We start from the raw sequence: 113647 nt of genomic DNA on the forward strand, positions 1-113647 counted from the left end.
AGGACACCGCCCTTTCACGGCGGTAACAGGGGTTCGAGTCCCCTAGGGGACGCCACGATTTCTCGCTCTGCGAGACCAAGGGTCATTCGATTATTGAATGGCCCTTTTGTTTTTTTGGCCCGTTTTAATTTTGCCCGGTCTGCTGTCACTTCCTCTTTTCCTTTCAGGCAACTTGTCTGTCTTCGGCAGATAAGCCGCGTTGCGCTTGTCATTCGGGATTATGCGAATAATATTATCTGCGTAATTTCTGGAGATCGGCATGACAGATAAAAAAGCGCAAACTCGTGAGCGGATTCTCGATGCTGCCAGTGCGGCCATGATCAGTCGTGGCCTGGAGCAGCCGAGCGTTAATGAGATCATGAGTGCTGCCGGGCTGACGGTGGGTGGTTTCTATGCCCACTTCGACAGCAAGGAGTCGCTCATGCTTGAGGCCTTCGCTCGACTGCTGAAGCAGCGACGGTCTTCCATTGCTCAAATCGATGAGCAGCTTCCCTGTCATGAACGGCGTGCCTTGCTGGCAGCATTCTATCTGTCACGCAAGCACCGCGACGCCACCGATGAGGCGTGTCCGCTTCCTTCTACGGCGGGGGACGTGCCGCGCTTGCCGGAGGGCTTTCAGGCTTCATTGGCCGAGCATGTGGAGTTGATGATGGCGCAACTGTCATCGAGCCCTGAAGAGGCGGACAAGGTGCTGGCTGATCTGGCGCTTATGGTAGGCGGCCTGGTGCTGGCTCGTGCGCTGGGCACCGGCGAGTTGTCGGATCGTGTGTTGCGGGCGGCCAAGTCTGCGGTGGTTTAGACTGACCTTTGCCAACTTGTCCGGTGCAGCTGTGCGTAGGAGCGGATTCGTCCGCGAAGACGTCGGTGCAGGGATATAGAGGGCATTCCCTTCGCGACAACAGGAGCAAGTATGGTCTGGGATCGGGCAACGCCTTTCGTGATCGACCTCAATGTGGCAGCCGATGATATCGATGGCCTGGGACACGCCAATAACGCGGTGTATGTTTCCTGGCTGGAGCGCTGCGCCTGGCGGCATTCCCAGCATCTCGGGCTGGACCTGAGCGAGTATCGGCGTCTGGACCGGGCCATGGCGGTGGTGCGGCATGAAATCGATTACCTGGCCAGCGCCTACGAAGATGACGAACTGCAACTGGCCACCTGGATTGTCGACTGGGACAAGCGTCTGAAAATGACCCGCTGCTTTCAATTGAGGCGTCCGGTGGACGGCGTGACCCTGCTGCGCGCCCAGACCACCTTTGTCTGTATCGAGTTGTCCAGCGGCAAGCCCAAGCGCATGCCCGGCGAGTTTATTGAGGGTTATGGGGCTGCCATGTCGGGCGACGTTCCAAATCCCGCCGCCGGGCAGTAAACTGCCGGACTTTTTTTCGAGTGTGACCCATGCAAATTGCTCTGGCGCCCATGGAGGGGTTGGTCGACGACATCCTGCGTAATGTGCTGACCCGCGTCGGCGGCGTTGACTGGTGCGTGACCGAGTTCATCCGGGTGACCGAGCGGGTCATGCCTGCCGCCTATTTCTACAAGCTGGCCTCGGAGCTGCACACTGATGCCAAGACAGCGGCAGGTGTGCCGTTGCACCTGCAATTGCTGGGTTCGGACCCTGTCTGTCTGGCAGAAAATGCCGCGTTTGCCTGTGAGCTGGGCGCGCCGGTGCTGGACCTGAACTTCGGCTGCCCGGCCAAGACCGTCAACCGATCTCGTGGCGGTGCGATCCTGCTCAAGGAGCCTGAGCTGCTGCACTCCATCGTCAGCCATGTGCGACGTGCTGTGCCCAAGGGCATTCCGGTCACTGCCAAGATGCGTCTGGGTTACGAAAATACCGACGGTGCCCTGGATTGTGCGCGAGCGCTGGTGGATGGCGGTGCCGAGCGGATCGTGGTTCATGCCCGGACCAAGGTCGATGGCTACAAGCCGCCTGCCCATTGGGAGTGGATTGCCAGGATTCAGGAAGTGGTCAAGGTCCCTGTGGTTGCCAATGGCGAGATCTGGACGGTGGATGACTGGCGGCGCTGCAAGGAGATCTGCGGTGCGCGTGACATCATGATCGGTCGCGGGCTGGTGGCACGCCCGGATCTGGCCCGGCAGATCGCTGCGGCGAATGCGGGTGAAGAGGTTGTCGAGATGACCTGGGCCGAATTGCAACCCATGCTGCGTACGTTCTGGAAGGATTGTCTGGCCAAGATGACTCTGATCCAGGCGCCTGGACGTCTCAAGCAATGGCTGGTGCTATTGACCAAGAGCTACCCGCAGGCGGTTGTCATGTTCGATACCCTGCGCCGCGAAACGGACTGTGACCGGATCAGTGCATTGATCGGTTTTTCTCCCGACGAACGGTCGTAAACGCTGTAAAAAACGGCTCTTGAAATCTGCAGGGCAGACCTTAATTTGGTGGTTAAGCGATACCGGATACGGATCGCATGACTACCGTCTCACTGATTAAGGAGAACCATTTATGGCAACTGCATTCTCTTTGGCCCCACTCTTTCGCCATTCAGTGGGCTTCGACCGCTTCAATGACTTGTTCGAGTCCGTGGCCCGAAATGATTCAACCAGCAGTTATCCGCCTTACAACGTGGAAAAGCACTCCGACGATCACTATCGCATCGTGATTGCGGCTGCCGGCATGCAGGAAGAGGATTTCGAGCTGCAGATCGAAAACGGCGTGCTGACCGTCAGTGCGGGCAAGCGGGGTGATGAAGTCGAAGGTATTACCTATCTGCACCAAGGCATTACCCGGCGAGAGTTCAAGCTGTCCTTCCGCCTGGCGGACCATATCGAAGTCAAGAATGCCAGCCTTTCCCACGGCCTTCTGAATATCGATCTGATCCGGCTGGTGCCTGAAGAGGCCAAGCCAAAGCGTATCCCCATCAATCAGCAGAAAGTTCTGCAGCATTAATAATGTCAGGTACAGGAAGGCATCCCGCGGATGCCTTCCTTTTTTCTATTCCTGCTCCAGCAGGGAGTGCATGTTGTTTTCGGGCAATCCTCTTTCCAGTCGCAGCAAGGCTTCAAACTCCGCATGGGGCACGGGTTCGCTGAACAGGTAGCCCTGATAGGTGTGGCAATCCAGTTGTTCGAGAAACGCCAGTTGCTCGATGGTTTCCACCCCTTCGGCGATGACGTTCAGATTGAGGCTCTGGGCCATGGCCACGATGGCTCGAACGATCTCGGCATCGTTGGGGTCGGTGGCGGCTTCGTGGACGAACGACTGATCGATCTTCAGAACGTCTACCGGCAAACGCTTGAGATACGTCAGGGATGAATAGCCGGTGCCGAAATCATCCATGGCAAAGCTGACGCCGATCTTTTTCAGGCGAAGCATCTTGGCGATGGTGTCGTCCAGGTTCTGGATGACAATGCCTTCGGTGATTTCCAGCTTGAGCATGGTGGGCGGCAGGCGATGGCGTTTCAGGCAGCTTTCCACTTGTTCGACAAAGTCGGTCTGGCGGAACTGGCGCGGGCTGATGTTCACGCCCAGCAGGAATTCGTTCAGCGGCAGCAGGCCTTGTTGCAACAACTTGCCTCCGACCTTGCAGGCCTCTTCCAGCGCCCAGCCACCGACTTCCAGAATCATCCCGCTTTCTTCGAGTATCTGGATGAACTGTGTAGGTGCCAGCAGACCGTAATCGGGATGCTGCCAGCGCAGCAAGGCTTCCGCGCCAATGATCTTGTCGCTCTGGGTGTTGACCTGGGCCTGGTAGTACAGGTGCAGTTCGTTGCGGGTCAGCGCCATGCGCAGGTCGTTCTCCATGCGCAGGCGCTGGCTGGCAGCTTTCTGCATGGAGCGGTGGAATAGCTGTGCGGCATTGCGGCCGGAGTCCTTGGCGCGATACAGCGCAATATCGGCACGCTTGAGGATATCGGCGGGGTTCGAGCCGTGATCGGGGATCAGGGCAATACCGATGCTCGGTGTCACTTGCAGCCGCTGCCGGTCGATGAACATGGGTTCTGCCAGCAGCTTGCGCAGGTTGTCGGCCAGTTCCTGCACTTGAGTGGCGACTTCATGCCGTGAACCTTCAAGGCCGCCAATCAGTACCACAAACTCATCGCCGCCCAGGCGTGCGACGGTATCTTCAAGGCGTACGCTGGCTTCAAGGCGGGCGGTCACGATGGTCAGTACGCAGTCGCCCATCGGGTGACCCAGCGAATCGTTGATGTGCTTGAAGTGGTCCAGGTCCAGAAACAGCAGGGCACCGCGCAGGTTGTCCTGCTTGAGCTGAGCGAGTTGCTGGCTGAGCCTTTCCATCAGCATGGCGCGGTTGGGCAGGTTGGTCAGCGGGTCGTGATAGGCAAGGTGCTGGACCTGGGCCTGGGCGTATTTCAACTGGCTGATGTCCCGTGCTGTCACCAGCAGGCAGGCGGTTGCATCCAGCGTGATGCACTCGGCCGATACATCGAGAACGAGAGGGGTGCCATTCTTGTGGCGCCCGTTCATTTCCATATGGTGGAGCTGTCCTTCCTTGCGCAGTTGATCAATCAGTTGCTGAAGCTGGTCCGGTTCTACCCAGAGTCCCGCTTCATAGGCTGTGCGCCCCAGTACTTCCTGGCTGGTGAAGCCGGTCAGGCGGCAGAAACCGTCATTGACCTCTATGTAGTGGCCCGACTCCAGCTCGGTGATGGTGATCGAGTCGGGGCTTGAGTGAAACGCCTTGGCGAATTTCTCTTCGCTGGCCAATAACGCCGAGCGGGCATGCTGCTGGGTGATGTCCAGCAGCGTGCCGGACAGCTTCAGCGGCGCGCCGTTTTCATCCCGATACAGACGGGCGCGGCCTTCCAGCAGGCGGGGTGCGCCATTTTTCAGTTGCAGCCGGTAAGTGATCTGGAAGTGGTCGCTCTGGCTGTCGAGCATGGCGTTGTACGCCTGGCGCATGCGGTTGCGCTCTTCGACAGGTACGTCAGTGAAAAAGATATGCAGGCTGTCGTGGAATGACAGTGCTGGCATCCCGTGCAACTGTGCTGCCTGCGCCGATGCATGCAGCATGTCGCTGGGAATGTCCCAGTCCCAGGTTCCCATCTGTGCAGCCCCCAGAGCCATCTCCAGACGGTCGCGCAGTTCCTTTAACGTTTGTTGCGCACTGATGTGCGTCAGGGAGGAGCTATCTACTGGGATGGACATGTGATCACGAGCCTTTAACGAATAAAGCCACTAAAACGATCGAGTTACATCATGTAACCCATATATCAGGGTTACGGTGTTCTGTCTTGGAAATAAACGGCCGGCTGTCAGGCCTGGGCATCCAGGAGCGCCATGAACGCCTTGGCGGCATTCGAGAGCGTGCGCTCGGTGTGCAGGATGTAGCCTAGCTGGCGATTGAGTTGCACGCCTGGCAACGGAATGCGCGCCACCTGTTCATCGAGCATGGTGCGTGGCAGAACGCTCCAGGCCAGACCGATGGAAACCATCATTTTGATGGTTTCCATATAGTTGGTGCTCATGGCGATATTCGGTTTGAGGCCCTGGGCTTCGCACAGGCCGCTGACGATGTGGTGGGTAAAGGTGTTGCCTCCGGGAAATACGGCCGGATAGCGCACGATGTCTTCGAGTTTCATCGGGCCGCTGTTGGTCAGCGGGTGTTCCGGCGCGGCGACGAAATCCAGGGGGTCATCCCAGACCGGCACGGCACGCACCAGTGCGTGTGGATGGGGGGCGAGGGTTATGACCGCCAGTTCTGCGCGGCCATGGAGAATCTCTTCATAGGCCACTTCGGAATCAAGGAACTGAATGTCCAGTGCCACTTCGGGATAGGCGCGAGTGAACTCCCTTAATAAAGGCGGCAAACGGTGCAGGCCGATGTGATGACTGGTAGCCAGGGTCAGACGGCCGGTGACTTCGCCAGTGAGGTTGGTCAGTGCCCTGCGGGTGTCATCCAGGACATTGAGAATCTGATAGGCGCGAGGCAGAAGGGCGCGGCCAGCCTCGGTCAGGCTGACTTCCCGGCCCAGGCGATCGAAGAGGCGCACATTCAATTGTTGTTCCAGACCGGCAATGCGTTTGCTGATGGCTGGCTGGGTCAGATGCAGTTGTTCGCCTGCTCCCGAGAAGCTGCCGGTTTCGGCAATGGCGATAAAGGCGTTGAGGTTGGCGAGATCCATGGTCGGATTCCAGTTGGTTATCCAAAGCATAAAAAATATGAATTTGAGTTATTTAAGCATATTCCATAGCATTGTCCGCACAAGCCAAGGGGTCATCGATGTCCGATTGCCCAAGGCATAGAAAGAAAGCTGATGAGGAAGTACGTCCGATGGCCGGCAAAACGCTCTACGACAAGCTCTGGGATTCGCATTTGGTCAAACAGCGCGACGATGGTTCGGCGCTGATCTACATTGACCGCCATATCATCCATGAAGTGACCTCGCCACAAGCCTTCGAAGGCTTGCGTCTGGCCGGGCGCAAACCATGGCGCATCGACTCCATCATTGCGACCCCGGACCACAACGTTCCGACCACATCGGAGCGCAAGGGCGGTATCGGTGCCATCGAAGACGAAGTCTCGCGTCTGCAGGTCCAGACCCTGGACGACAACTGCGACGAATACGGCATCACCGAATTCAAGATGAACGACCCGCGTCAGGGCATCGTTCACGTGGTTGGCCCGGAGCAGGGCGCTACCTTGCCGGGCATGAGTGTCGTTTGCGGCGACTCGCACACGTCGACCCACGGTGCATTCGGTGCGCTGGCCCACGGCATCGGCACTTCCGAGGTCGAGCACGTGCTCGCGACCCAGTGCCTGGTCGCCAAGAAAATGAAAAACATGCTGGTATCGGTCGAAGGCCAGTTGCCGTTTGGCGTCACAGCCAAGGACATCGTGCTTGCGGTCATCGGCAAGATCGGTACGGCAGGCGGCAACGGTTACGCCATCGAGTTCGCTGGCAGCGCGATTCGTGACCTGTCCATCGAAGGCCGCATGACCATCTGCAACATGTCCATCGAAGCGGGCGCTCGCGTCGGCATGGTGGCCACCGACGAGAAAACCGTCGAATACGTCAAGGGTCGTCCGTTCTCGCCCAAGGGCGCAGAGTGGGACCTGGCTGTCGAGGCCTGGAAGGACCTGGTTTCCGATCCTGATGCGGTGTTCGACACTGTGGTCGAGCTGGACGCTGCGCAGATCAAGCCGCAGGTCAGTTGGGGTACTTCGCCTGAAATGGTGCTGGCCGTCGATCAGAACGTGCCCGATCCTGCCCAGGAAGCGGATCTGGTCAAGCGTGGCTCCATCGAGCGCGCCTTGAAATACATGGGCCTGAAAGCCAACCAGCCGATCACCGATATTCAGCTGGATCGCGTGTTCATCGGCTCCTGCACCAACTCGCGGATCGAAGACCTGCGCGCCGCGGCGGATGTCGCCAAGGGCCGCAAGGTGGCTGCGACTGTCAAGCAGGCCATCGTGGTTCCGGGTTCGGGCCTGATCAAGGAGCAGGCCGAGAAGGAAGGTCTGGACAAGATCTTCATCGAAGCCGGTTTTGAATGGCGTGAGCCGGGCTGCTCGATGTGTCTGGCCATGAACCCGGACCGTTTGGGTTCCGGTGAGCATTGCGCTTCCACCTCGAACCGTAACTTCGAGGGACGCCAGGGTGCCGGTGGTCGTACTCACCTGGTCAGCCCGGCGATGGCGGCAGCGGCAGCGGTCAACGGTCGTTTCATCGATGTCCGTGACTTGATCCAGCACTAAGGAGCCCAGCATGAAAGCGTTTACCCAGCACAACGGCCTTGTCGCTCCTCTGGATCGTGCCAACGTCGACACCGACCAGATCATCCCCAAGCAGTTTCTCAAGTCGATCAAACGCACGGGTTTTGGCCCGAACCTGTTCGATGAGTGGCGTTACCTGGATGTGGGTCAGCCTTATCAGGACAACTCCAAGCGTCCGCTGAACACCGATTTCGTGCTCAACCATGCCCGTTATCAAGGCGCCAGCGTGCTGTTGGCCCGCGAGAACTTCGGCTGCGGCTCCAGCCGTGAGCACGCGCCATGGGCGCTGGAAGAATACGGTTTCTGCGCAATCATCGCGCCAAGCTATGCCGACATCTTCTTCAACAACAGCTTCAAGAACGGCCTGCTGCCGATCATTCTTGCTGAAGACGAAGTCGATCAGTTGTTCCAGCAGGTTGAAGCCAATGAAGGCTACCAGTTGAGCATCGATCTGCAGGCACAGACCGTGACCCGTCCTGACGGCAAGGTCCTGAGCTTCGAGATCGACGCCTTCCGCAAACACTGCCTGCTCAACGGTCTGGACGATATCGGCCTGACCCTGGTGGACAGCGATGCCATCGCGGCCTTTGAGAGCAAGCACCGCGCCAGCCAGCCTTGGTTGTTTCGTGGCTGATCTTTGATCGCGAATGAATTCGCTCCCACACACCCGTAGGAGCGAATTCATTCGCGAAAAGCGACATGTCAGGTGCCGCCCAAGGCACCGATGCACAAAATTGAGGATGTTATGAGCAAGCAGATTCTGATTCTCCCAGGCGATGGTATTGGTCCGGAAATCATGACCGAAGCGGTCAAGGTGCTGGAAGTGGCCAATGAGAAGTATCAACTGGGCTTCGAGCTGACCCACGACGTGATCGGCGGTGCCGCCATCGACAAGCATGGCGTGCCTCTGGCTGACGAAACCCTGGACCGTGCCCGTGCTGCCGATGCGGTGTTGCTGGGTGCCGTGGGTGGTCCGAAGTGGGACACGATCGAGCGTGACATTCGTCCTGAGCGCGGTCTGCTGAAGATCCGTTCTCAACTGGGCCTGTTCGGCAACCTGCGTCCGGCGATTCTGTACCCGCAACTGGCCGATGCTTCGAGCCTGAAACCGGAAATCGTTGCTGGCCTGGACATCCTCATCGTCCGTGAGCTGACCGGCGGTATCTACTTCGGCGCGCCACGTGGCACCCGCGAACTGGAAAACGGCGAGCGTCAGTCCTACGACACACTGCCTTACAGCGAAAGCGAGATTCGCCGTATTGCGCGTGTCGGTTTCGACATGGCCATGGTTCGTGGCAAGAAGCTGTGCTCGGTGGACAAGGCCAACGTACTGGCTTCCAGCCAATTGTGGCGTGAAGTGGTCGAGCAGGTCGCCAAGGACTACCCTGAAGTCGAACTGAGCCACATGTACGTCGACAACGCCGCCATGCAACTGGTACGCGCGCCCAAGCAGTTCGACGTGATAGTGACCGACAACATGTTCGGCGATATTCTCTCCGACGAAGCTTCGATGCTGACCGGTTCCATCGGCATGCTGCCGTCGGCCTCGCTGGATGCCCACAACAAGGGCATGTACGAGCCTTGCCACGGTTCGGCACCGGATATCGCCGGTCAAGGCATTGCCAACCCGTTGGCGACCATCCTGTCGGTATCGATGATGTTGCGTTACAGCTTCAACCTGACCGCTGCCGCTGATGCCATTGAACAGGCTGTCAGTCTGGTTCTGGATCAGGGGTTGCGTACCGGCGACATCTGGTCGGCCGGTAACGTCAAGGTTGGCACGCAGGAAATGGGCGACGCAGTAGTCGCCGCGCTGCGGAATCTGTAATCTCTCTGGCCCGCTGCTCGCTGTGCATGGCACATGTGCGGCAGCGGTCCCACTTTTATTCAAGGTGTAGTTGCGATGAAACGTGTAGGTCTGATCGGTTGGCGTGGCATGGTTGGTTCCGTGCTCATGCAGCGGATGCGGGAAGAGCAGGACTTCGATCTCATTGAACCGGTGTTCTTCACTACCTCCAATGTCGGTGGCCAGGCTCCGTCGGTAGGCAAGGATGTTGCGCCGCTGAAGGATGCTTACAGCATCGACGAACTGAAAACCCTCGACGTGGTTCTGACCTGTCAGGGCGGCGACTACACCAATGAGGTGTTCCCGAAGTTGCGCGAAGCCGGTTGGCAGGGCTACTGGATCGACGCGGCCTCCAGCCTGCGCATGCAGGATGATGCCGTGATCGTGCTGGACCCGGTGAACCGCAAGGTCATTGACCAGCAACTGGACGCGGGCACCAAGAACTACATCGGCGGCAACTGCACCGTCAGCCTGATGCTGATGGGCCTGGGCGGCCTCTTCGAGGCCGGTCTGGTCGAGTGGATGAACGCCATGACTTATCAGGCGGCCTCTGGTGCCGGCGCGCAGAACATGCGTGAACTGATCAAGCAGATGGGCACTGTCCATTCGTCGGTCGCCGATGACCTGGCCAACCCGGCCAGCGCCATCCTCGACATCGACCGCAAGGTTGCTGAAGCCATGCGCAGTGAAGCCTTCCCGACCGAGAACTTCGGTGTGCCACTGGCTGGCAGCCTGATTCCCTGGATCGACAAGGAGCTGCCGAACGGTCAGAGCCGTGAAGAATGGAAAGGCCAGGCCGAGACCAACAAGATTCTGGGTCGCTTCAAGAGCCCGATTCCGGTCGACGGCATCTGCGTTCGTATCGGCGCCATGCGCTGCCACAGCCAGGCACTGACCATCAAGCTGAACAAGGATGTACCGATTGCGGACATCGAAGGTTTGATCAGCCAGCACAACCCGTGGGTCAAGCTGGTCCCGAACCATCGCGAAGCCAGCATCCAGGAACTGAGCCCGACTGCTGTAACCGGCACCATGAGCGTTCCGGTGGGTCGTCTGCGCAAGCTGAACATGGGTTCGCAATACCTGGGCGCCTTCACCGTGGGCGACCAGCTGCTGTGGGGCGCGGCCGAGCCGTTGCGTCGCATGCTGCGGATTCTGCTGGAGCGTTGATTCGCTGAAGCCGTACAAAAGAACGCCCCTTGTCCGGGGCGTTTTTTATGGCTGTGTCCCGTCCTGAATAAGGTTTACACCTTCTGACCTTTCCTCAGGAGGATTCAATGGATTCGGGCAAAAGGCGCAGCCAGCGCGACTACACGCTAGCCTTTAAATTATCGGTCGTAGACCAGATTGAAAAAGGCGAGTTGAGTTATAAAGAAGCCCAACGGCGCTATGGCATCCAGGGCCGGTCGACAGTGCTGGTCTGGTTACGCAAGCATGGTCGGCAGGATTGGAGCCAAGGCGCATCAATTCGAGAGCCGAGGAGCAGGTCCATGACCGAGCCACCCCTCCCGCTGACACCCGAGCAGCGAATCAAAGAGCTTGAAGAACAACTAGCGCTGAGCAATCAGAAGGCTCAGTTCTTTGAAGCCGTCGTTAACGTTTTGAAAAATGACTACGGTGTTTCTGTCGTAAAAAAGCGACCCGGCAAGTCCTCTCGCAAGGGCAAATCCAGGACCTGAGCATTAGTAGGGCTTGCCTGTTCATGGGCATTTCGCGTCAGGCGTACTACAAGCGTAATCGCGTTTTTGACGCGCGGGCCATCCAAGATCAAGAAGTGGTGGACTTCGTTCTGGAAAAGCGGCGTCGCCAGCCAAGGCTTGGTACACGCAAGTTGCACTATTTGATGAGCGTCGAAGCTCCTGCACCACTGTGCGTGGGTAGAGACCGTCTATTTAACATCTTGCGTGACGCGCGCGAGCTGGTTCCGCGCAAACGGGCTTATCACAAGACTACTCATAGCCATCATCGCTTTCGCCGCCATCCCAACCTGCTTAAAGCAGGCCCGGAACAAGTTGTAGCCAACGGACCCGAACAGGTCTGGGTTGCAGACATAACCTACCTGCCAACGCAGGAAAGTGTGGCCTATGTAAGCCTTGTAACCGATGCTTACTCACGCAAGATCGTTGGCCATCACGTGCATGAAAGCTTGCATACGGAATCGGTGATTAAGGCGCTGGAAAAAGCGGTTAGTAAGCGAGAGACCGAACAACTGCTGATTCACCACTCAGATCGTGGCGTCCAGTACTGCTCCGACCTGTATCAGCGGTTGCATGCGAAACACGGGATCAGGTGCTCGATGACCGATGGTTATGACTGCTATCAGAACGCTATGGCCGAACGAGTAAACGGGATTTTGAAGACCGAGTTTTTACTCCATCGGCCTAAAAACCTGTCAGACGCCGTGAAAATGGTGGATGAGTCAGTGCTGATCTATAACGAAGAGCGGCCTCATCTGGCCTTGAAATACAAAACGCCCGATGCGGTGCATCGGGCGTTTTGAGACTGAAACAGGTGTAAACCTATTTCAGGACTAGACAAGGTCATGGCTTTGAAGCGATAGCCTTCTCGATGGCTGCAATCAGCTCCGGGTCGTCGGGCTTGGTCATGCTGGAGAAATTGGCGACCACCTTGCCCTGGCGGTCCACCACATATTTATAGAAGTTCCAGCGCGGCGCACTGCTCTGCTCGGCCAGCACCTTGAACAGATGCGTTGCATCATCGCCCCTGACCGGCTGCGGCTCGGTCATGGTGAAGGTCACGCCGTAATTGACGTAGCAGACCTTGGCGGTTTCCTCTCCGTCCTTGGACTCCTGTTTGAAGTCATTGGACGGAACACCGAGCACTTCCAGCCCTTGGGCCTTGTAGCGCTGACTCAACTCCTCAAGCCCCTTGAACTGTGGAGCAAAACCGCAAAAGCTGGCGGTATTGACCACCACCAGAGGTTTGCCGGCAAAGCGCTTGCAAAGGTCGATGTTTTCCTTGGCACGCAGCTTGGGCAACTCGCCCTGCAGCAATGGCGGGCAATCGGCAGCCATCGCAGCACCGCTCATGGCGAGCAGCAGAACAGGGACAGAAATCCAGCGTATTTTCATCAAGGCATCCCTACATTATTGTCTGGAGAGACACGCTACTCCTTGAAGAGCCTGCACTCAACAGGCACCCAGCCCCAACTGCAAGGCCGCCAGCCCGACCTGTTGCCAGGCACACCAGAGCAACGCCAACACCACGGTGCCGCTCAGCACCGCAGCCAGCACAGGCCATGACAGATTCACGCCACGCTACCCTGAGGTTGTAACCGAGCCACCGGCCGCTCGCGCACGGGCCAGTTCAGGGCCGCCGCCATCAGGCTGAGCAGAATGGACACCTGCCAGATCAAATCGTAACTCCCGGTATGGTCATACACGAGCCCGCCCAGCCAGCCACCCAGGAAGGAGCCCAACTGGTGGAACAGGAAAACAATACCACCAAGCATCGACAGATTGCGCACACCGAACAGCGTCGCCACCGTACCGTTGGTCAGCGGCACAGTCGACAGCCACAACAAGCCCATTGCTATACCAAACAGATAGGCCGTCGTTTCACTCAGCGGAACCCACAGGAACATCACGATCACCACTGCGCGCAGCAGATAGAGCGCAGTCAGCAAACGCGGTTTGGACATGCGTCCACCCAGCCAGCCTGCCGTGTAAGTGCCGAAGATATTGAACAGCCCGATCAAGGCCAGCACCGTGGTCCCGACCTTGGCCGGCAAATGTTGATCGACCAGATAAGCAGGCAAGTGAATGCCGATGAACACGACCTGGAAACCACAGACGAAAAAGCCCAGGGCCAGCAACCAGAAACCTGAATGGGAACAGGCCTCGCGCAATGCTTCACCCAAGGTCAACTCACTGCCAGCCGAAGCCGCCGGGCTGTCCTTGAGCATGCTCACCAGCGGCAGAATCAAGGCAACCATCAAACCCAGCACCAGCAAGGTACTGGACCAACCCAGCCAGCTCAGAAGCCCCAAAGTCCCCGGCAGCATGGCGAACTGGCCGAACGAACCGGCAGCACTGGCTATCCCCATCCCCATGCTGCGCTTCTCGGGTGGCAAGGCGCGGCCTACGACACCCAGAATGACCGAGAAAGACGTCCCGGACAGGCCAATCCCGATCAAGATACCGGCACTCAGGGAAAGGCTCGCAGGCGAATCGGCCATGCTCATGCAGATCAGGCCCGAGGCATAAAGCACGCCGCCGATAAACACCACCTTCGCCGCACCGAACCGATCCGCCAAGGCACCGGCAAACGGCTGCGCCAGCCCCCACATGAGATTCTGCAGGGCAATGGCAAAGGCAAAGACTTCCCGTCCCCACCCGAACTCGGCACTCATGGGCGCCAGAAACAACCCGAAGCCATGCCGGGTCCCCAGGGACAGCGCGAGAATCAACGCACTGCCCAACAGAATCCAACCGCTGGTACGCCAGACCGATGTCATTGTTTTTATGCTCCCCAAGGCTCGACGGACACTATTTACGTGGATATACCCGCAAATAATCACAACGCGAAATTACGCCTCGCGGGATGGCTGTGTCAATAGATTACAGGTGTCATCTTTCGTGAATGAATTCGCTCCCACACGGCACCGGCAGGAGCGAATTCATTCGCGAAAAACCAACACAACCGCCAACAAAACCAATACCTCCAACAACTCCAGCAAGGCACCCGCTGTATCACCGGTCGTCCCGCCCAGCCGGCGCAGCATCAACTGCCGCAGCCAGAAGAAACCCGCAGTTGCAGCAAGCACCGCAATCAGCCCGGCCCAACCGCCCAGCAGCACACAAGCGCCCGCACTGATCAGCAAGACCCACTGCCCGGTGCGCTTTGGCAGATGATCGGCCAGCGCCTGCCCAAGACCGCCCGCCCGAACATAAGGAGTGCCGAGAAACAGCCCGAGCATGGCGCTGCGCCCGATCAGCGGAGCCAGCAATAGCGCGATGCTGTTGTGGCTTTCGATCAAAGCCAGAATGGCGGTGAACTTGAGCAACAGGACCAGCACCAGCGTTACCACGGCAATAGGCCCGCTGCGCGGGTCTTTCATGATGCTCAGGGTTCGTTCACGGTCGCCAAAGCCGCCCAGCCAGGCATCGGCGCTGTCTGCCAGACCGTCCAGGTGCAAGCCACCACTGAGCAACACCCAGGCCGTCAGCAGCAAGGCGGCATGCAGCATCAGTGGCGCGCCGTCGAGCAAGGCGTTCAGCACCATCAACAGGACGCCGAACAACGAGCCGACCACTGGATAGAACAGCAACGAGCGCCCCAGTTCCTGAGGCTGCGGCATACCCGGCAGGCGAATCGGCAAACTGCTGAGAAATTGCAGGGCGATCCAGAACGGCAGCATCTCAGTTCTCCGTCAACACGCCGCCAGCGGCAACCTTGATGGACAGCAGCGCTCCGTGACCGACCACGACCTGCAACAACTGCTCGCGAGGCAAGCCCCGCGCCTGAGCCAGCAAAAGGCGCATCACCCCGCCGTGGCTGACCAGCAACACTCGCTCACCGGCATGGCGCTGCTGCAAAGCCTGAACCGCGCCCAACACCCGCTCCGAGAAGTCCACAACCCGCTCGCCATTGGGCGGTGTGAAAGCGTAAGGATCTTCCCAGAACAAACCCAGCCCTTCAGCGTCGGTTTCCATCAGTTGCGCGGCACTGTGCCCTTCCCACTCGCCGAAATGCAGCTCTTGCAAGCCCGGCTCAAGATGCAGCGGCAACGCCAGTTTGTCCGCAAGCTCTTCGGAAAAACGCGCACAGCGCTGCAAGGGCGAGCTGTAAATCCGATCCCACGGGCCTGCTTGTGCAACGGCCTCGCGCATCTGCTGCCAGCCCGTCGCAGTCAGGGCGTCGTCCAGGCTGCCGCGCAGGCCGCCACCCAGTTCGGTTTCACCGTGACGCAACAGGTCCAGATGCAATGTCATGCCGGACGATCCGCCACAGCTGCTTCGGCGAAAGTCGCCATGCCGTTGTGCAGTTCACAGGCCAGCCGCACCAGCGGCACCGCCAAGGCTGCGCCGCTGCCTTCACCCAGGCGCAGGCCCAGGTCCAGTAAAGGCTCAGCCTGCAAAGCCTCCAGCAAATGACGATGCCCAGGTTCCGCGCCACGATGACCAAACAGCAGCCAGTCGCGGCAGGACGGATTCAGACGCACAGCGACCAGCGCCGCAACGCTGCAAATGAAACCATCCACCAGCACCGCGATGCCTTCCTGCGCACAGGCCAGATAAGCACCTGCCAGCGCGGCAATCTCGAAACCACCCAGGCAGAACAGGCTTTGCAACGGATCGCCCGCCTGCTCGGCATGCAGGACCAGAGCACGCTCGATGACCTCGCTCTTGTGCCGCACGCCCTCGGCGTTCAGGCCAGTACCAGGGCCGACCAGCAATTGCGCCGCGCACTCCAGCAACGAACAGGCGACAGCACTGGCCGCTGTGGTATTGCCGATCCCCATTTCGCCGCCGATGAACAGCTCGGAACCCGCGGCCTTGGCCCGCAACACACTGTCGCGCCCGGCCTGCATGGCCGCCAACCCCTGCTCGACCGTCATGGCCGGGCCATGGGCAAAATTGGCGGTGCCTGCGCCAATGCGCAAATGCCGCACACCGGGGAAATCCACAGGCGATACGGTGCCCAGATCAACCACGTCCAGTTGCGCCGACAACTGCTTGGCCAGCACGCTGATCGCAGCGCCGCCGTTGACGAAGTTATGCAGCATCTGCCCGGTCACTTCCTGCGGATAAGCCGAAACGCCTTCCGCCACGACTCCGTGATCACCGGCAAAAATCGCAATCCACACCTGATCGGCCTTGGGTTTGACTCGCCCTTGCAAGCCTGCGAGCTGAACCGCCAGCCGCTCCAGTTGCGCCAGCGAACCGGCCGGCTTGGTCAGTTGCTGCTGACGAGCCAGCGCGGCTTCGCGCATCGGCACATCGATGGCCTGAGCGGGCTTGAGCCACCAGGAATTACTCATAATGCGGTTCCTTTCAAAGTCAGAGGCAAGCCGGCAACGGTCAGCACCACACGCTGACAACGCTCGGCAATGGCCTGATGCAACAGCCCGGCTTCGTCGACATAGCGGCGGGTCAGTTCACCCAGCGGCACGACGCCCAGCCCGGTTTCGTTGCTGACAAAAATGATTTCGCCCGACAGTTCGCTCAGGCACTCCAGCAGCGCATCGCGCTCCTGAACCAGACGCTCGGGATTATCGAGCATCAGCAGATTGGTCAGCCACAGCGTCAGGCAGTCCACCAGCAGGCAGTGCCCGGTTGCGGCGTTTTCGCGCAGGACACGGGCCAGAGCCAGTGGCTCTTCGACCAGCCCCCAACTGTCGGGGCGACGCTGACGATGACTGATCACGCGCTGACTCATCTCGCCGTCCAGCGGCTGGCTGGTGGCGATATAAATGACGCTCAGTTCCGATTCCGCCGCCAGTTTTTCAGCCAGGCGACTCTTGCCCGAACGGGCACCACCCAGGATCAATTGCAGCATTTCAATTCGCCTCCAGGCCGCACAGCTCGCGCAACAAACGGCCATCGAGGTGTTTTTCCACCAGGTCGGCCAGACGCTCGATATCCCGCTCGCGCAGCCCGTGATAATCCACCTGCTGCACATCCTGCAAACCCGCCCAGCGCAGCAGTGCGCTACACGCGGCAGGCGACTCGAACAGGCCATGCAGATAAGTGCCGAAAATCTGCCCGTCCGCACTTTGCGCGCCATCACAACGGCCATCGTCCAGACGTACGGCTGCGTTTTCCAATGCAGCGCCGCTGGTGACACCCGCGTGGATTTCATAGCCACAGACTTCGGCGTCTTCCAGCGCCAGGCGTCCGCGCACATTACGCAACTGCTTCTCGGCTTCCAGCACCGTGCTCATGTCCAGCAAGCCCAGACCGGGGCTGGAACCTGCCGCGCCCTCAAGGCCCAACGGATCATGCAACTGCTGGCCCAGCATCTGCAGGCCGCCGCAAATACCCAGCAGCTTGCCGCCATAACGCAGATGCCGGTCAATCGCAGTGTCCCAGCCATTGGCGCGCAGGTAAGTCAGGTCGCTGCGCACACTTTTCGAGCCCGGCAGAATGATCAGATCAGCAGGAGGCACAGGCTGACCGGGGCCGATGAATTGCAGATTGACCTGCGGATGCAGGCGCAGCGGATCGAAATCGGTGTGGTTGCTGATGCGCGGCAGCACCGGCACCACGACGTTCAACACTTGCTCGACCTTGTCGGTCTGACGTCGATCCAGGCCGTCTTCGGCTTCCAGATGCAAGTCCATCACATACGGCAACACGCCCACCACCGGCTTGCCGGTACGTGCTTCGAGCCAGTCCAGCCCCGGTTGCAGCAGCGCGATATCGCCACGAAAACGGTTGATGACAAACCCTTTGACCCGCGCCTGCTCGCTGGGTGACAGCAACTCCAGCGTACCGACCAGATGCGCGAACACGCCGCCGCGATTGATATCGGCGACCAGCAACACCGGGCAATCCACCGCTTCGGCAAACCCCATATTGGCGATGTCGTTGGCGCGCAGATTGATCTCCGCAGGCGAACCGGCACCCTCCACCATGATCACTGGATAAGCCTCGCCCAGGCGCTGGTGCGACTCCAGCACCGCTTTCATCGCGATCTCTTTATAGCCGTGATAGGCCACCGCATTCATGGTAGTGACAGCGCGGCCATGAATGATGACCTGTGCTCCGGTATCGCTATTGGGCTTGAGCAGCACCGGGTTCATGTCGGTGTGGGGTTCAAGCCCGCAGGCCTGGGCCTGTACAGCCTGGGCACGACCGATCTCCCCGCCGTCTGCCGTCACCGCGCTGTTGAGCGCCATGTTCTGCGGCTTGAACGGCACCACCTTGACGCCCTGACGGGTCAGCCAGCGACAAAGCGCGGTTACCAGCGTGCTTTTGCCAGCATCGGACGTCGTGCCTTGCACCATCAACGTGGTCATGGGGTTTCCTTGCGGTATTCAAGCAGTACATTTTCCAGGCGCAGCCAGTCGGCCTCTTCGCAAGGCAGACCAAAACGCAGACTGGTGACCGAACCCTCACCATCGAACAAGCGCAGCAACACGCCACGCCGGGCAAAGAAGTCATGCAGGGCTTGCGCCTGCTCCGTGATCACCCACTGGAACAGCGCGCAGCCACCCTGCGGGCTCAGGCCGTTATTGCTGAGCAATGTCGCCAATCGCTGGCTGGCCTGATCGCAGCGCAAGCGCTGCCGGGCATGGCCTTCCAGATCACCCAGGCACACCTGACCCAGAATCCGTGTCGGGCCGCTGACCGCCCAAGGGCCGATTTCCGCCGCCAACGCCTTGAGCAAACCCGGCTCAGCCAGCACGAAACCCAACCGCACACCGGCCAGACCAAAGAACTTGCCGAACGAACGCAGCACGATCAAACCAACCCGCCAGGTTTCGGCCGCCAGACTCGCGTCAGGCGTGTTGTCCATGAATGCCTCATCGACCACCAGCCAGCCGCCGCGCTCGGCCAGACGAGCGTGCCATTCCAGAAGACGTTCCGAGGTCAGGTGCAGGCCCGTGGGATTGTTGGGATTGACCACCACCAGCACGTCGAGGCTGTCCAGGAAGTATTCCACTTCATGTTCCCGGACTTCGCGCACCAGAAATCCGCTTTTGCGCCAGGCATGGGCATGTTCGGCATAACACGGCGACAGGACCCCGACCCGGCAGGTGCTGCGCACACGTGGCAGTGCCTGGATCGCCGCTTGCGACCCGGGCACCGGCAACAGATGAGGCACGCCGTAATAAGCACAGGCTGCGGCCTCCAGACCATCATCGTTTTCCGGCAAGCGTGCCCAGGCCTGTGGCGCAATGTCTGGAATCGGCCACGCCCAGGGCGCGATGCCGGTGGACAGGTCCAGCCAGTCAGCGCGGTCGATACCGTAATGTTGCGCTGCCGCCCGCAGGCGACCACCGTGCTCAAGCATAGAACTCGGCCCCCATGCACAAGATCAGCAACCACAGCCAGACGCCTCTCTGCACCAGTTGCCAGCCGCGGTCGATAGCATTCGCATCGGCCGGCACACCCTCGCCCAGTTGCGGACGCTGATGCAGCTCACCGTGATAGATCGCCGCGCCACCCAGCTCAACACCCAGGGCACCGGCACCGGCCGCCATCACAGGCCCGGCATTGGGGCTGTCCCAGGTCGGCCCTTGGGTTCGCCAGCAACGCAAGGCAAGGCGAGTCTTGCCCAGCAGTGCGTAGGTCAAGGCCACCAGACGCGCAGGAATGTAGTTGAGCAGGTCATCGATTTTCGCCGCCGCCCAGCCGAAGCGCTCGAAACGCTCGTTGCGATAACCCCACATGGCATCCAGCGTATTGCTCAGTCGGTACAGCACAACGCCGGGCGCACCGGCCACCGCAAACCAGAACAGCGCGGCAAACACCGCATCGCTGCCGTTTTCCAGTACGGACTCGGTTGCCGCACGAGCAACTTGCGTCTCGTCCAGTTCGGCTGTCTGGCGGCTGACCAGATAACCGACCCGGCGACGCGCTTCATCCAGATTGCCCGAGCGCAGGGCCTGAGCAACCGGCTCCACATGTTCGCCCAGGCTGCGCAGCCCCAGCGCACAATACAGCGCCAGAATTTCCACCAGCCAGCCGACATAGGGCAACCAGCTCAAGAGTGTTGCCAGCAGGGTCAATGGCACCACGGCCAGAAACCAGGCCGTGACGCCATGGCTGCGCCAGCCGCGACCGCCGGAATTGAAACGCTGCTCTATACGGTCGGCCAGACGTCCGAACGCCACCAGCGGATGTGAGCGTTTCGGCTCGCCGAGCAACGCATCCAGCGCTACACCGGCAACGCTCAACAGCGCCACACTCATGGACTCACTCCCCATTGATTTTCATACAGCAATTCATTGAGTGGCCGAGCCTGCGCCCAGCCTTCCAGCACCAGCATCGGTGCAGGATAAAACTCTTTCACCGGCCCCAGACACAGAATCGCCAGGGGTTTTGCGCCTTCGGGCATGCCCAGCAGGCTGGCCAGTTGCTGCGGGTCGAACAGCGACACCCAGCCCATGCCCAGCCCTTCGGCGCGGGAAGCCAGCCACAGGTTCTGGATCGCACAGGACAAGGACGCCATGTCCATTTCCGGCAAGGTCCGGCGACCGAAGATATGCTTCTCGCGGTCCTCCATGAGCGCGGCGACCAACACCTCGGCGCAATCGCTGATGCCCTCGACCTTGAGCTTCATGAATTCGTCGGCACGCTCGCCCAGGGCTTCGGCGGTACGCACCCGCTCCTCCTCCACCTGAGCCTGCATCTTCGCCCGCAATGCCGGGTCGCTGATGCGGATAAAACGCCAGGGTTGCATCAAACCGACACTGGGCGCCTGATGCGCCGCTTCAAGCAAACGTGCAAGCAGTTCAGGCGCCACGCTGCCGCCACTGAAGTGACGCATGTCGCGACGCTCGGCAATCGCCCGATATACCGCTTCCCGCTCCTGGGGGCTGAACGCTTGATCGGTCATGGTGTAAACAGCGCCGCAACCGCCTGAGGATTGGAAGGGAAATAGAAATGAACGTAAGAGGCTGTCAGACGCCCGTTGCGGTACACCGCCTCTGCGCCTCGTCCGCCATTGGGGCTGACGCCACGGGCAATGGGCTGCAACTCGGTGCTGGTCAGGGAATGGTGATAGGTGTGTCCGCGCAGCAAGCCTTCAGGCAGCTCGACCGCTTGCAACGCCAACGCCGCCAGACGCTTTTGCATCACCGCCTCGCCATTCAGCAAGCCTACCAGTTCTGCCCGCTGCCCTTCGACATCGGTCAGGGCATCGAGCAGATACAACATGCCGCCGCACTCGGCCAGGATCGGCTTGCCCGCCTGATGATGGGCACGAATCGCCGTCAGCATCGGAGCGTTTTCGGCCAGAGCAACATGGTGCAGTTCAGGGTAACCGCCGGGCAGATACAGGCTGTCGGCCTCGGGCAACCGGCTATCGCGGATCGGCGAGAAGAACGACAGCTCCGCGCCCATGGCCCGCAACAGATCGAGACTCGCGCCATAGGCAAAGGCAAAGGCCTCGTCACGAGCAATCGCGATACGCACGCCAGCCAATAAAGGTTCGGCGGGCAACGGGTCCGGCGCATTGAAAGTCACAGCGGGCGGCAAGGCCACTTCACAGGTGCTGGCCAGCGCATCGGCGGCGGCATCCAGACGCAGGTCCAGATCGTTGAGTTCACTGGCCTGTACCAGCCCCAGATGACGGCTCGGCAATTCGATACCGGTTTCACGGGAGAGCGCGCCATACCAGCGCAGGCCTTCGGTCAGGCTGCCTTCGAGCAACTGCGCATGACGCACGGTGCCGACCCGATTGGCCAGTACTCCGGCGAACGGCAAGTCCGGCTGGTAACGCGCCAACCCCAAAGCCAGCGCCCCGAAGGTCTGGGCCATGGCCGTGCCATCGATCACGCCCAGCACCGGAACGCCGAAATGACGAGCCAGATCGGCGCTGGACGGCGTGCCGTCGAACAGCCCCATCACACCTTCGATCAGGATCAGGTCTGCCTCATCGGCCGCTTCCCACAACAAGCGTCGGCTTTCATCGGCTCCTACCATCCATAGATCCAGTTGATAGACCGGCGCGCCGCTGGCCCGCTCCAGAATCATCGGGTCCAGAAAGTCAGGCCCGCACTTGAACACACGGACCTTGCGGCCCTGATTACGGTGCAAGCGTGCCAGCGCAGCGGTGACCGTGGTCTTGCCCTGCCCGGACGCGGGCGCGGCAATCAATACTGCCGGGCAATGACGCGGCGCTCTCATAACGGTTTACTCACAACTCGATGCCTTTTTGCGCACGAATTCCGGCCTGGAACGCATGCTTGACTACGCCGATCTCGGAAACGGTATCGGACAGATCGATCAATTCGGGTTTGGCGCCACGGCCGGTCACCACCACATGCTGCATCGGTGGACGGGCTTGCAGGTCACTCAGTACTTGTTCCAGATCCAGATAGCCGTGCTTGAGGGCGATATTCAGCTCATCGAGGATCACCAGCCCGATGCTCGGGTCGCGAAGCATTTCACGGGAAACTTCCCAGGCGGCTTCAGCGGCAGCGATATCACGCTGACGATCCTGGGTTTCCCAGGTGAAACCCTCGCCCATCACGTGGTAACGCACCTGCTCGGGGAAACGCCGGAAGAACAGTTCTTCGCCGGTGCTGTTGCGGCCTTTGATGAACTGCACCACGCCGCACTGCATGTCGTGCCCCATGGCCCGGGCGAGCATGCCGAATGCAGAGCTGCTTTTACCCTTGCCATTGCCGGTCAATACCAGCAGCAAGCCACACTCGTTGGGAGCGTTGGCAATACGCTCGTCAATTACCGCCTTCTTGCGCAGCATGCGCGCCAGATGACGTTCGTCACGTTCGGGGGATTCGTTCATCTCAGCTCTCCGCTTGAGGACACGCGAAAGCAGACGGAAGGACAGCATCAGACAGCACGGCAAAGCCCTGCGCAGAGCATCGCCCGCCGTGATGCTGTTGAGTGGATCAGGCCGGTCTCCGGGCTCATGAGCAGGCATCTGCCTGACCTGCGCGCCTTCCCGTGTCCTGGGACACAGTGGCATCGAGCGCAGTCTTGACTCATTTACCGTTGCGGGGGCAGCGCCGGGATCGGAGTTGCAATGCCTCCTCACCGGCTTCCCTGTTTCACTTTGCCAATCGAGGACTGCAAAGCACCTGAAACAAGCCGCGAAGGGTAGAGGGTTGGGGTGGGAGCGTCAATCGACACAACAGGATTGAACCTCGACAGTGCAGGTATCTCCTATCTTTTAACTGACCACTGACCGTTATGGAGATCGGCATGTTCACACTTAAACCGCAGCTTGCCTTGCTGCTTCTGGTTGCCGGGGGCCTTGTAGCCTGCGGCGAGTCCTCGACACTGCAAGTCTCGGATGGCACCGGCCCTTCGCCCAGGCTGCCCGAGCCGAACAAGACCCTGATCCCCACCGTCAATATCGCGCCCGCCGTGGGCTGGGAAAAGAACGCCAAACCGGTCGCAGCGCCCGGCACTCAGGTCGCGGCGTTTGCCGAAGGGCTGGATCACCCGCGCTGGCTATACGTACTACCCAATGGCGACGTGCTGGTCGCGGAAACCAATGCGCCGCCCAAACCTGACGACTCCAAAGGCATACGCGGCTGGGTCATGGAAAAGGTCATGAACCGTGCCGGGGCTGGCGTACCCAGCGCCAACCGAATCACCCTGCTACGCGACAAAGACCACGACGGCGTGGCCGAAACGCGCACGGTCTTTCTGCAAAACCTCAACTCGCCCTTCGGCATGACGCTGGTGGGCAACAAGCTCTATATAGCCGACACCGACCGCCTGATCAGCTTCCCCTATGAAACCGGCCAGACCTCCATCAACGCCCAGCCGACCAAGGTCGTCGACTTGCCTGGCGGCACGCTCAACCATCACTGGACCAAGAACGTGATCGCCAGCAAGGACGGCAGCAAGCTGTACGTCACTGTCGGCTCCAACAGCAATGTGGGCGAAAACGGCATGGATCAGGAAGAAGGCCGCGCCGCGATCTGGGAAGTGGACGCTGCCACCGGCCAACACCGGATTTTCGCCTCGGGCCTGCGCAACCCCAATGGCATGGACTGGGAACCACACACCGGCAAGTTGTGGACAGCCGTCAACGAGCGCGACGAGATCGGCAGCGATCTGGTGCCTGACTACGTCACCTCGGTGCAGGATGGCGGCTTCTATGGCTGGCCCTACAGCTATTACGGCCAGAATGTAGATGTGCGGGTCAAACCCCAGAAACCGGAACTGGTCGCCAAGGCCATCTCCCCGGATTACGCGGTCGGCCCGCACACGGCATCGCTGGGGCTGGTGTTCGCCGATGGCAAGACACTGGCGGCGCCGTTCAACGAAGGCCTGTTCATCGGCCAGCACGGCTCATGGAATCGCAAGCCACACAGCGGCTATAAAGTGGTGTTCATCCCCTTCAGCGGCGGCAAACCCACTGGCGCACCAGTGGATGTACTGACCGGCTTCCTGAGTGCAGACGAAAAAGCCCAGGGGCGCCCGGTGGGTGTGGTCAATGACCAGCATGGCGGATTGTTGGTAGCGGATGACGTGGGCAACAAGATCTGGCGAGTGACGTCAGTGAAATGACCCACGCCCCGGTAGAGGCTCTGCGCTCGGTCATGCCGCGTTGAAAACAGGCTGGGTAGGAGCGAATTTATTCGCGAGAGGCCTGTACATCCGAAGAAAATGTATAGGCCTTCAATGACGTCTCGCGAATGAATTCGCTCCTACGCGGGTGTTAATTATGCAGCTGTGCGTTCTGCGCCAGGTTCGAGGGCTGGATCACGCGCTTGGCGTTGAGATAGGCCTTTTGCCAATACGGCTTGTCCAGGCTGTCCAGCTTCACCGTGCCACCGGTCGCCGGGGCATGCACGAAGCGCCCCTCTCCGACATAGATGCCCGCATGGGAAACCTGCGAGCCACCCGATGTTGCGAAGAACACCAGATCACCGGATTGCAGTTGTTCACGCCCGACATTCGGCGCACCCATCACGATCATGTCGCGGGTGGAGCGCGGCAACGAGATACCCGCCGCGTCACGATACACATAGCCGATCAGGCCACTGCAATCGAACCCCGAATCCGGCGTGTTGCCACCCCAGCGATAAGGCGTGCCGACCAGCCCAAGCGCACGGAACAGTACGTCTTCGGCAGCCTGGGAGAGAACTTGCGGGGGAGCAGAAAGCACCGGGCGTTGAACGACACGGGACTGAGGAGGTGGCGAGCTGGCACAAGCACCCAGCAACGCAGCGATGGAGATGACCGCCAGACGTAACGTAATCGACATAACCACAACAACCTGATCTGGATGCGGCCTACGCTGCCGAGAATCGAAAAAGGCAGACAGGCTCATGCCTGTCTGCGTATCACATCATTTATGGCGCTTGATTGTAGTCGATGTCATTGCAGTGGTCTGGGCTGGCTCACTGGAAGGAGCCATTGCCAGAGCACGCTTGGCTTCGATGAAGGTCTTGCTCCAGTAAGCGTCATCGAGGCTGTCGATGCGCACACCACCACTGCGGCGGCTACTGGAATGGATGAACTGATCGTCACCCAGGTAAATGGCTGCGTGGCTCACACGACCACGACCACGGGTGCTGAAGAACAGCAGATCACCGGGCTTGAGGTCATTACGCGAAACCAGAGGCGCATTCACGTTGATCATTTCGCGAGTGGAACGCGGCAGGCTCATGCCAGCCTCTTCGCGGAACAGATAACCGATGAAACCGCTGCAATCGAAACCCGAAGTGGTCGAAGAACCACCGAAACGGTAGCGCGTACCGATCAGGGACTTGCCACGCTCAAGGATGCTGTCGGCCAGAACCGGCAACTGGTAAGGCTTGTTGTCAGCAAAACCGGCCAGTTCGTCTTCGGTGGCGAGTTCTTCCTGCAACATGGCTGCGTCTGCACGGCGAGCAGCAGACTGCGAGCTGGTGGAATTCGTGTACTGCGGTTGTTGCTCTTGAGATACCGGTAAATTGGCAGAGCAACCAAACAAAAAAGTAACGAGTGCGAGGGGCACGAGGGGTGCGAAGCGAACTACTTGCATGGGCACGACCGTGGCTGAACTGTTAAGAAGGCGAGACTATGCCCGCTATCAAGATGATTTGCAAATTCAATCGAATCAAATGTGACTTATGAGTTTTTCCATGACATGTGCCGCTCGGCACTTCAGAAAAACGTCCATCTGCGCGCTGTGATCGGTGGCCGCCGGATTGATTTCTGCGGTGAATCCCCCGCAAATACGGGTGCGCAGCACAGGTTCGTGGATATAGGGGAAGCTGGCGGTGGTGCCGATGCTCAGCACTGCATCAAAGCCTTTGGCCATCTCCTCATAAAGTGTTTCAAGAGCTTGCTCCGGCAACATCTCCTGAAACAGCACGACGGACGGTCGCAAAACGCCACTACATTTCTCGCACAAGGGCGGCAACGGACGTTGCAGGTGTTCACTCAAATGAGGGTCTTTTTCGCCACAGGCCTGGCAAAAAAGTGGAGCCATTTGCCCGTGGATCTCGATCAGGCGCTCAGGCGGGCTGCCTGCGGCGCGATGATAGCCATCGACGTTCTGGGTCAGCACCCAGCATTCGGGCTTGATCCTCTGCAATTGAGCAATGGCGTAATGCGCAGCATTGGGCTGCCCGCCAAGACAGGCCTTGCCCAGCTCGGCAATGTACTTCCAGCACAGTTCGGGATCACGGCGCAGCATCGGCCCCGACAAGGCCACCTCGATCGGCAGGCCATCATCGGTCTTGCCGTTATACAGCCCGCCAACACCGCGATAGGTCGGCAGACCCGAATCAGCCGAAAGCCCCGCGCCGGTAATCACCAGGATCCGCTGAGCATGGCGCAGTGCTGCCGCCGTCTGCATCAGCAAGGTCTGATCTACCAACCCAGGGTTTCCTTCAAGAAGGGAATGGTCAGCTTGCGCTTTTCCTGAAGAGAGGCCTGATCAAGACGCTCCAGCAACTCGAACAAGGCGCTCATGCTGCGCGTGCCGCGGGTGAGGATGAAATGCCCGACTTCGTCGGTCAGGTGCAGGCCGCGACGGGAAGCACGCAGTTGCAGGGCGCGCAGCTTGTCCTCATCGGACAGAGGGCGCATCTGGAACACCAGCGCCATGGTCAGTCGGGATTTGAGGTCAGGCAGCTTGACCGGCAACTCGCGTGGCGACTGGGAGGCGGCGATCAGCAGGCGACGCCCGCTGTCACGCAAACGGTTGAACAGATGAAACAACGCTTCTTCCCACTCCGGCTTGCCCACTACCGCTTGCAGGTCGTCCAGGCAAACCAGCTCGTACTGTTCAAGGTGATCGAACAGCTCGACGCCTTCATCGATCACTTCGGCCAGAGGCAGATACACCGAAGGCTCACCCATCTGCTCGAAGCGCAGGCACGCGGCCTGAAGCAAGTGCGTACGACCCACGCCATCCTTGCCCCACAGATAGATCAGGCTTTCCGTCCACCCCGCATCGGCCTCGCACAGGCGCTCGACATAGCCGAGTGCCGCAGCATTGGCGCCGGGATAGTAATTGATGAAAGTGGCGTCATCACGCAGACGAACACTCAGGGGCAGCTGAATCGGTTTCATGCTGGCTGACACGGTTCAGGCGAACCGCTAAGGGCCTCTGGGAAAGTGCGCAAAGTTTATACCCGTGACGGCGACGGCACAATGCGCCATACCCCAAGCAAAATCAAAGACTTGCGCTTTGGCGCTACAAACCTTCGCCAACCGGGCCTGCATGACCCTGTTGGCGAAAATGTCTGAGCGCCGGATTCAGGAGAACGACAAAGCTCTATAGATCAGGGTCTTCCATGCCGCCGTAGACTTCGGAGCTCTTATAAATGTCATGAATATGACGCACCAGCACCATGATCACTGCCGCTACCGGCAACGCCAGCAGAATGCCGGTAAAACCGAATAGCTCGCCACCGGCCAGAATCGCAAAGATCACTGCCACCGGATGCAGACCGATCCGGTCGCCCACCAGCAACGGCGTGAGCACCATACCTTCGAGCATCTGGCCAATCATGAACACGGCAACGATGCCCAGCAGCGGATACAGCTCGCCGCCGAACTGGAACAACCCGGCAACCAGTGCAGCACCGATACCGATCACAAAGCCCATATAAGGCACGATGGCCGCAAGCCCAGCGATCACGCCGATCAGAAGCCCAAGCTCAAGACCGACCAGCATAAGGCCAGCCGCATAGATCACCCCCAGACCGACCATCACCAGCAACTGGCCACGAATGAACGCACCCAGCACCTCATGGCATTCGCCGGCCAGTTTCACGACCTGATCCTCACGATGGCGAGGCAGCAGGCCACGGACCTTGCCCATCATCAGGTCCCAGTCACGCAGCAGGTAGAAACACACCACCGGGATCAGCACCAGATTGGTCAGCCAGCCGATCAGCGCAAGGCTCGATGCCGTGGCTTGCGACAACACCACGCTGACGATATCCCCCGCCTTGCCCATGTGCTCGGAAATTGCCGTCTTGACCTTGTCGAACTTCCAGAAACCGTCAGACAAGCCGAACTTGGCTTGCACCCACGGCAAAGCCGTATGCTGCAACCAGTCGAGAATCTGCGGGGCCAGCTCATAAAGACGGAACAACTGCTTGGCCAGCATCGGCACCAGAACCAGCAGCAGCGCCATCAGCACCAGCGTGAACAGACCGAATACCGCCACCACCCCCAGCGTTCTCGACATCCCTAACCTTTCAAGACGATCAACCAGCGGATCACCCATATAGGCCAGCAGCAGCGCTACCAGAAACGGCATCAGAATCGGATGCAGCATAAATATGAACGCAGCCAGCAGAGCAATCCCGCCAAGCAAGTACCAACGCCTTGTATCAGTCATCAATGACCCCAACCCCAGGAAAAAACGTACTCCGGCACTCTTTGCCAGGCTACCAACGGAAATACAGTTGCGGTGCAGACACCGGGACAATCGTTGGCGCGCCGGCAGAAGGAGCAGGCGGCGCACCGGCATCGACTGGCGCGGCTGGAGCAGTTGGCGCAGTGGTAGCGGTCGCAGCTTCGCTGGCAGGCACTTCCTGCAATTTTGCCAGGGACAATTGCGAGCGTAGCTGCTCCGGGCTGCTCGTGACTTCAAAAGTCACGCGATCAGCCTCGACCGACTGGAGCCTGGCGCCAAAGGGTTCAAGCAGATTAAGCAATTGTGCATAACGCTCCAGCGTCATGCCTTGCACCTGGAATACCAGCCCGGTGGACGCCCCCGGCTTGGCCACAAAGCGTGGCGCCAGACGCTGGCTCACTGCCAGAAGAACGGAATCGGCCAACGCTTCTGGATTGGCGCCGGTGGCGGTGCCCTGCTCGCGCTGATCACCCAGCCACAACCGCCACTTGCCCTGCCATTGTCCGGCCTCTTCCTTGGCATGCACGGCAAGAATGGCGTCGGCGCCATAACGCTCGGAAGCTTCTTTCAACGGCGTGACATCGTTGCTTTCAAGATGCTGCGCCGTACCAATGCCCTGCTCGCTCAGGTCAGCCAGCGGCAGACGCAAAGGCATGCCACGATGCTGGGCTGCACGGCGCAGGGGCTCGGCAGAAGTCTGGCCATCGCCGACCAGATTGGAACCTTCGGTGGAGTCCAGCAGCCACCAGCCCAGGATCGACGGGCGATTGCTGCCCCATATCGACAGGCCGGCCTGACGCAGGGAACGGTCGGTAGTGGCCGGATCGAAATCCACCAGCAGGGTTTCAGGCGGGCCGGCTTCATAGCCGTACTGGCTGATGATCTGTTGCGGATCCTTGCGCAACTCGGCCAAGGCCGAACCCTGGGCAGCCTTGGTATCGCCGGTCAGGCGCACTACCAGTGTTTCAAGGGCAGCCTGAGTCGCGCGGGTACGCTCCTCGGGCGACTGGCCGCTGACAGTTTCACGCACTTGATACAAATTGCTCACGGTCTCGGCAAGGCCGGGCAGGCTGAACAGGGACAGGCAGCCGACGAAAAGGAATCTAGAAAAACGCATGGACAGTTCCCGAACGGAAAAAACGGTATTTACAGGCGGTGTGAAAACGTAGCGAGCGAAGGTCAGGCAAGGCGAAAACAGGCGAGGAAGCGGAGTCTACGTGTTGTAAATGAGCATTCCGAGCCTGTTTTCAACGCAGCATGACCGAGCGCAGTAGTTTTCACATAGCCTGTTGAGACCGTATAAAGATGCTCAACATGCCTCAGACAGCAGGTCCTTGCCAATCATTCACATAAAATTACAGCTTATTAAGGAAGGCCTGAATCGCCGATCCGGATTTTATTTTTGCCTGATACCCCCCTGCCCGTCGGCCCAAGGATGGCTCACGGGCAGCAAGCCTGATAAAATCGCGCGCCTTCGCAGACTGGCGATGGTGGCGGCCTGAAATGGCACTGCGCGAAAGCGCAACCTTGAACCGGCCCCGCCGCAGCGGTCGATACCCCCGAATCCCCCCTAAAGGCCTGGATTTTTATGAGCAAGCAACCCTCCCTGAGCTACAAAGACGCCGGTGTAGACATCGACGCCGGTGAAGCATTGGTCGAACGCATCAAGAGCGTCGCCAAGCGCACCAAGCGTCCGGAAGTCATGGGCGGCCTGGGAGGTTTCGGCGCCCTCTGCGAAATCCCAGCCGGCTACAAACAACCGGTTCTGGTTTCCGGCACCGACGGCGTAGGCACCAAGCTGCGTCTGGCCCTGAACCTGAACAAGCACGACAGCATCGGCATCGATCTGGTCGCCATGTGCGTCAACGATCTGGTGGTCTGCGGTGCAGAGCCCCTGTTCTTCCTCGACTACTACGCCACCGGCAAGCTCAACGTCGACACGGCGGCTCAGGTCGTGACCGGTATCGGCGCGGGCTGTGAACTGGCCGGCTGCTCGCTGGTTGGCGGCGAAACTGCCGAAATGCCTGGCATGTACGAAGGCGAAGACTACGACCTGGCCGGCTTCTGCGTCGGCGTCGTGGAAAAGGCCGACATCATCGACGGCTCGAAAGTCGTTGCCGGTGACGCCCTGCTCGCTCTGCCATCGTCCGGTCCGCACTCCAACGGTTACTCGCTGATCCGCAAGATCATCGAAGTGGCAGGTGCCGATATCGAAAACATCCAGCTGGACGGCAAGCCTCTGACCGACCTGCTGATGGCGCCAACCCGCATCTACGTCAAGCCGCTGCTCAAGCTGATCAAGGAAACCGGCGCGGTCAAGGCCATGGCCCACATCACCGGTGGCGGCCTGCTGGACAACATCCCGCGTGTACTGCCGGAAGGCGCACAAGCCGTGGTCGACGTTGCCAGCTGGCAACGCCCTGCGGTATTCGACTGGTTGCAGCAGCAAGGCAACGTCGAAGAAAACGAAATGCACCGCGTCCTGAACTGCGGCGTCGGCATGGTTATCTGCGTTGCTCAGGAGCACGTTGAAACCGCCCTGAACGTACTGCGCGAAGCGGGCGAGCAGCCTTGGGTCATCGGCCAGATCGCCACCGCCGCCGAAGGCGCAGCACAAGTCGAGCTGAAGAACCTCAAGGCGCATTGATGTCTGCCACCTGCGATGTCGTAGTGCTGCTTTCCGGCACCGGTGGCAACCTGCAAGCCATGATCGACAGTTTCAAGGACGGGGCCAGCCCCGTCCGTATCCGGGCCGTCATTTCCAACCGTGACGATGCGTTCGGTCTGCAACGCGCCAGAGACGCAGGTATCGAAGCCTGCGTCCTGGATCACAAGGCATACGAAGGCCGCGAAGCCTTCGATACCGCCCTGATGAAACTGATCGACACCTTCAAGCCACAGCTCGTGGTACTGGCCGGATTCATGCGCATCCTGACGGCGGACTTCGTTCGTCACTACCAGGGTCGCCTGCTCAATATCCACCCTTCCCTGCTCCCTCGCTACAAAGGCCTGCATACCCATCAGCGGGCTCTGGAAGCCGGGGACACCGAACACGGCTGCAGCGTGCATTTCGTCACCGAGGAACTCGATGGCGGACCACTGGTCGTACAGGCTGTGATTTCGGTAGAGTTGCAGGATTCGCCAGCCACACTTGCGCAGCGAGTCCATGTTCAGGAACACCGGATTTACCCGCTGGCCATACGCTGGTTCGCCGAAGGCCGATTGAGGCTTGGCGATGAAGGCTCATTACTGGATGGCAAGCTGCTTCCGCCCACCGGACACTTGATTCAAAACTAGGAGATACCATGCGTCGTGCCTTGCTCTTCGCTTTCGCTCTGTTCGCACTGCCTGCGGCACATGCAGCAGATCTTCAACCCTTCTCCGCAAGCTATACCGCCGACTGGAAACAGCTTCCAATGAGCGGTACAGCCGAACGCAGCCTGGAAGCCGGCCCCAACGGCACCTGGACCCTCAACTTCAAGGCCTCGATGATGATCGCCAGCCTGACGGAAGTCAGCACGCTGAAAGTCGACAAGGACGTGATGCTGCCTCAGACCTACAACTTCGAGCGTAGCGGCCTGGGCAAATCCAAGAAGGTTGATCTGGCCTTCGACTGGAACGCCAAGTTCGTGACCGGCAGCGACCGTGGCGACGCGATCAAGCTGCCGCTCAACCGTGGCGTTCTCGACAAGTCCACCTACCAACTGGCCCTGCAGCATGACGTGGCAGCCGGCAAGAAGAGCATGAGCTATCAGGTCGTCGATGGTGACGAAATCGATACTTATGACTTCCGTGTGCTGGGCTCGGAAACGGTCGCCACCAAGGCAGGCCAGGTCGATGCCATCAAGGTCGAGCGCGTACGTGACCCGACTCAAAGCAAGCGCACCACCGTGCTGTGGTTCGCCAAGGATTGGGACTACCTGCTGGTCCGCCTGCAACAGGTCGAAACCGACGGCAAGGAATACAACATCATGCTGTTGGACGGTACTGTGAATGGCAAGGCTGTGAAGGGTAGCTAAGCCTCTTTCGCGAATGAATTCGCTCCTACAGCAGGGGCGAATTCATTCGTGAACCCTTCATGAAGAATCCTTCATTTCCCCCTCGCAAAACCTGAAAGCCCCGCCATTCAAAGCCTCCAGCCCCGCAAAAAGTTCAATGGGCCAGTACCGCAAAAATTGCCTGTTTACTTAGCAAGCTAACCGATTCTATAAAAGAGGCCTGCGACACATCGCCGCAGTTTCTAGAGTCAGGAGCTATCAATATGACCGTAAAAGTTACTGAGCGTGACGAAGCCCACCTCTCTCATGAAGCCGTTGCCGATGGCATTCAGATCTGGGACGTTTACCAACAAGACCAGTTGGTCGGGATGTTTCACGTAGAGTCGGACGCCTATCGTTACAAGGCGGAGCTGGAAGAGCAGGAAAACCAGCGGACTCACTAAAATTCGAGAGAAAAACAAAACCCGCTAAAAGCGGGTTTTGTTCCTTACCACATCAGGTCGTCAGGTACCTGATAAGCCGCGTACGGATCGTCGGCATCCGGGGCTTCGGTTGGCGTATTGAGCAACACGATACGACGCGGATCGCGCTCCTGAATCTTCAAAGCCGCTTCACGGGGGATGATTTCGTAACCACCGCCATGATGCACGATGGCCAGCGAGCCGCTGCTCAGCTTGTTGCGCATCAGGGCGTTGACCGAGATACGCTTGACCTTCTTGTCATCGACGAAGTTGTAGTAATCCTCGGTGGTCAGCTTGGGCAGACGCGAGACTTCGATCAATTGCTTGATCTGCGCGGTGCGGGCCTTGGCCTCGGCCTTCTCCTGCTGCTGACGATTGAGCTCCTGGTCGCGCCTGGCCTTTTCGGCCTGAGCCTCTTGGGCCGCACGCTTTTGCGAGTCATCGATCTGGATCTGGCCCTTGTGCGCCAGACGCTGTTCTTTCTGCTTTTCTTTGCCGACCTGCTTGGCCTGCTTTTGGTTGACCAGACCTGCCTTGAGCAACTGGTCGCGAAGGGAAAGGCTCATTGTCTACTCGCTTATGCAGATACCACACGCTCAGCCGCAGCCGGGCGCGTTCTTTTCCTGACGTTTGGCTTCGCCCCACAGAGCGTCCATTTCTTCGAGAGAGCACTCTTCGATGGGACGCCCGGCATGATGCAATGCCTGTTCAATAAATCGGAAGCGCCTGTCGAATTTGCCATTGGCCGAGCGTAGCGCAGTTTCCGGGTCAACTTTAAGATGCCGGGCCAGATTGACGACCACAAACAGCAAATCGCCGACTTCCTCGGCCATGCCCTGGGCGTCGTTCTCGGCCATGGCTTCAAGTACTTCATCGAGCTCTTCACGAATCTTGTCGACCACCGGCAAGGCGGCGGGCCAGTCGAAACCGACCTGAGCAGCACGCTTTTGCAGTTTGACCGCACGGGACAGCGCCGGCAAAGCCGTGGGCACATCGTCGAGCAACGAAAGCTGCTCGGGCGCACCCGCCTTCTCGGCGCGCTCCTGAGCCTTGATCTCATCCCAGCGCCGATTGACCTCTTCGTCGGTCAGGCGCGGTGTTTCCAGCGGCGCATACAGCTCGCCGGTCGGGAACACATGGGGATGACGCCGCAGCAACTTGCGGACGATGCCGTCTACAACACCCTCAAACTCGAAACGGCCCTCCTCCTTCGCCAACTGGGCATAGAAGACCACCTGAAACAGCAGGTCTCCCAACTCACCGGGAAGATGATCGAAATCGCCCTGCTCGATGGCATCGGCCACTTCATAAGCTTCTTCCAGCGTATGAGGCACGATACTGGCGTAAGTCTGCTTCAGATCCCACGGACAACCGTATTGCGGGTCGCGCAGACGGGACATGAGATTGAGCAGATCGGTGATTGAGTGCATGGGGCTCCTTTACAGTCGCAGCTGAAAGCTGAAAGCTACAAGCGGCAAGCTAGAAGACAAACGAGCTTGCAGCTTAAAACTTGCAGCTTGACGCCGACTACGGCGTCCTGTTACGCCGTGTCTCGATGATGTTCGGCAACTGGGCAATACGCCCCAGCAATCGACCCAATGCATCCAGCCCCGGAATCTCGATGGTCAGAGACATGAGCGCGGTGTTGTCTTCCTTGTTCGAGCGGGTGTTGACCGCCAGAACGTTGATCCGCTCGTTGAGCAGGACCTGGGTGACGTCACGCAGCAGCCCGGAGCGGTCGTAAGCGCGGATGATGATGTCCACCGGATAGGTGAGCACCGGCACTGGCCCCCAACTGACCTGAATGATTCGCTCGGGTTCGCGGCTGCTCAGTTGCAGCACCGACGCACAATCCTGACGGTGGATGCTCACGCCGCGGCCCTGGGTGATATAGCCGACAATGGCGTCCCCCGGCAGCGGCTGGCAGCAGCCGGCCATTTGCGTCATCAGGTTGCCGACGCCCTGGATCTGAATGTCGCCGCGCTTGCCCGGCTTGTAGCCGGTGGCCTTGCGCGGAATCAGCTCCACATCGTTGATACGCTCAGGCTCGACCTGCTGCTGGGCAAGGTTGACCAGTTGCGCCAGACGCAAGTCGCCTGCACCGAGGGCGGCGAACATGTCCTCGGCAGTCTTGTAGTTGGCCTTGTCCGCCAGCTTCTCGAAATCCACCAGTGACAGCGCCAGACGTGCCAGCTCGCGTTCAAGCAGGGTTCTACCCGCCGCAACGTTCTGGTCACGGGCCTGCAACTTGAACCAATGGACAATCTTGGCCCGCGCCCGCGACGTGGTGATGTAACCCAAGTTCGAGTTCAGCCAGTCGCGGCTCGGGGTCCCGTGCTTGCTGGTGATGATCTCGACCTGCTCGCCGGTCTGCAGGCTATAGTTGAGCGGCACGATCCGGCCATTGATCTTCGCGCCACGGCAGTTGTGGCCGATCTCGGTGTGTACCCGATAAGCGAAGTCCAGCGGTGTCGAGCCCTTGGGCAGGTCGATGGCGTGGCCGTCCGGGGTGAAGACGTAAACGCGATCCGGCTCGATATCGACCCGTAACTGCTCCGCCAGACCGCCGATATCCCCCAGCTCTTCGTGCCATTCCAGCACCTGACGCAGCCAGGAGATTTTCTCTTCGTAGTGATTGGAGCCGGATTTGACGTCGGTGCCCTTGTAGCGCCAGTGCGCACAAACACCCAGTTCGGCCTCTTCGTGCATGGAATGCGTGCGGATCTGGACTTCCAGCACCTTGCCTTCCGGCCCGATGACGGCGGTGTGCAACGAGCGATAGCCGTTTTCCTTGGGGTTGGCGATGTAATCGTCGAACTCCTTGGGAATGTGTCGCCACAAGGTATGCACGATCCCCAGCGCGGTGTAGCAGTCGCGCATTTCCGGGACCAACACCCGAACGGCACGCACGTCATAGATCTGGCTGAAAGCCAGGCCCTTGCGCTGCATTTTGCGCCAGATGGAATAGATGTGCTTGGCACGCCCGCTGATATCGGCCTTGACGCCAGTGGCCAGCAGTTCGTTTTCCAGTTGCGACATCACATCGCTGATGAACCGTTCGCGATCCAGGCGCCGCTCATGCAGCAGCTTGGCGATCTGCTTGTATTGCTCAGGCTCAAGGTAGCGGAAAGACAGGTCTTCCAGCTCCCACTTGATATGACCGATGCCCAGGCGATGGGCCAGAGGCGCATAGATGTCGAAGACTTCACGGGCCACGCGGTTTCGTTTTTCGTCGTCGGCATTCTTTACCGCACGAATCGCACAGGTACGCTCGGCCAGCTTGATCAGGGCCACGCGCACGTCATCGACCATCGCCACCAGCATCTTGCGCAGGTTTTCCACCTGCGCCTGACTGCCCAGCACCAGAGACTGGCGAGGGCTGAGGCTGGCACTGATCGCCGCCATGCGCAGTACGCCATCAATCAGCTTGGCGACCGTCGAGCCAAATCGCTGTTCGACATCCTGCAAGGGAATCACGCCTTCGCGCACACCCCGATAGATGACGGCTGCAATCAGGGAGTCCTGATCGAGCTTGAGGTCAGCCAGGATTTCCGCAATTTCCAGACCGGTCTGGAAACTGGAAGTACCGTCTGCCCAATGATTCTTTAAAGCGTTGTCCTTCTGCTCGGCTTGCCGGGCAAATTCGCAGGCCTCTTTCATGGCCTCCCGGTCCAGGACCAGATCGACGCTGACAATATGATCAAGCCATGCGTCGAGGTTGATACTGCCGTCTGTGTTTATCGGCTGGTGCGCTCTCACCTGTACCATGCTGCTTACCTTCCCTACGGCGCGATGAATAGCGCCATCAGTCGCCAGCCTTCTTGAGCGAATGCCACTTGCCGGGCAAGCAAGGACCGGCATTCGCGGGCCAGTCGGATTAAACGAGATTCCCTGTCAGCAGCTGACTCGATCCAATGAACCGCTGCTCACTTACTCGCTTCAAATAAAGCCATCGCCTCGACATGGGCCGTCTGTGGAAACATATCGAGAATTCCGGCACGTTTTAATCGGTAGCCCTGATTGACCAATTCGACCGTGTCGCGAGCCAAAGTTGCCGGGTTGCATGAAACATAAACCAACCGTTTGGCGCCTGATTTCCTGATCTGGCGCACCACTTCAAAAGCCCCGTCGCGCGGTGGGTCCAAGAGTACCGCAGAAAACCCGTCAGCGGCCCAGCTTGCTTGTGTCAGCGGCTGGGAAAGATCCGCCTGAAAAAAACTGACATTGTGCAGATCATTACTCATTGCATTGGCAGAGGCACGCTCGACCATGGTCGCAACCCCCTCGACCGCAACCACCTCCTGCGCCATCCCGGCCAGCGGCAGGGCAAAGTTGCCCAGGCCACAGAACAGATCCATCACTCGCTCGTCAGCATTGGGTGCCAGCCACTGCAAGGCCTGCTCGATCATCGCGGTATTCACCGCCGCGTTGACCTGAATGAAATCCCCCGGCCTCCAGGCCAACTGCAGATTCCATGGATCAAGATGATAGCCCAATGCCTGTTCCGGGTCTGCCGGTTGCGGCTCGCCTTCGCCATGCAGCCAGAGTTGCGCGTCATGCTCCTTGCAGAACCCTTGCAGCATGGCCAGATCACCCTCGGCCAGAGGCGCGGTGTGACGCAGCAACACGGCAATGGAAGAGCCGCTGAACAATTCAACGTGACCCAGCGACTGAGGCTTGCTGAAGCTTTTCAACAAGGCAGGCAGTTGCGTCATGATCGGTTGCAAGGCCTGTACCAGCACCGGGCAATGCTCGATGCTGACGATGTCCTGACTGGCTGCCGCACGAAAGCCCACATCCAGCCGTCTGGCCTTGGCATCCCAGCGCACGGCGATACGCGCACGACGACGGTAGGCCAGCTCGGAACCGGCAAGTGGAGCGGCCCATTCGTCCGGCTCGACACTGGCGACCCGTTGCAACTGCTCGGCCAGCATGCGCTGTTTCAGGGCAAGCTGCTCGTCATGGGGCACATGCTGCACGCTGCAACCACCACAACGGCCAAAATGCTTGCACGCCGCAGGACGGCGCATGGCACTGGCCTGCAACACTCGCTCGGTGCGCGCTTCGACAATCTTGCCATGGGCATTGAGCACCCGCGCCTCGACCTCCTCTCCCGCCAGGCTACCCGCGACAAACCAGGTCTTGCCGTCGAGAAAGGCGATACCGCGTCCGTCGCTGGAAAGGCGCTCGATGGTCAGCCGCTGTTTCTTGCCAGCAGGGATCTGCGCAGCCTTGACGCCTCCAGCGGGTTGGAAGCGCAGCCCTCTTGGTTGCCTGGCCATCAGTTGGGCGCGTCGTAGACGCCGGTCGACAGGTAACGGTCGCCACGGTCACAGATGATTGCGACCATGACCGCATTTTCGACTTCAAGAGACAGGCGCAACATGCCAGCCACAGCACCACCGGACGAAACGCCACAGAAGATGCCTTCCTCGCGGGCCAGTCGGCGCATGGTGTCTTCGGCTTCAAGCTGGGCCATGTCGATGATGCGATCGACACGATCAGCCTGATAGATGCGCGGCAGATATTCGTGAGGCCAGCGGCGGATGCCGGGGATCGCAGCGCCTTCCATGGGTTGCAGGCCGACGATCTGCACGTCGGGGTTCTGCTCCTTGAGGTAGCGCGAGGTACCCATGATGGTCCCCGTGGTGCCCATGGAACTGACGAAATGGGTAATGGTTCCACCGGTCTGCTGCCAGATTTCCGGGCCGGTACTGGTGTAATGCGCCTCAGGGTTGTCACCGTTGGCGAATTGATCGAGCACCTTGCCACGGCCTTCGGCCTGCATGCGTTCAGCCAGATCGCGGGCGCCTTCCATGCCCTCTTCCTTGCTGACCAGAATGAGTTCTGCGCCATAAGCCGTCATCGCGGCCTTGCGCTCAGCACTGGAGTTGTCGGGCATGATCAGGATCATGCGGTAACCCTTGATCGCCGCGGCCATGGCCAGAGCGATGCCGGTATTGCCGGAAGTGGCTTCGATCAGGGTGTCACCCGCGTGGATCTGGCCGCGCAATTCGGCACGGGTAATCATCGACAGCGCCGGGCGGTCTTTTACCGAGCCAGCCGGGTTGTTACCTTCGAGCTTCAACAGGAGGGTATTGCTGGTATTACCCGCGATGCGTTGCAGGCGCACAAGCGGGGTGTTGCCGACGCAATCGGCAATGGTTTGATACTGCAAGGTCATGGCGTATTCGCGATCCAGACTGCGGGGGGCACTATCATAACGGCAAACGCCCAAAGCCCATATCACGCAAAGTGCGCTTCTTATCACCAAAAGGAATAAGTGGTGTTTTTTGGCTTCTGTCTCTCAAGCCTTGACTTCCCGCAACCCCAAGAACGTATCGGCATGTAATATGCGTTACAGGGTCAGCAGCTAGACTGCGCTGAACCGATATCGACGGACTGATTCTGAATATCTGGAGAAAGCTGTGCTGACCAAACTGGGTATAAAAGGCCGCGTATTACTGCTGACTATTTTGCCGGCCAGTTTGATCGCGCTGATGATGGGCAGCTACTTCACCGTGATGCAGCTTCACGAGTTGCAGGGTCAACTGCTGCAACGCGGTGAAATGATTGCCCAGGAGCTGGCCCCGCTGTCCGCGCCCGCACTGGGCCGCAAGGACAAGACACTCCTGAGCCGCATCGCTTCCCAGACGCTGGAACAGGCAGACGTGCGCTCGGTGTCCTTTCTCGACCCTGAGCGCAATACTCTGGCACACGCCGGCCCGAGCATGATTGCCCCGGCCCCCATCGGTAACAGCACCCAGTTGCTCAACAACTCGGCCAACGATGCAACCCGCTATTTGCTGCCGGTCTTTGGCAATCAACGCCACCTGACCAGCGAAATCATCCCGGCCGAAGCCGACCGGCTGCTGGGTTGGGTGGAACTGGAAATTTCCCACAACGGCACTTTGCTGCGTGGCTATCGCAGCCTCTTCGTGAGTACGCTGCTGATCGCCTTCGGCCTGGCACTCACCGCCATTGTTGCAGTACGCATGGGCCGCACCATCAATGAACCCCTGAGCCAGATCAAGCAGGCGGTGTCGCAACTCAAGGATGGCAACCTCGAAACCCGCGTGCCGCCCCTGGGCAGCGCTGAGCTGGATGTACTCGCGTCCGGCATCAACCGCATGGCCTCGACGCTGCAGAATGCTCAGGAAGAATTGCAGCACAGCATCGATCAGGCCACCGAAGACGTCAGGCAGAACCTTGAAACCATCGAGATCCAGAACATAGAGCTGGATCTGGCGCGCAAGGAAGCGCTGGAGGCCAGCCGGATCAAATCCGAATTCCTGGCCAACATGAGCCATGAAATCCGTACCCCGCTCAACGGCATTCTGGGCTTCACCCATCTGCTGCAAAAAAGCGAGCTGACTCCGCGCCAGCGCGATTACATGAACACCATCGAGAAGTCGGCCGACAGCCTGCTGAGCATCATCAACGAGATTCTCGACTTTTCCAAAATCGAGGCCGGCAAGCTGGTTCTGGAAAACGTGCCTTTCAACCTGCGGGACCTGTTGCAGGACACCATGACCATCCTGGCGCCTGCGGCCCATGCCAAGCAGCTTGAACTGGTCAGCCTGGTTTACCGCGACACACCACTGTCACTGTCCGGCGACCCGCTGCGCCTCAAGCAGATCCTGACCAACCTGGTCAGCAACGCGATCAAGTTCACCCGCGAAGGCACCATCGTCGCCCGGGCCATGGTCGAGGATGAAACCGAAGAACACGCGCAGTTGCGCATCAGCGTTCAGGACACCGGCATCGGCTTGTCCAGCCAGGATGTACGCGCTCTGTTCCAGGCATTCAGTCAGGCGGACAACTCGCTGTCCCGGCAACCGGGCGGCACCGGCCTTGGGCTGGTCATTTCCAAACGCCTGATCGAACAGATGGGTGGCGAGATTGGCGTGGACAGCACGCCGGGCATCGGTTCGGAATTCTGGATCACCCTGACGCTGCCCAAAGCCCGTGACGAAGTGGATGATCTGCTGCACAAGCCGCTGGAAGGCGTTCGGGCCGCGGTGCTTGAGCACCACGACCTTGCTCGTCAGGCTCTGGAGCATCAACTGGAAGACTGTGGGCTTGAAACGCTGATCTTCAACAATCTGGAAAACCTGCTCAACGGCGTTACCGCCGCCCACCAGACGCCGACAGCAATCGATCTGGCCGTGCTGGGCGTGACGGCCCATGAAATCCCGCCGGAGCGCTTGCGCCAGCACATATGGGACCTGGAAAACCTTGGCTGCAAGGTGCTGGTGTTGTGCCCGACCACCGAACAGGCGCTGTTCCAGTTGTCGGTGCCCGATGTCTATAACCAGTTGCAGGCCAAGCCAGCCTGTACCCGCAAGCTGCAAAAAGCCTTGTCGGAGCTGATTGCCCCGAAAGTAGTGCGCACCGACGTTATCCAGCCGCTGGCCAGCCGTCCGCCGAAAGTCCTGTGCGTGGACGACAACCCCGCCAACCTGCTGCTGGTCCAGACCCTGCTTGAAGACATGGGCGCTCTGGTGGTTGCGGTCGACAGTGGCTATGCCGCGCTGCATTGCGTCCAGACTGAAACCTTCGATCTGGTGCTGATGGATGTACAGATGCCCGGCATGGACGGGCGTCAGGCCACCGAGGCGATTCGTCTCTGGGAACTGGAGCGCCAGTGTACTTCCCTGCCGATCGTCGCCCTGACCGCCCATGCCATGGCCAATGAAAAACGCTCCCTGTTGCAAAGCGGCATGGACGATTACCTGACCAAGCCGATCAGCGAAAGGCAACTGGCCCAAGTGGTGCTCAAGTGGACCGGGCTGGCCTTGCGCACTCCGCTGCCGGAACGCCCGTCCGACACTCAGCAGAGCCATACCGGCCCGCTGGTGCTCGATCATGAAGAAGGGCTGCGTCTGGCAGCTGGCAAACCCGATCTGGCCACCGACATGCTGGCCATGCTGCTCGCGTCCCTGGATGCCGACCGCGAAGCCATTCGGCTGGCCAGAGCCGCAGAAGACATTCAAGGCCTGATCGAGCGCGTCCATCGCCTGCACGGTGCCACTCGCTACTGTGGCGTGCCACAACTGCGCGCCGCCTGTCAGCGTGCTGAAACCCTGCTCAAGCAAGATGCACCACAGGCTGGCGATGCGCTGGACGATCTGGATAAAGCCATTACCCGACTGGCCGTCGAGGCACGTGTCACGGCCTGAAATTCAGTGATGTGGGAGGCAGCTTGCTGGCGACAGGGCCAGTGAAGCCAAAACATTTTTATCGGCTTCAACGCCCCCGTCGCCAGCAAGCTGCCTCCCACAGTCAACGAACTGACCTGGCAACATTTAACGCAGACAGAGCGAATAAACTCGTTTCTACAAGGAAGACCCATGACCCTGCGCACCCTGATTTTCAGCAGCCAGACCTACGACCGGGAAAGCTTCCTGGCAGCTCAAGCGCCCGAAGGCCTTGAACTGCATTTCCAGCCGGCTCGCCTGACCCTCGAAACCGCCACACTGGCCAACAACTACCCGGTGGTATGCGCCTTCATCAATGATGACCTCAGCGCCCCGGTGCTGGAGCGTCTGGCAGCCGGCGGTACAAAGCTGGTCGCCCTGCGTTCTGCGGGCTACAACCATGTGGACCTGTCTGCCGCAGAACGCCTTGGCATCAGCGTGGTACGGGTTCCGGCCTATTCGCCCCATGCCGTGGCCGAACATGCGGTGGCCTTGATCCTGGCCCTCAATCGCCACCTGAATCGTGCCTACAACCGCACCCGCGAAGGTGATTTCAGCCTGCACGGCCTGACCGGTTTCGACCTGGTGGGCAAGACGGTCGGCGTGGTCGGCACCGGTCAGATCGGCGCAACTTTCGCGAAGATCATGTCAGGCTTCGGTTGCAAGCTGCTGGCTTACGATCCCTGCCCGAATCCGGAAGTCCAGGCCCTGGGCGCCGAATACCTGAACCTGCCCGCCCTGCTTGAACAGGCGCAGATCATCAGCCTGCATTGCCCGCTTACCGAGCAGACCCGCCACATGATCAACCAGCAATCTCTGGCGACCCTGCAACGCGGCGCCATGCTCATCAATACCGGCCGGGGCGCGCTGGTGGAAACACCCGCACTGATCGACGCGCTCAAGACCGGGCAACTGGGTTATCTGGGGCTGGATGTGTATGAAGAGGAAGCGCAACTGTTCTTCGCTGACCGTTCGGACCTGCCCTTGCAGGACGATGTGCTGGCGCGGCTGCTGACCTTCCCCAATGTCATCGTCACCGCTCATCAGGCTTTTCTGACTCAGGAAGCCCTGGGCGCGATTGCCCGGACAACTCTGGACAACATTGCAGCCTGGAATGCAGGTACTGCGCAAAACCGGGTCCAGGCGCAGCCGTGATAAGATGCGCGGCAATTTGGAGGACCCATGGTCGAACACGATTTCCGCTACAGCATGCTCAACCCGCAGCACACACTCATCGAGTGCCGTACGCTGGGGCCTGGCCGCTATCAAGTCACCGGTAACGGCGGCTCGATTCACAACAATGATCAACTGCTGGTGACCATCAAGGGCAGCAAGAGCCTTTATATGCGTCTGGCCGTTGAGAAAGTCCGGCACCTGATCAACCCGCCCGGCCAATGGGTCGCGGTAGCCAATGGCCCGGCATTCGATGAACTGTCGATCCATCAATGGAAAGTCAATTGCGACAGTTGCTCTGCCGAACTGGACTTCGAGTTCATGGTAGAGAGCAAGCTGGGCACCAAGGCCCAGAAACCCGCCGCCGTTGCACGCATCGCCGAGCTGGGCTGGAAGACCGAAGGTGAAAAACACACATGCAGAAAGTGTCAGGAGAAAGCGGCATGAAACACCTGGCTGTACTGAGCCTGATCGGTAGCGCCCTGCTGGTCGGCTGTGCGACTGAGCCCAAACCCATCGAACAGGATCAGAGCTATGTGCTGGAGTGGATCGGCGAACGTCCGCTGATCGACTCCAGCCGGCTGACCATGACTCTGGGTGCCGATGGCCGGGCCTACGGCAATGCAGGCTGCAACCACTGGTTCGCACCCTACACCCTGCAAGGCCAGACCATCAGTTTCGGCCCCATCGGCAATACCCGCAAAATGTGCGTACCGCCTGTGATGGAGCAGGAGCAGCGCTTCCTGAAAGAGCTGAGCAAAGTGCAGCGCTGGGATATTTCCCCCATCGAGCAGTTGCGCCTGTGGCCTGCGGAAGGCAAGCCATTGCGGTTCTGGCCTGAGGACTGATCAAGCCACACCCTGTGGGAGCGAATTCATTCGCGAATGAATTCGCTCCCACACGTCAGCCCTCGCCGCGTAACCCCTTCAACTTGTCAGTCACGCCCTGGGCTGTCTGCTCACCCAGCAACTGCGCACGCATCTTGCCTTTGTCGTCGATGATGTAGGTCACGGGCAGCGCTTCGGAAGGCGGCAGGTTGTAGCGCTCGGCCGGGTCCTGGGCCAGCACGGTGAATTTGATCCCCAGGGCATTGGAGGCATTTTTCAGGTCGTCACCCTGCAGGTTGTCGAAATTGACGCCCAGCACACTGACCTTCCTGTCCTTGAGTTCTTCGGACAAGTGATTGAACTCTGGAATCTCGGTACGGCACGGACCACACCATTCGGCCCAGTAGTTAATCACCAGCCAATGGTTGTCGATACGCTCGCTGGCAACCTTCTGGCCGTTCTGGTCTGTGCCCAGATCAGCGCCACAGCCACCCAACAGTAAACTGCCGACAAACATCGCTACCGCTGCCAATCGCCTCGCCATCTGTGCTTCCTTCCTCGACTTTCTCTATAAAACGGTTCACCGAGATGCGCCTGATCATGTCGACCTGCGCCATCGCACAGGTAGAATACGCGCCACTCTACGCAAGATGCGACCTGCAAATGACTGATCTGAAGCTTTATCACAACCCGCGCTGCTCGAAATCCCGCGGTGCGCTGGAACTGCTGCAGGCCCGTGGCCTGACTCCGGACATCGTTCTGTATCTTGAAACCCCACCGGATGCCGCACAATTACGCGAGCTGCTGGGCAAGCTGGGCATTGGCGCACGGCAATTGCTGCGCAGCGGCGAAGATGACTACAAGGCCCTGAACCTGGCTGACCCAAGCCTGAGCGACGAGCAACTGATCGCGGCCATGGCCTCCCATCCGAAACTGATCGAACGGCCAATCCTGGTCGCTGGCGACAAGGCCGTCATCGGCCGTCCTCCAGAGAACATACTGGAGCTATTGCCGTGAGCACACCTTACATTCTGGTTCTGTTCTATAGCCGCAACGGTTCGACCAGCGAGATGGCCCGCCAGATCGCTCGCGGCATTGAAATGGGCGGCATGGAAGCACGCCTGCGCACCGTGCCCGCCGTTTCTGCAGACTGCGAAGCCACAGCATCGGATATTCCGGAAAACGGCGCGCTGTATGCCACGCTGGACGACCTGAAAAACTGCTCCGGCCTGGCACTGGGCAGCCCGACCCGCTTCGGCAACATGGCCGCGCCGCTCAAATACTTTCTGGACGGCACCAGCAACCTCTGGCTGACCGGCGCCCTGGTGGGCAAACCGGCCAGCGTGTTCACCTCCACCGCCAGCCTGCATGGCGGCCAGGAAACCACCCTGATGTCGATGCTGCTGCCCTTGCTGCATCACGGCATGCTGGTCATGGGCCTGCCTTACAGCGAAGCCGCTCTGCTGGAAACCGCCGGTGGCGGCACACCTTACGGCGCCAGCCATCATGCGGGGCCTGACGGCAAGCGGCCGCTGGATCGTCATGAAACCGAACTGTGCCGCGCCCTTGGCCAGCGTCTGGCAAAAACCGCGTTGCAACTGGAGACGCCCCGTGGCTAAAAAGCCCAAAGTGCTGCCACCCAGGGAATGGCTGGAGCCACGGGTACGCATCAGCCGGGCCGCGAGCCTGATCTGCTTTCTGGGCATGATCGCCCTGCTGTCGGTGTATTACCTGTTTATCGCCGACCTGCATGGCGCCCGTCCCCATGTGATCCTGGCCGTCGAGCTGTTGCCTTTGCTGTTGCTGGCACCCGGCATGCTACTGGGTAAAACCCGAGGGCACTTCTGGACCTGTTTTGTCATCAACCTGTATTTCATCAAAGGTGCCCTGGCGGCCTTCGACCCGAACCGCTGGCTGTTCGGCGTGCTGGAAATGCTGGCCAGTGTGGCGGTATTCATCAGTGCGTTGTTGTATGTCAGGTGGAAATCACAACTTGATCGCACCGACCAAATAATGCCTATCCGTTAAGGTCATAAATCACTTTGTGGGAGGCAGCTTGCTGGCGACTTCACGTACAGACGCAGAATATCTGCCGATTTTCAGGCCTTTTCGCCAGCAAGCTGCCTCCCACAAGTTTTGTTTGTGACTGATCCCACCTGCTTATGGAGAACCGATGCACGATTACAAATGGCTGAACGAATACTGCCTGAACCGTTTCGGCTCCGCCAAGGCACTTGAAGCACTGCTGCCGGTGCCGCATACGCCCAAACAACTGATGGCTTTCAGCGATGATCGCTATCTGTCGACCATGGCCCTGCGGGTATTTCGTGCTGGCTTGAAACACAGCCTGGTAGATGCAAAGTGGCCGGCTTTCGAGGAAGTTTTCTTTCGCTTCGACCCGGAAAAGGTCGTGCTGATGGGCGCCGATCATCTGGAGCGACTGATGCAGGACACCCGCATCATTCGCCATCTGGGCAAGCTCAAGAGCGTGCCGCGCAATGCGCAACTGATTCTGGATATCGCCCAGGAACACGGCAGCTTCGCCAAATTCATCGCCCAGTGGCCGGTCGATGACATCACCGGCCTCTGGCAATACCTGGCCAGACACGGCAACCAGATGGGCGGGCTTTCAGCGCCACGTTTCCTGCGCATGGTGGGCAAGGACACCTTTATCCCGAGCCAGGATGTAGTGGCCGCCCTGAACGCGCAGAACATCGTCGATAAAGTACCGACCAGCAAGCGTGATCAGGCCATCGTGCAGGACGCCTTCAATCAGTGGCACGCTGAAAGCGGGCGACCGATGTGCCAGCTTTCAGCGATGTTGGCGTTTACCGTGAATCACTGACAGGTCAGATATTCACCACATTGACGAACCGCGAGGCTGCGGTTTCGTCCATGCGCAGGCTGGTGAAGTCGAACAGGTTGCGGTCGGCCAGTTGCGAAGGATGGACGTTCTGCAAGGCGCGGAAGATGCTTTCGGTACGGCCAGGCGTCTTGCGCTCCCACTCGATGAGCATTTCCTTGACTACCTGACGTTGCAGGTTTTCCTGCGAGCCGCACAGGTTGCATGGAATGATCGGGAACTCCTTGAAGTCCGAATACGCCTGAATGTCCTTCTCATGGCAGTAGGCAAGCGGGCGAATCACCACGTTGCGGCCATCGTCGGAGCGCAGCTTGGGCGGCATGGCCTTGAGCGAACCGTTGAAGAACATGTTGAGAAAGAAGGTTTCGACGATATCGTCGCGGTGATGCCCCAGCGCCATTTTGGTGGCACCGATTTCATCGGCGAAGGTGTACAAGGTGCCGCGGCGCAGGCGCGAGCACAGCGAGCAGGTGGTCTTTCCTTCCGGGACCAGCTCCTTGACCACCGAATAGGTGTCTTTTTCGACGATGTGGTACTCGATGCCCAGAGTGGCCAGATAGGCAGGCAGCACATGCTCCGGAAAGCCCGGCTGCTTCTGGTCCATGTTCACGGCTACGATCTCGAACTTGATCGGCGCGACCTTCTGCAGGTGCATCAGCACGTCGAGCATGGTGTAGCTGTCCTTGCCACCGGAGAGACAGACCATCACCTTGTCGCCATCTTCAATCATGTTGAAGTCGGTAACCGCTTCGCCGGCCAGCCGACGCAGGCGTTTCTGCAGTTTGTTCTGATTGACTGAAAGGGTGCCCATGATGCTGGTGGTATCCGCTGGTGACTTCGGGGAAAGGGCAGCCATTTTACGCACAACCGGCGAATCGTTAAACAACTGGCTTATCGAAGCAGGCTATTAACAGCCCCCTGCAAATGGCCAAACACTCTAAGCCCGCCGCTCTTCCCCTTGCCATGCTTTCTATACTCCGTGGTGAGGTCGCATTTCAGGCTTGTGGCCTTCAATCCACGAGATGAAGGAGTAACCCTATGATCCATCACGTATGGGGATTGTTCACGCATCCCGATCGGGAATGGAGACAGATACGTGGCGAAGAAGAAAGCATTGGCCACATGTACCTCACTCACACCCTGATCCTGGCTGCGATCCCGGCGGTTTCCGCCTATATAGGCACGACACAGATCGGCTGGGTGATCGGAGATCGACCGCCAGTCATGCTCACCCATGGCAGCGCGATATGGATGACGCTCATGTCATATATCTCCATGTTGCTGGGCGTTGCGGTGATGGGCGGCTTCATTCACTGGATGGCACGCACCTATGACGCCACGCCCACTCTGGCAAGGTGCATCGCTTTCGCCACCTATACGGCCACGCCGCTGTTAATCGGCGGGCTGGCGGCGCTCTATCCGCATATGTGGCTGGGCATGCTGGTGGGGACAGCAGCCATTTGCTACACGGTCTATCTGCTCTATGTCGGCCTGCCGACCTTCATGAATATTCCCTCCGAGGAAGGCTTCATGTTTTCCAGCTCCATCCTCGCCGTGGGCCTGGTGGTGCTGGTCGCGATCATGGCATTTACCGTCGTGCTGTGGGGAGTCGGGGTCGGCCCGGAATATACCAGTTGAACCATCGTCAGGCGGGCAGCGCACCCATGCGGCCCGCCGCAGCGACCAACCATCTGGCGGTTGGGGTTTTCAGCCCCACACTGCTTTACGGCATACTTGAGGCATCTGGAGAGCCACACAGCATGCCCGAGCAAATCAACTCCCGCGTCGAAACCTGTTACCAACAAGCCGAAGCCTTTTTCAAACGCACTTTCAAACGCCCTGTCGTCAGCCTCAAGCTGCGCGGCCAAAAAGCCGGCGTCGCGCACCTGCACGAGAATATGCTGCGCTTCAACCCGCAGCTGTATCGGGAAAACACCGAAGACTTCCTGCGCCAGACCGTGCCGCATGAAGTCGCCCACATGATTGCCCATCAGCTTTTCGGGGACCGTATCCAGCCCCATGGCGAAGAGTGGCAACTGATCATGCGCGGCGTGTACGAGCTGCCGCCCAACCGCTGCCACACCTACGCCATCGAACGACGCAGCGTGACCCGATACATCTATCGCTGCCCCTGCGCCGGGAGCGACTTCCCCTTCTCGGCGCAACGCCACAACATGGTTTCCAAAGGCCGGCGCTACCTGTGCCGACGCTGCCGCCAGACGCTGGTTTTCAGCGGTGAGACCCGCATGGAGTAATCCCGCCCCGCAGGAATCGCAGGTATAAAAAAACCCATCCGAAGATGGGTTTTTTATCATTCAGCGCGTGTCAGACGGTCTTGCCAGTCTCGACAGGAGCCGGGCCTTCAGCGACACCCAGGTCATCTTCATGACGGGTTTCGACGATGGAAGTACCACCGGAAGCCAGTTCGGCCTGCAGCTTGTCGTTGTCCAGCTCGCCAACCCACTTGGCAACAACCAGAGTTGCAACAGCGTTACCTACCAGGTTGGTCAGGGCGCGTGCTTCGGACATGAAGCGGTCGATACCCAGGATCAGCGCCAGACCGGCAACCGGCAGGTGGCCTACGGCCGACAGGGTTGCAGCCAGAACGATGAAGCCGCTACCGGTCACGCCAGCAGCACCTTTGGAGGACAGCAGCAGCACCAGCAACAGGGTGATCTGGTGAGAGATGTCCATCTCTGTGTTGGTCGCCTGAGCGATGAACACGGCAGCCATGGTCAGGTAGATCGAGGTGCCGTCCAGGTTGAAGGAGTAACCGGTCGGGATAACCAGACCAACTACCGACTTCTGAGCACCCAGGCGCTCCATCTTGATCAGCATGCGTGGCAAGGCGGATTCCGAAGAGGAAGTACCCAGTACGATCAGCAGCTCTTCACGGATGTAGCGGATCACCTTGGAGATGGTGAAACCGTGAGCACGGCAGATGGCGCCCAGAACCAGCATCACGAACAGGAAGCAGGTGATGTAGAAGCAGATCATCAACTGACCGAGCTGCACCAGGGTACCCACACCGTAGGCGCCGATGGTGAAGGCCATGGCACCGAACGCACCGACAGGCGCCAGCTTCATGATCATGTTGATGATGTTGAACATCACGTGAGCGAAGCGATCGATGAAGTCCAGAACCGGACGGCCGTAGGCGCCCAGGCGATGCAGGGCGAAGCCGAAGATCACCGAGAACATCAGGACTTGCAGGATATCGCCGTTGGCAAACGCGCCGACGATGGTGTTCGGAATCACGTTGAGGATAAAGCCGACGATGCTCTGGTCTTTACCGGCGGTGACATAGGCAGCAATCTTGGAGGCATCCAGAGTGCTGACGTCGATGTTCATGCCGACACCCGGCTTGACGACGTTGACTACTACCAGACCGATGATCAGGGCCAGAGTCGAAACGATCTCGAAGTACAGCAGTGCATAGCCACCGGTCTTGCCGACCGATTTCATGTTCTGCATGCCGGCGATACCGCTGACGACCGTACAGAAGATGATGGGGGCGATGACCATCTTGATCAGTTTGATGAACCCGTCACCCAGCGGCTTCAAGGCCTTGCCGGTATCTGGATAGAAGTGGCCGATCAGGATACCGATGACAATCGCTACGATTACCTGAAAGTACAGTGTTTTGTAGAAGGGCTGACGAGTCGTCATTGTTGTTATCCTCAAGGGCGTCGTCGGCATCTCACCTGATGCACGCGAGCCTATAAAGCACTAACCCTCCTGCACTGGAGGGATTTGTTGTGTCGAGTTTGCACAGGGCAGTTCTCTACGACGACAAGTAGCAAGCGGCGTGCCACTCCTGGAAAAAATCATCCAGAGCCCGGATCACAAGGCGTCGCTGTATAAACACTAGTATGAAAAGGCCATGACAGTGGCGGTTTTCCGCCGATAGCGAATAAAAAAACCGAAAGGGTGGCGGGTATCCGCCTAATGGAGGTTGTGATTGTCGACCAGAGCATCCCCCGTCGCGGCCAAGGCCCCTCACACAAAACGATGATCACGCCAGAAAATGAATCCTGAACACCGCCCCGCCCAGCGGTGAATCGCCCAGGGTCAGGCGGGCGCTGTAGCTTTCGATGATGTCCTTGACCACCGCCAGCCCGATGCCCTGCCCCGGATTCTGGCGGTCAAGCCGCTCGCCGCGCTCAAGAATGCGCGCTCGCTGGCGCAGCGGGATGCCGGGACCATCGTCCTCGACGCACAATTCGTCACCCGTTGCAGATGACTGAAAACTGACCCTGACTTCGCCAAGGCAGAGCCGGTAAGCGTTTTCCAGCAGGTTGCCGAGCATTTCCAGCAATGCGCCCTCTTCCATCGGCACCTGGCATTGCTCGGGCAGGTCCAGCGTGACCTTGACCTGCTTGTCGCGGTAAACCTTCTCCAGAGTGTTGCACAAGCTTTCGACCACCGGCCGCAGCATGACGTGATGCCGCACCAGACCGCTCTTGCGCAGGCTGGCGCGTTGCAATTGGTAACCGATCTGCTGGCTCATACGCTCGATCTGCGACTGCAGAACCCTGGCCTGCTCCACATCTTCCGGGCGTTTGGCGATGTTCTCACTGACACCCTGCAACACCGCCAGCGGTGTTTTCAGGCTATGGGCCAGGTCCCCAAGAGAATCACGATACCGGGTGCGCTGCTCGCGCTCGCTACGTAACAGGCGGTTCAGGGAGTCGGTCAGGCGTAGCAATTCGCTGGGATGCTCTTCACTCAAGCTATCGCGGGCGCCCGCCTCAACCTGATCCAGCTCCTGACTCAAGCCCTTGAGCGCTCGCAGCCCCCAGGTCAGCCCAAGCCACAGCAACCCCAGCAGCACCAGCAAGGCCCCGCCAAACCCCAGGTACAGTTTCTGTCGCAGGCCAGCGATGGTTTCCTGATAGTCGCGCAAGGGTTGCAGGGCCACGATACTGAACGCCGCATTGCGCCCGCCCAGCAGGCGAATCTCGGCGTCATAGACGAAATACTCGTCGCCGTTGGCTTCCTTTATCTTGGAAAACTGACTGCCCTGGCCGTCATAGTGCGGGTGATATTTGATGTTTTCACCTTCAGTGCCCAGCGAGCGCCAGACCAGTTGGCCCTGAAGGTTATAGATATAGCCAAGCAAACGGCTGCCCGGCAGGTTGAACTGTTCGCTGGGCAACAGCGATGGCATCAGCAGGCGTCCGTCTTCGACACGCGCGGCTGAAATCATGGTCGTCACATCCGACGCCAGACGCTGCTCGATTGCGCCACGCAATGCCAGGCTGAACGCGCCCTGCAAGGCAGGCAGCATCAGCAACATGAAAATCACCGCCAGAGTTGCAGCGGCCAGCATCAAACGCAGGCGCAGCGAACGAATCATGTACAGCGCTCAGTGAACAGATACCCCATGCCACGCACCGTATCGATAGGTTTGAATGCCACGCTACCTTCCAGCTTGCGGCGCAGGCGCCCGACCAGCACCTCGATCACATTCGGATCGCGCTCATCGTCGTCAGGGTACAACTGCTCCATCAGGCGCTCCTTGGGCACCACTTGCTGGTGATGAAGCATCAGGTATTCGAGAATCCGGTATTCATAGGCCGTCAGCGCCAATGGCTGTTCGTCCAGTGCGGCCTGCTTGCGATTGAGGTCAAGCAACAAAGGCCCCGCCGTGATGGTCGACTGGATGAAGCCACTGGAACGACGCAACAAGGCATTGAGTCGTGCTTCCAGCTCCTCGAACTGGAACGGCTTGACCACGTAATCATCCGCACCGGCAGCCAGCCCTTCGACCTTGTCCTGCCAGTTACCGCGGGCGGTGAGAATCAGGATCGGAAACGCCTTGCCTTGAGCACGCAACTGGCGGATGAGATCCAGCCCGCCAATACCCGGCAATCCAAGATCGATCACGGCCAGATCATGATTGAACTGCCCGACCTGATACAGCGCCTCCTCGGCATTGGCCACCGCCTCCACCACATGGCCCGCTTCGGTCAAGCGAGTCCACAAATGATGACGTAGCAGCGCCTCATCCTCGACCACCAACAACTTCATGCAGCTCTCCCCTAAGACAAATAATGAAACGACATTGCCGAATCGGTACTCGACAGCATCGTGCTCAAGGGCAAACGCTGTTTTACATCATATCCGCCCAGCAGGGCCTCGCGGCTGACAGACACGCCATTGTAGGTGCCTGAAAGACTGCCATAAATAGCCGGCGAATAGAGCGCCCCTGTTGAAGAAGCCAACGGCTCATGCTGACCCAGACCATGGCTCCAGCCATTGGCATCGTCAAGCCTCTCGCTGGTTTTACCGAACTCGATACGTGCCGGCTCCAACCGCCCATCACTGGCCTGCGCCGAAGCACTGCCACCCAGAAAAGCCAACGCCAGGAAAAACTTGTTGATGTTCAACATAAGGACTCCTTTTGCGATCGGGGACACTGTCAAAGTACGATTTCACAGTAGCCCCCATGGCCTGAACTGTTACTGAACGCGCTCTGAACCTGCGCTGAACACAAGTACAGGATAAAAAAGCGGAATCGTCTAAGCTGTGCCCTTTATTCCCTCCTGCTAGAAGGAACTGAACATGCGTGTGTGGATTGCGTTGATCATGATGAGCCTCACCGGCCTGGCCCAGGCAGCGATCAAGACCGAACAGATCGATTACAAAAGTGCCGACGGTACAAAACTGGTGGGTTACTACGCCTACGACGACGCCATCAAGGGCCAGCGCCCCGGCGTGCTGGTGGTTCACGAATGGTGGGGGCTGAACGATTACGCCAAACGTCGCGCCCGCGATCTCGCCGCACTGGGTTACAGCGCTCTGGCCATCGACATGTACGGCGACGGCAAGAACACCGAACACCCCAAGGACGCTCTGGCCTTCATGCAGGCAGCTCTCAAGGACAGCGATGCAGCAGACAAGCGCTTTGACGCAGGCCTTGAGCAACTGAAGAAACAGCCACAGACCAACCCGGCAAAGATCGCTGCCATCGGCTACTGCTTCGGCGGCAAGATCGTGCTTGATGCGGCACGTCGCGGCGAACCACTGGCGGGCGTAGTGAGTTTCCATGGCGCGCTGGTAACCAATACGCCTGCCAAACCGGGCATCAAGGTTCCAATGCTGGTAGAGCATGGCGCCAAGGACAGCATGGTCACGCCTGAACACGTCCTTGCCTTCAAGAAGGAAATGGACGACGCCAAGGCTGACTACAAGTTCGTCAGCATCGAAGGCGCGAAACACGGCTTCACCAACCCCGACGCCGACCGCTTGAGCCACGGCGACCATGGCGGCCCGGACATCGGCTACGACAAGGCCGCCGACCAGAGTTCGTGGGCGGACATGCAAGCGTTCTTCAAGAAGATATTTGGTTGATCAACCTTTCGCGAATGAATTCGCTCCTACAGAACTGTGTAGGAGCGAATTCATTCGCGAAGCAAATACAATGCATCCCATGACTCAAATCCCGACATTCCCCACCTGCTGCTCCGAACCCACCCGACACTGGCCTCTGCCACACGCCGTGCCGGGTGCAATATTGGTCAGCAGTCATTTCGACCCGCAAAAACTGGTCGAAGGCGATTTCCAGCGTTGCGCCATCGCGCCGCCCGCCAGCATTCAGCGCTCGGTCGCCAAGCGTCAGGCGGAATTCCTCGCCGGTCGGCTCTGCGCCCGTGAAGCGTTGCGACAACTCGATGAGCGCCTGTACGTCCCCACTATTGGCGAAGATCGTGCGCCGATCTGGCCGACCGATATCTGCGGCTCGATCACCCACAGCACCGGCTGGGCAGCCGCCATCGTTGCGCCCAGACAACAATGGCGCGGGCTGGGGCTGGATACCGAAAACCTGTTGAGCACCGACCGCGCCACACGGCTGGCCGGAGAAATCCTCACCGCCGATGAACTGGCCGCCATGGCAGCAGGCCCGCAAGAAGAAATAGCGCTACGGGTCACCTTGACCTTCTCGATCAAGGAAGCGCTGTTCAAGGCGCTCTACCCCATCGTGCAAAAGCGCTTCTACTTTGAAGACGCGCAACTGCTGGAATGGTCAGCCGATGGCAGCGTACGCCTGCGCCTGTTGATGGACCTGTCCAGTGAATGGCACAGCGGCAAGGAACTGGAAGGCCAGTTCAGCGTGCACGATCAGCACTTGTTGAGCCTGGTCAGCATCGCAGCCTGAATCAGGCCGGCAACGGGCAATGCTCGCAACGCCCGACCCACTCGACCTGATAGCTCAGGCAGCACGTGCGGCGCTGACGACGCTGCCCGCTATAACTCACCGCCCTGAACAACGGGTTGCGCCTGCCGTCCGGGCGCACTCGCGCAGCCAGCAACGCCTGCCCTGCCTCCAGCGATACCTCGCTGCACTGGCCCAGTTGCAACAGACAACCTTCCAGATAATCCCCGACGCTGCACCACAGCACTCCCCCGGCCAAATCACCATAAGCGCTCAATGCCTCAATGAACGGTTGCAGGTTATCGTCCAGCAGGCTGGCGAAACGCTGAAAGGGATCGACCGGTAACTCACCCCATGCCGCCCCTTCGCCCAGCAGCTTCACTCCCGTCGGCACGCCCCGCTCATCCAGCGCTACCGCCACCTGCTCCAGCTTCAGCGGCCAGTGCCAGCCATGAACAAGGCTGGCAACCACCAGCGGCGGAATGGCCTGCATGAAGTAATACTTGGCCCATTGCGACACCAGCACCGGCAAATGAGCGGCCATCAAATCCGGCCCGTAAAGCCCGGTCAGTAAAGCATCCAGCGAGTCCTTGTGAAGCAAATCGGGCAACGCCGTCACCCGTCGCGGATCATCTGCCGCCAGCAGCGTCTGCCCGAACCGCGCCAGCGGCCCAGCGAACAATGTGTTCATCGCGATTCCTGAATGCGCGGCCAGACCAGCGTGAAACAGGCGCCGCCCAGACTCCCGCTGCGGTCGATGGATGCGCGGCCTTCGTGCCAGTTGATGATTCGCCGCACGATGGACAACCCCAGCCCGTGCCCGCCGGACGCTCGGGTGCGGCTGTCATCCAGACGCATGAAAGGCGTGAAGATTTGCTCCCAGGCACTTTCCGGCACGCCGGGGCCGTCGTCTTCGACATCGAGACGACAGCATCCCGGCTCCAGTCGATAGCTGATGCTGACTTGCGACTCGGCATGGCGCATGGCGTTGCTCACCAGATTCTGCACCGCCCGATGCATGTAACGAGGTTCGGCATCCACCCAGGCTGACTCACCCACGGTGGTTATCACACATTCGCCACGCGCGACCCGGACATTGGCGCGCAAGGGCGCCAGTTCCGCGATCACCCGATTGATCAACAGGTCCAGATCGATACGCTGGAAATTCAGGGTCGGCGCGCCCTGCTCCAGTCGCGCATAGGTCAACATCTCGTCCACGAGCTTGTCGAGGTCCTGAATGTCGTGGTCCATGCCGGTCATGTATTTCTGGCGGGCCTCAGGCGTGGCTGCGTCCTGAATCATCTCCAGACCAAAGCGCAAACGCGACACTGGCGTGCGCAGTTCATGGGACACCGCACGCACCAGTTCGCGCTGGATCATCAGCGAGCGCTGCAAGTGCTCGGCCATGCTGTTGAACGCGGCTGCCAGACGCCCGATGGAGTCGGAGCCTTCGGTGGGGACCCGCGTTTGCAGGCTGCCTTTGGCGATCAAAGTGGCAGCCGCTTCCAGCGCCTGCACCCGTCGTTCAAGAGGCCGCACCAACAGGTAAACCACCACGCCGATAAAACACAGCCCCAACAGGGCAATCAGCACCAACAGTTGGGGCGGATAAGGATTCATCTGGTACAGCGGGCCGATTTCCAGCACCCAGTTGGTATCGACGATCCCGGACAGCACGCGGATGGAATCACCGCCCTTGCCCAGCGCCATGACCGTATCGCCCTCATAGACACGCCGGCGCTGATCGTCATCCAGATCGGCCTGATCCAGTGCAATGAGGTTCAGATCAAAGCCAAAGCCCTTGTTCACCCGCAAGGCTTGCAGCCGGGCCGGTTGCTCATCGACCGGCAGGCGCACCAGTTCGTCGATCAATAAATAGATGGTGGCCCGCGCCAACTGCTCAGTGATTTGCTGCACCTCGCCGGTCAGCAACAAATGCTCATTATCACTGAGCTGACGATAGACCCTGGCCGCATGCGGGCCGATCTGCTCGACCACCACTTGCCCGCGCTGCAAACGGCTACGGGCGCTGCTGTCCAGGTTTGCCTGCTCGACGCTTTGCAGGCTCAGTGGAATCCCCAACAAGCGCTCCCATACCGCCAGCGCACGACGACGCTCGATGTCATTCAAGGGGATCAGGTTATCGGCCATTACCGTAAAGGTGCCGTGGGCCAGCCGCTCGCGGTATTGCCCGCTTCGCTCCTGATTGAGCAGATGCAGCGCCAGCACCCCGAGCAAGGCCACCAACACCAGTACGCCCAGCATGCCGCCATAGATGCGCAGAAAAATGGAGTTCATGGGGGTCAGCCGTTCAGGACAAAGCTGTTCATGTCCTGCGCGGCTTCAGGCACAAACAGATAGCCCTTGCTGCGCACCGTTTTGATCAGACGCGGGTGAATCGGATCGTCGCCGATACGCGGGCGAATGCGCGAAATACGCACGTCGATGGAGCGGTCCTGGCCGTCATAGCCCACACCACGCAAGGCCGTGAAGATTTCTTCCCGCGACAGGATGCGCCCGGCATTGGCGACCAGCAGCCACAACAGATCGAACTCGGCACCAGTCAGCTCGATGCTTTGATCCCGCAGCCAGGCCTCGCGCAAGGCGTTATCCACCACCAGCGGGCCGAACACCAGACGGCGCAACTCGGCGGCAGGCACTTGCGGTGCTTCACTGCGCCGCAGCAAGGCGTGGATGCGCGCCAGCAACACGCGCGGGTGAACAGGTTTGCAGACAAAATCGTCAGCACCTGTGTCCAGCCCCTGGATCTGATCGGAATCGTCGGTGCGTGCGGTGAGCATCAGGATCGGCCCGTCATAACGGCCGCGCACCTTGCGGCAGATGCTCAGACCGTCTTCGCCGGGAAGCATCAGGTCGAGGATCACCAGATCCGGCTGTTCATCAATGATGCGCGCCGCCGCCAGAGCGCCATTGCCCTCGATGGCCACGCTCAGGCCGTTGCTCTGCAGATAATCACAGGTCAACTCGGCCAATCGCTGATCATCTTCGACGATCAGCACCTGCCAGTTTTCTTGCTCCACAAGCTGCCTCCTGATTGTTGTTATGCAAGGCGTTTTCTATCGCATCGGTGGAGGCGATTGTAGCAAGCACCAGGACAAGCACACGACATGCCAGAGCGGCCTTGCACGATGCGTTTTTTGTGATAGGGTTCGCGCCCGCAAAAATCCGCTCAGAGCCGCCAACAGATGTAAAAAACAATGACAAACGGTCCAGCTCAGTAGTTATGCGGCCTACACGCGATATGGGCGATTCATACACAAACTACGCACAAGCTTATCCACAGGCTGTGCGTTGCAATTGATGTCCCAAACGCATTATCTTGTAGCCCGATCCGAAGCGACACCCTACATGTAGGGGTTTGTGGAGAAACGCCAACACAACTCAATCGAGAAATTCAAGCATTTTTCTTGTGCCTGCACGGTTGAACTTTAAGACGTGTTCAATAGCCCAATCGACCGCGCCAGCCTTTGGCAAGCCGGTACACGTTTTGCAACATCAAATGAGCAATATTCATCAGATTTTCAAGGGAATGGCCATCGAACCATTCCCCTTTTGACTTCAAAGCCCGGGAGCGATGATCAAGCGCTCCTTTCTCCGTTTTGAAGTCCTTTGCAGTCGCCCCTTTTGGCGGCTGAATGCCTCAAGACGGATCGGTGGGTGGCCTGGCTGCCCAAACAAACTTAAAGAACGTGGAGACACCCATGCAAACAGACACAACTCGCGAGAACTCGCCGACCAATGCGCCGCAATCGAGCCAGGGCCAACAGGACCTGACCGCGACCGCACCTGGTCAACTGCGCGTGATCAAGCGTAACGGCACTGTTGTTGCGTACACCGATGACAAGATCACCGTCGCTATCACCAAAGCGTTTCTTGCAGTTGAAGGTGGCAATGCTGCCGCCTCGTCGCGCATCCACGACACCGTTGCACGTCTGACCGAGCAGGTCACCGCGACCTTCAAGCGTCGCATGCCATCGGGCGGCACCATCCACATCGAAGAAATCCAGGATCAGGTCGAACTGGCCCTGATGCGTGCCGGTGAGCAGAAAGTCGCTCGCGACTACGTCATCTATCGTGACTCCCGTGCCAAGGAGCGTGCTGGCCGCGCGACCGAAAGCGAAGTCCAGGCTCACCCGTCGATCCGCATCACTCGTGCCGACGGCAGCCTGACGCCGCTGGACATGGGTCGTCTGAACACCATCGTTACCGAAGCGTGCGAAGGCCTGGCTGAAGTCGACGCCAACCTGATCCAGACCGAAACCCTGAAAAACCTGTACGACGGCGTTGCACTGAAAGACGTCAACACCGCACTGGTCATGACCGCCCGTACTCTGGTCGAGCGTGAGCCGAACTACTCGTTCGTCACCGCCCGCCTGCTGATGGACACCCTGCGTGCCGAAGGCCTGAGCTTCCTGGAAGTCGCCGACAGCGCCACGCACCACGAAATGGCCGACCTGTACGCCAAGGCCCTGCCTGCCTACATCGCCACCGGTATCAAGTACGAACTGCTCAACCCTGTGCTGGCCGACTTCGATCTGGTCAAGCTGGGCAAGGCGATCAACCACGAGCGCGACCAGCAGTTCACTTACCTGGGCCTGCAAACCCTGTATGACCGTTACTTCATCCACAAGGATGGCGTGCGTTTCGAACTGCCGCAGATCTTCTTCATGCGCGTGGCCATGGGCCTGGCGATCGAAGAGAAAGCCAAGGAAGATCGCGCCATCGAGTTCTACAACCTGTTGTCGTCCTTCGACTACATGTCGTCGACCCCGACACTGTTCAACGCCGGTACCCTGCGTCCACAGCTGTCCAGTTGCTACCTGACCACCGTGCCGGATGACCTGTCGGGCATCTACCACGCCATCCACGACAACGCCATGCTGTCCAAATTCGCAGGCGGCCTGGGCAACGACTGGACTCCGGTTCGTGCTCTGGGCTCCTACATCAAGGGCACCAACGGCAAGTCGCAAGGCGTCGTACCTTTCCTGAAAGTGGTCAACGACACCGCCGTTGCGGTCAACCAGGGCGGCAAGCGCAAAGGCGCTGTCTGTGCCTACCTGGAAACCTGGCACATGGACATTGAAGAGTTCATCGAGCTGCGCAAGAACACCGGTGATGACCGTCGTCGTACCCACGACATGAACACCGCCAACTGGATCCCTGACCTGTTCATGAAGCGCGTCTTCGATGACGGCCAGTGGACCCTGTTCTCGCCATCGGAAGTACCGGACCTGCACGACCTGACCGGCAAGGCCTTCGAAGAGCGTTACGAGTACTACGAAGCCCTGACCGAGTACCCAGGCAAGATCAAGCTGTTCAAGACCATCCAGGCCAAGGATCTGTGGCGCAAGATGCTCTCGATGCTGTTCGAGACCGGCCACCCATGGCTGACCTTCAAGGACCCGTGCAACCTGCGCAGCCCGCAGCAGCACGTGGGCGTGGTCCACAGCTCGAACCTGTGCACCGAGATCACCCTGAACACCAACAAGGACGAGATCGCGGTCTGCAACCTGGGCTCGATCAACCTGCCGAACCACATCGTCAACGGCAAGCTGGACACCGACAAGCTCAAGCGTACTGTCGATGTAGCGGTTCGCATGCTCGACAACGTGATCGACATCAACTACTACTCGGTACCGCAGGCGAAGAACTCCAACTTCCGCCACCGTCCGGTCGGCCTGGGCATCATGGGCTTCCAGGACGCGCTGTACCTGCAGCACATCCCGTACGGTTCGCAAGCGGCCGTCGAGTTCGCCGACACTTCCATGGAAGCGGTCAGCTACTACGCCATCCAGGCATCCTGTGACCTGGCGGACGAGCGCGGCGCCTACGAGACGTTCCAGGGTTCGCTGTGGTCCAAGGGCATCCTGCCACTGGATTCGCAACAGATCCTGATCGAAGCCCGTGGCCAGAAGTACATCGATGTCGACCTGAAGGAAACCCTGGACTGGGCGCCGGTACGTGCCCGCGTTCAGAAAGGTATCCGTAACTCGAACATCATGGCCATCGCACCGACCGCGACCATCGCCAACATCACCGGCGTATCGCAGTCGATCGAACCGACCTATCAGAACCTGTACGTGAAATCGAACCTGTCGGGCGAATTCACCGTGATCAACCCGTACCTGGTTCGCGACCTCAAGGCACGCGATCTGTGGGACTCGGTCATGATCAACGACCTGAAGTACTACGACGGTTCCGTACAACAGATCGAGCGCATTCCGCAGGAGCTCAAAGAGCTTTACGCCACCGCGTTCGAAGTGGAAACCAAGTGGATCGTCGACGCCGCAAGCCGCCGTCAGAAGTGGATCGATCAGGCTCAGTCCCTGAACCTCTACATCGCTGGCGCTTCGGGCAAGAAACTGGACGTGACCTACCGCATGGCCTGGTACCGTGGTCTGAAAACCACTTACTACCTCCGTGCCCTGGCTGCGACCAGCACCGAGAAGTCGACCATCAACACCGGCAAGCTCAACGCAGTATCGAGCGGCGGCCACGGCCCGGACGACTCCGCGATCACCGCGCCACGTCCAGCCGAAGCAGCACCCGCCGGCCCGGCCCCAGTGCCAAAGGCCTGCGCCATTGACGAGCCGGATTGCGAAGCTTGCCAATGACACTCAGGTAACAAAGCGCTGAAACACCATCAACCCTCTGCTCATGCAGGGGGTTTTTGGTTTATGGCAGCCTGAAAAGCGCGATCATTCAGGGTCATAAATCACTTTGTAGGAGACACCTTGCTGGCGACGCTCCTGTGTACAGATGCAGAGTTTCTGCCGGTTCACAGGCCCTTTCGCCAGCAAGCTGTCTCCCACCAGTTTTGTTTAGGCCTTAAGTGATCGGCGTTAAATCAGTTGCTGCCGATCCGTGCCCAGAAGTCTTCGGCAGATTGACTGAGTGGCGCTGCCGGGCGAGTCAGATGAATTTCCAGAGGTATATCCCAGCTTTCGTCGAGGGCTCTGACCAGACGCCCATCGAGTATTTCCTGCTCGGTGAGGCTCTTGGGCAACCACGCCACGCCCTTGCTTTCCAGGGCCATGGACATCAGCACCGCCGCGAGGTGGGTGCTGAAAAGCGGTTTGAGGTGCAGGTAGTCTTCCTTGCCACGCAGGCGGTGAGCGACGATGCGCCCCAGACCCGACTCATGGGTGTAAGCGAGGTAAGGTAACGCCGCGGGAGATGTACCGAAGTGGGCAGAAGCACTCGCCAGAGGAACGAGCACGTCCTCACCCACCTTCTTGCCGATGAACTGATCAGGTGCCAGCAAAGGCGGTACATCGGGGTGGCGGTGGCAGAGCAGAAACTGCACCTGCCCATGTATCAGCATCTGTTCACAGACAGCCATACTGTCGGAGTGCAGTTGCACCGACTCGATGGGGGCACCGTTTTCCGAGCTGCGAAGCCACTTGGGGAAAAATGTAAACGACAGGGAGTGAGTGGCCGCGAATTGCAGGGACCTGGCGGCCACCCCCGCTACCTCCTGAGCCTCGTTGCGTATCCGGTACAAACGTCTGGCAGCCTCCTGAGCAGCGGGCAGGATTTGCCTCCCCGCATCGGTCAGGATGGCTCCCTGAGGTGTACGCACAAACAACTCAACTCCCATCCAGTTTTCCAATGAACGCACTCTGCGGCTGAAGGCCGGCTGAGTGACATGGCGTGCTTCAGCGGCACGGACAAAGCTGCCGTATTCCGCAAGCGCTGAAAAGTCTTCGAGCCAGACGAGTTCCAAGGGCAATGCCTCCTGTGCATAGGGCGCGGCATTAATAGCATTGGGCGGGTGTCATCGCAAAGCATAACGTGGGGTCATCAACAACAAGAGGAACCCGCCATGCGTATCGTGGACATTCGTGAAAAAACTGTCTCTATCGCCTCCCCCATTGCCAACGCCTATATCGATTTCTCGAAGATGACCTGCTCGGTTGTCGCCGTGGTCACGGATGTGATCCGCGATGGCAAGCCTGTCATCGGCTACGGCTTCAACTCCAATGGCCGTTATGGCCAGGGCGCCCTGATGCGCGACCGGTTCCTGGCGCGTATCACGGAAGCTGACCCAGACACCCTCATCGATCATGAAAACAACAACCTGGACCCGTTCGCCATCTGGAAAACCCTGATGACCAACGAAAAGCCAGGCGGCCACGGCGAGCGCTCGGTCGCCGTGGGCACCATCGACATGGCGGTATGGGATGCCGTCGCCAAGATTGAAGGCAAACCGCTGTATCGCCTCCTGGCCGACCGCTACCGTAACGGCGTGGCCGATGACAAGGTCTGGGTCTATGCAGCGGGCGGCTACTACTATCCCGGCAAAGACCAGACCAAGCTCAAGGCAGAAATGCAGAGTTATCTGGATCGTGGCTACGACGTCGTCAAGATGAAGATTGGTGCAGTGCCACTGGACGAAGATATCCGCCGCATCGAGGCCGTGCTCGAAGTGGTCGGTGACGGTCGCCGGCTGGCGGTCGATGCCAATGGCCGCTTCGATCTTAAAACCGGCATTGCGTACGCCGAAGCCATCAAGAAGTACAACCTCTTCTGGTACGAAGAGATTGGCGATCCGCTGGACTACGCCCTGCAAGCCGAGCTTGCCAATCACTATGAACTGCCCATGGCTACAGGTGAAAACCTGTTCTCTCACCAGGATGCCCGTAACCTTCTGCGCCACGGCGGCATGCGTCCTGATCGCGATTACCTCCAGTTCGACTGTGCCCTGTCCTACGGGCTGGTGGAATACATGCGCACCCTGAAGGTGATGGAAGAAATGGGTTGGTCTTCGCGCCGTGTGGTGCCGCACGGTGGTCACCAGATGTCCCTGAACATCGCAGCGGGCCTGCACCTGGGCGGTAACGAATCGTATCCGGACGTGTTCCAGCCTTTCGGCGGCTTCGCTGACGGAATCCGCGTGGAAAACGGCTTTGTAGGCCTGCCGGATATTCCAGGTGTCGGCTTCGAAGCGAAATCCGCCTTGTATGCCGTCATGCGCGAGCTGGGCGAAGGCTGATCCCTCTTGATCTGCGGCCCCTGTCGAAGAGGCCGCGGATCAATCACCCAACGCCAAGCCACATGCCCATCACAACAATAAAATGAGGTGCTTCCGTGGAAACTTCCAAGTCCCGCTGGTACAGCCAGCTGTATGTGCAGGTGCTTATCGGCATCGTGATCGGTGCCGCAATCGGTTACTTCGTGCCGGATATCGGAGCCAAGCTGCAACCCTTCGCCGATGGCTTCATCAAACTGATCAAGATGCTGTTGGCACCCATCATTTTCGGTACAGTCGTCGTGGGTATCGCCAAGATGGGCAGTATCAAAGAGGTCGGGCGGATTGGCGTGAAAGCGCTGATCTACTTCGAGATTCTTTCGACCATCGCCCTTGTTCTCGGCCTTGTTGTGGTCAACATCGTGAAACCTGGCGTAGGGATGAACATCAACGCCAGCGCGCTGGATGGAAGTGCGATCAGCAAGTACAGCCAGGCGGCAAGCGAGCAAGGCGGCACCATTGAGTTCTTCCTCAACATCATCCCCCATACCTTCCTGGGCGCATTCTCCAATGGGGTGATGCTTCAGGTTATTCTGCTCTCGGTCCTGATGGGGGTAGCCCTGGTTCAAATGGGCGAAACCAGCAAGCCGCTGATCAACACCATTGATCTGTTCCTGCAAGGCCTGTTCAAGATCGTTGCGATGGTCATGCGCCTGGCTCCGCTCGGGGCCGGTGCCGGCATGGCGTTCACCATTGGCAAGTACGGGATTGGTACCTTGCTTTCACTCGGCCAGTTGCTGGTCGCGCTCTACATCACGACCCTGATTTTCATCGTGGTCATACTGGGTGCGGTTGCCAGATGGTCGGGCATGCCCCTGATGCAGTTTCTTAGATATTTCAAAGATGAAATTCTCATCACCCTGGGGACCTGCTCGACTGAAGCCGTACTGCCGCGAATGATGGTGAAACTTGAAAAGCTCGGCTGCAAGAAATCCGTGGTGGGCATGGTGCTGCCAACGGGGTACACCTTCAATGCCGACGGCACCTGCATCTATCTCACCATGGCCGCCATCTTCATCGCCCAGGCGACCAACACGCCCCTGACCTTCATGGATCAGATGATTCTTCTGGGCGTATTCCTGCTGACCTCAAAAGGCTCGGCCGGCGTGGCGGGTGCGGGCTTCGTAACCCTCGCAGCAACGCTCACAACCATCCACTCCATTCCTCTGGTAGGCCTCGTTCTGCTCCTGGGCATTGACCGGTTCCTGAACGAAGCACGAGCCGTGACCAACCTGATCGGCAATGGCATCGGCACCCTCGCCATTGCCAAATGGGACAACTCGTTCGATGTCGAAGCCTGCGAGCGTGAAATCGCCGCCATGAAGGATGAAAAGGCAGCCAGAAAGGCATTACTGGCGCAAAAGTAACCTGCAAGGATTCCGGTCATGGCGTTGCAAACACGGCCATGACCGGTAGCAGTTTACGCACGGCCAGACCACGCCGAACCGATAGCATTCCATAATCTCTCTGCTGGCCATTCGTCGATTTACCGACAGGAAAATCGACAGCATTCAGGCGCATGAAATTTTCGCATTCCTCTGAGAGCCACTGTCTACGGGCAGGTGCAACTCTTGACCCAGATCATGCTCTAAACAAACGCTCGGAAAACGTGGCCAATGAGCCATTGCCGGAAAAGCCAAGGCACTATATCCTGCGTTTCCAATTGTAAAAAACACTACATAAGGGATTTTCGCTTCGTTTGTCGCCCATTTTCGGTGCAGTGAAAATGCACGTGCAAACCTGAAAAAAAGCGCGAAATCACACAGCAAACTCATTACGGATGAACAAGCTGCGGGGAAAAATCTGTATACTCCCGCCCCTTGCTCCAGGGTACTCAAATGACCATTTGCAAATGCAAAGCTGGCTCACCTGAAAGCAACCCCAAAGACCCGTATTGCTCGCTTGTGAGCCAACGCCACAAGCTCATTGAACGACCGACAATTTCATAGATCGGCCGATCACGAAAAGACTCCGAGTAAACCTCGAAAAATCACTGCCAGCGTGCACCGTTCGCAACGCTGGCGATCCACACTTGAAAATCCAAGCGGTTGCCGCTGGCACCCTCACGCACAGGAGCTTTACCACCATGCTGAGCTGGGACGAATTCGACAAAGACGAAGGCGAAGTAGCCTCCAAACCCAACCAGGCTGCACAGGCTCACGACGCCACGATGGACCGCCTGGACAGCGCCGGTGGCGCTGCGGCACTGGAAGCCCGTGCAATTACCGCCAACGACTCCGCCGCCCTGATCCGCGCCAAGAAAGCGCTGGACGCTCTGGACGTTGCCGAAGGTCTTGCTGAACTCGAAGGTGCCTCGGCCCGCGTCGCGGTCGATGAAAAGCGCATGATCAACTGCCGCGCCGACCTCAACCAGCTCGTGCCTTTCAAATATGACTGGGCATGGCAGAAGTACCTGGACGGCTGCGCAAACCACTGGATGCCGCAAGAAGTCAACATGACCGCCGACATCGCCCTCTGGAAAAACCCGGAAGGCCTGACCGACGACGAGCGCCGCATCGTGATGCGCAACCTGGGCTTCTTCTCCACCGCCGACTCCCTGGTTGCCAACAACCTCGTGCTGGCCGTGTACCGCCTGATCACCAACCCCGAGTGCCGCCAGTACATCCTGCGCCAGGCCTTCGAGGAAGCGATCCACACCCACGCTTACCAGTACTGCATCGAATCGCTGGCCATGGATGAAGGCGAGATCTTCAACATGTACCACGAGATTCCATCGGTCGCTAAAAAAGCAGCCTGGGGCCTGAAATACACCCGCTCGATCTCCGATCCGAAGTTCGAGACCGGCACCGTCGAAACCGACAAGGAACTGCTGCGCAACCTGATCGCCTACTACTGCGTTCTGGAAGGCATCTTCTTCTATTGCGGCTTCACCCAGATCCTCTCCATGGGCCGCCGCAACAAGATGACCGGCGTCGCCGAGCAGTTCCAGTACATCCTGCGCGACGAGTCCATGCACCTGAACTTCGGCATCGACGTGATCAACCAGATCAAGATCGAAAACCCGCACCTGTGGGATAACGAGATGAAGGAAGAAGCCACGCAGATGATCCTGCAAGGCACCCAGCTGGAAATCGAATACGCCCGCGACACCATGCCTCGCGGCGTACTGGGCATGAACGCAGCGATGATGGAGGACTACCTCAAATTCATCGCCAACCGTCGCCTGTCGCAGATCGGCCTGAAAGAAGAATACCCGGGCACCAACAACCCGTTCCCATGGATGAGCGAGATCATGGACTTGAAGAAAGAGAAGAACTTCTTCGAGACTCGGGTTATCGAGTACCAGACTGGCGGTGCGTTGAGCTGGGATTGATCGGCTCTTCTTCTCTTCGCGAATAAATTCGCTCCTACCGCCGTAGGAGCGAATTCATTCGCGAAAAGCCTCCCACAATTGCGTGGGAGGCAGCTTGCTGGCGACGGCTTCTTCACTCACGGCGCAAACGGTGGTGCTTCGTTGATTTCAATGATCAGCGGGCGATCATCCGGGGCTTCGCGCAGCAGGGTTTGCAGGTGCGCATGGTCACGGGCGCGTTCGGCGGCACAGCCGAAACCTCGGGCAATTGCGAGGAAGTCCGGGGTGTAGATGTCCACGCCTAGCGGTGTGATGTCCCGGCGCTCCATGTAGCGCTTGATCTCGCCATAGCCCTGGTTATTCCACAACAGCACGATGATAGCGATTCGCGCTTCCACGGCACTGGCCAGTTCTGGCAGTGTGAACTGGATGCCGCCATCCCCCATCAGGCTGATTACCGCTCGTTCAGGCTCGGCCAGTTTTGCGCCGAGTGCGGCTGGCAGGCCGTAGCCCAGCGTGCCGTAGCCGGTGGAGGCGTTGAACCAGCGGCGCGGGCCATTCAGTTCGACCAGGTGATTGCCGCTGTACACGGTCTGTGTCGAATCCCCGACAAAACGCGCCTCGGGCAACACTTCCAGCACACACTCAAATAACCGCCGGTAATGCGCCCAGCCGCTGAAATCCTCAGCCAGTTGTTTGCGCACCGCAGCCGCTCGCTGAGCTCCCGGACTGTCGGGGCTTGCAGCACGGGCCGGCAACTCGGCCAGCAAGGCACGCATCGCCTGACGGGCATCGCTGAGGATGGCCAGGCTCGGCGCATGGTTGCGAGTCAGTTGTTCGGCATCGATATCGATACGGATCAACTCACCGCCAATCCGAAAATTACCGTCGAACACCACGTCATAATCGGTCTCGCCCAGTTCAGTGCCAATCGCCAATACCACATCAGCCTCCAGCGCCAGTTGCCGCACCGGCACCAGTGACTGATTGCTGCCCAGCAACAACGGATGATCCGCTGGCAGCAGGCCTTTGGCGTTGATGGTCAAGGCGGTCGGCGCATCGAGACGGGCCGCCAGCTCGCGAGCCTCATCCATGGCCGCGACGCAACCGCCGCCCAGCAGCAAGAGCGGGCGCCGCGCCGAGCGCAAGCGTTCTGCCGCTTCATGAATGGCTGCAAGGTCCGGCGCCGGTCGGGCGATGATCTGGCGTGGCAACAAGGCCAAGTGATCGGCGGGCGCGGTGATGATGTCCAGCGGCAACTCGATGTGTACCGGCCTCGGGCGCTGGCTGTCGAAGACTGCAAAAGCACGCGCCAGCACGGCGGGCAACTCTTCGACGCTCATCAGGGTATGGCTGAAGGCACTGACACCCGCGACCATGGCGCGCTGGTTCGGCAGTTCATGCAGATACCCGTTGCCCAGCCCCAACCGCGCCCGCTCGTTGACACTGGAAATCACCAGCATCGGAATCGAGTCGGCATAGGCCTGGCCCATGGCGGTGAGGATATTGGTCATCCCTGGCCCGGTGATGATGAAACACACACCCGGCTTGCCGCTGACCCGCGCATAACCATCAGCCATGAAACCCGCGCCCTGTTCGTGGCGCGGAGTGATATGGCGAATGCCGCTGCCCGGCAGTCCGCGATACAACTCAACAGTGTGTACGCCGGGAATACCGAACACGGTATCGACACCCCAGGCATGCAGTTGCTGGACGAGAAATTCACCACATGTGGTCATGCTGTCGCCTCCTGTTCCAGACCGATAAAGCGGCGCACCCGTGGGTCACCCTCGTTGCGGATCGACGTCGGTGAAGCATCGGTCACCACATGGCCGTTTTCCATGAACACGATGCGGTCGGAAATCGACAGCGCAAAATCCATTTCATGGGTCACGATCAACATGGTCATGCCGTCGCGGGCCAGGTCACCGATCACCTTGAGCACATCGCCTACCAGCTCCGGGTCCAGCGCCGAGGTAGGTTCGTCAAACAGCATGATGTCTGGCTCCATGGCCAAAGCACGGGCAATCGCCACCCGCTGTTGCTGACCACCAGACAACTGATGCGGGTATTTGTCGGCATGGGCCAGCAGCCCGACCCGATCCAGCAGCGCATGGCCCTTGCGGCGTAGCTCATCGGAACCGGCCAGGCCGTGATAACGCGGCGCGAGGATGACGTTATCGAGGATGGTGCGATGCGGAAACAGGTTGAAGTTCTGGAACACCATGCCAATGCGCCGGATACCCTGGCGGATGACCGGCGCATCGTCACGCTTGCCTGCCTTGATGAAGTCATTGCCGAACAGCACGATCTCGCCACGATCAATGCTTTCCAGGCTGTTGATCGTGCGGATCAGCGACGTCTTGCCCGAGCCGGACGGGCCGATGATGGAAATCACCTCACCGGGCTTGACCACAAGGTCGATGCCCTTGAGGACTTCGTGATTGCCATAGCGCTTCTGAATGCCGCGCAGCAACAAGGCATCGGGTTGCCCTGGCGTCGGCTCGTAACGTTTTTTGCTGGCACTCACCGGTTGGCGCAGGGCCTGGGCTTGCGTGTCATCGAGGGTCCGGGCGTTCTTGCGTGACAGGTCCAGATGACGCTCGGCCCATTGCAGCAACCAGCCGAACAGCGTGACGATCAGCACGTAATAAATGGCCACGGCGGCCAGGGTTTCCAGCACCAGAAAGTTCTGTGCGTACAGGCGCTGGCCAACCAGCAGCAACTCGTTCAGGGAAATCACCGACACCAGCGAAGTGAGCTTGACGATAGTCACGTACTCGTTGGTCAGCGTAGGCAAGGAAATGCGGATGGCCTGAGGAATGATCACCAGCCGCTGCGCGCCGAGCCCGCGAATGCCCAGCGCCTTGGCCGCTTCACGCTGGCCCTTGAGCACCGACAGCAACCCGCCGCGATGGATCTCGGCCATGTAGGCGGTTTCGGTCAGCACCAAGGCGATAAGACCGGAATAGAACGGCTGCGACAGCACGCTGCCGGTCACGGGAAACAACTGCGGCAGGTTGTAGACGAACACCAGCAGCACCAATAACGGGATGCTGCGAAACAGCCAGATATAAAAACTCGCCGGCATGCGCAACCAGGCGTGGCCGGACAGTTTGGCACTGGCCAACAGAAAGCCCAGCACCAGCCCGATGGACCAGGACAGAGTGCTCAACTGAACCACGGTAAGGCAGGCTTTCCAGAAGGCAGAGACAGAAAACAGCGAGAAAAAATAGGCCCAATCAAATGCCATGATGACCTCGGTGAATCAGGTAAAGGTTGCAGGAGCGAACGGGCAAGCGCGCTCCTGCACAGTGGCAGTATTTACGCCGGGTCCAGGTTGTATTTCTTGAGCAACTGGCTGTACTCGCCGCTCTGTTTGTAGGCCTCGACCGCACTGCGCAGTTTTTCCAGCAGTTCGGTGTTGCCTTTCTTCACGTAGATACCAAGGGTCTGCGCGTACAGCGACTTCTGCGAACTGATGACGATGCGGCCACGGGCCTTGTCGATGATCATTTGTGCGGCGGCGGAGATTTCCAGGTGGGCCTGGATGTTGCCGGACATCAGCGCCTGGGACGCTTCAGCCGTAGTCGGGAATTCGCTGATCAGGATCTCGCCCTTGTTCTGCTTGGCGCAGTAATCGCTGGATACCGCCTTGAGCTGGTTGATCCAGTTGGTGCCCTGTTGCAGGCCGACTTTCAGGCCGCACAAGTCCTCAGGCTGCTGCGGTTTGGCGGTGCTGTCGCTGCGCACCATGATCGCTGCGCCGACCTTCGCGTAAGGGATGGCTTCCGCCTGCTTGGTGCGCTCCTCGGTGATGTACATGCCCGAAATGATGGTGTCGAAGCGGTTGGCATTCAGGCCCAGGATCAGGTTCGGAAAGCGCGTGTCGACGAATTCGACTTTCAGGCCACCGATCTGTTTTGCCAGCGCGGCGGACACTTCCGGGTCAAAGCCTACGACCTTGTCGCCGTCATAGGACTCGAACGGCGGATAGGAGATTTCCATACCGACCTTGAGCGTGCCGGGCGTTGCAGTCGGTGCCGCCTGGGCGCTGCCCGCGAACAACAAGGACAGGCCAAGCACAGAAGTGGCAAGGCGCGAAAGCGTGGTGTTTTGCATAGTCGTCATTCCAGGTTGAGGGAAAAGGCAGATCACAAAGTCACGCTCTGGTTTTTCAGGTGCCCGAAGCTTGAAGGCTTTCTGGCGCGTTCCGGCAAGGCAATCTGCCCGTTGGCCACGCGCTGGCGAAGGTATTGATACGTCTGCAAGGCCTGGGCCCACATGTGCTCGCCAATGGCGATGGGCTCATAACTCTGCTCAGCGGCCGCAAACTGCGGCAACGGCTTGATGAGGGTGTGGTAGTCGCAGGCATAGAACAGCGGGAACGAATAGCGCTCCTGCCTGACCTTGCGCACGCGATGCGCGGTGGCGACAAAAGCACCGGCGGTCATCACTTCCAGCATGTCGCCAATGTTCACCACAAAGGCATCGCCCAAGGGTGGTGCGTCGATCCACTCGCCCTGCTCGTTCATCACCTCCAGGCCCGGCTGGTCGGCCTTGAGGATGGTGAAGCATTCATAGTCGGTGTGAGCACCAATGCCGGGAGCGTCCTGCGCTTCGCCGTCGTAGGGGTAATGGATCAGGCGCAGCTTCGAGGGCGGGAAACAGGCCATGTCATCGAAGGAGTGTTCATCCAGCCCAAGGGCCAGGGCAAAACCGCGAAACAACTGATGCCCCAACGCGAACACCGCCTTGTAGTACGCCTGCACCGCCGCCTGAAAACCCGGCAGGCTCGGCCAGTCATTGGGGCCAAGCAGTGGCGTACCGGCGAGCACCAGCGGGTTGTCGGCAGGCACCTCGAAACCGATATCGAAGGCTTCCTTGTGATCCGGCTTACCGGTGCCATACACCTCTTCGCCTTCAGGCACGAAACCCTTGTGGGTCTGGGAAGCACCGATGTAATGACGCATCTTGGCGTCCAGCGGCTGGGCGAAATACTGCTCGGCGGCGCGGTGCAGGTTGTCGATCAACTCTGGCGCGATGCCATGGCCGGTGATGTAGAGAAAACCGACATGCCGGGCCGCATCGCCGAGTGCCTGAGCCACAGCCTGGCGGTCTTCCAGACGCTCGCTGAACAGACCGTGGATATCGACCACGGGAATCCGGGTGAAGGCTGAACGTTCACTCATGGCTGCAAGTTCTCTGGACGTTTGAAGAAGGCATTGAAATGCTCGCGTTCGGTACGGCCCATCCAGGCATTGAGGCTCCACAGATCAGCCACCGGCACATCGGTGAAAGGCAAATGATGCAGATAACCATCGGGGCCGAACTCGGGCGTCAGGGTGGTGCCGGTAAAACCTCGGGCCAGTTGCGAACGCCAGATCGCTTCCCAGTGCTGCTGATGAAACGCCAACGCCGCAGCGTATTCAGGAGCTGCCGGGTGCGGCACCTGCGGGCCCTGGTCGTAACCCACCCGCGCCTGAATGTGATGAACGCGCTCGACAAAGGCACTGAGATCGTCAGCCGGGTCGTCCAGCAGCCGCTCGCACGTCACCACCCAATGGCTGATATCGCTGGTGAAACGCAGGTTCGGTACTTGCTCGATCAGTTGCAGGGTCAGCCACGGATTGAACAACGAACGCGCCCGGTGCGTCTCGAAACTGCAAATCAAACCGCTACGCGATGCAACCTCCAGCGCCTCACCGAAAAAATCCACCTGCCGGGCCAGCGGCCAGCGGTCATTGCCAGCCAGCACATTCACAAAGCGCGGCTCAAGCTCGGCGGCCAGTTGCAACTTGTGCCTGAAATCGGCCAGATGCTCAGCCGGTGTGGCTGACTGCAACGGCAACACCGGCGTGGAAGTGAACAGCGTCGCGATATACGGCACCCGGTTGTCACGCAGGAAAGCCGCGAACGCCGCACGTTCGGCCTGCTGCTCGGGAATACGCGCCTCGAAGCCATCGAAACCCGCTGCACGGGCTTCATCCAGCGCCTGCTGCCACGTGCCGCGATAACCCCACAGCGTACGAAAGACTTCCAGTTTCATGGGCAAGCCTCCCCACCTGTGGCGGATCGGGCAACATTGCTCATGGCCTTGCGGCCCAGCATCGGATGGGCACCCTTGGGGCCATACACCGAAGCCGGCTCAGGAAAAGTGCGCAGCAATGTCAGGTACAGCAACGCAGCCAGGCCTAGCGTGATCGGCAGGCTGACATCGATACCGCCCGCCCATTCACCCAGCGGCCCCACAAACTGGCCCGGCACGTTGACGAAGCACAGCCCAACCACCGCGCTGGGAATCCACGCCCCCAGACCACGCCAGTTCCAGCCATGGTTAAACCAGTAACGTCCACCGCGCAGACCACGGGTAAACACTTGTAAATCATCGGCGTGATAGAAGCCGCGACGTGCGACCAGACCGAGAATCATCACCACCATCCACGGGCTGGTGCAGGTAATGATCAGCACAGCAAAGGTCGACACGCTCTGGACCAGATTGAAGGTGAAGCGGCCGATGAAGATAAAGGCGATGGCGGCAAGCCCGATCAGCAGCGTGGCTCCGGCACGACTGAGCAAGCGCGGGAACATGCTCGACATGTCCAGCCCGGTGCCGTACAGCGCCGTGGTGCCAGTGGACAACCCGCCGATGACTGCAATCAGACACACCGGCAGAAAGAACCAGCCTGGCGAAATGGCCAGCAGACCGCCGACATAATTGTTCGCCTCAATGTACTGCGGAGCCTGGGTCGCCACCAACGTTGCGGTACACAGCCCGAACAGAAACGGAATCAGCGTACAGGCCTGTGCCACAAGCACTGCCAGCATGATTCGCAGCCTGGAAGTATCGCGCGGGATATAGCGCGACCAGTCACCGAGAAAAGCCCCGAACGAGACCGGGTTACTCATCGCTAGCAGCGCTGCCCCAATGAACGCCGCCCAGAAACCCGGCTGAGCCAGGCTGACACTGCCGGCATACCCCGCATCAAACGGCCCGGCAAAGGCCAGAATGCCCAGCAGAAACAACAGACTCGACGCCCACACCGCAACCTTGTTGACCCACAGCATGAAGCGAAAACCAAAGATGCACACGATCAATACCAGCACCGCGAACAACCCGTAGGCCAGCCCCAGGCTCAGATCGTTTTCCGGCAAGCCCACCAACCGCCGTGAGCCGCCTACCAGCGCATCGCCGGAACTCCACACCGACAGAGAAAAGAACGCCACGGCCGTGAGCAGCGACAGAAACGAGCCGATGATCCGCCCATGTACACCGAAATGCGCACCGGACGACACCGCGTTGTTGGTGCCATTGATCGCACCGAACACACCCATCGGTGCCAATATCAACGCCCCGACCAGCACACCCAGCACAATCGCCCAGACCCCTGCCTGAAACGACAACCCGAACAACACCGGAAAACTGCCCAGCACAGCGGTGGCAAAGGTATTCGCACCACCGAAAATCAGGCGAAACAGATCGATAGGGGAAGCATCGCGTTGGCTGTCGGGTATTTGCTCGACACCAAAGGTTTCAATGCGGGTTTCAATTCGCGTCGAATGGTTCATGTGCTGCTCCAGCGCCTGTCACGGTTGTTGTAAGGCCAGCGCAGGCACGCTGACCCTTTATCGCTCTACTGGGTAATGCCGATCAGTCAAGGTACACAAACTTGTGGGAGGCAGCTTGCTGGCGAAAAAGGCCTGAAAACCAGCAGATATGCTGCGTCTGTACGTGAAGTCGCCAGCAAGCTGCCTCCCACAAAGTCATTCATGACCTTCACTGATCAGCATTACTTCCAGGGGGCTTTACCTACGCACCACACCCGGCAATACACACAGCATTTCGTACAACAGGTTGGCGCCCAGCAACGAGGTATTGCCGGTGGTGTCATAAGGCGGCGACACCTCAACCAGATCACAGCCAATCAAGTCCAGCCCCTGACACCCGCGAATGATCTCCAGCGCCTGAATCGTGGTCAGCCCGCCGACCTCCGGCGTGCCGGTGCCGGGCGCCCAGGCCGGGTCGATGCCGTCGATATCGAACGACAGATACACCGGCCCGCCACCCACCTTCTCCCGCACCTCGGCCATCAGCGGCGTCAACGACTGATGCCAGCACTCCTCGGCCTGCACCACACGAAAACCCTGCTTGCGGCTCCAGTTGAAATCCTCGGCGGTGTAACCCTGAGCGCGCAGGCCGATCTGCACCACGCGGTCGCTGTCCAGCAAGCCTTCTTCCTGAGCGCGGCGGAACGTGGTGCCGTGGGCGATCTTCTCGCCGAACATGTGATCGTTGACGTCGGCATGGGCATCGATATGCACCAGCCCGACCTTGCCGTGCTTCTTGTGAATGGCACGCAGGATCGGCAGCGTCAGGGTGTGGTCGCCGCCCAGGGTCAGCGGGACGATGCCATGGCCGAGAATCCGGTCGTAGGCCTCCTCGATGATCCGCACCGCATCGAGCAGGTTGAAAGTATTGATCGCCACGTCGCCAATGTCCGCCACGTTCAAGGAGTCGAACGGCGCCGCGCCTGTGGCCATGTTGTAAGGACGGATCATCACCGACTCGGCCCGAATCTCCCGAGGCCCGAAACGAGTACCGGAACGCAGCGACGTCCCGATATCCAGCGGAATACCCACAAACGCGGCATCCAGACGATCCAGCTCTTCGGGTGCCTGCACATGGGGCAAGCGCATCATCGTGGCGATACCACCGAAACGGGGCATCTCATTGCCGCCCAGGGGCTGGTGGAAAGTCTTGTCCACGGGAGGCCTCACCTTGTTCATATTGAAAGTAAGGCCATTCTGGAGAGCCGCGACAACCAGACACATCGCTGCCAGCAAATAATTACTTCAGAGATTTCTAAACTATCGCCAGATACACTGCCACCTCGTACCAGCCCGACCAATCCCTGTGGGAGGCCGCTTGCTGGCGACAGCCATATTCACAGGAGCCCCCATGTCCTCAGCCCTGCCCGACCTCAAACTGCTGCGCATCTTCGCCAGCGTGGTACGCCATCAGGGCTTTGCCGCCGCACAACAGGAACTCAACCTCTCCACCTCCGCCATCAGCACCTACATGAGCCAGCTCGAAACCCAGCTTGGCCTTGTGCTCTGCCACCGAGGCCGTGGCGGCTTCAGCCTCACCAGCAAAGGCGAGCTCTTCCACCAGGAAACCCTGCGCCTGCTGGCTGAACTCGAAGGCTTCGAGCGCTACAGCGCCGCCCTCAAAGGCGAACTGCGCGGCACCCTCAACCTCGGCGTGCTCGACACCACCGTCAGCGACCCGGCCCTGCCACTGGCCGACGTCATCGGCGCCTACAGCAAAGAACACCCCGCCGTACACCTGCACCTCTCGGTACTCAGCCCCGCGCAACTGCAACTGGGCTTACAGGAAAACCGCATCGACCTCGCCATCGGCGCCTTCTCCATCCGCATGAACGGCCTCATGTACCAAGGCCTGTACCGCGAACAGCACTGGCTGTATTGCAGCGACCGCCACGAACTCTTCGACCAGCGCCGCATCCCCGCCGAAGTCATCACCCAACAACGCATGGTCGGCCGCGGCTACTGGAGCCAGGCCGAACTCGCCCGCCACGGCTTCAAACACAGCGCCGCGACGGTCGAATCCATGGAAGCGCAACTGATACTCGTACTGTCCGGGGCCTACATCGGCTACTTGCCGGAACACTACGCGCAATTCTGGGTGGATCAGAAGCGGCTGAAGGTGTTGCTGCCGACAACGTTCGGGTATCAGGCACCGTTTTCGTTGGCGTTGAGACGCGGGAGATCGAAGGAGCCACTGATAAAGAGCTTTCGGGATCGGTTGAAAGGATGCTTCGAGGAATAGGAGCGAACAGCAGCCTTCACGCAGCACTTGAGAAGAAATGCGCACCCGTGGGAGGGGGCTTGCCCGCGACAGCGCAAAGAAGCCATCCAAATAAATTCAATATCTTACGACCAAACCGTAGGAGCGCGCTTGCCCGCGAAAACTGAAGTTCAGTCAACGAATTCCTCGCTCAAAATAATGCAGTGGCAAGTACACCGGGGTTGATCTGCGCTCGATGCCAGTCAAACCGCAAGGCCCAGACCCGCTTCGCTTTCACATCAGTGGCCGCCCTTCCCTCATGGAGGAAGACAGATCTAAGAGGACGATCAACGCTTTCAGCAGCACCGTCTAATCCGTAGATCAGAAAGAAGCCCTTACGCTTATGGGGTTTCTGCCAAATCAGATGATTTTTTGCTCGAAAGGGCTCTCAGCCACGCCAGACGATTTTTTCTTCAAACTGGTATTATGTTATCTGTTTTGAACATGAAAATAGCACATACTGTACATCCATACAGAGGGCTACAGAGGTATCACCTTGGATTCGATCGAAATTTGCGCCGGTGCAGGTGGTCAAGCTTTAGGCCTTGAGCAAGCGGGCTTTGACCATCTCAATTTGGTGGAAATAGAACCGTCGGCATGCGCAACCCTCCAGTTAAATCGTCCTAACTGGGTTGTTAAAGAATGTGATGTTAGGGAATACAGTGCTATTGCTTTTCATGGTATCGATTTACTAGCAGGCGGAGTGCCATGCCCACCATTTTCCAAGGCAGGAAAGCAGTTAGGGGATGCAGATGAGCGTGATTTGTTTCCAGATGCATTGCGACTCGTCGACGAGTGTCGACCAAGAGTTGTAATGCTAGAAAATGTAAAAGGCTTACTGGATCCAAAATTCACAGAGTATCGTAAAAAAATTGTTGGGGAGCTCAAAAAGCTCGGTTACTTTGCTGAATGGAAGTTGCTAAACGCTAAAGACTATGGTGTTCCACAACTTCGTCCAAGAGCTATTTTGATAGCTCTTCAACCAGACTTAATAGATTATTTTGAATGGCCAACACCACATCCAGAAGCAGCACCGACGGTAGGAGAGGCACTCTATGATCTTATGGCTCTACATGGCTGGAAAGATGTAGACCATTGGAAAGAGCTAGCGTGTCAAATTGCCCCAACGCTGGTGGGAGGAAGTAAAAAGCACGGTGGTCCTGATCTGGGACCAACAAGAGCTAAAAAAGCATGGGCGGCTCTTGGCGTTAATGGTATGGGAATTGCCAACTCTGAGCCCGAAAAGGATTTCGTAGGTTTTCCAAAACTCACAGTCAGAATGGCGGCACGAATTCAAGGTTTCCCAGATAGTTGGCAATTCAGCGGAAAAAAAACCGCCTCATATAGGCAGGTAGGAAACGCATTCCCCCCCCCAGTTGCTCGTGCTATAGGAGAGCAAATTAATCTTGCGCTTACAGCGTCGGCAAAATCAAAGCTCAAGCGGGCTTAATTAAAAAATGCACTATAAAAAATATAAATGTTAAAAAACATTCAGCACTCTTAATATAGCCCTCATAAAAAATCCCAGAGGGCTTTATACCCCTTCCTGTTACGAATTGCCAAGACCACGGAACCGAAAGTCTAACTTATTAGACTGCTATACCCTTTAACAGCCAACGAGCAAATCTTGCATTTCTCCTAGCATGGCATCATGATATCAACCAAATCATGAGGGCAATACCTTGACAGAACAGTTTTTTTTTGAACCGGACGCTGCGCTTGAATCCGTTGCCGACTTCCTCATAAAGAAAAAGGATCTACATAAGGTTATCTCGCAAGGGCTTCGTCAATCTTTTGACGAAGTCATAGACGGAGCACGAACCGGTAGATACAGCATCGCACAACTAGAAAAAACAGAAAAAACTTACATAGGAACGAAAGTAGAGATAATTATAAGAGACAAACTATCGCTTGAACGAGGCCGTATTTTAGACAATCTAATATGTGACCATGAAGTTGATACAAAATTCTCATTAACCGGTAACTGGATGATTCCGAGAGAAGCTATAGGTCATCTATGTATTCTGGTAAGTGGCAGTGATGATATTGAGAAATTCAGCATGGGGTTACTAAGAATGACTCCAGAAAACCTTACAACAGGCTCAAATCAAGACGGGAAGAGAAGTGTTTCTGCAGCTGGAAAAAATAGAATTTTCTGGCTAATCAATAATGCACCAATGATTCCAAATTTCTTAATGAAACTCCACCCAGAAATACGACAATCAATCATGTCAAAAGAAAGTGGCGTACAACGGATAAGGGCTTTATTTACCAATGTAACAAACCAAATAATTCCTCGGACAGCCATAGAGCAAGTAGCACAACAAAAAGACCCTCTTAAACGGGCAAGAGAGTCAAAGGATGCCCTTATACTAGAGGGATATAGAGTATTGTGCGCAACTTACGAAGTCGATCGACAGCACTTTATCATTAATGGGTTCACGAATTTCAAAGAAGATGATTGGCTTTCACTAAAAATTTAAAACACACAATTATTCTAGCAACCACTGCACCCAAACACTAACTAGCTCATTCACGTACTTATGCGCACCAATCCACTATTGGCTCGTCCATAAAAAACAACACACCAGAGAATAATCTGGTGTGTTGACTACCCCACAACTACTCAACCCTTACGGCCAACTCAAGTAAATAACATCAAATAACCAACTACTGTAACTCGTCGAATCCGAATGAAAAATTTCGGCCTTTTACAAACAAATCACTTCCAAACAAGTCCTCTTTCAGTGAAAATATCTCATCTCTAAACTCATGAAACTCAATGCTAGAAAGATAAACCTTCCCAAGCAACTGTTCTTGAGCCAAAACAATCTGGCTTGACGTCCACTTTGGGAGCTCTTGCTTTAAATATCCCAAAAGCCTAGGCATTAACACTTTCGCTCGCTTATCGCAAATAGCCTTAATGATTCTCACCAACACTCCAGCATGATTAGGATTATCTGTAAGAACGATATCTAACTCACCATTTCTAAGGTACTCTAAATAGTATACGTCCGAGATTATTTTTTTATCTTTAAAAGAGTAAGCCACAGAATCCCAGTTTGTGATAGTGGTGAGGAGCAGACTTTCTCGACCACAATAAGCGACTGATGTATTTTTAAAAGCCCAGGTTTCACGGATAGGCCAGACATCCACCGTCCAGCCTCCCACCTCAAGCCTATATCCCCCAAATTTGTTTTTCGTGCTCTCCCATAAACTATCCAGTAATAAAAATCCGAGCCTTTCGGCTGAGTAATCAACCACTAAATCAATATCTGAGTTAAAACCCTTTGTACCGAATAGAGCAATATCTCTTAGCAGCCCACCAAAAACCAGCACCTCTCCCGCACAGGAAAGATGCTTAATAAATTTTGAAACATCAGCCCTACTAGATGAGTCAAAAAACCTTACGACTCGCTTCTTAAAGGCCGAATTATTAATTGCAATGTCTATCATAAAGCGGCTTTAATTCAGAATGGAGTGCTATCAAATAACTATCGGTCATTCCAGAAATAGCATCAGCTAAAAGCTGAGCTTCTTTATACCCTACCGAAAGCTCGTTATTAGGATCAGCAAAAATACGACGATAGCTTTCTGAAATTCTTGAGTAAACATATTTACCAAAAGGCGTTTCAGACTCAAATTTCTTATTCAGCCTACCGTGTATCCCAACCCAAAGCATATCCATGGTTTCTTCAATATAGTTATTGCCCCTTAGCTCTAACTCCAGAACACTCTTATGTTTAAAACCGTATGCCATATCAAAATCTTTAAGCACCTTACAAAATTTTGCAGCTGCAGAAATGCTCATAACCCCTTTAAAAATCTGATTGCCTTGTAGCAAAGACTCCGCCAAACTTGAAAATGTCTCAACCACAGCTTGGACCATTGCCGTAATCGCATAAACTCTGAACATCTGCATTGAGCAGTCATTCAACTCTTGTGGACTTAAAGCCCCTTTTTCAAATTCCGAACTATGCGATTTAGCGGCTGCGACTACACCTACGGCTACACTATCATCACCACAGTTTTTTTCCAGATATCTAATGAGATCGTAGTATGAAGCAAGTCCTTTCTTAACCGTATCCTCCGCATCAAGTACTGAGTATGCAATATCATCACATGCTTCCATAACATAAGTTAATGGGTGTCTCACGCCCTCAGAAAGTCCAGTATCTTTCCACACCTCAGCAACAATTTTTTCCTCAGACTTGAAAAAGCCCTGCTTTTTCCAGCGAGCAGAACTTATACCCTTTGACGAAACAGGATATTTAATCAAAGCTGAAAGTGTTGCATACGTCAAATTCAATCCAAACTGATCATTCAAAATCTGAAGCTTAGTTACAAGACGAACAGTTTGAGCATTACCGTCAAAATTTAAAAAGTCACGCGCGGCATCACTATCGCCTGCGAATACCTCATCTTCATGTTTTGAAAACCAATTTCTTATCGCATACTCTCCTTGATGCCCGAAAGGAGGGTTTCCAAGATCATGAACCAGCCCAATGGCAGCAAGCAGCGCAGGTATACTCCGCTGAACAAACTCATCCGAACCTGCATCGTCAAATATTGATGAGTTCTCATATACTAACCGCAACCCAATACTGCGGGCCAAAGTTGCAACCTCATGAGAGTGAGTAAGTCTATTTCTCACGCTGTCATTTTTATCGAGTGGAAACACCTGGGTCTTATCTGCGAGACGTCTCGTAGGAGCCGAAAAAAGAATACGATCATAATCTCGCTCTATTTGAAATCTACCATTTGCAGTCGCAGACACATTACGATTTTTTAACTTATCCTTTCTACGCCCCTCATTCAAAAGCAGATTCCAACTCAGCATATCAGATTCCTTTCGCCCACTAAAAATTTATTAAAATAACACTTGAAATAGCACATTGAGAAAAATTTATTATCACTCTTCACACCAGGCTAATCCATTTGAATAAGCTAACAAATCTATATCAAGATTAAACGGCACCACCCACAACCTCAACCCCGCCGAATACTCAAAAACCGGCAACGCCTCCTGAAACCCTGCCCGCCTCGGATAAATCAAAACCAAATCCCCCTGCCCTCCAAGATATTTGTGGCCATACGCAAAAAGCTGATAGAAATCGTCCTGGCTCAGCCCATAGTTTTTGACGCCAGACCCAGTATCCAAACACTTCCATTTAGTATCCAAAACCCAGCATTTATCCCCTTGAGTGATCATCAGGTCAGGCCTTAGCTGGAAGACTTTCTTACCTTTATGCTCGCACAGGTATTCGCTTTTGGGCTCGACATCCAAGGTTGCGTCTGGCGGCAGAGAATCCCGCAAACACGCAGCTACATAACGCTCGAATAGCTTTTCCATTGGGAACAGCAAACTCATGCCTTGCCATTCACCAGAAATCGCCAAAGGTGTCTGTTGCTGAATGATCAACTCGCACCAAGGTTTGACCGGTTGGTAGTGAGCCATGAGCCGGTCGTTTCGCCATTGTTTGAAGTCTGCAATGGTGTCGCGGCTCGTTGGGATTTCCAGCAGCATTGAGCGTAACTCGTGAGATAAGCGCCAGTTGCGTGGGTCTTGGGTAGTTTTGCAGACGATATCCAATGCCGTTTTGAGCAGACGATTCTCAGGGCGATCAGGAAGGAAGATATCGTGACGAATCTGGAAGTGGTGTTGTCGCCCAGGCGGCTGGCGCATTTGTCGTGCAGTGTTGAGTTGGCCACGTAGATAGCGTTGCTCTTCTTCAACCCGTTGGTAGTCGAAACGCAGGCCACGCTTGATTAAATGGTCGAGCGCGTCGAGAAAGCTACCCATCACCCATTCGGTCAGTGGGGCATCGAAACGTTGCAGTGCTGTGGCGCCAACCTCACGGGTAGGAAGATTCAATGATTTTTGAATCATGCGCCTGAGCAATGCGCGGCTCTGCTGGATGCAATCGCCTTCATCAAAATGCTTGGGAAGAATTTCGATGCGAGTGCCGCAAGGGGTTTCCAAAACGCCTACATAGTTATCGAGCTTGAGCCAACGACGATCCTCGATCTGCACCAGTGCTGCGCCGGCTTTGCTGAACCTTGAGCTCTGCTCGCACAACCAATCGAAAGCCGAAGCCGAAACTTGTGCCCTATCGAGGTTTGGGTTTGGGACATGACTCGTTGTGAGCCGGGCATACTCACGAACGATAAGGGTGGTTTTCACCTTTTTCTCTCATCGAGAGCTTTGATGACCCTTCTGCCCAGATGACGTGTATTGAGTTTTGAGCCCGAACCGAACTCAACAGAAATGTTGTATTTTTCTGCAAACTCCCGCAGCACTGGCAAAACCGGACTAACACGAACACCTTCACGCAGAACCACAATCGAACCACTGGCTAAAAGCTGCACGGTGACCCCATCTTCACTAGCTTCCTTTACCACCAGCGGATGCGATATTTGAGAGGCATGATCGATAATTCCAAGATAAGCCTCAACCAGACCAAATGCCTCAACGTTCAGCTCCCAACGCTCGTTACTCTGGTTGATGGCAACCGAATCTCCAAATAAGACACTAAGGTCTTGATTAGGCTGAAGGAGAAAACGATTTTCTACGGCTTTGCGTTGGTCATTCAAAACCCATTGAATTCGCTGCCAATCCTCAAAGAAATACTCTTGAAGCAGCGGGAGAATTTGCTGTCGGAATATATCCTCCAAACGCTCTAATGTGGGCTCAGACTTGAGGGGCATGAAGTATGCGTGACCAAGGCAATGGTCCCGATCAAGCAATACTGCGATTCGTTGGTTCATCACGTCTAGGAGACTATCGATAGCGATGCCCTCAACCGTGACGTTATGAAGCAATTCAGGATTCGGCGGGACTTCGGTAAAGGTGAAGCGTCGACGAAGAGCGATGTCCAAAGCAGCCAGCGAACGGTCAGCGGTGTTCATGGTGCCGATCAGGTAGACGTTATCGGGAACACTGAAACGCTCCTTCGAGTAAGGCAACGTGACTTCTAGCGCTTCAGGCGAGCCAGCGCGCTTAGACGGCTCAATTAAAGTAATCAGTTCGCCGAAGATACGAGAGATGTTGCCGCGATTTATCTCGTCGATGATGAGAACTTTGGCACGGTTTTTTGAGGTAGAACTCGGCTCAAACGAAAGCTGATCAGAGTCGTAATCTGAAACGCTCACAATCTGGGTAACCAACGAAGGAATTAAGTTTTTATAACCATTAACTAAATAAGGTTCGAGTGTCGAACCAGCAGCTTTTTTGTCCCATTCGCCATTTCTAAGATCATCCACCGTAAACGTGCCAGCTTTGACGTGGTCAGCAAGGTCGTTAAGCAGGCTCATGCCAATCGGCAGGTACTTACCCTGAGGCTTTTCAAGCTCAATAACATCCGCTGTAGAACGAAGAACCTTGTAGCCCTTGCCGTACTTGTCCCCGATCTTGAAAGGTCCAGGAGCGTCCAACTGCTGTGAACACAATCGCTTGAAAATCCCCGACACTACCCTATAGCGCAGTTGACCATAATCATCACTTTCAGCTCGTAAACCTTCGACAAAGTCTTCGTAGCTAAAGCTTTGATGAAACGTCACAAAATGAACGTCCCCTGACTCAGCGAGGTCGTCAAATCGTTTTTTCAACGTAGTGCGCTGGCCTTGATGAGCAGCCAAGTAAGCAGGATCAAGAATCTCCAACGTCGCATCAATGGTCGCGTAGGTTTTCCCCGTTCCGGGTGGGCCGAAGAAAATCTGGTTGAGCGAAGGCATTGCTGAACGTCCCTGTAGGAAAAGTCCGTCAACAGTATCTAGATTGCCAGCATGGGTAAAGTCAGCTTGTGCTGCTGATGGGCAGAATATCTGCCTTCCGACGAATGTTTCATAGAAACGTCCGACACCAACGCTAGCCCTCCTCTGATATCTGCAGCGCAGCAATACCCGTATCGTTCACGCCGGTGCCTAAGAAACACCCAACGTAAAGTCGTCACTCCAAGCAAAAGCTGGGTTTCATGCTGCTCGAATGAGCAAGCGATTCTCTGCTATCGGGGTGGCTCGTTGGGGTTTCTTGCCCCATCTCTACGTTGGTCCGAAACATTTCAGCTAACCGGTAGAGGCCAATAATGCTAAACGAAGCTCAAACAACCAGTACTCCACAGCGTCATGCAGAAACATTCACCCCCACCACCTTCCTCCGCTACAACCGCCAACTCCGCGCCCTCCTCCTTGAAACCCAAGCCTGGTTCTCTGCCCGAGACCTGAGCAAGCTCATTGCCTGGCCGCTCAACGAGCGCACCACGAGCAAGCTTGATTCAGACCAGCGCCGTACGCTCTGGCTGGAAACTCATGGGCGTACTGAGGAGGCGTTGATGATCAGTGAGTCGGGGCTATATGCGTTGCTGGTTCATCACTATCACCCCGAGCATCGCAGTTTGCGGCACTGGATTACCAATGAGGTGGTCGCGGCGTTGCGGGATGCGCAGGAGCCACCGGTGGAGAGCATGCCGAATCTGAGCCTGCTGCAATGGCCGGGGTTGTCGTTGAGCATGTTGCATTGGCAGAACGAACCGTGGATCCGGTTGCGGGATGTACCGCAGGTGTTGCCATGGCCTGGGCAGGGACTTGAGGAGCAACAAAGCCGGTCGAATGGAACCTGGTTCCAGGGTGCGGCGAGGTTTTTCCAAGGAGCGTGATGAAGTAACGCAAGTGAGTAGTTGATTACGTGGGTATTCTGGTCCGTTCATTTCACAGATGAGCGGACCAGCGCCCTCCTCGTTACACCTTATATCCATGGATGAACTCAATCTCGGAATAGTCCTACATACTCATTAAAGTCTCGCCCATAAACTGATCAGCCATTTATCAGGATGATTTTTATATGGCTCATCACGGTTACATGACTATCAAGGGTGATACTCAAGGCCTCATGTCAGAAGGTTGCTCCGACGAGAAATCTATTGGTAATAAATGCCAGAAGGGGCATCTGAATGAAATCATGGTGCTGTCCTTTGCTCATCAAATGAGTAATGTCGGAAACATCAAGCACGCTACCCATCGTCCGATTATTATCGTCAAGAACGTTGATAAGTCTTCGCCTTTGCTGGCTCAGGCTCTGGCCAATCGTGAGCCTGTAGATTGCATGATCGATTTCTATCGCACATCGCCCAAGGGCCTTCAAGAGAAGTTTTATAGTATTGAAATAAAAGGTGGGCTTATTTCCGAGTTAATGCTGGATATACCGCACGCCATCTTGCAGAACGGTGCAGAAGCTCAAGAGCATATATCCATCCGTTACAGCGAAATCATCTGGACTCACCACTCGGCCCGAACACGCGGACACGCTTTCTGGGGCGGGGAATGAACCATTGAGCACAAAGGAAACCTCAAAGAGTCATGAGCTTTGGAAAGTAAGCGAGGCGGCATCCCTGTTAGCAGGACAGGCCTGTACCGTATCGGCGCGACATATCAACGACGGAATGCTCCGGCTTCAATTCAATCGGGAAGTGGCTTATTACGCCAGGAGCATTGTCAGGGATGTTGAGCAAGGCGATAAGACTGTCGAGCAAGGCTTGAAAACGATACAGGATGAGCAGGAAAGCTTGCTTAATCAGTCTTTTGAAATTGGCAAAAAAGGAATCGGTGTAATCGCTGGTGGGCTGCAGGTAGCAGGAGGTGTGGGAGTTTGTTATGCATCAATGGGTACGCTGTGTTTATTATTTGGCGGCTCATTAATAGCTCATGGGACCAACAACGTTTATGAAAATGGGCGCAACCTCATAACGGGACGTTCTGACACAGAAGGCCCCTTGCGCAAGGGATATCAGAAACTTGCCAGAATCAGCGGATATGATGACTGTGTAGGGAATGTAGCTTACGGATTAGTTGATATATCGCTTTCTGTCTATGGCGCGGGAAGACTAGTACTAAAACCTGATTCATGGCGACTTTTTAAGTACATTCATACAGATTACATTAGAGCCTATAAGATAACTCCCACTAAAGTTGTCGCTGTTGATTTAATTTCAGACGGCATCACATTCGACAGTATTATTGACCAGTGGAGATGCCAAAATGACTGACACTTCTATCTATGCGGCATTTATATTCCTCTCCTTACTTTTTTACATACCTTCACTTTTGTATAGTCGCTATTTCTCTGGAAAAAGGTTTTCACTCTTTATAATCTGGCCCGTCTTAGCCTACAATGTCGCATTAGGAAACATTCATGTACAGTTTATAAAACTCAGTATCCTTCCCGTCTTCGGAGCAGTAGACAACTCAATCCTGGGTTGGCTGTCTTATTTTCTTATTTTTGCTCATGGCTTTTCATTGCCTTCACCAAAAGAGAGAAAAACGAATCCCAACATAATAAAATAACGCCCTACAAATGGAGGAAAAACAATGAATGAAGCCATTATATTCACATCATTCACGCTACTCACCCTTATAGCCTATTTGATTTCATTGTGGGCAAGTCTTTTCTTTTCCGGAAACGACTACTCTCCCACAAAAAGATGCATCTTAGCCGTCTACAACACTGTTATTATGTTTATACACATGTCTTTCATCAAGCTAAGCACACTTCCCTTTGTAGGAAAGCAAGATAACTCCATCTTTGGCTGGCTTTCTTTTGTCATGCTCTTTGCACACGCTTTTACCCACATAACACCATGGGTACATCGGATCAGAATCGTAAGAAAATAACTACCTAAACTGCATGAACCACCTATCTATTCCACCTTCTCCATATGGGCAACGCCATAATTTACTTAACATTCACACTCATGAGCATTGCCTTTTACCTGCCTTCACTTTGGGCACGATCTGCATTCTCTGGAAAGAATTTCTCAACGGTAAAATTCTGGGCCGTCATGACATACAACATATTTTTTATTTACCTTCACATGCGCTTCATAGAAAAAGAAAAACTTCCTTTCTATGGCACTCAAGACAGCTCAACACTTGGCTGGATTTCATTCGCACTGATTTTTGCTTACGCCTCATCCTCTGCCGTGCCTTGGGAAAGAAAACCGTGGTTCGCACGAAAAACAGGTTTTAAACACCGTGAGCGTTGAAAACCACTATTTCCGAAAAAAGGAAGATATACACTTTGATATATGGAAGGATCGGAAAAAGTAGGTCAACCGTTCTGCGACAAGAGAGTAACCATAGGTTTTGATGTGATCGGTTTTTTCGCGAATGAATTCGCTCCTACGGAAGTATGTGGAGATTTAAAAATCCCCATAACCCGGTAGGAGCGAATTTATTCGCGAAGACATTTATCGATTAAACCGCTCCGCAAGGCTGTGCAGGTACTCAGCCATTTCTTCCAGCTCTTTGCTGATCTGTGAGCCTTGTTGCGCCTGACCGGCGCTTTGGTCGCAGAGTTGGGCGATGCGGGTGATTTGCTGGCTGATGTTTTCTGCTACGTGGGTCTGTTCTTCCGAGGCGGAGGCCATTTGTTGGCTCATGCCGGTAATCCGGGTGACGGCCTGGCTGATGCCGTCGAGGGCCTTTTGGACGGCTTCGACGCTGGCGACGCTTTCCTGGGAGATCTGTTCGCCTTTGCTGGCGGTCTGCACGGCTCGGTCGGCACCGTCGCGCAATGAGGTGATGATCTGCTGGATCTGTTCAGTCGAGGACTGGGTGCGTGAGGCCAGCGAGCGGACTTCATCGGCTACCACGGCAAAACCACGACCTTGTTCACCCGCACGAGCGGCTTCGATGGCGGCGTTGAGGGCCAGCAGGTTGGTTTGCTGGGCAATGGCGGTAATCACGTCGACGACGCTGCCGATGGATTGGGTGGCGCTGGCCAGTTCTCCGACGGCGGTGCCGATCTCGGTCACTGAGTTGGCCATGTGACGAATCGCCAGCAGGCTGTCATCGGCAAGGTTGCGGCCTTGCTGTGCCAGTTTGTCGGCTTCTTCGGCGGCATGGGCGGTGCTTTGGACGTTGTGAGTGACTTCCTGAATGGTCGCCGCCATCTGGTTGATCGCGGTGGCGGACTGGTCGGTTTCACTGCGCTGCTGATCGAGCGAACGGGCTTGTTGATGCGACAGTTGCGCCGATTGCCCGGCGTGCTTTCTGACGCTTTCGCCGGTATCCACCAAGCGGGTCAAGGCGGTTTGCAGGCGCGCTTCTTCGCTGAGCAAAGCCAGGTCGAGTTGCGCCTGAGGCCCGCGGTTGTCGCTGTAGGTCAGGGCAACCAGTGGGCTGGTAAACGCCTTGGGGTGGTCGTCGAGGGTTTTCTGGATGCTGCTTCGATGGCGGGCTTCGAGGTAGCCACCCAGGGCAACCAATACCACCAGGATCATGACGAAGGATGCATTGTCGTCCAGCAGGTACACGCCCACCATCAGGGCAAGGGCGCAAAGAACCATCGGCAACTGGCGCAGCAGGTGATATTGCGCGCTGCCGAGCTTGGAAACCGCAGACTTGCCTGCACGCAACCGCGCATAGAGCGCTTCGGCACGGCGTACCTGATCGCGGGTCGGGACCGAGCGCACCGATTCATAACCGACAATGCGGCCGTTTTCGTATACGGCGGTCACGTAGGCGCTCACCCAGTAGTAGTCGCCTTGCTTGGAACGGTTCTTGACCACGCCCATCCAGGGTTTGCCCTGTTTGATGGTTTCCCACATGTGGGCGAAGACCGAAGGTGGCATGTCTGGATGGCGGACCAGGTTGTGTGGCTGGCCGATCAGCTCTTCACGTGTGAAACCGCTGAGCGCTACGAAGGCATCGTTGCAGTACGTGATGTGGCTATTGAGGTCGGTGGTGGAAATCAAACGTTCAGAAGCGGGAAAGGTTCTCTCGTTCTGGGTGACAGGCATGTTTACACGCATCTAGAAGACCTCTCCCTGATAAAATCTTCAAATACCGGGTACCTTGAAGGTTTAGCACAGTCTTTCAAAGTGACAACCGGAATCGCATTGGCATATTTATCGACCCTGTTGATAGGGCCTTTAATTATTGTTGTGCTGCATTTTCCAACGTTTGAAGCGCCATTTATTTTTACGGCCGTTCAAGCGTGAAGAGGTAGAAGCTTTTGCACACAAGAGAGTCACTACTTGCCCCCCGTTTTGTTTGTTTAAACAGGTGCTTCGCGGGTGTTTGGCGGCACTGGCACGCGGTTTTGCGAGCGGGGGATGTGCGGGCTTGAAAGGCCATAAATCCTTTGCTTCATCTTCTTGACCTCTGCACCATGAGCGCCCATTTCCAAGCGACTCACCCCGCACACCACAGGCAACGCCATGTCACGCAAACCTTCTTCCAGCCTTGAAACTCTTGTCTATCGGGTCAGTAAACTGCCCAAGCGGCTGAGCGCTGCCCTGATTTCGTTGCTGGCCAGACGCAAGCGCCAGCCCGTGGAGGAATCCCCCACGACTCCGGCCCCCCATGCGCCGCAGCCCGTTGAGCCGGTCGAAAAAACACCATCTGCTCCGGTTATTGCAGTACGCAAAACTGTTAAAAAACCGGCACCTCCCAAACCGGTCATAGAACCTGCCGCGCCCAATTGCCCGCACTGTAAAAAGACCATGATCATGAAAGTGGCACGTACCGGGCGTAATGCCGGTGGACATTTCTGGGGCTGTACGGATTATCCAAAGTGTCGGGGTATACGGGGTATATTCAGGACAGTATGAACAAACGACACCTTTAACTTTGTGTATGTTTTTAAACAACTTTTTAAACTTTTCAGCCACTGATGTATGGGGAAGTCCAATGCGATCGTTCAGTCTTAAAGCCGTGATGGTGTGCGTTGCATTGGCCAGTTGCCAAGGCATCGTGAGTGCTCAGGCAGCCACGAAACCCGCCGCCGAGAAACAGGCTGCTGCCACTCAGAAAGCGTCTTTACTCGACGGCAAACTGGCGTTCACGCTGCCGGCCGGCTACGTGCGGGGCGAGATGCCTGAAATCGATGCGAAGGCCATTGCTCAGGGCGTAAGTGGCGCGCTTTACACCCATCAGGCCCAGAAGCGGGTGTTGATTGTCACTGAAACGCCGATCCCGATGGATATGCAGGCCAGCGATAACGACAGCCTGGTGCTGGATGGTCTGGTCGCCGGGACGCTGGCTCAGCAACGCTCCGGTTACAAGGACTTCAAGGAGTTGGGCGAGAAGAAGATCGTCAAGAAGAATGGCCTGGGAATTCGTCAGATCGATACCTCGGCGACCATGAGCGGCGCGAAAGTGTTGAGCACGACCGTGGTGGCGGCGTCGGGAAGTCGGTCGGCGATCTTGAATGTGATTTCCAATGCCAAGAACGCGGTGGAACATGAGCAGATGGTGAAAACGGTTATTGGGCAATAGGAGTTTTAAGCTGCAAGCTTTAAGCGGTAAGTCAAAAGCTTGCAGCTTGTAACTTGCCGCTTGCCGCTATTCCCTACACCCGGAGTGATTGGGCAAGCAGCTCGATCAACGCCTGCACCTTGGGCAATGCTTCGCGGCTGCGGGGCCAGGCGAGGTGCAGGGCCAGGCCGTCGGTGCTCAGGTGCGGGAGGATTTCCACCAGTTCGCCGCGTTGCAGTTGTTCCTCGATCAGCCAGGTTGCCAGTTGGGCGATGCCGCAGGCTGAGGTGACGGCGGCTACCAGTGCCTCGCCGTTGCCGACGACGATCCGGCCTTCGATGGCGCGGGTTTCGGGTTGGCCCTGAGCATCGATAAACAGCCATGGGCTGGTGCTGCCATCGCCTCTGCCAAACACAATGCAGTCATGCCCGCTCAGTTCTTCGGCGGTGAGCGGTATGCCGTGGCGTTTCAGATAGGCCGGGGACGCACAGAAGATCACCCGCTCGGTTCCCAGGTAGCGATGCCCAACGCCCACCGGCCAGACTTGTGGCCCGCCAATGCGCACGGTCAGATCGATGCCCTCTTCCAGCAGATCGACGAAGCGATCCGTAAAAGTGACCCGAGGGCGCAGTTTGGGATGCTGCTCGGCAAACTTGAGGATCAAAGGCAGCACGTTCAGTCGCCCGAACGTGGCTGGCAGGTCGATGCGTAATTGCCCCGCCGGTTCGGAGCGTTGCGCCAACAATGCGGTTTCCGCGTCCTCCAGTTCCGCGAGGATGCGGATGCAGACGCCATGGTAGGACACGCCTTCTTCGGTCAGGGACAGGCTGCGGGTGGTGCGCTCGAACAGGCGCATGCCCAGGCGGCCTTCTAACCGCGCCACGCTTTTGCTGACGGCAGAGTTGGTCAGGTTCAAACGCTCGGCAGCGGCAGTAAAGCTGCCTGCGTTGGCCACAGCAACAAAAGTGGTGATGCCCTTGAGACGATCAGGAGAGAACACGCTATGCCTCCAATTATGGAAATTATTTCCATAGTGCTCTGAAAATTCTCCAAAGATAAGAACTCTTTTCCGCAATAAACTGACACATTCTTTCGTTTCAGGCTGTGTGTCATGTCGTATTCAGAATCTAGCTCTAGCGTCGCAAGCAGCGATGCGCGTTCCACGGGCACGGGTTTGTCCATTGCCATTCTGGCGCTCGCAGGTTTTGTGATCGTCACCACCGAGTTTTTGATTATCGGCCTGTTGCCTGCTCTGGCGCGGGACCTTGGGGTTTCGATCTCTGTGGCGGGTTTGCTGGTCACGCTGTTTGCCTTCACGGTCATGCTTTTCGGCCCGCCGCTGACGGCCATGCTTTCGCACCTGGACCGCAAACGCACCTTTATCGCGATCCTGCTGATCTTTGCGGCCTCCAATGCGTTGGCAGCGGTGTCGACAAATATCTGGGTGCTGGCACTGGCGCGCTTTATCCCGGCGCTGGCGCTGCCGGTGTTCTGGGGGACGGCCAGTGAAACCGCCAGCCTGCTGGCTGGCCCGAAAAACGCCGGTAAAGCCGTGGCGCAGGTTTACCTGGGGATTTCGGCGGCCATGCTGCTGGGTATTCCGTTGGGGACGGTGTTTGCCGATGCGGTGGGCTGGCGCGGGACATTCTGGGCGCTGACGGTACTTTCCGGGTTGATGGCGCTGCTGTTGGCCCTGTCGATGCCGCATCTGGCACCGAGCGAGAAAGTCGGCCTCAAGCAGCAGGCCAGAATCCTGCGCGACCCGAATTTCCTGGCAAACCTGCTGTTGTCTATCTTGCTGTTCACCGCGATGTTCGCGGCCTACACCTATCTGGCCGATACCCTTGAGCGTGTCGCCAGCATCGCTCCGGCTCAGGTCGGATGGTGGTTGATGGGCTTTGGTGCAGTCGGTTTGATCGGCAATGGTCTGGGTGGACGTTATGTGGACCGCAGCCCGCTGGGCTCGACCATGGTGTTCGCTTTGCTGTTGGCGCTGGGCATGAGTGCCAGCGTGCCGATGGCCGGTTCGTTGCCGTTGCTGGCGGTGGTGCTGATGGTATGGGGCATTGCGCACACCGCGCTGTTCCCGATCTGCCAGATTCGCGTGATGAAAGCCGCACCGCAGGCCCAGGCACTGGCGGGCACCTTGAATGTGTCGGCGGCCAATGCCGGTATCGGGCTGGGCTCGATCATCGGCGGTGCAACCATCGAGCATCTTGGGCTTGGGTCGGTGGGGTATGTCGCAGCCGGGGTCGCGCTGCTTGCGATTGCCGTGGCCTGGTGGACGCAGCGTCAGGCTCGTCAGTGGCAGGGCTGACAGCATCTGACTGAAAAGCCCGCTTGTTTGGCCTGCACCTGAGCGAATTCACTGGCTCGGTCTGCATCAAGTGTTGTGATGTCTCTGGCGCAGCGCTGGTAATACTGTGGGAGCCGGCTTGCCGGCGACAATATTTCGGGATTACTGGCAAAAGGCTCTTCCCATGTATGCCGCCATCAGGCGAAACTCTTGCCTTTCGGTCAAGTACAGGGGTTTCTGGCCGGGTCGCACAACAGTCCGGTAAGCGCTATGAACACACAACACGGCAAAGGTCTTTCATTTGCCAAAAGAATCTATGCCCCACGCACCCTTGGCGTGAGCATAGGTTTCTTCACTGTGGCAGTGTCGTTGTATCAGGTCAGTGCCCCACACTGGCTATGGCCGTTGGTATTGCTCAATGCCTTTGTCTGGCCTCACGTCGCTTACCAGATCGCAAAACGCTCCTCTTACCCCTACAAAGCCGAATGGCGCAATCTGCTCACGGACTCCCTGATGGGAGGTTTCTGGGTCGGGGCGATGGGGTTCAGCGTGCTGCCCAGCGTTACCGTGCTGGCGATGATGGCCATGCACAACATCGCAGCCGGTGGCACACGATTGATGGTCCAGGGTTTTCTGGCGCAGTTTCTGGGGGCAATCATCGCGCTTCTGGCGCTGTCCCCAGTGATCAATATCGACAACAACACGGCCCAGATCTATGCCTGCCTTCCTGTGCTGGTGATCTATCCGATATTCATTGGCTGGATGAGCCATCAGCTCGCTCTCAGGCTATGGGAACACCGGAATATCCTGAGTGAACTCAGCCGCACCGACAGCCTGACGGGCCTCATCAATCACGGCTCGTGGAAAGACCTGCTCGAAGCCGAGTTCATCAAGAGCCGCAAACAGGAGCATCCGTGTTCCATCGCTCTGATCGACATTGACCATTTCAAGTCCATCAATGACACCTATGGCCACATCATGGGTGACACGGTGCTCAAGAACATCAGCGAAGCACTGTCTGAAAACCTGCGCGATACCGACCTGGCAGGCCGTTATGGCGGCGATGAGTTCTGCATCATCCTGCCCTCCACCTCCGCCGAGCAGGCCAGCGAGATACTTGAACGCCTGCGCAGTGTGGTCAAGGAAAATACCGACGCCCTGCTCCCTGACCTCAATATCAGCCTGAGCATCGGGATTGCGGCTTACCAGCCTGATATCACGGATGCGGCCATGTGGCTGCACGCCGCGGACAAGGCGCTCTACATGGCCAAGGCCAGCGGCCGAAACCGGGTGGTCAGCATCAAGGACAACTCGCAGGAATATCTGCGCCTGACGATCCAGCACTGATCACCCCGCCTCTGCCCTTGCCAGGCTCAGCCATCAATGGGAACTCCCCGCCAGTACGCAAAGGTTCTCCAGCAACCATTCAGGCGTATGCGTTTCGAAAATCACGCTCAGTGGCTGGGTCAGGTCGAGATTGCCGTAGAGGGCTTCCTCGTGATCGAGATGGCTTTGCTGAACCGCTCGGTAGTTGAGCGGGTAAATGCTCTGTTCCACCGGCAGCAAGCCGTCAAAATGTTCCAGCAGGCCATGAAAGACAATGCGCCGCTCGACCGTGTCACGGGTCGTGGCAATAAGCTTGGCGAAATACTCGCTATCGCGCTGGCGTAACGCTTCGCCTGCGGCATAGCGCTCAGCCTGGGTATAGGGCGCCGCTTCGTCATACACGACACAGCACAGGAACTCCCGGGACATCCCGGTAAAAGGGTTCTGCGTGACCTCGCGCCGACGGTAACGCCCCAGGATGAAGCGGACGGTCTTTTCTACCAGCAACTGATGTTCACGGTCCTTGATCTCATACAGGTCCTCAAAAACCGATGCCTGCCTCCCCAGTTGCGGGATCTCTTGGGAAAACCTGGCGAACAGCCCCTTGGGCCCCAGCAAGTTGGCCTGCTGCTCGCTGAGTTGGGCCATGGACAATGCGGACTGCCGGGCCGCCAGGTGTTGAAAATCCATCAGGACAGCAATACCTGACGCATGGAGGGCCAGCCGCACTGACTGATGCGGCTGCTCCTCACTCTGAATGAAACAGACATCCATGAAATAACTCCTTCTTATTGTTTGCTCTTTCGTTGTGCTGAATTTAAAAACCGATATTTATCGCCATGCCGCACAAACGAATGAGCGCCAAAGTTCAGCAATCGGTTCTGTGCCCACAAGTTTCATCCGGCAAGTAAAACCACGACAGCCTCCCCAACTGCCAGGTCACTGACTTCAAGGCACCGGACACTTTTTATCGAACAAACCGAATGCAGCCAGTCCCTTGATCACACTAACCGGCCCCACCCGGAACAAAGCGAATTATGTGCAGTCTGTCTCGTTGCACAACCCGACAGATGTAGGGGGTTGCACGTTCTTTCTTGTCATCAGCCGAGCAACATAGCCAGCAATAAGCTCGGTGCGAGTCTTTACCTGGCTCTTCCTGAGCAGCGAAGAAACGTGATCGCGCACGGTGTAGCCACTGATACAGAGCTGCTGCGCTATTTCCTTGTTGGTGCAGCCTTGCAATAGCAGATGCAAGACCTCCCGTTCCCTGATTGTCACCCACATGTTGTTTCTCCTTGTGATTAGCCTGTCCACATGCAAACTGTAGGAAGTTTCTTACACTCACCTTCCTTGGCATCAATAACAAATCGGCACACCCATACATTTATTTAGAACTATTTTTCACAGCTCACCCTGTACACAAAAACAAATTCAAACCCACATAAAGAAAACCACCAGAAACTCTCATAGACAAAGAAAACTCCTACACTACTGCCAGAACACTCCCAGCTAATTCATTAAAAAATCCCCATAGAAAACTTTTACCCAGCTTTTAGATTGGATAGTTTTATTCGACGGCATGAATAGCGCTGCGCATAGGCAGGCGAAAGATAAACTTGCACAATGAGAATTACAATCAGTTGTTACAATTGGATCCAGTTACTGACACATATTCAAACACACGTCACAACAATGTATGTCACAACCACTCAGCCCTTCTGCCATGGCAGGCAGGCTGAGTACTCGTCACGCTTGAGAGGGGGTTGAACATTGCCGGCGCGAGGCTCAACTCCGGCTGGCCGCACCATCATCGACCGACATTCCCTTGTGCAGGCCAAAGACGGCTGCGGTCAGCAAACCTGCGCCGCCCATGACAACGCCATAGGCGACACAGACCCATGGGCTCCAGGGCATCAGGGCAATGAGCATCAGCGGAGTGGTGCTGGCCCAGAGGGCGTAGGCGATGTTGTAGGTGAAGGAAATACCCGATACCCGAATGCCGGGCGGGAATAGCCCCACCATGACCGACGGCACGACACCGACAATTCCACAGGCCAGCCCGGCAATGGCATAGGCGATGGCCGGGGTAAGCCACTGCAGGATAAGGCTCGCGTACAGCACGCCGATGCCCAACGGCAGCAACAGGCTGTAGACGATCACGCCACGCCAGGCACCGATACGATCCACCAGCATGCCGGCCAGCACACAACCGATATTGAGGAACACAATGCCCACGGCACTCAGGGCAAAGGTGTCGCTGGCGCTGATGCCAAAGCGTTTTTGCATGACGGTCGGGGTGATCACCACCAGCACCACGACAGCCGAGGTCAGCACACAGGTGAGCAGGGCCGCAGGCAACAGCGACTGTCGGTGTTCGCGCAACACCTGGCCCAGCGGCAGGCCCTGCATGTTTTCGCGCTGGGCCTGCATGGCGACAAATACAGGCGTTTCACTCAACCAGCGACGTAACCAGACACCCACGACACCAAACACACCGCCCAGCAGGAACGGAATGCGCCAGGCGTAATCGAGGATTTCCGCAGGCGTGAATACTCTGGCCAGCCAGGTCGCTGTCAGCGCGCCCAGCAGATACCCGAACGTCAGCCCGGCTTGCAGAACACCCAGGGCATAGCCGCGATGCCCTTGAGGCGCATGTTCGGCGACAAACACCCAGGCGCTCGGCACTTCACCGCCCACGGCGGCACCTTGCAGGATGCGTAATGTCAGCAGGATCAACGGTGCCCAGTAACCGATCTGGGCGTAGGTCGGCATGATGCCGATCAGCAGACAGGGTAAGGCCATCATCAGGATGCTCAGGCTGAACATCTGTTTGCGGCCCAGACGGTCGGCAAAATGCGCCATCAGAATTCCGCCCAGCGGACGCGCCAGATAGCCGGTGACGAAGATGCCGAAGCTTTGCAACAGGCGCAGCCATTCGGGCATGTCTGGCGGGAAGAACAGCTGGCTGAGGATCAGGGCAAAAAATACGAAGATGATGAAGTCGTAGATTTCAAGAGCGCCGCCCAGGGCTGCAAGGCTCAAGGTCTTGTAGTCGCCCCTGGAGAATGGCTGAGGGCGTGTTTTAACAATGGCTGTCATGGAGCCCTCGTAAACATGTCTGAAAAGAGCGCCTGCGTGCGCAGGGCGCGAAGATTTGCGTGGTGGAACGCCCAGTAGGAGCGAATTCATTCGCGAGAGGCCGGTACATCCGAAGAAAATCTATCGCCTTCAATGATGCCTCGCGAATGAATTCGCTCCTACCTGTTCGCCTCCGGGTGCTAGAAATTGACCGAAGCCGACAGGGTCGCCGTTCTCGGAGCCCCCATGAACAGGTAGTCGTCGCCCAGGTATTCCCCGGCATCGCGCCAGTAGCGTTTATCGAACAGGTTATCCACGGTCAGGCGAAATACGGTGTCGTAGTCGCCCAGGCGGGTGCTGTAACGGCTGCCGATATTGAACAGAGCGTAGTCGTTGACCTTCACGGTGCCTTCACGGTTGGCATATTTGCTAGCGCTGTACTGCATGCCGCCCAGCAGCGCCAGGCCACGGATCGGCAAGCTGTAATCGGCCTGGAGGCTGCCGCGATACCTGGGAACGTTGAGCGCCTGATGATCTTCATAAGCCGCCGTGCCGCTGCCCTCGACCCGCGCCCGGATCGCCGCCGCACTGGCAGAAAGTTGCAGACGGTCGGTCACCCAGCCATTGGCGCCCAGTTCAAGGCCGGTGTTCTTCTGCTCGCCCTGCTGAACGTAGGTGAAGCTGCCATCATCATTGGGCTTCGAGTACTGATAGGCCTGACGCGCCTGGAACAGCGCAGCCGTGAAGCTCATGCGCTGCCAGTCATACTTGATACCGGCTTCCAATTGACGCGACACGGTCGGCGCAAGAATTTCACTGGCGTTGGTGGTGAACCAGGCCGCCGTGCCGCCCAGCGACAAGCCTTTGCTATAGCTGGTGTAGAGAGAAATGTTTTCCACCGGTTTGTAGATCAGAGCCGCCTGCGGCAGGAAGATCGAGCGCTGGGTATGACGCTGTTCGCTGCCATCTTCGGCGTAGGCGTGTTCGTCGAGACGCACCTGACGCCCGCCCAGCACGGTCTGCCATTGTTCGTTGAAGCTGATCCGGTCAGTAACGAACAGCCCGTACTGGCGGCTGTCCAGACGGCGTTCGGTATGCGGCAACGGCAGATCCGAAGGCGAGATGGATTCAGGAGTCGTATTGATGTTGCCCGAACCGACCATCTCGTTGAAGGTGCCGCGAGTGTCCACGGTACGCCGGAACGCGCTGGTGCCGAAGGTCAGCTCATGCTTGAGCGAACCGGTGTCGAAGGTGCCGGTCATGGCCGCTTCGACTTCATCGTTGCGGCGCGTGTCGTCAGGGCTGCGGAAGTCGTAGATGTCGTAGCCGCCCTCGGCGCTGAAGTGATTGGGCACCGCTTCGGCGGCACAACTGGCCGAGCCATAGCAGCCCCAGGCGAAGGCGCTGTAGTCATCGATCACCACACGGCTGCGCGAAGCGCTGAGGCTGCCTTTCCAGGCATCGTTGAAACGGTACTCGAAGCGGCCATTCATGTTCAGCGAGTCAATGCCCACCGGGTTCGACCAGCTCTGATAGCCCAGCAGCCTGCGCGGCGAGGCGTTGTGGGGCAACGCCGTACCGCCCAGCAATTGATAGCCCGGCACCGAGCGCTGTTCCTTGGTCTGGTATTCGACGTCCAGTTGCAGCAAGGCCCGGTCGCTGATGTTCCAGTCAAAGGCCAGGGAAGCGAAGTCACGCTGGCCATCGGCATGCTCGACGTAGGAACGCAGGTCTTCATGGGCAAGGTTGGCGCGCAGGCCGAACTGGTTTTCGCTGCCAAACCAGCCACCGACGTCTGTCGCGATGTAGCGACCGCCGTGCTCATTGGTGGACACCGTCACAGAGCGCACATCCTGGGCACGCTTGGTTTCGTAGTTGATCAGGCCGCCCGGCGCGGCAGCACCGCTCTGCAATCCGGACAAGCCCTTGAGTAATTCCACCTGTTGCTTGTTTTCCAGCGCCACATTCTGCTCGCCCGCAATGGTGCGGCCGTTGATGCGATAGCTGTTGGCGGCATTCAATGAAAAACCGCGAACCACGAAGTTCTCGTAATAGCCGACCGGGGCATAGCCGTCGCCCACTGAAGCGTCATTGCGCAGGACTTCACTGAGCAGCCTGGCCTGACGGTCCTTGATCAGCGCCTCAGTGAATACCGATACCGAAGCCGGCGTGTCGATCAGGGCTGTCTCGCCAAAGCCACCCACCGATGCCTGACGGGCCTGATAATCGGGGCTGGATGCGTCTGCGGTTCCCGACACTTTCACGGCATCCAGATTCACCGGCTCTGCGGCCAGCAACGGTGAAGTGACGGCCATGCCAAAGGGCAACAGACACGAAGCCAGACGCGCGGCAGGTCGGCGTGACGTACTCATCAATGAAACTCCAGCGGAATGGGGACCGGGAAAGCGACGAGGCACCATCCGGCCGGGGGCCACCTTTTACGTTCACCGCCGCTTTTTTACAACCTCTGCCTGCCTGCGTCGAAAACTTTGTCTACCAAGACGCAAGAGGCGACTTTCGGCCAGACACGCACACCTTGAACATTTAAGGATGAATTAAGTAAGGCGCATTAATCTGGCTTCAACAAAACAGTTGAACGAATCAACTGGTAAAGCATCCATTAAGCAGTCCCATCAGAAGGAATAACCCATGAAACTTATGCCTGCTCTTTTCACCGCCTTTGCACTGACCACTGCTGCCGGTATGGCCCAAGCCGATATTGGCCCTGACGAAGTAATCCGCCTGCAGAAATCCGGCGCAGTCGGGGACTTTGAACAGTTCAACAAACAGGCACTGGCCAAACACCCAGGCTTCCAGATTCACGATACCGAGCTTGAAAGACACGCTGGCCGTTACGTGTATCAGATCGAGCTGAAAGACGCCAAGGGCGTGGAGTGGGACTTCGAGGTCGACGCCAAGACCGGTGAAGTGCTGCGCGACGCTCAGGATCGCTAAGCGATTCGCTCAAGCCTCCCCGTTTGAGAACGCTCCCGCATGAACCTTTCATGCGGGAGTTTTTATTTATTATTGCAAACCGACTTTGAGCAACTTGCCTTTATCGTCATCGGTCAGCACATACAAGTAACCATCCGGCCCCTGGCGGACATCACGGATGCGTTGTTTCATATCGCCCAGGAAACGTTCTTCGTGAACAATGCGGTCGCCTTCAAACTGCAAGCGGATCAACTCTTCGGTGGCCAGTGCGCCAATAAACAAGTTGTGGTCCCAGGCTTTGAAACGGCCGTCGCTATAAAACGCCATACCGCTAATACCCGGTGACTTTTCCCACACATGGAACGGTACTTTCGTGCCTTCAACAAACTTGCCCTTGGCTTCTGGAATCGGTTGCCCGGAATAGTTGATGCCGTGGGTCGCGAGTGGCCAGCCATAATTCTGGGCGCGCTCGATGATATTCACCTCGTCACCGCCCTTCGGGCCGTGTTCGTTGGTCCATACGGTTCCGCTCCAGGGGTTCAGGGCCGCGCCCTGCTGGTTACGATGGCCGTAAGACCAGATTTCGGGGCGTACATTGTTCTGCCCGACGAAGGGGTTGTCTTTCGGGACATTGCCGTCCGGGTAGAGACGCACGACCTTGCCTTGCAGCTTGTCCAGGTCCTGGGAAGTCGGACGGTTATTGTTTTCGCCCAGCGCGATGAACAGATAGCCCTCGCGGTCGAAGACCATCCGCGAACCGAAGTGATTCCCTACCGACAGCTTGGGCTGCTGGCGGAAAATCACGGTGAAGTCTTCCAGTCTGGTCAGGTCGGCCGACAGGCGACCGCGTCCGGCAGCAGTGCCTGCATTGTCGCCTTCGGCGGCTGTCTTGCCGCTGCCTTCGGAATAGGTCAGGTAGACCAGACGGTCTTTGGCGAAATCAGGAGAAAGCACAACATCCAGCAAACCACCCTGCCCTCTTGCCCAGACTTGTGGAACACCGGAGATCGGGCTGGACAGCTTGCCCTCCGGCGAGACGACACGCAGATTGCCCGATCGCTCAGTGACCAGAATGCCTTTCTTGTCAGGCAGGAACGCCAGAGCCCAAGGATGATCCAGCCCGCCAACCACTTCACTGACACTGACAGTGCCCAGCTCGCTCTTGTACTGCTGTACGGCCTCGTCAGCCGCACTGGCAGCCAATGGCAGGCTCAACAAAGCTGTGGCACACATTGTCGCGATCAGGGTTTTTCTTAACATGGGCGATTCCTTATGCATTGAGTAGAGATCCCGACTACTGCGGGAGATGAGTCATGGGCGTTTAGGCGTGGTGTTCTGATTGGTCGGGCTGGTCGGGCTGGTTGGCGTCTGCCGGGTTGGATAGCCATTGCGGATCCCGCCGTTTTCCAGGGTCGGCTGACGAGGCGCTGGCCCGATGTTCGGACGTACCTGAGGCGTGCTCGGCTGAGTGCCCTGGCGGCTGTTGGGATTGGCGCGATGAATCGGGCTGTTATAAGGGTTGCTGGTGGCACCGTTTCTGCCCGGCTGATCCTGCGCCTGGGCAATGCCGATGCCTGATAAGGCAACGAGCGCCGCGATTGCGAGGTTTCGCACAAAACTGTTCATCACTTGCCCTCAAGGGAAATGGTAAGGCTTTGATAGCGATTGGGTTGTCAGGTTCGACCTTGAATGACAGATGAGCAAGTTTATAACGAGGGAGTTTGTAACAAGGATGGTCTGGGGCAAGGCAACACAAAACGATGTGGGAGGCTGCGTGGTGTTGACGCAGCGCTCCGACGTCGTGCTCGCACCTGCGGATTTCAGGCTGTCTGAGGAATGCTCGCGGTAAAGGTCGTGCCATGTTCGGCCGTGGAAAGGACGGTCACGTCTCCCAGGTGTGCCCGGGCAATCTCCCGGACAATGAACAATCCCAGGCCAACGCTGCGATTTTCATCCGTGTCACCTGAGTTGCGCACAGCAGGCTCGAACAGGTTATCAAGCATTTCGGGCGGTATCGGCTCCCCGAAGTTATGCACCGACAATCGAACCCGGTTCGACTCCAGCGCGGAGGTCACCACAATTTCCCCATCCACCGAGCCATAGTTGATGGCATTGGCAACCAGGTTACTGATGACCTGCACCAATCGGTCTGCATCGGCAATACAGGAGCCCTGGCCTTCGCAACGATGAGTGATGACATGGCCAGGGAATGCCCCGCGCATTTCCTCAACACAGCGGGCAATCACGGCATGCAGATCAATGGGCAGAGGAGAAACCGAGATGCCGCGCCCGACTCTTGCATCGGTGAAATCCAGCAGATCGACAATCATGCGCTGGGCGCGGTCGGTCGCATGATTGATGTGGCCCAGCATGCGTTCCTGCCGGGGTTCCAGCGCGCTACGCCCCAGTAATCCGGACGCCATCTTGATCGCCGATAACGGATTGCGCAGGTCATGGCTGAAAATGCTCACCATCTGCTCGGCAAAGATCGCCCGGATTTCGGCCTCGACATGGGCCAGGCGCAAGCGGTTGCGGGCCGATGTCAGCTCTGTCTGGACGCTCATCTGTTGCAGCAGCAGCTCTTCGGCAAGCTTTTGCGCCGACAGCAGTTCACGTTCGTACTTGTTGCGCTCTTCAGCCACAAACACTGCAAGTTCATGGAAGAAGCCGCCAGCATGTTCACGGCGTATACCGTTGAGCATCATCGGGATCGGGCGGCCATCAGCATGAAGCAGCTCAAGTTTGACTTCGGCAACCGAACCACGCGCCTGTAGCAGAGGCGCCCAGTGAGTCTGATGGAAAATCTTGCCGGCCATGCTCAACAAGTCTTGAAAACGCCGCCCCAGCAGCGACTCGCGCTCCATGCCCAACCAGACACAGAAGGCCTGGTTGACCCGTTCGATGGTGCCGTTTTCCCGTGTCAGCAATAAACCGCAGGCAGCTCCGTCAAACAGGTCGTCAGCATCAGGCAAGGCAGGTGAATCAGACCGCATGTTCGGCATATCCAAAAGGTTGCAGGAATTCGCTCATCGCCGCGATACAGGCTTTGGGCGCACTCATGTGAGGATAGTGGCCGACGTTTTCGATGACACGCAATGTGCTGTTCTCAATGACACGGTTAAGGTACTCGCCCACCTGGACCGGCACGATCATGTCATCGCTACATTGCAGAATCAGGGTTTTACCCGAAAAATTCGCGACATCCCTGCGGTGGTCCGACATGAAGGTCACGCGGGCAAACTGCTTGGCGATATCGGCATTGGTGCGACAGAAACTGTCGGCCAGTTCCTCGCCCAGTTCGGGACGGTCAGAAGAGCCCATCAGCGTTGGCGCCATGGTGCTGGACCAGCCCAGATAGTTGCTTTCCAGGGTATGCAGCAATGAGTCGATATCCGCCTGGCTGAAACCGCCGACGTAATCGTCATCGTTGAGGTAGCGAGGCGACGGGCCGACCATGATGTGGGCGGCAAAACGACCGGGAGCCTGGATTTCAGACAGTACCGCGATCATGGCGCTGACCGAATGCCCGACATGAATGACAGGCCCGGTATTGGCGAACTCCTCGACAACTTCCAGCAAATCGCTGGCATAACCGCGCAGGGAGGCATATTTGTGCGGGAAGTAAGCCGACAACTCGGACTTCCCGCTGCCCACCAGATCAAACAGCACGACCTTGAAATGTTTCGCGAACACCGGCGCGATGAAGCGCCACATGTTTTGATTGCAGCCAAAACCGTGAGCAAAAATCAATGTGGCCGGTCCATCGCCCATGACGTTTACGTTATTGCGTCGCTGAACCGGCATTACTGACTCCGTACCACATGAACAATGAGTCGAGATTAACACCCTTCACAGAGCCCGCGAAGGCTTGATAGCACTAAGCCTTCACTCCCCGATGTCTTCACTCCACAGCTCAGGCTTGCTGGCAATGAAACCATGCATCATGTGCTGGCAAGTCGTGTCGTGCAGCACATCGACTTGCACCCCACGGGAGCGCAAAAGCTCCTCTTCGCCCATGAATGTCTCGTTTTCGCCCACGATGACCTTGCCGATGCCATAGAGCAGAATCGCACCGCTGCACATCGCACAGGGCGACAACGTGGTATAGAGCACAGAGTCGCGATAAACGCTGGCAGGCTGGCGACCCGCGTTCTCCAGGGCGTCCATCTCGCCATGCTTGATTGCACTGCCCTCTTGTACCCGGCGATTGTGTCCACGCCCGATGATCTTGCCGTCATGAACGATGACCGAACCGATAGGAATCCCGCCCTCGGCCAATCCCTGTTGCGCCTCATCAATGGCGGCTTGCATGAATAGGTCCATGGTGTTGTTCCTCGCTTTCGTGTTGCTTTGATAGGAGCAGACTCTGTACGAAATGTGTTCGAGCGAAGGTGAGCCTGTTTTCAACGCTGCATCACCGAACGCAGGTGGATTTCCTGCAGAGCCTCAATGGGCGAGTGACTTCTGAGCATTGCCCAGCGCTTGGGCAACGAAAGCCTTCAGCAGTTCGGACGAACGCGCTTTCATCTGTGCGCCGACCTCGTTGTTCCTGGCCTTGAACTTGTTCATCAAGGACAGGGAACTGCTGCCCTGATTCAGAGACTGCAATTCTTGCGCCGTAAAGGAATGAGCATAGGCTGCCGCAAGATTGCGGTCCCACTGCATCTGATAGGTGGGTTGCAGACGCTGCAATTCCTTGTGCACCAGGTCCTGAGCCTGGGTCTTGCCAATGGACTGGACAAGGCTTGCAAAGGTGACGGTGCGCGACGCGACCTGATAACCCAGCCAGGCCAGGCTGTCGCCAAGATGGCGTTCCTGAACGAACAGCAGCGCCGTATCGTCCGCGTCTTCATCGGCGCGAACATCCAGAGTCAGCGCCAAGGACAGCAGCAGGCTGCATCCCAAAAGGGTCAGGCTTGTTCTGGATACACGTGCCCTGAATACAACAGGCGGCAGACCCTGATAGTCATTCATGGCCTCCTCCCGAGATGAATTGACTGCAACCTTGAACTTAACAGTTAATCCACGCTTTTCCAGAGTCGGGGTCGCATCCCGTCGAGTCATGCCGTTATCAGGAAGATCCCGTCAGCCATTGCTCACACGTCATGCGATAAATCCGTACACCCAGGCGATGGTATTGGCTATGAATAAAGCCGCTGAACCCTGTCTTGCGCAGGATATTCACCGAAGCGGTGTTTTCAGGCTGCACGATTGCAATGACCGAAGGCATGCCCAGCACGGCAAAGCCGTGCTGCAACATGGCCCGAACGGCTTCGGTGGCAAGGCCCTGGCCCCAGAAGGCGGTGCCCAGCCGGTAGCCGATCTCGACTTCCCGGACGCCATCCACCCGTTCGGCGTTAAACCCGCAAAATCCGGCGAGCCGTGACGAAGCCTTTTCAATCACGGCCATCGGCCCAAAGCCATCGGTGTCATAGCAATGGATACAGCCCTGAACGAACTCGGCGGTGGCTTGTTCGCTGAGCACGCCCCGGACCGAATAGCGCATGACCTGAGCATCCCCAAGAATCGCCGCCAGGGCCGGGATATCGGTGCTGCCCAGCTCACGGATCAGCAAGCGGGGAGTATGCAATTCAACAGGTTTTCGGCTCATGGATAAATCATAGACCGCGGTTGATATGAGTCACGTCAGCGGGTCGGGCCTCTGTATGATGGCCCGCCTCGAACAGCAGAGCCCGACCATGCCCGACATTCAGTTCAGCATCCTGCCTGATGCCTGCCGCCCCTTGCTGGACAAGTTCTACCGCGAGCATAAATCGTCCATGCGCGCCGTGCCCCGCGGGACTCTGTGGGTGGCAAAACAGTCGCAGATCGTCGGCGCTCTTTGCCTGAGCGAAGTCGCCGACGGACATTGGCTGACCGGGTTGTTTGTCGACCCGCACCTGCGTGGCCAGGCCGTTGCACGACGCCTGATCGGGCATGCCGTGGAGCCATTGGCGGGGCCGGTCTGGCTGTTCTGTCATCCGGATTTGCTGGAGTTCTATCGGCTGAGTGGTTTCGAGCCAGCCCAGAGGCTGCCGCATGCACTGGGCGAAAAGTTCATGCGCTTCAGCCGCAGCAAGGCGCTGGTTGCCTTGTGCCGGGCAGGCCACTGAGTCAGTCGTCGGCGTTGGGGTCCATGTCCGGGAACATGACCTCGATAAAGCCGAACTTGCTGAAGTCGGTGATGCGCGAAGGGTACAACCGACCGATCAGGTGATCGCATTCGTGCTGGACCACTCGCGCATGAAACCCTTGGGCGATGCGCTGGATCGGCTGGCCGTCGGGGTCAAAACCTTCATAGCGAATGCTTTCGTAACGATCGACCATGCCACGCAGGCCCGGCACCGACAGACAACCTTCCCAGCCCGCTTCAAGGGTTGGGCTCAGTGGCGTGATCAGCGGGTTAAGCAGGATGGTCTGCGGCACCGCTTCGGCATGGGGATAGCGCTCACTGCGCTCGAAACCGAATATCACCAGTTGCAGATCGACACCGATCTGCGGCGCAGCGAGGCCAACGCCGCCGACACTTTTCATGGTCTCGAACATATCGGCAATCAGCGTCTTGAGTTCGCTGCTGCCAAACATCTCACGGGGCACAGGCGGCGCAATGCGCAACAAGCGCTCGTCGCCCATCTTCAGAATGTTGCGGATCATGGTGAGTGTCGGTCCCTTGAACGAAAAAGCGATTCTGGCACTCTGGCTCAGGATTCGTCAGCCTTTAATGTGCCATGTACCGAATGATCGCGCCCCAGCCCGGAAACATGCTGCTTGGTGGTTGAGTGTACGCCATTGTCGCCGGCCTCTTTCTCTCCGGCATCCTTGCCCTCTTGGGACATGTGCTCGATCACGGCATTCATCTCGGCACCGAGCAGCAGTACCGCCGCCGATATGTAGAAATACAGCAACAGCACAATGATCGCGCCGATGCTGCCGTACATGGCGTTGTAGTCGGCAAAAGTCTTCACATAGAAGCCAAAGCCCAGCGACGCGATGATCCACACCACCACGGCCAGTACGGAACCGGGAGTGATGAAGCGGAACTCCTGCTTCACGTCAGGCATGACGTAATAGATCAAGGCCACGGCAATCATCAGCAGCAGGATGATCATCGGCCAGCGCAGGACGGTCCAGAGCGTGACGATGAATTCCTCCATGCCGATCTGCGAAGCGAACCAGCTCATGACCTGCGGGCCGACCACCATGAACCCTGCAGCAGCCAGCAACATGCCAGCGATGCCCACGGTATAGAGGATCGATAACGGAAAACGCTTCCAGATAGGCCGCCCTTCAACGACGTCGTAGGCCGCGTTCATGGCGCTCATCATCAGGCGCACGCCTGCCGACGCAGTCCATAACGCAACAACGATACCGATGGACAGCAAGCCGCCCTTGGATTGTTGCAACTGATCGATTACCGGGTTGACCTGCTCCAGCGCCTGAGGTGGCAGAACCAGCTCAGACTGAAGACGCAGCCAGGAGAAGAAGTCCGGCAGGTGCAGGAAACCGATCAGGGCAATCAGAAACAACAGGAACGGAAACAGCGAAAACAGCATCTGGTAGGCCAGTGCCGATGCGTAGGTAGACATCTCGTCATCGAGAAACTCAGTGACGGTACGAACCATCACTTTGCCCAGTGGCAACTGACGCATGTGAGGAAAGATCATGGCGTCTCCTTGCGCTAAAAACCCGAATACATTACATCGCCCGACCGACAAACGCTGCGATTATGCGGCTGCCCATATGCCAGTAGCATTGCACTGGCGTCAAATGGACTGGGCGAGTTGTAAAAGGTTTCAAGGCCATGATGGATAAAGGCCACCTCGGCGATGACCTTTATCCGTTCTCCTTCAGGGCTACGCCTTGTCTACACCCTTTTTCAGTACTTCCTTGGTTTTACCTTTGGCTTGCTGGGCTTCGCCCTTGAGTTCCTGCGCCTTGCCTTCGGCCTTCAACCGGTTGTTGTCGGTCGCCTTGCCGATGCCTTGCTTGACGTTACCAGCCACTTCATTAGCTTTGCCTTTGATTTTGTCGCCAGTACTGCTCATGACGTTTCTCCCGGGTCTTGAAGACCGTTCTGAAATCAAATGTCGTAACCTCGACAAGAAAATTGACCGGGGGCCGTCGCGCAGAGTTTCAATTATTTTCCCGCCAAAGCCCTCCGTTCGTCAGCTTATGGGCAGGTCTTATTTCCGGTGTTTGTGCGAGAATGCGCGTCGCAGTCAGTCTGTGCCCGGCACACTGAACAAACCGATTCACAGGAACGTTATGAAACTCGATAAAAAGCTGGCCATCGCACGCAGGAACCAGGATCTGGGCGGCGCAGTGCTGGGCGTCAACAACACCCACTTCGCCATCCTGGATACCAAGCGCAATATCTGGTGGTTCGATCTGCCCGTGGCACGCCTGCAAGTCGGCCAGTACGAATGGCTGCATCTGCTGCTGCACACTCCGGCAACCGACCAATTGCTGCACCTGAAGGTGACCACCGTCTTCATGCGTGATCACATCGAAGGCCTGGAAGTGCGCAATGCCGGCAAGCGCAAGCCGACCGTCAGCCTTGAGTTGAGCGCCGACAAGGATTCGTTCCTCAAGGACATGCGCCCCAAGGGCAGCAACCTCAGCTTTGCGGGTTTTGTGCAGAAGTAAGGGGTTCAGGCAAGGCGGCGTGTCGCCAGATACCCCGCCGTCCCGGCCAGGGCCGAGACAACGGTGCCCCAGGCCAGATCGACCAGCGCCAACTGCGCAGGCCAACCCTGCAAGGTCGCCCAGTTGGTCAGGTCGTAAGTGCCGTAGGCAATCAGCCCCAGCAGCCCGCTATACAGGGTTGCATGCCCAAGGCGTTGCGCCTTGAGCGCGGGCAGTACGCCGAATATCACCAGCCCCGCCGCGTACAGCAGATAGAACACGACCGCCGGCCCCAACAGCGGCGCGGCGAGCATCAGCGGCCCGAGCCAGTCCCGATAGGTCGAGCCCATGAGCAATCCCAGCCAGATACCATCCAGGATCAGAAAAGCCAGAAGCGTACTGAAGTAGGCTGTAAGGACTTTTTTCATGGGCGCACCCGGTATCAGGTCAGTTCGATACGGTCAGGATGAATCACAATCTGACCCTGTTTATACAAGGCACCGATAGCCTTCTTGAAGTTCCCTTTACTGACGCCGAACAGGCCACTGATGACCTGTGGATCGCTCTTGTCGCTGACCGGCAACACGCCATTGTTCTCACGCAATCTGGCGAGAATCTTGGAGTTCAGGCTGCCCGCCGCTTCAGCACCGACCGGTTGCAGGCTCAGACTGATGTTGCCGTCGGCGCGGATTTCCTTGATGAAGCCTTTTTCCTGCTTGCCGGGACGCAGGAACTTGAACACTTCGTTCTTGTGGATCAAGCCCCAGTGCTTGTTGTTGATGATCGCCTTGAAGCCCATGTCGGTGGCTTCGGCAACCAGCAGGTCGACTTCCTGACCCACGCTGTAATTGGCAGGCGTCTTGTCCAGATAGCGATCCAGGCGCGCAGTGGCGGTGATGCGGCGCGAGTGTTTGTCCAGATAGACATGCACCACGCAATAATCACCTGCCTGCAACGTGCGCTTCTCTTCGGAGTACGGCAGCAGCAGATCCTTGGGCAGCCCCCAGTCCAGGAACACGCCGATGCTGTTGACCTCTACCACCTTCAGGCTGGCGAACTCACCCACTTGAACCTTGGGTTTTTCAGTGGTGGCGATCAGCTTGTCTTCGCTGTCCAGATAGATGAAAACGTTGATCCAGTCTTCATCTTCAGTAGGAATATCCTTGGGGATATACCGGTTGGGCAGCAGGATTTCACCATCCTGAGCACCGTCCAGATACAGACCGAAGTTAGTGTGCTTGACCACTTGCAAGCTGTTGTAACGCCCGATTAACGCCATTTGCAGATACCCTCATTACGTAGGCGGCATTCTACCCGACTTTACGTCGGCATTCGCGCGGCAGATCACCGGCCCTCGCGGCGGGCAGCGTGCTGGCGAACAGATGCCCGGGATGTGCAGGCATTACTGACCAGCTCCCGCTCGTCAGTTTTCCGGGCAGAACATCCACAGACAAAACCAGCCGCCATCAATGATGACTTCCCATTTAAAACAGAGAGTTAAGGGTGTCATGCCGGGCCTTCACCTTCACTGCTCACGGGCCGCTCATTTGGCTGCGCGTCTTATTAAGCCAGCAGAGACCCTTCATTTCCTGTAGGATGGCTGGCCGTACGAAGTTTATGAAGGTTATGGCAGTCATGCGTATCAAGGCATCCCACACCAAAGCAAAGCCAGCTCCAGCCGTTGAAACGAGCGATTCGATCAACGCCCAGATCGCAGCTTTCCTTAAGTCCGGCGGCGAAATCCAGCAAATCGCCAAAGGCGTGAGCGGCCAGACTTTTACCCCGTCCAAGCACATCAACCTCGGCAAGAAGTAATTCTCCCCGACTGCTTTGCGGTTTCTATGCGCCCTGATCAATGCAGGGCGCTAGCTACATCTCCCGTCTCACTGCTAATCTCCTTCATTATCTCCAAACCAAGAGCAGGAAAACGCTCTGGTAGCAGACCCCTTTTGCTTTGCGGAATGCTTGAATGAAGAACTGGATGCTTTTCGGCGCTCTGATCTACCTGGGTGGTTGTGCATCGCAGCATTGCGAAAACGGCCCCAATGAAAATCCCCTCACTGACAGCCCTTGCCGTGCAGGCCATCTGCTGTATCAGCACGATATGCTTCAGGCCAAGCTGCTGATCAGCGAAGCTGACCGCGAAAACTACGAACTGGCCGAAGCCATGCTGCGACGCGCCGCCATCGACGATGCATCCGGTGAAGCCGAGTTCTATCAGGCAGTGTTGCTGATTCGCGAGCAGGCCGAGCAGAAGCGGATCATCGATCTGTTGCAGACCGCAGCCGACAAATACCGGCACCCTCTGGCCATCGCCCTGCTCTCCCAGCAACTGAGCATGAGCGACCCGCAAAAGTCCGAGCGCTATCGCACCGAATACGCCGAACTCGACGTGGCCAAGAGCGGCTATCCCTCGTTCGAGCAGGCTCTGGTGGTGATTCGCGGGCTGATCATTGCGCCCACCGAGACAACAGCCAGCAACTGAAGCTCCTGCGGATCGACGAACGGTCCGCATCCCCGGCATTTCATCGGTATGCTTGCGAGGCTCTAGCTCGCGGCTTGTGTCGGGCCCCTGCGCCGTTTTCGATACGCCATTGTGACCACACTCCTCGACACGCTTAAGGAGTGAGCCATGCTCAATATTCGATTACAGATGCTGTCTCTCAGCACGCTGCTGTTGTGCCAGCAGGTTTACGCCCAGGTTCTGGAACGGGACCTGGGCGACTTCGACCTAAAACTGGCGACCACCCCCACACGCAGCATGGCCCAGGGGCTGGTGACACCCAACGGCAACTCCGGCTCCTTCCACGGCGGGCTGGACCTGACCCATGAAAGCGGCTTTTACTTCGGTCAGTGGTCACCGAACATGGGCTTTACCGAAGACACGACACTTGAAGTCGATTCCTACATGGGCTTCAAGAAACCCTTCGACAACACCCTGGGTTACGAACTGGGGATGATTCGCTACAGCTATCCCGACACCAGCCAGATCGACAGCCATGAGTTCTATGCCGGGCTGCGCGTGCTCAACAGCCGGGTTGGCGCGGCATTCAGCAATGATGTCGGCATCCGCAACAGCACTGTTTTCATCGACCTTGGCGCCATTGAGCAACTGGGCCTGGGCGTTCGCATGCAATACGCTAATCACCAGTTCGACACGCCGCAGGCCGGCGATGACGGTTCATTGATCAGCG

At 57.6% G+C, this 113647-nt stretch carries 112 protein-coding genes, 1 pseudogene and 1 riboswitch (1 of these 114 cut by a window edge); of the genes and pseudogenes, 47 read left to right on the forward strand and 66 right to left on the reverse strand.

Annotated features, from left to right (window positions below; genetic code table 11):
* The first annotated feature begins 259 nt into the window (after positions 1 to 259).
* The 4 genes from ACODS3_RS17430 (at position 260) to ACODS3_RS17445 (ending at position 2914) form a co-directional block, all read left to right on the forward strand.
* Positions 260 to 799, forward strand: coding sequence for a TetR/AcrR family transcriptional regulator (locus ACODS3_RS17430; protein WP_489035456.1), 540 nt, complete (start codon positions 260 to 262; stop codon positions 797 to 799).
* A gap of 111 nt (positions 800 to 910) precedes the next feature.
* Positions 911 to 1369: an acyl-CoA thioesterase gene (locus ACODS3_RS17435; RefSeq protein WP_201002599.1), complete on the forward strand. Its 459-nt coding sequence runs from the start codon at positions 911 to 913 to the stop codon at positions 1367 to 1369.
* Between the two features lie 29 nt (positions 1370 to 1398).
* On the forward strand, positions 1399 to 2358 hold the full coding sequence (locus ACODS3_RS17440) for a tRNA dihydrouridine synthase (protein WP_201020424.1): 960 nt from the start codon (positions 1399 to 1401) through the stop codon (positions 2356 to 2358).
* Positions 2359 to 2470: 112 nt separating this feature from the next.
* Positions 2471 to 2914 carry an Hsp20 family protein gene (locus ACODS3_RS17445; protein ID WP_025260662.1) on the forward strand — a complete coding sequence of 148 codons (444 nt, stop codon included), beginning with the start codon at positions 2471 to 2473 and terminating at the stop codon, positions 2912 to 2914.
* 45 nt (positions 2915 to 2959) lie between these two features.
* On the opposite strand, the gene ACODS3_RS17450 is transcribed toward ACODS3_RS17445, so the two are convergent.
* Positions 2960 to 5134, reverse strand: a complete 2175-nt coding sequence (locus ACODS3_RS17450) for a putative bifunctional diguanylate cyclase/phosphodiesterase (RefSeq protein ID WP_304575393.1) — start codon at positions 5132 to 5134, stop codon at positions 2960 to 2962.
* A 107-nt stretch (positions 5135 to 5241) separates the two neighbouring features.
* Positions 5242 to 6111, reverse strand: coding sequence for a LysR family transcriptional regulator (locus ACODS3_RS17455; protein WP_095066917.1), 870 nt, complete (start codon positions 6109 to 6111; stop codon positions 5242 to 5244).
* A gap of 149 nt (positions 6112 to 6260) precedes the next feature.
* On the opposite strand from ACODS3_RS17455, the gene leuC reads away from it, so the two are divergent.
* The 5 genes from leuC to ACODS3_RS17480 all read left to right on the forward strand — a co-directional run bounded on the left by leuC (position 6261) and on the right by ACODS3_RS17480 (position 12049).
* Positions 6261 to 7685: a 3-isopropylmalate dehydratase large subunit gene (leuC, locus tag ACODS3_RS17460; RefSeq protein ID WP_095066918.1), complete on the forward strand. Its 1425-nt coding sequence runs from the start codon at positions 6261 to 6263 to the stop codon at positions 7683 to 7685.
* A gap of 10 nt (positions 7686 to 7695) precedes the next feature.
* Positions 7696 to 8337: a 3-isopropylmalate dehydratase small subunit gene (gene leuD, locus ACODS3_RS17465; RefSeq protein WP_095066919.1), complete on the forward strand. Its 642-nt coding sequence runs from the start codon at positions 7696 to 7698 to the stop codon at positions 8335 to 8337.
* Between the two features lie 111 nt (positions 8338 to 8448).
* Positions 8449 to 9531: a 3-isopropylmalate dehydrogenase gene (gene leuB, locus ACODS3_RS17470; protein ID WP_095066920.1), complete on the forward strand. Its 1083-nt coding sequence runs from the start codon at positions 8449 to 8451 to the stop codon at positions 9529 to 9531.
* Positions 9532 to 9606: 75 nt separating this feature from the next.
* Positions 9607 to 10719: an aspartate-semialdehyde dehydrogenase gene (asd, locus tag ACODS3_RS17475; RefSeq protein ID WP_201002591.1), complete on the forward strand. Its 1113-nt coding sequence runs from the start codon at positions 9607 to 9609 to the stop codon at positions 10717 to 10719.
* 107 nt (positions 10720 to 10826) lie between these two features.
* Positions 10827 to 12049, forward strand: a protein-coding gene (locus tag ACODS3_RS17480) for an IS3 family transposase (protein WP_489035460.1) whose coding sequence is annotated in 2 segments (ribosomal slippage) — positions 10827 to 11178 and positions 11178 to 12049 — 1224 coding nt in all. Because the reading frame shifts where the segments join, the coding sequence is not laid out codon by codon here.
* A gap of 40 nt (positions 12050 to 12089) precedes the next feature.
* Here the strand turns inward: ACODS3_RS17480 and ACODS3_RS17485 are convergent.
* The 13 genes from ACODS3_RS17485 to cobO form a co-directional block, all read right to left on the reverse strand.
* Positions 12090 to 12641 (reverse strand): glutathione peroxidase, encoded by a 552-nt coding sequence (locus tag ACODS3_RS17485; protein WP_200999952.1) that lies wholly within the window; start codon positions 12639 to 12641, stop codon positions 12090 to 12092.
* A 57-nt stretch (positions 12642 to 12698) separates the two neighbouring features.
* The gene (locus ACODS3_RS17490; RefSeq protein WP_489035462.1) at positions 12699 to 12821 is read right to left on the reverse strand and encodes a hypothetical protein; all 123 of its coding nucleotides are present in this window, start codon (positions 12819 to 12821) and stop codon (positions 12699 to 12701) included.
* Positions 12818 to 14026, reverse strand: coding sequence for an MFS transporter (locus tag ACODS3_RS17495; protein WP_489035464.1), 1209 nt, complete (start codon positions 14024 to 14026; stop codon positions 12818 to 12820). The genes ACODS3_RS17490 and ACODS3_RS17495 overlap by 4 nt, the downstream gene beginning before the upstream one ends.
* Positions 14027 to 14188: 162 nt before the next feature.
* Positions 14189 to 14929 (reverse strand): adenosylcobinamide-GDP ribazoletransferase, encoded by a 741-nt coding sequence (locus tag ACODS3_RS17500; RefSeq protein WP_489035466.1) that lies wholly within the window; start codon positions 14927 to 14929, stop codon positions 14189 to 14191.
* 1 nt (position 14930) lies between these two features.
* Positions 14931 to 15503, reverse strand: coding sequence for an alpha-ribazole phosphatase family protein (gene cobC, locus ACODS3_RS17505; protein WP_489035468.1), 573 nt, complete (start codon positions 15501 to 15503; stop codon positions 14931 to 14933).
* Positions 15500 to 16552, reverse strand: a complete 1053-nt coding sequence (gene cobT, locus ACODS3_RS17510) for a nicotinate-nucleotide--dimethylbenzimidazole phosphoribosyltransferase (protein WP_304574409.1) — start codon at positions 16550 to 16552, stop codon at positions 15500 to 15502. Before cobT ends, cobC begins: the two co-directional genes overlap by 4 nt.
* A complete protein-coding gene (cobU, locus tag ACODS3_RS17515) occupies positions 16549 to 17070 on the reverse strand; it encodes a bifunctional adenosylcobinamide kinase/adenosylcobinamide-phosphate guanylyltransferase (protein ID WP_489035470.1) in 522 nt (173 codons plus the stop codon). Before cobU ends, cobT begins: the two co-directional genes overlap by 4 nt.
* A gap of 1 nt (position 17071) precedes the next feature.
* Complete coding sequence (locus ACODS3_RS17520; protein WP_489035472.1) at positions 17072 to 18532, reverse strand: cobyric acid synthase; 1461 nt, start codon at positions 18530 to 18532, stop codon at positions 17072 to 17074.
* Positions 18529 to 19530, reverse strand: coding sequence for a threonine-phosphate decarboxylase CobD (gene cobD, locus ACODS3_RS17525; RefSeq protein WP_489035474.1), 1002 nt, complete (start codon positions 19528 to 19530; stop codon positions 18529 to 18531). The genes ACODS3_RS17520 and cobD overlap by 4 nt, the downstream gene beginning before the upstream one ends.
* Entirely contained in the window at positions 19523 to 20431 is a 909-nt protein-coding gene (cbiB, locus tag ACODS3_RS17530) for an adenosylcobinamide-phosphate synthase CbiB (RefSeq protein WP_489035476.1), read from the reverse strand. Before cbiB ends, cobD begins: the two co-directional genes overlap by 8 nt.
* A complete protein-coding gene (gene bluB / locus ACODS3_RS17535) occupies positions 20428 to 21078 on the reverse strand; it encodes a 5,6-dimethylbenzimidazole synthase (protein ID WP_201017247.1) in 651 nt (216 codons plus the stop codon). The genes cbiB and bluB overlap by 4 nt, the downstream gene beginning before the upstream one ends.
* Positions 21075 to 22370: a cobyrinic acid a,c-diamide synthase CobB gene (locus tag ACODS3_RS17540; protein WP_489035478.1), complete on the reverse strand. Its 1296-nt coding sequence runs from the start codon at positions 22368 to 22370 to the stop codon at positions 21075 to 21077. Before ACODS3_RS17540 ends, bluB begins: the two co-directional genes overlap by 4 nt.
* A 10-nt stretch (positions 22371 to 22380) precedes the next feature.
* Entirely contained in the window at positions 22381 to 22992 is a 612-nt protein-coding gene (gene cobO / locus ACODS3_RS17545; protein WP_200999963.1) for a cob(I)yrinic acid a,c-diamide adenosyltransferase, read from the reverse strand.
* Between the two features lie 92 nt (positions 22993 to 23084).
* A riboswitch (cobalamin riboswitch) is annotated at positions 23085 to 23306 on the reverse strand.
* 105 nt (positions 23307 to 23411) lie between these two features.
* Between cobO and ACODS3_RS17550 the strand changes: the two genes are divergently transcribed.
* Positions 23412 to 24731 carry a PQQ-dependent sugar dehydrogenase gene (locus ACODS3_RS17550; protein WP_489035480.1) on the forward strand — a complete coding sequence of 440 codons (1320 nt, stop codon included), beginning with the start codon at positions 23412 to 23414 and terminating at the stop codon, positions 24729 to 24731.
* Between the two features lie 151 nt (positions 24732 to 24882).
* Here the strand turns inward: ACODS3_RS17550 and ACODS3_RS17555 are convergent, their stop codons facing one another.
* From ACODS3_RS17555 to ACODS3_RS17580, 6 genes are all read right to left on the reverse strand, one after another.
* Complete coding sequence (locus tag ACODS3_RS17555; protein ID WP_200999965.1) at positions 24883 to 25431, reverse strand: C40 family peptidase; 549 nt, start codon at positions 25429 to 25431, stop codon at positions 24883 to 24885.
* An 84-nt stretch (positions 25432 to 25515) separates the two neighbouring features.
* A complete protein-coding gene (locus ACODS3_RS17560) occupies positions 25516 to 26193 on the reverse strand; it encodes a C40 family peptidase (RefSeq protein WP_304574404.1) in 678 nt (225 codons plus the stop codon).
* Between the two features lie 75 nt (positions 26194 to 26268).
* Positions 26269 to 27033, reverse strand: a complete 765-nt coding sequence (locus tag ACODS3_RS17565) for an NAD-dependent deacylase (RefSeq protein ID WP_489035483.1) — start codon at positions 27031 to 27033, stop codon at positions 26269 to 26271.
* On the reverse strand, positions 27027 to 27731 hold the full coding sequence (hda, locus tag ACODS3_RS17570) for a DnaA regulatory inactivator Hda (protein ID WP_200999968.1): 705 nt from the start codon (positions 27729 to 27731) through the stop codon (positions 27027 to 27029). The genes ACODS3_RS17565 and hda overlap by 7 nt, the downstream gene beginning before the upstream one ends.
* Before the next feature lie 205 nt (positions 27732 to 27936).
* A complete protein-coding gene (locus ACODS3_RS17575) occupies positions 27937 to 29010 on the reverse strand; it encodes an AI-2E family transporter (protein ID WP_201017251.1) in 1074 nt (357 codons plus the stop codon).
* A gap of 49 nt (positions 29011 to 29059) precedes the next feature.
* The gene (locus tag ACODS3_RS17580) at positions 29060 to 30145 is read right to left on the reverse strand and encodes a DUF2066 domain-containing protein (RefSeq protein ID WP_201017252.1); all 1086 of its coding nucleotides are present in this window, start codon (positions 30143 to 30145) and stop codon (positions 29060 to 29062) included.
* Positions 30146 to 30616: 471 nt separating this feature from the next.
* On the opposite strand from ACODS3_RS17580, the gene purM reads away from it, so the two are divergent.
* The 4 genes from purM (at position 30617) to ACODS3_RS17600 (ending at position 33469) form a co-directional block, all read left to right on the forward strand.
* Positions 30617 to 31675: a phosphoribosylformylglycinamidine cyclo-ligase gene (purM, locus tag ACODS3_RS17585; RefSeq protein ID WP_117185134.1), complete on the forward strand. Its 1059-nt coding sequence runs from the start codon at positions 30617 to 30619 to the stop codon at positions 31673 to 31675.
* Positions 31675 to 32325, forward strand: coding sequence for a phosphoribosylglycinamide formyltransferase (purN, locus tag ACODS3_RS17590; RefSeq protein WP_200999971.1), 651 nt, complete (start codon positions 31675 to 31677; stop codon positions 32323 to 32325). The genes purM and purN overlap by 1 nt, the downstream gene beginning before the upstream one ends.
* 8 nt (positions 32326 to 32333) lie before the next feature.
* Positions 32334 to 33047 carry a DUF3108 domain-containing protein gene (locus ACODS3_RS17595; protein WP_201017253.1) on the forward strand — a complete coding sequence of 238 codons (714 nt, stop codon included), beginning with the start codon at positions 32334 to 32336 and terminating at the stop codon, positions 33045 to 33047.
* Between the two features lie 242 nt (positions 33048 to 33289).
* Positions 33290 to 33469 carry a hypothetical protein gene (locus ACODS3_RS17600; RefSeq protein WP_200999973.1) on the forward strand — a complete coding sequence of 60 codons (180 nt, stop codon included), beginning with the start codon at positions 33290 to 33292 and terminating at the stop codon, positions 33467 to 33469.
* Positions 33470 to 33513: 44 nt separating this feature from the next.
* Here the strand turns inward: ACODS3_RS17600 and ACODS3_RS17605 are convergent, their stop codons facing one another.
* The 5 genes from ACODS3_RS17605 to cysM form a co-directional block, all read right to left on the reverse strand.
* Positions 33514 to 34053, reverse strand: coding sequence for a DUF2058 domain-containing protein (locus tag ACODS3_RS17605; protein WP_201017254.1), 540 nt, complete (start codon positions 34051 to 34053; stop codon positions 33514 to 33516).
* A gap of 30 nt (positions 34054 to 34083) precedes the next feature.
* Positions 34084 to 34917 (reverse strand): nucleoside triphosphate pyrophosphohydrolase, encoded by an 834-nt coding sequence (mazG, locus tag ACODS3_RS17610; RefSeq protein ID WP_489035487.1) that lies wholly within the window; start codon positions 34915 to 34917, stop codon positions 34084 to 34086.
* A gap of 97 nt (positions 34918 to 35014) precedes the next feature.
* The gene (gene relA, locus ACODS3_RS17615; protein ID WP_201017256.1) at positions 35015 to 37255 is read right to left on the reverse strand and encodes a GTP diphosphokinase; all 2241 of its coding nucleotides are present in this window, start codon (positions 37253 to 37255) and stop codon (positions 35015 to 35017) included.
* A 158-nt stretch (positions 37256 to 37413) separates the two neighbouring features.
* Complete coding sequence (gene rlmD / locus ACODS3_RS17620; RefSeq protein WP_489035489.1) at positions 37414 to 38769, reverse strand: 23S rRNA (uracil(1939)-C(5))-methyltransferase RlmD; 1356 nt, start codon at positions 38767 to 38769, stop codon at positions 37414 to 37416.
* Positions 38769 to 39671, reverse strand: coding sequence for a cysteine synthase CysM (cysM, locus tag ACODS3_RS17625; RefSeq protein ID WP_200999978.1), 903 nt, complete (start codon positions 39669 to 39671; stop codon positions 38769 to 38771). Before cysM ends, rlmD begins: the two co-directional genes overlap by 1 nt.
* 244 nt (positions 39672 to 39915) lie before the next feature.
* On the opposite strand from cysM, the gene ACODS3_RS17630 reads away from it, so the two are divergent.
* The 4 genes from ACODS3_RS17630 to ACODS3_RS17645 all read left to right on the forward strand — a co-directional run bounded on the left by ACODS3_RS17630 (position 39916) and on the right by ACODS3_RS17645 (position 44708).
* Positions 39916 to 42669 (forward strand): response regulator, encoded by a 2754-nt coding sequence (locus ACODS3_RS17630; RefSeq protein WP_201017258.1) that lies wholly within the window; start codon positions 39916 to 39918, stop codon positions 42667 to 42669.
* A 177-nt stretch (positions 42670 to 42846) separates the two neighbouring features.
* Entirely contained in the window at positions 42847 to 43842 is a 996-nt protein-coding gene (locus ACODS3_RS17635; RefSeq protein ID WP_489035585.1) for a 2-hydroxyacid dehydrogenase, read from the forward strand.
* A gap of 27 nt (positions 43843 to 43869) precedes the next feature.
* Positions 43870 to 44307 carry a hypothetical protein gene (locus tag ACODS3_RS17640; protein WP_200999980.1) on the forward strand — a complete coding sequence of 146 codons (438 nt, stop codon included), beginning with the start codon at positions 43870 to 43872 and terminating at the stop codon, positions 44305 to 44307.
* A complete protein-coding gene (locus tag ACODS3_RS17645) occupies positions 44304 to 44708 on the forward strand; it encodes an META domain-containing protein (protein WP_200999981.1) in 405 nt (134 codons plus the stop codon). The genes ACODS3_RS17640 and ACODS3_RS17645 overlap by 4 nt, the downstream gene beginning before the upstream one ends.
* A gap of 55 nt (positions 44709 to 44763) precedes the next feature.
* Here the strand turns inward: ACODS3_RS17645 and ACODS3_RS17650 are convergent, their stop codons facing one another.
* Entirely contained in the window at positions 44764 to 45231 is a 468-nt protein-coding gene (locus ACODS3_RS17650; protein ID WP_489035492.1) for a TlpA disulfide reductase family protein, read from the reverse strand.
* A gap of 119 nt (positions 45232 to 45350) precedes the next feature.
* On the opposite strand from ACODS3_RS17650, the gene arsC reads away from it, so the two are divergent.
* The 4 genes from arsC to ACODS3_RS17670 all read left to right on the forward strand — a co-directional run bounded on the left by arsC (position 45351) and on the right by ACODS3_RS17670 (position 47532).
* Complete coding sequence (arsC, locus tag ACODS3_RS17655; RefSeq protein ID WP_200999983.1) at positions 45351 to 45704, forward strand: arsenate reductase (glutaredoxin); 354 nt, start codon at positions 45351 to 45353, stop codon at positions 45702 to 45704.
* Positions 45701 to 46306, forward strand: a complete 606-nt coding sequence (wrbA, locus tag ACODS3_RS17660; RefSeq protein WP_201017261.1) for an NAD(P)H:quinone oxidoreductase — start codon at positions 45701 to 45703, stop codon at positions 46304 to 46306. The genes arsC and wrbA overlap by 4 nt, the downstream gene beginning before the upstream one ends.
* On the forward strand, positions 46299 to 46715 hold the full coding sequence (locus ACODS3_RS17665; protein WP_489035495.1) for a DUF2069 domain-containing protein: 417 nt from the start codon (positions 46299 to 46301) through the stop codon (positions 46713 to 46715). Before wrbA ends, ACODS3_RS17665 begins: the two co-directional genes overlap by 8 nt.
* 145 nt (positions 46716 to 46860) lie before the next feature.
* Positions 46861 to 47532: a DNA-3-methyladenine glycosylase I gene (locus ACODS3_RS17670; protein WP_489035497.1), complete on the forward strand. Its 672-nt coding sequence runs from the start codon at positions 46861 to 46863 to the stop codon at positions 47530 to 47532.
* A gap of 4 nt (positions 47533 to 47536) precedes the next feature.
* Here the strand turns inward: ACODS3_RS17670 and ttcA are convergent, their stop codons facing one another.
* Positions 47537 to 48361 (reverse strand): tRNA 2-thiocytidine(32) synthetase TtcA, encoded by an 825-nt coding sequence (gene ttcA, locus ACODS3_RS17675; protein ID WP_025261351.1) that lies wholly within the window; start codon positions 48359 to 48361, stop codon positions 47537 to 47539.
* A 227-nt stretch (positions 48362 to 48588) separates the two neighbouring features.
* On the opposite strand from ttcA, the gene ACODS3_RS17680 reads away from it, so the two are divergent.
* Both ACODS3_RS17680 and ACODS3_RS17685 read left to right on the forward strand, forming a co-directional pair.
* Positions 48589 to 49188, forward strand: a complete 600-nt coding sequence (locus tag ACODS3_RS17680) for a Yip1 family protein (protein WP_489035498.1) — start codon at positions 48589 to 48591, stop codon at positions 49186 to 49188.
* Between the two features lie 122 nt (positions 49189 to 49310).
* Positions 49311 to 49805: a SprT family zinc-dependent metalloprotease gene (locus ACODS3_RS17685; RefSeq protein ID WP_489035500.1), complete on the forward strand. Its 495-nt coding sequence runs from the start codon at positions 49311 to 49313 to the stop codon at positions 49803 to 49805.
* A 70-nt stretch (positions 49806 to 49875) separates the two neighbouring features.
* Here the strand turns inward: ACODS3_RS17685 and ACODS3_RS17690 are convergent, their stop codons facing one another.
* From ACODS3_RS17690 to ACODS3_RS17705, 4 genes are all read right to left on the reverse strand, one after another.
* On the reverse strand, positions 49876 to 51219 hold the full coding sequence (locus ACODS3_RS17690) for a dicarboxylate/amino acid:cation symporter (RefSeq protein ID WP_489035502.1): 1344 nt from the start codon (positions 51217 to 51219) through the stop codon (positions 49876 to 49878).
* Between the two features lie 346 nt (positions 51220 to 51565).
* Entirely contained in the window at positions 51566 to 52909 is a 1344-nt protein-coding gene (locus ACODS3_RS17695) for an ATP-binding protein (RefSeq protein WP_200999990.1), read from the reverse strand.
* The gene (locus ACODS3_RS17700) at positions 52906 to 53583 is read right to left on the reverse strand and encodes a response regulator (protein ID WP_200999991.1); all 678 of its coding nucleotides are present in this window, start codon (positions 53581 to 53583) and stop codon (positions 52906 to 52908) included. Before ACODS3_RS17700 ends, ACODS3_RS17695 begins: the two co-directional genes overlap by 4 nt.
* A gap of 11 nt (positions 53584 to 53594) precedes the next feature.
* The gene (locus tag ACODS3_RS17705) at positions 53595 to 53945 is read right to left on the reverse strand and encodes a hypothetical protein (protein ID WP_489035505.1); all 351 of its coding nucleotides are present in this window, start codon (positions 53943 to 53945) and stop codon (positions 53595 to 53597) included.
* 172 nt (positions 53946 to 54117) lie between these two features.
* Between ACODS3_RS17705 and ACODS3_RS17710 the strand changes: the two genes are divergently transcribed.
* Both ACODS3_RS17710 and ACODS3_RS17715 read left to right on the forward strand, forming a co-directional pair.
* The gene (locus ACODS3_RS17710) at positions 54118 to 54906 is read left to right on the forward strand and encodes a dienelactone hydrolase family protein (protein WP_201017264.1); all 789 of its coding nucleotides are present in this window, start codon (positions 54118 to 54120) and stop codon (positions 54904 to 54906) included.
* Positions 54907 to 54985: 79 nt separating this feature from the next.
* On the forward strand, positions 54986 to 55711 hold the full coding sequence (locus ACODS3_RS17715) for a 4'-phosphopantetheinyl transferase family protein (RefSeq protein ID WP_489035587.1): 726 nt from the start codon (positions 54986 to 54988) through the stop codon (positions 55709 to 55711).
* A gap of 1 nt (position 55712) precedes the next feature.
* Here ACODS3_RS17715 and fhuF read toward each other — a convergent pair whose 3' ends face one another.
* Genes fhuF through ACODS3_RS17730 form a run of 3 tightly spaced genes read right to left on the reverse strand, consistent with a single transcriptional unit; the run spans position 55713 to position 58749 of the window.
* Positions 55713 to 56438, reverse strand: coding sequence for a siderophore-iron reductase FhuF (gene fhuF / locus ACODS3_RS17720; protein WP_201017519.1), 726 nt, complete (start codon positions 56436 to 56438; stop codon positions 55713 to 55715).
* Positions 56396 to 58006 carry an ATP-binding protein gene (locus tag ACODS3_RS17725; RefSeq protein ID WP_489035507.1) on the reverse strand — a complete coding sequence of 537 codons (1611 nt, stop codon included), beginning with the start codon at positions 58004 to 58006 and terminating at the stop codon, positions 56396 to 56398. The genes fhuF and ACODS3_RS17725 overlap by 43 nt, the downstream gene beginning before the upstream one ends.
* A gap of 5 nt (positions 58007 to 58011) precedes the next feature.
* Entirely contained in the window at positions 58012 to 58749 is a 738-nt protein-coding gene (locus ACODS3_RS17730) for a response regulator (protein ID WP_304574396.1), read from the reverse strand.
* Between the two features lie 681 nt (positions 58750 to 59430).
* On the opposite strand from ACODS3_RS17730, the gene ACODS3_RS17735 reads away from it, so the two are divergent.
* Positions 59431 to 62343, forward strand: a complete 2913-nt coding sequence (locus ACODS3_RS17735) for a ribonucleoside-diphosphate reductase subunit alpha (RefSeq protein WP_201017267.1) — start codon at positions 59431 to 59433, stop codon at positions 62341 to 62343.
* A 233-nt stretch (positions 62344 to 62576) separates the two neighbouring features.
* On the opposite strand, the gene ACODS3_RS17740 is transcribed toward ACODS3_RS17735, so the two are convergent.
* The gene (locus ACODS3_RS17740) at positions 62577 to 63455 is read right to left on the reverse strand and encodes a LysR family transcriptional regulator (RefSeq protein ID WP_201017268.1); all 879 of its coding nucleotides are present in this window, start codon (positions 63453 to 63455) and stop codon (positions 62577 to 62579) included.
* A 99-nt stretch (positions 63456 to 63554) separates the two neighbouring features.
* Here ACODS3_RS17740 and ACODS3_RS17745 point away from each other — a divergent pair, with 99 nt between their 5' ends.
* The 3 genes from ACODS3_RS17745 to ACODS3_RS17755 all read left to right on the forward strand — a co-directional run bounded on the left by ACODS3_RS17745 (position 63555) and on the right by ACODS3_RS17755 (position 68094).
* Positions 63555 to 64724: a mandelate racemase/muconate lactonizing enzyme family protein gene (locus tag ACODS3_RS17745; protein WP_489035510.1), complete on the forward strand. Its 1170-nt coding sequence runs from the start codon at positions 63555 to 63557 to the stop codon at positions 64722 to 64724.
* Between the two features lie 95 nt (positions 64725 to 64819).
* Positions 64820 to 66127 carry a C4-dicarboxylate transporter DctA gene (dctA, locus tag ACODS3_RS17750; RefSeq protein ID WP_304574395.1) on the forward strand — a complete coding sequence of 436 codons (1308 nt, stop codon included), beginning with the start codon at positions 64820 to 64822 and terminating at the stop codon, positions 66125 to 66127.
* Between the two features lie 719 nt (positions 66128 to 66846).
* Positions 66847 to 68094: a ribonucleotide-diphosphate reductase subunit beta gene (locus ACODS3_RS17755; protein WP_201017272.1), complete on the forward strand. Its 1248-nt coding sequence runs from the start codon at positions 66847 to 66849 to the stop codon at positions 68092 to 68094.
* Between the two features lie 116 nt (positions 68095 to 68210).
* Here the strand turns inward: ACODS3_RS17755 and ACODS3_RS17760 are convergent, their stop codons facing one another.
* From ACODS3_RS17760 to speB, 7 genes are all read right to left on the reverse strand, one after another.
* On the reverse strand, positions 68211 to 69812 hold the full coding sequence (locus ACODS3_RS17760; protein WP_489035513.1) for a 5-guanidino-2-oxopentanoate decarboxylase: 1602 nt from the start codon (positions 69810 to 69812) through the stop codon (positions 68211 to 68213).
* Positions 69809 to 71326, reverse strand: a complete 1518-nt coding sequence (locus ACODS3_RS17765; RefSeq protein ID WP_489035515.1) for an amino acid ABC transporter permease/ATP-binding protein — start codon at positions 71324 to 71326, stop codon at positions 69809 to 69811. The genes ACODS3_RS17760 and ACODS3_RS17765 overlap by 4 nt, the downstream gene beginning before the upstream one ends.
* Positions 71327 to 71397: 71 nt before the next feature.
* Positions 71398 to 72195, reverse strand: a complete 798-nt coding sequence (locus ACODS3_RS17770; protein ID WP_201017275.1) for a transporter substrate-binding domain-containing protein — start codon at positions 72193 to 72195, stop codon at positions 71398 to 71400.
* Positions 72196 to 72227: 32 nt separating this feature from the next.
* Positions 72228 to 73265 (reverse strand): isopenicillin N synthase family dioxygenase, encoded by a 1038-nt coding sequence (locus ACODS3_RS17775; protein WP_489035517.1) that lies wholly within the window; start codon positions 73263 to 73265, stop codon positions 72228 to 72230.
* The gene (locus ACODS3_RS17780; RefSeq protein WP_489035519.1) at positions 73262 to 74122 is read right to left on the reverse strand and encodes a sugar phosphate isomerase/epimerase family protein; all 861 of its coding nucleotides are present in this window, start codon (positions 74120 to 74122) and stop codon (positions 73262 to 73264) included. The genes ACODS3_RS17775 and ACODS3_RS17780 overlap by 4 nt, the downstream gene beginning before the upstream one ends.
* A complete protein-coding gene (locus ACODS3_RS17785; protein ID WP_489035521.1) occupies positions 74119 to 75642 on the reverse strand; it encodes a purine-cytosine permease family protein in 1524 nt (507 codons plus the stop codon). The genes ACODS3_RS17780 and ACODS3_RS17785 overlap by 4 nt, the downstream gene beginning before the upstream one ends.
* Before the next feature lie 237 nt (positions 75643 to 75879).
* Positions 75880 to 76839: an agmatinase gene (gene speB / locus ACODS3_RS17790; protein WP_463530715.1), complete on the reverse strand. Its 960-nt coding sequence runs from the start codon at positions 76837 to 76839 to the stop codon at positions 75880 to 75882.
* 193 nt (positions 76840 to 77032) lie between these two features.
* Between speB and ACODS3_RS17795 the strand changes: the two genes are divergently transcribed.
* The 3 genes from ACODS3_RS17795 to ACODS3_RS17805 all read left to right on the forward strand — a co-directional run bounded on the left by ACODS3_RS17795 (position 77033) and on the right by ACODS3_RS17805 (position 80424).
* Positions 77033 to 77923, forward strand: a complete 891-nt coding sequence (locus ACODS3_RS17795) for a LysR family transcriptional regulator (RefSeq protein WP_095067512.1) — start codon at positions 77033 to 77035, stop codon at positions 77921 to 77923.
* 514 nt (positions 77924 to 78437) lie between these two features.
* Positions 78438 to 79391, forward strand: coding sequence for a DNA cytosine methyltransferase (locus ACODS3_RS17800; RefSeq protein WP_489035523.1), 954 nt, complete (start codon positions 78438 to 78440; stop codon positions 79389 to 79391).
* Between the two features lie 232 nt (positions 79392 to 79623).
* Positions 79624 to 80424, forward strand: coding sequence for a NaeI family type II restriction endonuclease (locus ACODS3_RS17805; RefSeq protein ID WP_489035525.1), 801 nt, complete (start codon positions 79624 to 79626; stop codon positions 80422 to 80424).
* Positions 80425 to 80611: 187 nt separating this feature from the next.
* On the opposite strand, the gene ACODS3_RS17810 is transcribed toward ACODS3_RS17805, so the two are convergent.
* The 4 genes from ACODS3_RS17810 to ACODS3_RS17825 form a co-directional block, all read right to left on the reverse strand.
* Positions 80612 to 81397, reverse strand: a complete 786-nt coding sequence (locus ACODS3_RS17810) for a hypothetical protein (protein WP_489035527.1) — start codon at positions 81395 to 81397, stop codon at positions 80612 to 80614.
* Positions 81378 to 82781 (reverse strand): dGTP triphosphohydrolase, encoded by a 1404-nt coding sequence (gene dgt, locus ACODS3_RS17815; RefSeq protein WP_489035529.1) that lies wholly within the window; start codon positions 82779 to 82781, stop codon positions 81378 to 81380. The genes ACODS3_RS17810 and dgt overlap by 20 nt, the downstream gene beginning before the upstream one ends.
* 72 nt (positions 82782 to 82853) lie before the next feature.
* Positions 82854 to 84125 (reverse strand): McrC family protein, encoded by a 1272-nt coding sequence (locus ACODS3_RS17820; protein WP_489035531.1) that lies wholly within the window; start codon positions 84123 to 84125, stop codon positions 82854 to 82856.
* Entirely contained in the window at positions 84122 to 85675 is a 1554-nt protein-coding gene (locus ACODS3_RS17825) for an McrB family protein (RefSeq protein WP_489035533.1), read from the reverse strand. Before ACODS3_RS17825 ends, ACODS3_RS17820 begins: the two co-directional genes overlap by 4 nt.
* 350 nt (positions 85676 to 86025) lie before the next feature.
* Here ACODS3_RS17825 and ACODS3_RS17830 point away from each other — a divergent pair, with 350 nt between their 5' ends.
* The 4 genes from ACODS3_RS17830 (at position 86026) to ACODS3_RS17845 (ending at position 88977) form a co-directional block, all read left to right on the forward strand.
* A complete protein-coding gene (locus ACODS3_RS17830) occupies positions 86026 to 86595 on the forward strand; it encodes a BRO-N domain-containing protein (protein ID WP_095067518.1) in 570 nt (189 codons plus the stop codon).
* A 185-nt stretch (positions 86596 to 86780) separates the two neighbouring features.
* On the forward strand, positions 86781 to 87263 hold the full coding sequence (locus tag ACODS3_RS17835) for an Hcp family type VI secretion system effector (RefSeq protein ID WP_201000014.1): 483 nt from the start codon (positions 86781 to 86783) through the stop codon (positions 87261 to 87263).
* 4 nt (positions 87264 to 87267) lie between these two features.
* Positions 87268 to 87981, forward strand: coding sequence for a DUF4225 domain-containing protein (locus ACODS3_RS17840; protein WP_489035535.1), 714 nt, complete (start codon positions 87268 to 87270; stop codon positions 87979 to 87981).
* Positions 87982 to 88686: 705 nt separating this feature from the next.
* Positions 88687 to 88977, forward strand: a complete 291-nt coding sequence (locus ACODS3_RS17845; RefSeq protein ID WP_201000016.1) for a hypothetical protein — start codon at positions 88687 to 88689, stop codon at positions 88975 to 88977.
* A gap of 204 nt (positions 88978 to 89181) precedes the next feature.
* On the opposite strand, the gene ACODS3_RS17850 is transcribed toward ACODS3_RS17845, so the two are convergent.
* Both ACODS3_RS17850 and ACODS3_RS17855 read right to left on the reverse strand, forming a co-directional pair.
* Positions 89182 to 90216, reverse strand: a complete 1035-nt coding sequence (locus ACODS3_RS17850; protein WP_371856563.1) for a methyl-accepting chemotaxis protein — start codon at positions 90214 to 90216, stop codon at positions 89182 to 89184.
* Between the two features lie 249 nt (positions 90217 to 90465).
* Positions 90466 to 90747 (reverse strand): annotated as a pseudogene (locus tag ACODS3_RS17855) (PAS domain-containing protein); the annotation flags it as partial.
* A 408-nt stretch (positions 90748 to 91155) separates the two neighbouring features.
* On the opposite strand from ACODS3_RS17855, the gene ACODS3_RS17860 reads away from it, so the two are divergent.
* Together ACODS3_RS17860 and ACODS3_RS17865 are read left to right on the forward strand one after the other, a co-directional pair.
* On the forward strand, positions 91156 to 91548 hold the full coding sequence (locus ACODS3_RS17860) for a topoisomerase DNA-binding C4 zinc finger domain-containing protein (protein WP_489035537.1): 393 nt from the start codon (positions 91156 to 91158) through the stop codon (positions 91546 to 91548).
* Between the two features lie 79 nt (positions 91549 to 91627).
* Positions 91628 to 92215, forward strand: coding sequence for a DcrB/PsbP domain-containing protein (locus tag ACODS3_RS17865; RefSeq protein ID WP_201017288.1), 588 nt, complete (start codon positions 91628 to 91630; stop codon positions 92213 to 92215).
* A gap of 73 nt (positions 92216 to 92288) precedes the next feature.
* Here ACODS3_RS17865 and ACODS3_RS17870 read toward each other — a convergent pair whose 3' ends face one another.
* Positions 92289 to 93194: a LysR family transcriptional regulator gene (locus ACODS3_RS17870; RefSeq protein ID WP_489035539.1), complete on the reverse strand. Its 906-nt coding sequence runs from the start codon at positions 93192 to 93194 to the stop codon at positions 92289 to 92291.
* Between the two features lie 111 nt (positions 93195 to 93305).
* On the opposite strand from ACODS3_RS17870, the gene ACODS3_RS17875 reads away from it, so the two are divergent.
* Positions 93306 to 94511 carry an MFS transporter gene (locus tag ACODS3_RS17875; RefSeq protein WP_489035541.1) on the forward strand — a complete coding sequence of 402 codons (1206 nt, stop codon included), beginning with the start codon at positions 93306 to 93308 and terminating at the stop codon, positions 94509 to 94511.
* Between the two features lie 249 nt (positions 94512 to 94760).
* Complete coding sequence (locus tag ACODS3_RS17880) at positions 94761 to 95837, forward strand: diguanylate cyclase (protein WP_489035543.1); 1077 nt, start codon at positions 94761 to 94763, stop codon at positions 95835 to 95837.
* Positions 95838 to 95870: 33 nt separating this feature from the next.
* Here the strand turns inward: ACODS3_RS17880 and ACODS3_RS17885 are convergent, their stop codons facing one another.
* From ACODS3_RS17885 to ACODS3_RS17900, 4 genes are all read right to left on the reverse strand, one after another.
* Positions 95871 to 96590 (reverse strand): hypothetical protein, encoded by a 720-nt coding sequence (locus ACODS3_RS17885; protein WP_201017292.1) that lies wholly within the window; start codon positions 96588 to 96590, stop codon positions 95871 to 95873.
* A gap of 261 nt (positions 96591 to 96851) precedes the next feature.
* On the reverse strand, positions 96852 to 97100 hold the full coding sequence (locus tag ACODS3_RS17890) for a helix-turn-helix domain-containing protein (protein WP_201000024.1): 249 nt from the start codon (positions 97098 to 97100) through the stop codon (positions 96852 to 96854).
* A 501-nt stretch (positions 97101 to 97601) separates the two neighbouring features.
* The gene (locus tag ACODS3_RS17895; protein ID WP_489035546.1) at positions 97602 to 98915 is read right to left on the reverse strand and encodes an MFS transporter; all 1314 of its coding nucleotides are present in this window, start codon (positions 98913 to 98915) and stop codon (positions 97602 to 97604) included.
* A gap of 179 nt (positions 98916 to 99094) precedes the next feature.
* Positions 99095 to 101266, reverse strand: a complete 2172-nt coding sequence (locus ACODS3_RS17900) for a TonB-dependent siderophore receptor (protein WP_489035548.1) — start codon at positions 101264 to 101266, stop codon at positions 99095 to 99097.
* Positions 101267 to 101543: 277 nt separating this feature from the next.
* On the opposite strand from ACODS3_RS17900, the gene ACODS3_RS17905 reads away from it, so the two are divergent.
* Positions 101544 to 101849 (forward strand): PepSY domain-containing protein, encoded by a 306-nt coding sequence (locus ACODS3_RS17905; RefSeq protein ID WP_025261403.1) that lies wholly within the window; start codon positions 101544 to 101546, stop codon positions 101847 to 101849.
* A 69-nt stretch (positions 101850 to 101918) separates the two neighbouring features.
* On the opposite strand, the gene ACODS3_RS17910 is transcribed toward ACODS3_RS17905, so the two are convergent.
* From ACODS3_RS17910 to ACODS3_RS17940, 7 genes are all read right to left on the reverse strand, one after another.
* Complete coding sequence (locus ACODS3_RS17910) at positions 101919 to 103088, reverse strand: PQQ-dependent sugar dehydrogenase (RefSeq protein ID WP_489035550.1); 1170 nt, start codon at positions 103086 to 103088, stop codon at positions 101919 to 101921.
* Positions 103089 to 103139: 51 nt separating this feature from the next.
* Positions 103140 to 103454, reverse strand: coding sequence for a hypothetical protein (locus ACODS3_RS17915; protein WP_489035552.1), 315 nt, complete (start codon positions 103452 to 103454; stop codon positions 103140 to 103142).
* Positions 103455 to 103648: 194 nt separating this feature from the next.
* Entirely contained in the window at positions 103649 to 104821 is a 1173-nt protein-coding gene (locus ACODS3_RS17920; protein ID WP_304575947.1) for a PAS domain-containing sensor histidine kinase, read from the reverse strand.
* The gene (locus ACODS3_RS17925) at positions 104811 to 105632 is read right to left on the reverse strand and encodes an alpha/beta fold hydrolase (RefSeq protein ID WP_201017297.1); all 822 of its coding nucleotides are present in this window, start codon (positions 105630 to 105632) and stop codon (positions 104811 to 104813) included. The genes ACODS3_RS17920 and ACODS3_RS17925 overlap by 11 nt, the downstream gene beginning before the upstream one ends.
* A gap of 81 nt (positions 105633 to 105713) precedes the next feature.
* A complete protein-coding gene (locus ACODS3_RS17930) occupies positions 105714 to 106151 on the reverse strand; it encodes a nucleoside deaminase (protein WP_025261408.1) in 438 nt (145 codons plus the stop codon).
* A gap of 123 nt (positions 106152 to 106274) precedes the next feature.
* On the reverse strand, positions 106275 to 106802 hold the full coding sequence (locus ACODS3_RS17935; RefSeq protein ID WP_201017299.1) for a hypothetical protein: 528 nt from the start codon (positions 106800 to 106802) through the stop codon (positions 106275 to 106277).
* Between the two features lie 97 nt (positions 106803 to 106899).
* Positions 106900 to 107439: a GNAT family N-acetyltransferase gene (locus ACODS3_RS17940; RefSeq protein WP_201017300.1), complete on the reverse strand. Its 540-nt coding sequence runs from the start codon at positions 107437 to 107439 to the stop codon at positions 106900 to 106902.
* Between the two features lie 88 nt (positions 107440 to 107527).
* On the opposite strand from ACODS3_RS17940, the gene ACODS3_RS17945 reads away from it, so the two are divergent.
* Entirely contained in the window at positions 107528 to 107941 is a 414-nt protein-coding gene (locus ACODS3_RS17945) for a GNAT family N-acetyltransferase (protein ID WP_201017522.1), read from the forward strand.
* A gap of 1 nt (position 107942) precedes the next feature.
* Here the strand turns inward: ACODS3_RS17945 and def are convergent, their stop codons facing one another.
* From def to ACODS3_RS17960, 3 genes are all read right to left on the reverse strand, one after another.
* On the reverse strand, positions 107943 to 108482 hold the full coding sequence (gene def, locus ACODS3_RS17950; protein WP_201000033.1) for a peptide deformylase: 540 nt from the start codon (positions 108480 to 108482) through the stop codon (positions 107943 to 107945).
* Positions 108483 to 108529: 47 nt separating this feature from the next.
* Positions 108530 to 109492 carry a YihY/virulence factor BrkB family protein gene (locus tag ACODS3_RS17955; RefSeq protein ID WP_025261412.1) on the reverse strand — a complete coding sequence of 321 codons (963 nt, stop codon included), beginning with the start codon at positions 109490 to 109492 and terminating at the stop codon, positions 108530 to 108532.
* 189 nt (positions 109493 to 109681) lie between these two features.
* Positions 109682 to 109873 (reverse strand): CsbD family protein, encoded by a 192-nt coding sequence (locus ACODS3_RS17960; RefSeq protein ID WP_025261413.1) that lies wholly within the window; start codon positions 109871 to 109873, stop codon positions 109682 to 109684.
* Positions 109874 to 110093: 220 nt separating this feature from the next.
* On the opposite strand from ACODS3_RS17960, the gene ACODS3_RS17965 reads away from it, so the two are divergent.
* The gene (locus ACODS3_RS17965; protein WP_201000035.1) at positions 110094 to 110474 is read left to right on the forward strand and encodes a hypothetical protein; all 381 of its coding nucleotides are present in this window, start codon (positions 110094 to 110096) and stop codon (positions 110472 to 110474) included.
* A gap of 5 nt (positions 110475 to 110479) precedes the next feature.
* Here ACODS3_RS17965 and ACODS3_RS17970 read toward each other — a convergent pair whose 3' ends face one another.
* The gene (locus ACODS3_RS17970) at positions 110480 to 110881 is read right to left on the reverse strand and encodes a DUF2177 family protein (protein WP_201000036.1); all 402 of its coding nucleotides are present in this window, start codon (positions 110879 to 110881) and stop codon (positions 110480 to 110482) included.
* Between the two features lie 14 nt (positions 110882 to 110895).
* Positions 110896 to 111732 carry a CvfB family protein gene (locus ACODS3_RS17975; protein ID WP_201017301.1) on the reverse strand — a complete coding sequence of 279 codons (837 nt, stop codon included), beginning with the start codon at positions 111730 to 111732 and terminating at the stop codon, positions 110896 to 110898.
* Positions 111733 to 112079: 347 nt separating this feature from the next.
* Between ACODS3_RS17975 and ACODS3_RS17980 the strand changes: the two genes are divergently transcribed.
* The 3 genes from ACODS3_RS17980 to ACODS3_RS17990 all read left to right on the forward strand — a co-directional run.
* The gene (locus tag ACODS3_RS17980; protein WP_025261417.1) at positions 112080 to 112268 is read left to right on the forward strand and encodes a hypothetical protein; all 189 of its coding nucleotides are present in this window, start codon (positions 112080 to 112082) and stop codon (positions 112266 to 112268) included.
* Between the two features lie 154 nt (positions 112269 to 112422).
* Positions 112423 to 112938 carry a hypothetical protein gene (locus ACODS3_RS17985; RefSeq protein WP_304575942.1) on the forward strand — a complete coding sequence of 172 codons (516 nt, stop codon included), beginning with the start codon at positions 112423 to 112425 and terminating at the stop codon, positions 112936 to 112938.
* A 147-nt stretch (positions 112939 to 113085) separates the two neighbouring features.
* Positions 113086 to 113647 carry the 5' portion of a TorF family putative porin gene (locus ACODS3_RS17990; RefSeq protein WP_489035557.1) on the forward strand. It continues 167 nt past the right edge of the window, so the window shows 562 of its 729 coding nt (coding positions 1-562); the start codon lies at positions 113086 to 113088; its stop codon lies off the right edge, out of view.

Source organism: Pseudomonas sp. FG43, from assembly GCF_057809175.1.

Bases quoted from the DNA above. Each gene is read 5' to 3' on its own strand.
- ACODS3_RS17895 (WP_489035546.1), bottom strand. From the start codon at position 98,915: ATGACAGCCATTGTTAAAACACGCCCTCAGCCATTCTCCAGGGGCGAC.
- ACODS3_RS17940 (WP_201017300.1), bottom strand. From the start codon at position 107,439: ATGAGCCGAAAACCTGTTGAATTGCATACTCCCCGCTTGCTGATCCGT.
- ACODS3_RS17725 (WP_489035507.1), bottom strand. From the start codon at position 58,006: ATGAACTCCATTTTTCTGCGCATCTATGGCGGCATGCTGGGCGTACTG.
- ACODS3_RS17645 (WP_200999981.1), top strand. From the start codon at position 44,304: ATGAAACACCTGGCTGTACTGAGCCTGATCGGTAGCGCCCTGCTGGTC.
- ACODS3_RS17945 (WP_201017522.1), top strand. From the start codon at position 107,528: ATGCCCGACATTCAGTTCAGCATCCTGCCTGATGCCTGCCGCCCCTTG.
- ACODS3_RS17980 (WP_025261417.1), top strand. From the start codon at position 112,080: ATGGCAGTCATGCGTATCAAGGCATCCCACACCAAAGCAAAGCCAGCT.
- ACODS3_RS17445 (WP_025260662.1), top strand. From the start codon at position 2,471: ATGGCAACTGCATTCTCTTTGGCCCCACTCTTTCGCCATTCAGTGGGC.
- cobO (WP_200999963.1), bottom strand. From the start codon at position 22,992: ATGAACGAATCCCCCGAACGTGACGAACGTCATCTGGCGCGCATGCTG.
- ACODS3_RS17705 (WP_489035505.1), bottom strand. From the start codon at position 53,945: ATGTTGAACATCAACAAGTTTTTCCTGGCGTTGGCTTTTCTGGGTGGC.
- ACODS3_RS17865 (WP_201017288.1), top strand. From the start codon at position 91,628: ATGCGATCGTTCAGTCTTAAAGCCGTGATGGTGTGCGTTGCATTGGCC.
- mazG (WP_489035487.1), bottom strand. From the start codon at position 34,917: ATGCACTCAATCACCGATCTGCTCAATCTCATGTCCCGTCTGCGCGAC.
- ACODS3_RS17575 (WP_201017251.1), bottom strand. From the start codon at position 29,010: ATGACTGATACAAGGCGTTGGTACTTGCTTGGCGGGATTGCTCTGCTG.
- leuB (WP_095066920.1), top strand. From the start codon at position 8,449: ATGAGCAAGCAGATTCTGATTCTCCCAGGCGATGGTATTGGTCCGGAA.
- leuC (WP_095066918.1), top strand. From the start codon at position 6,261: ATGGCCGGCAAAACGCTCTACGACAAGCTCTGGGATTCGCATTTGGTC.
- ACODS3_RS17690 (WP_489035502.1), bottom strand. From the start codon at position 51,219: ATGACGACTCGTCAGCCCTTCTACAAAACACTGTACTTTCAGGTAATC.
- ACODS3_RS17435 (WP_201002599.1), top strand. From the start codon at position 911: ATGGTCTGGGATCGGGCAACGCCTTTCGTGATCGACCTCAATGTGGCA.
- ACODS3_RS17735 (WP_201017267.1), top strand. From the start codon at position 59,431: ATGCAAACAGACACAACTCGCGAGAACTCGCCGACCAATGCGCCGCAA.
- ACODS3_RS17880 (WP_489035543.1), top strand. From the start codon at position 94,761: ATGAACACACAACACGGCAAAGGTCTTTCATTTGCCAAAAGAATCTAT.
- ACODS3_RS17600 (WP_200999973.1), top strand. From the start codon at position 33,290: ATGACCGTAAAAGTTACTGAGCGTGACGAAGCCCACCTCTCTCATGAA.
- ACODS3_RS17905 (WP_025261403.1), top strand. From the start codon at position 101,544: ATGAAACTTATGCCTGCTCTTTTCACCGCCTTTGCACTGACCACTGCT.
- ACODS3_RS17450 (WP_304575393.1), bottom strand. From the start codon at position 5,134: ATGTCCATCCCAGTAGATAGCTCCTCCCTGACGCACATCAGTGCGCAA.
- bluB (WP_201017247.1), bottom strand. From the start codon at position 21,078: ATGACCGATCAAGCGTTCAGCCCCCAGGAGCGGGAAGCGGTATATCGG.
- ACODS3_RS17785 (WP_489035521.1), bottom strand. From the start codon at position 75,642: ATGAACCATTCGACGCGAATTGAAACCCGCATTGAAACCTTTGGTGTC.
- rlmD (WP_489035489.1), bottom strand. From the start codon at position 38,769: ATGGCCAGGCAACCAAGAGGGCTGCGCTTCCAACCCGCTGGAGGCGTC.
- ACODS3_RS17845 (WP_201000016.1), top strand. From the start codon at position 88,687: ATGAGCATTGCCTTTTACCTGCCTTCACTTTGGGCACGATCTGCATTC.
- ACODS3_RS17955 (WP_025261412.1), bottom strand. From the start codon at position 109,492: ATGATCTTTCCTCACATGCGTCAGTTGCCACTGGGCAAAGTGATGGTT.
- ACODS3_RS17795 (WP_095067512.1), top strand. From the start codon at position 77,033: ATGTCCTCAGCCCTGCCCGACCTCAAACTGCTGCGCATCTTCGCCAGC.
- ACODS3_RS17555 (WP_200999965.1), bottom strand. From the start codon at position 25,431: ATGTCGATTACGTTACGTCTGGCGGTCATCTCCATCGCTGCGTTGCTG.
- cobT (WP_304574409.1), bottom strand. From the start codon at position 16,552: ATGAGTAATTCCTGGTGGCTCAAGCCCGCTCAGGCCATCGATGTGCCG.
- ACODS3_RS17440 (WP_201020424.1), top strand. From the start codon at position 1,399: ATGCAAATTGCTCTGGCGCCCATGGAGGGGTTGGTCGACGACATCCTG.
- ACODS3_RS17540 (WP_489035478.1), bottom strand. From the start codon at position 22,370: ATGAGAGCGCCGCGTCATTGCCCGGCAGTATTGATTGCCGCGCCCGCG.
- ACODS3_RS17825 (WP_489035533.1), bottom strand. From the start codon at position 85,675: ATGCCTTCGCTCAACCAGATTTTCTTCGGCCCACCCGGAACGGGGAAA.
- ACODS3_RS17485 (WP_200999952.1), bottom strand. From the start codon at position 12,641: ATGAAAATACGCTGGATTTCTGTCCCTGTTCTGCTGCTCGCCATGAGC.
- arsC (WP_200999983.1), top strand. From the start codon at position 45,351: ATGACTGATCTGAAGCTTTATCACAACCCGCGCTGCTCGAAATCCCGC.
- ACODS3_RS17710 (WP_201017264.1), top strand. From the start codon at position 54,118: ATGCGTGTGTGGATTGCGTTGATCATGATGAGCCTCACCGGCCTGGCC.
- ACODS3_RS17700 (WP_200999991.1), bottom strand. From the start codon at position 53,583: ATGAAGTTGTTGGTGGTCGAGGATGAGGCGCTGCTACGTCATCATTTG.
- ACODS3_RS17605 (WP_201017254.1), bottom strand. From the start codon at position 34,053: ATGAGCCTTTCCCTTCGCGACCAGTTGCTCAAGGCAGGTCTGGTCAAC.
- purM (WP_117185134.1), top strand. From the start codon at position 30,617: ATGAGCAAGCAACCCTCCCTGAGCTACAAAGACGCCGGTGTAGACATC.
- ACODS3_RS17835 (WP_201000014.1), top strand. From the start codon at position 86,781: ATGGCTCATCACGGTTACATGACTATCAAGGGTGATACTCAAGGCCTC.
- relA (WP_201017256.1), bottom strand. From the start codon at position 37,255: ATGGTACAGGTGAGAGCGCACCAGCCGATAAACACAGACGGCAGTATC.
- ACODS3_RS17765 (WP_489035515.1), bottom strand. From the start codon at position 71,326: ATGGCATTTGATTGGGCCTATTTTTTCTCGCTGTTTTCTGTCTCTGCC.
- cobC (WP_489035468.1), bottom strand. From the start codon at position 15,503: ATGACATTGCATCTGGACCTGTTGCGTCACGGTGAAACCGAACTGGGT.
- cysM (WP_200999978.1), bottom strand. From the start codon at position 39,671: ATGACCTTGCAGTATCAAACCATTGCCGATTGCGTCGGCAACACCCCG.
- ACODS3_RS17685 (WP_489035500.1), top strand. From the start codon at position 49,311: ATGCCCGAGCAAATCAACTCCCGCGTCGAAACCTGTTACCAACAAGCC.
- ACODS3_RS17560 (WP_304574404.1), bottom strand. From the start codon at position 26,193: ATGCAAGTAGTTCGCTTCGCACCCCTCGTGCCCCTCGCACTCGTTACT.
- ACODS3_RS17810 (WP_489035527.1), bottom strand. From the start codon at position 81,397: ATGATAGACATTGCAATTAATAATTCGGCCTTTAAGAAGCGAGTCGTA.
- ACODS3_RS17715 (WP_489035587.1), top strand. From the start codon at position 54,986: ATGACTCAAATCCCGACATTCCCCACCTGCTGCTCCGAACCCACCCGA.
- ACODS3_RS17640 (WP_200999980.1), top strand. From the start codon at position 43,870: ATGGTCGAACACGATTTCCGCTACAGCATGCTCAACCCGCAGCACACA.
- ACODS3_RS17760 (WP_489035513.1), bottom strand. From the start codon at position 69,812: ATGACCACATGTGGTGAATTTCTCGTCCAGCAACTGCATGCCTGGGGT.
- cobD (WP_489035474.1), bottom strand. From the start codon at position 19,530: ATGCTTGAGCACGGTGGTCGCCTGCGGGCGGCAGCGCAACATTACGGT.
- ACODS3_RS17670 (WP_489035497.1), top strand. From the start codon at position 46,861: ATGCACGATTACAAATGGCTGAACGAATACTGCCTGAACCGTTTCGGC.
- ACODS3_RS17900 (WP_489035548.1), bottom strand. From the start codon at position 101,266: ATGAGTACGTCACGCCGACCTGCCGCGCGTCTGGCTTCGTGTCTGTTG.
- ACODS3_RS17915 (WP_489035552.1), bottom strand. From the start codon at position 103,454: ATGAACAGTTTTGTGCGAAACCTCGCAATCGCGGCGCTCGTTGCCTTA.
- ACODS3_RS17780 (WP_489035519.1), bottom strand. From the start codon at position 74,122: ATGAAACTGGAAGTCTTTCGTACGCTGTGGGGTTATCGCGGCACGTGG.
- ACODS3_RS17580 (WP_201017252.1), bottom strand. From the start codon at position 30,145: ATGCGTTTTTCTAGATTCCTTTTCGTCGGCTGCCTGTCCCTGTTCAGC.
- def (WP_201000033.1), bottom strand. From the start codon at position 108,482: ATGATCCGCAACATTCTGAAGATGGGCGACGAGCGCTTGTTGCGCATT.
- ACODS3_RS17550 (WP_489035480.1), top strand. From the start codon at position 23,412: ATGTTCACACTTAAACCGCAGCTTGCCTTGCTGCTTCTGGTTGCCGGG.
- cobU (WP_489035470.1), bottom strand. From the start codon at position 17,070: ATGCTGCAATTGATCCTGGGTGGTGCCCGTTCGGGCAAGAGTCGCCTG.
- ACODS3_RS17695 (WP_200999990.1), bottom strand. From the start codon at position 52,909: ATGATTCGTTCGCTGCGCCTGCGTTTGATGCTGGCCGCTGCAACTCTG.
- ACODS3_RS17595 (WP_201017253.1), top strand. From the start codon at position 32,334: ATGCGTCGTGCCTTGCTCTTCGCTTTCGCTCTGTTCGCACTGCCTGCG.
- ACODS3_RS17890 (WP_201000024.1), bottom strand. From the start codon at position 97,100: ATGTGGGTGACAATCAGGGAACGGGAGGTCTTGCATCTGCTATTGCAA.
- ACODS3_RS17910 (WP_489035550.1), bottom strand. From the start codon at position 103,088: ATGTTAAGAAAAACCCTGATCGCGACAATGTGTGCCACAGCTTTGTTG.
- ACODS3_RS17650 (WP_489035492.1), bottom strand. From the start codon at position 45,231: ATGGCGAGGCGATTGGCAGCGGTAGCGATGTTTGTCGGCAGTTTACTG.
- asd (WP_201002591.1), top strand. From the start codon at position 9,607: ATGAAACGTGTAGGTCTGATCGGTTGGCGTGGCATGGTTGGTTCCGTG.
- ACODS3_RS17970 (WP_201000036.1), bottom strand. From the start codon at position 110,881: ATGAAAAAAGTCCTTACAGCCTACTTCAGTACGCTTCTGGCTTTTCTG.
- ACODS3_RS17770 (WP_201017275.1), bottom strand. From the start codon at position 72,195: ATGCAAAACACCACGCTTTCGCGCCTTGCCACTTCTGTGCTTGGCCTG.
- ACODS3_RS17975 (WP_201017301.1), bottom strand. From the start codon at position 111,732: ATGGCGTTAATCGGGCGTTACAACAGCTTGCAAGTGGTCAAGCACACT.
- ACODS3_RS17985 (WP_304575942.1), top strand. From the start codon at position 112,423: ATGAAGAACTGGATGCTTTTCGGCGCTCTGATCTACCTGGGTGGTTGT.
- ACODS3_RS17875 (WP_489035541.1), top strand. From the start codon at position 93,306: ATGTCGTATTCAGAATCTAGCTCTAGCGTCGCAAGCAGCGATGCGCGT.
- ACODS3_RS17680 (WP_489035498.1), top strand. From the start codon at position 48,589: ATGATCCATCACGTATGGGGATTGTTCACGCATCCCGATCGGGAATGG.
- purN (WP_200999971.1), top strand. From the start codon at position 31,675: ATGTCTGCCACCTGCGATGTCGTAGTGCTGCTTTCCGGCACCGGTGGC.
- ACODS3_RS17745 (WP_489035510.1), top strand. From the start codon at position 63,555: ATGCGTATCGTGGACATTCGTGAAAAAACTGTCTCTATCGCCTCCCCC.
- ACODS3_RS17885 (WP_201017292.1), bottom strand. From the start codon at position 96,590: ATGGATGTCTGTTTCATTCAGAGTGAGGAGCAGCCGCATCAGTCAGTG.
- ACODS3_RS17930 (WP_025261408.1), bottom strand. From the start codon at position 106,151: ATGGACCTATTCATGCAAGCCGCCATTGATGAGGCGCAACAGGGATTG.
- ACODS3_RS17850 (WP_371856563.1), bottom strand. From the start codon at position 90,216: ATGATCCTGGTGGTATTGGTTGCCCTGGGTGGCTACCTCGAAGCCCGC.
- ACODS3_RS17755 (WP_201017272.1), top strand. From the start codon at position 66,847: ATGCTGAGCTGGGACGAATTCGACAAAGACGAAGGCGAAGTAGCCTCC.
- dgt (WP_489035529.1), bottom strand. From the start codon at position 82,781: ATGCTGAGTTGGAATCTGCTTTTGAATGAGGGGCGTAGAAAGGATAAG.
- ACODS3_RS17495 (WP_489035464.1), bottom strand. From the start codon at position 14,026: ATGACATCGGTCTGGCGTACCAGCGGTTGGATTCTGTTGGGCAGTGCG.
- ACODS3_RS17960 (WP_025261413.1), bottom strand. From the start codon at position 109,873: ATGAGCAGTACTGGCGACAAAATCAAAGGCAAAGCTAATGAAGTGGCT.
- ACODS3_RS17965 (WP_201000035.1), top strand. From the start codon at position 110,094: ATGAAACTCGATAAAAAGCTGGCCATCGCACGCAGGAACCAGGATCTG.
- ACODS3_RS17860 (WP_489035537.1), top strand. From the start codon at position 91,156: ATGTCACGCAAACCTTCTTCCAGCCTTGAAACTCTTGTCTATCGGGTC.
- ACODS3_RS17935 (WP_201017299.1), bottom strand. From the start codon at position 106,802: ATGAATGACTATCAGGGTCTGCCGCCTGTTGTATTCAGGGCACGTGTA.
- hda (WP_200999968.1), bottom strand. From the start codon at position 27,731: ATGAAACCGATTCAGCTGCCCCTGAGTGTTCGTCTGCGTGATGACGCC.
- ACODS3_RS17920 (WP_304575947.1), bottom strand. From the start codon at position 104,821: ATGCGGTCTGATTCACCTGCCTTGCCTGATGCTGACGACCTGTTTGAC.
- ACODS3_RS17775 (WP_489035517.1), bottom strand. From the start codon at position 73,265: ATGAGTGAACGTTCAGCCTTCACCCGGATTCCCGTGGTCGATATCCAC.
- ACODS3_RS17500 (WP_489035466.1), bottom strand. From the start codon at position 14,929: ATGCTGCCGTTCTGGATCGCCCTGCAATTTCTCAGCAGTTTGCCGATT.
- ACODS3_RS17520 (WP_489035472.1), bottom strand. From the start codon at position 18,532: ATGACCACGTTGATGGTGCAAGGCACGACGTCCGATGCTGGCAAAAGC.
- ACODS3_RS17925 (WP_201017297.1), bottom strand. From the start codon at position 105,632: ATGCCGGTTCAGCGACGCAATAACGTAAACGTCATGGGCGATGGACCG.
- ACODS3_RS17455 (WP_095066917.1), bottom strand. From the start codon at position 6,111: ATGGATCTCGCCAACCTCAACGCCTTTATCGCCATTGCCGAAACCGGC.
- ttcA (WP_025261351.1), bottom strand. From the start codon at position 48,361: ATGGGCACCCTTTCAGTCAATCAGAACAAACTGCAGAAACGCCTGCGT.
- cbiB (WP_489035476.1), bottom strand. From the start codon at position 20,431: ATGAGTGTGGCGCTGTTGAGCGTTGCCGGTGTAGCGCTGGATGCGTTG.
- ACODS3_RS17430 (WP_489035456.1), top strand. From the start codon at position 260: ATGACAGATAAAAAAGCGCAAACTCGTGAGCGGATTCTCGATGCTGCC.
- leuD (WP_095066919.1), top strand. From the start codon at position 7,696: ATGAAAGCGTTTACCCAGCACAACGGCCTTGTCGCTCCTCTGGATCGT.
- ACODS3_RS17830 (WP_095067518.1), top strand. From the start codon at position 86,026: ATGCTAAACGAAGCTCAAACAACCAGTACTCCACAGCGTCATGCAGAA.